This window comes from Nocardia ninae NBRC 108245, from assembly GCF_007990755.1.
GTDB lineage: Bacteria > Actinomycetota > Actinomycetes > Mycobacteriales > Mycobacteriaceae > Nocardia > Nocardia ninae.
The window spans coordinates 1-93,255 of the sequence record NZ_BJXA01000031.1; the positions used below are offsets into that span (position 1 = coordinate 1).

Annotated in this window: 90 protein-coding genes, 1 tRNA gene and 1 pseudogene; 45 read left to right on the plus strand and 47 right to left on the minus strand. The window is 66.1% G+C overall.

Features of this window, described 5'->3' with window-relative positions; all coding sequences use genetic code 11:
• The first annotated feature begins 905 nt into the window (after positions 1 to 905).
• A pseudogene (locus NN4_RS22125) lies at positions 906 to 2,099 on the plus strand (lipase family protein).
• A gap of 3 nt (positions 2,100 to 2,102) precedes the next feature.
• Here NN4_RS22125 and NN4_RS22130 read toward each other — a convergent pair.
• On the minus strand, positions 2,103 to 2,699 hold the full coding sequence (locus tag NN4_RS22130; protein WP_147134595.1) for a hypothetical protein: 597 nt from the start codon (positions 2,697 to 2,699) through the stop codon (positions 2,103 to 2,105).
• Between NN4_RS22130 and NN4_RS22135 the strand changes: the two genes are divergently transcribed.
• Positions 2,689 to 3,249: a YdeI/OmpD-associated family protein gene (locus tag NN4_RS22135; protein ID WP_147134598.1), complete on the plus strand. Its 561-nt coding sequence runs from the start codon at positions 2,689 to 2,691 to the stop codon at positions 3,247 to 3,249. The two genes, NN4_RS22130 and NN4_RS22135, sit on opposite strands and share 11 nt — an antisense overlap.
• A 78-nt stretch (positions 3,250 to 3,327) precedes the next feature.
• Here the strand turns inward: NN4_RS22135 and NN4_RS22140 are convergent, their stop codons facing one another.
• A complete protein-coding gene (locus NN4_RS22140; RefSeq protein WP_147134601.1) occupies positions 3,328 to 3,972 on the minus strand; it encodes an NAD(P)H-dependent oxidoreductase in 645 nt (214 codons plus the stop codon).
• A 50-nt stretch (positions 3,973 to 4,022) separates the two neighbouring features.
• On the opposite strand from NN4_RS22140, the gene NN4_RS22145 reads away from it, so the two are divergent.
• Both NN4_RS22145 and NN4_RS22150 read left to right on the plus strand, forming a co-directional pair.
• Positions 4,023 to 4,379 (plus strand): MerR family transcriptional regulator, encoded by a 357-nt coding sequence (locus tag NN4_RS22145; protein ID WP_147134604.1) that lies wholly within the window; start codon positions 4,023 to 4,025, stop codon positions 4,377 to 4,379.
• Between the two features lie 136 nt (positions 4,380 to 4,515).
• The gene (locus NN4_RS22150) at positions 4,516 to 5,022 is read left to right on the plus strand and encodes a flavin reductase family protein (RefSeq protein WP_246181015.1); all 507 of its coding nucleotides are present in this window, start codon (positions 4,516 to 4,518) and stop codon (positions 5,020 to 5,022) included.
• Positions 5,023 to 5,025: 3 nt separating this feature from the next.
• Here NN4_RS22150 and NN4_RS22155 read toward each other — a convergent pair whose 3' ends face one another.
• Together NN4_RS22155 and NN4_RS22160 are read right to left on the minus strand one after the other, a co-directional pair.
• Entirely contained in the window at positions 5,026 to 5,865 is an 840-nt protein-coding gene (locus NN4_RS22155; RefSeq protein WP_147134610.1) for an RNA polymerase sigma factor SigF, read from the minus strand.
• Complete coding sequence (locus NN4_RS22160; RefSeq protein WP_147134613.1) at positions 5,855 to 6,172, minus strand: anti-sigma factor; 318 nt, start codon at positions 6,170 to 6,172, stop codon at positions 5,855 to 5,857. Before NN4_RS22160 ends, NN4_RS22155 begins: the two co-directional genes overlap by 11 nt.
• A 336-nt stretch (positions 6,173 to 6,508) precedes the next feature.
• Between NN4_RS22160 and NN4_RS22165 the strand changes: the two genes are divergently transcribed.
• The 3 genes from NN4_RS22165 to NN4_RS22175 all read left to right on the plus strand — a co-directional run bounded on the left by NN4_RS22165 (position 6,509) and on the right by NN4_RS22175 (position 8,902).
• Complete coding sequence (locus NN4_RS22165; RefSeq protein ID WP_147134616.1) at positions 6,509 to 7,303, plus strand: GAF and ANTAR domain-containing protein; 795 nt, start codon at positions 6,509 to 6,511, stop codon at positions 7,301 to 7,303.
• A complete protein-coding gene (locus NN4_RS22170) occupies positions 7,300 to 8,085 on the plus strand; it encodes an ANTAR domain-containing protein (RefSeq protein WP_147134621.1) in 786 nt (261 codons plus the stop codon). Before NN4_RS22165 ends, NN4_RS22170 begins: the two co-directional genes overlap by 4 nt.
• 133 nt (positions 8,086 to 8,218) lie before the next feature.
• A complete protein-coding gene (locus tag NN4_RS22175; RefSeq protein WP_147134803.1) occupies positions 8,219 to 8,902 on the plus strand; it encodes a PAS and ANTAR domain-containing protein in 684 nt (227 codons plus the stop codon).
• Between the two features lie 3 nt (positions 8,903 to 8,905).
• On the opposite strand, the gene NN4_RS22180 is transcribed toward NN4_RS22175, so the two are convergent.
• Positions 8,906 to 9,799, minus strand: coding sequence for an STAS domain-containing protein (locus tag NN4_RS22180; protein WP_147134624.1), 894 nt, complete (start codon positions 9,797 to 9,799; stop codon positions 8,906 to 8,908).
• Between the two features lie 219 nt (positions 9,800 to 10,018).
• On the opposite strand from NN4_RS22180, the gene NN4_RS22185 reads away from it, so the two are divergent.
• Positions 10,019 to 10,858 carry an SDR family oxidoreductase gene (locus tag NN4_RS22185; protein ID WP_147134629.1) on the plus strand — a complete coding sequence of 280 codons (840 nt, stop codon included), beginning with the start codon at positions 10,019 to 10,021 and terminating at the stop codon, positions 10,856 to 10,858.
• Positions 10,859 to 10,865: 7 nt separating this feature from the next.
• On the opposite strand, the gene NN4_RS46630 is transcribed toward NN4_RS22185, so the two are convergent.
• From NN4_RS46630 to NN4_RS22220, 7 genes are all read right to left on the minus strand, one after another.
• Complete coding sequence (locus tag NN4_RS46630) at positions 10,866 to 10,997, minus strand: hypothetical protein (protein ID WP_281289391.1); 132 nt, start codon at positions 10,995 to 10,997, stop codon at positions 10,866 to 10,868.
• Between the two features lie 65 nt (positions 10,998 to 11,062).
• The gene (locus tag NN4_RS22195; protein ID WP_147134632.1) at positions 11,063 to 11,605 is read right to left on the minus strand and encodes a phosphoribosyltransferase family protein; all 543 of its coding nucleotides are present in this window, start codon (positions 11,603 to 11,605) and stop codon (positions 11,063 to 11,065) included.
• A 143-nt stretch (positions 11,606 to 11,748) separates the two neighbouring features.
• Entirely contained in the window at positions 11,749 to 12,501 is a 753-nt protein-coding gene (locus tag NN4_RS22200; RefSeq protein ID WP_147134636.1) for a GAF and ANTAR domain-containing protein, read from the minus strand.
• A gap of 15 nt (positions 12,502 to 12,516) precedes the next feature.
• Positions 12,517 to 13,125: a GAF domain-containing protein gene (locus NN4_RS22205; RefSeq protein WP_186818566.1), complete on the minus strand. Its 609-nt coding sequence runs from the start codon at positions 13,123 to 13,125 to the stop codon at positions 12,517 to 12,519.
• Positions 13,126 to 13,437: 312 nt separating this feature from the next.
• Complete coding sequence (locus NN4_RS22210) at positions 13,438 to 15,345, minus strand: CheR family methyltransferase (protein ID WP_246181016.1); 1,908 nt, start codon at positions 15,343 to 15,345, stop codon at positions 13,438 to 13,440.
• Entirely contained in the window at positions 15,342 to 15,929 is a 588-nt protein-coding gene (locus NN4_RS22215; protein ID WP_147134642.1) for a chemotaxis protein CheB, read from the minus strand. The genes NN4_RS22210 and NN4_RS22215 overlap by 4 nt, the downstream gene beginning before the upstream one ends.
• Before the next feature lie 100 nt (positions 15,930 to 16,029).
• Entirely contained in the window at positions 16,030 to 16,353 is a 324-nt protein-coding gene (locus NN4_RS22220) for a hypothetical protein (RefSeq protein WP_147134645.1), read from the minus strand.
• A 224-nt stretch (positions 16,354 to 16,577) separates the two neighbouring features.
• Here NN4_RS22220 and NN4_RS22225 point away from each other — a divergent pair, with 224 nt between their 5' ends.
• Positions 16,578 to 16,751: a CsbD family protein gene (locus NN4_RS22225; protein WP_107654970.1), complete on the plus strand. Its 174-nt coding sequence runs from the start codon at positions 16,578 to 16,580 to the stop codon at positions 16,749 to 16,751.
• A 204-nt stretch (positions 16,752 to 16,955) separates the two neighbouring features.
• Here the strand turns inward: NN4_RS22225 and NN4_RS22230 are convergent, their stop codons facing one another.
• Entirely contained in the window at positions 16,956 to 17,375 is a 420-nt protein-coding gene (locus NN4_RS22230) for a MarR family winged helix-turn-helix transcriptional regulator (RefSeq protein WP_135235708.1), read from the minus strand.
• On the minus strand, positions 17,365 to 18,741 hold the full coding sequence (locus NN4_RS22235; protein ID WP_246181017.1) for an MFS transporter: 1,377 nt from the start codon (positions 18,739 to 18,741) through the stop codon (positions 17,365 to 17,367). Before NN4_RS22235 ends, NN4_RS22230 begins: the two co-directional genes overlap by 11 nt.
• Before the next feature lie 81 nt (positions 18,742 to 18,822).
• Here NN4_RS22235 and NN4_RS22240 point away from each other — a divergent pair, with 81 nt between their 5' ends.
• Both NN4_RS22240 and NN4_RS22245 read left to right on the plus strand, forming a co-directional pair.
• Positions 18,823 to 19,365 (plus strand): ATPase, encoded by a 543-nt coding sequence (locus NN4_RS22240; protein WP_222595137.1) that lies wholly within the window; start codon positions 18,823 to 18,825, stop codon positions 19,363 to 19,365.
• A gap of 50 nt (positions 19,366 to 19,415) precedes the next feature.
• Positions 19,416 to 20,681: a vWA domain-containing protein gene (locus NN4_RS22245; RefSeq protein WP_147134648.1), complete on the plus strand. Its 1,266-nt coding sequence runs from the start codon at positions 19,416 to 19,418 to the stop codon at positions 20,679 to 20,681.
• A gap of 7 nt (positions 20,682 to 20,688) precedes the next feature.
• Here the strand turns inward: NN4_RS22245 and NN4_RS22250 are convergent, their stop codons facing one another.
• The gene (locus NN4_RS22250) at positions 20,689 to 21,207 is read right to left on the minus strand and encodes a PadR family transcriptional regulator (protein ID WP_147134651.1); all 519 of its coding nucleotides are present in this window, start codon (positions 21,205 to 21,207) and stop codon (positions 20,689 to 20,691) included.
• A 98-nt stretch (positions 21,208 to 21,305) separates the two neighbouring features.
• Between NN4_RS22250 and NN4_RS22255 the strand changes: the two genes are divergently transcribed.
• Together NN4_RS22255 and NN4_RS22260 are read left to right on the plus strand one after the other, a co-directional pair.
• Positions 21,306 to 21,860, plus strand: coding sequence for a DUF3159 domain-containing protein (locus NN4_RS22255; RefSeq protein ID WP_147134654.1), 555 nt, complete (start codon positions 21,306 to 21,308; stop codon positions 21,858 to 21,860).
• An 18-nt stretch (positions 21,861 to 21,878) separates the two neighbouring features.
• Complete coding sequence (locus NN4_RS22260; protein ID WP_147134657.1) at positions 21,879 to 23,183, plus strand: carotenoid oxygenase family protein; 1,305 nt, start codon at positions 21,879 to 21,881, stop codon at positions 23,181 to 23,183.
• Between the two features lie 22 nt (positions 23,184 to 23,205).
• Here the strand turns inward: NN4_RS22260 and NN4_RS22265 are convergent, their stop codons facing one another.
• The gene (locus NN4_RS22265) at positions 23,206 to 23,484 is read right to left on the minus strand and encodes a hypothetical protein (protein ID WP_107654974.1); all 279 of its coding nucleotides are present in this window, start codon (positions 23,482 to 23,484) and stop codon (positions 23,206 to 23,208) included.
• Between the two features lie 228 nt (positions 23,485 to 23,712).
• Here NN4_RS22265 and NN4_RS22270 point away from each other — a divergent pair, with 228 nt between their 5' ends.
• The 7 genes from NN4_RS22270 to NN4_RS22300 all read left to right on the plus strand — a co-directional run bounded on the left by NN4_RS22270 (position 23,713) and on the right by NN4_RS22300 (position 31,151).
• Entirely contained in the window at positions 23,713 to 24,006 is a 294-nt protein-coding gene (locus NN4_RS22270; RefSeq protein ID WP_107654975.1) for a hypothetical protein, read from the plus strand.
• An 80-nt stretch (positions 24,007 to 24,086) separates the two neighbouring features.
• On the plus strand, positions 24,087 to 25,481 hold the full coding sequence (locus NN4_RS22275; RefSeq protein ID WP_147134660.1) for a DUF1254 domain-containing protein: 1,395 nt from the start codon (positions 24,087 to 24,089) through the stop codon (positions 25,479 to 25,481).
• A gap of 116 nt (positions 25,482 to 25,597) precedes the next feature.
• Positions 25,598 to 26,386 carry a phytanoyl-CoA dioxygenase family protein gene (locus NN4_RS22280; protein ID WP_147134663.1) on the plus strand — a complete coding sequence of 263 codons (789 nt, stop codon included), beginning with the start codon at positions 25,598 to 25,600 and terminating at the stop codon, positions 26,384 to 26,386.
• A gap of 122 nt (positions 26,387 to 26,508) precedes the next feature.
• A complete protein-coding gene (locus NN4_RS22285; RefSeq protein ID WP_147134666.1) occupies positions 26,509 to 27,909 on the plus strand; it encodes an epoxide hydrolase family protein in 1,401 nt (466 codons plus the stop codon).
• 1 nt (position 27,910) lies between these two features.
• Complete coding sequence (locus NN4_RS22290; protein WP_186818567.1) at positions 27,911 to 29,050, plus strand: winged helix DNA-binding domain-containing protein; 1,140 nt, start codon at positions 27,911 to 27,913, stop codon at positions 29,048 to 29,050.
• A gap of 118 nt (positions 29,051 to 29,168) precedes the next feature.
• Complete coding sequence (locus NN4_RS22295) at positions 29,169 to 30,398, plus strand: cytochrome P450 (RefSeq protein ID WP_135237927.1); 1,230 nt, start codon at positions 29,169 to 29,171, stop codon at positions 30,396 to 30,398.
• 27 nt (positions 30,399 to 30,425) lie between these two features.
• Entirely contained in the window at positions 30,426 to 31,151 is a 726-nt protein-coding gene (locus NN4_RS22300) for a TetR/AcrR family transcriptional regulator (protein ID WP_135235718.1), read from the plus strand.
• A gap of 2 nt (positions 31,152 to 31,153) precedes the next feature.
• Here the strand turns inward: NN4_RS22300 and NN4_RS22305 are convergent, their stop codons facing one another.
• Complete coding sequence (locus tag NN4_RS22305) at positions 31,154 to 33,076, minus strand: TerD family protein (protein WP_147134672.1); 1,923 nt, start codon at positions 33,074 to 33,076, stop codon at positions 31,154 to 31,156.
• 131 nt (positions 33,077 to 33,207) lie between these two features.
• A complete protein-coding gene (gene pabB / locus NN4_RS22310) occupies positions 33,208 to 35,451 on the minus strand; it encodes an aminodeoxychorismate synthase component I (protein ID WP_147134675.1) in 2,244 nt (747 codons plus the stop codon).
• An 80-nt stretch (positions 35,452 to 35,531) separates the two neighbouring features.
• On the opposite strand from pabB, the gene NN4_RS22315 reads away from it, so the two are divergent.
• The 3 genes from NN4_RS22315 to NN4_RS22325 all read left to right on the plus strand — a co-directional run bounded on the left by NN4_RS22315 (position 35,532) and on the right by NN4_RS22325 (position 38,473).
• Entirely contained in the window at positions 35,532 to 36,596 is a 1,065-nt protein-coding gene (locus NN4_RS22315) for a phosphotransferase family protein (RefSeq protein ID WP_147134677.1), read from the plus strand.
• A 71-nt stretch (positions 36,597 to 36,667) separates the two neighbouring features.
• Entirely contained in the window at positions 36,668 to 37,198 is a 531-nt protein-coding gene (locus tag NN4_RS22320) for a DinB family protein (RefSeq protein WP_147134680.1), read from the plus strand.
• Positions 37,199 to 37,342: 144 nt separating this feature from the next.
• Entirely contained in the window at positions 37,343 to 38,473 is a 1,131-nt protein-coding gene (locus tag NN4_RS22325) for an NDMA-dependent alcohol dehydrogenase (RefSeq protein ID WP_147134683.1), read from the plus strand.
• A 42-nt stretch (positions 38,474 to 38,515) separates the two neighbouring features.
• On the opposite strand, the gene NN4_RS22330 is transcribed toward NN4_RS22325, so the two are convergent.
• From NN4_RS22330 to NN4_RS22345, 4 genes are all read right to left on the minus strand, one after another.
• The gene (locus NN4_RS22330) at positions 38,516 to 39,145 is read right to left on the minus strand and encodes a peroxiredoxin-like family protein (protein ID WP_147134687.1); all 630 of its coding nucleotides are present in this window, start codon (positions 39,143 to 39,145) and stop codon (positions 38,516 to 38,518) included.
• Positions 39,146 to 39,244: 99 nt separating this feature from the next.
• The gene (locus NN4_RS22335; RefSeq protein WP_147134690.1) at positions 39,245 to 39,592 is read right to left on the minus strand and encodes an iron chaperone; all 348 of its coding nucleotides are present in this window, start codon (positions 39,590 to 39,592) and stop codon (positions 39,245 to 39,247) included.
• Between the two features lie 86 nt (positions 39,593 to 39,678).
• On the minus strand, positions 39,679 to 40,212 hold the full coding sequence (locus tag NN4_RS22340) for a GNAT family N-acetyltransferase (RefSeq protein WP_147134693.1): 534 nt from the start codon (positions 40,210 to 40,212) through the stop codon (positions 39,679 to 39,681).
• 43 nt (positions 40,213 to 40,255) lie between these two features.
• Complete coding sequence (locus NN4_RS22345; protein ID WP_147134696.1) at positions 40,256 to 41,449, minus strand: serine hydrolase domain-containing protein; 1,194 nt, start codon at positions 41,447 to 41,449, stop codon at positions 40,256 to 40,258.
• Positions 41,450 to 41,491: 42 nt separating this feature from the next.
• Here NN4_RS22345 and NN4_RS22350 point away from each other — a divergent pair, with 42 nt between their 5' ends.
• Together NN4_RS22350 and NN4_RS22355 are read left to right on the plus strand one after the other, a co-directional pair.
• On the plus strand, positions 41,492 to 42,325 hold the full coding sequence (locus NN4_RS22350) for a serine hydrolase domain-containing protein (protein ID WP_147134699.1): 834 nt from the start codon (positions 41,492 to 41,494) through the stop codon (positions 42,323 to 42,325).
• A 94-nt stretch (positions 42,326 to 42,419) separates the two neighbouring features.
• Entirely contained in the window at positions 42,420 to 42,953 is a 534-nt protein-coding gene (locus NN4_RS22355) for a DUF3145 domain-containing protein (RefSeq protein ID WP_147134702.1), read from the plus strand.
• A gap of 176 nt (positions 42,954 to 43,129) precedes the next feature.
• Here NN4_RS22355 and NN4_RS22360 read toward each other — a convergent pair whose 3' ends face one another.
• The 7 genes from NN4_RS22360 to NN4_RS22390 all read right to left on the minus strand — a co-directional run bounded on the left by NN4_RS22360 (position 43,130) and on the right by NN4_RS22390 (position 50,644).
• A complete protein-coding gene (locus NN4_RS22360) occupies positions 43,130 to 43,669 on the minus strand; it encodes an HAD domain-containing protein (RefSeq protein ID WP_186818568.1) in 540 nt (179 codons plus the stop codon).
• Positions 43,659 to 44,309: a TetR/AcrR family transcriptional regulator gene (locus NN4_RS22365; protein WP_147134706.1), complete on the minus strand. Its 651-nt coding sequence runs from the start codon at positions 44,307 to 44,309 to the stop codon at positions 43,659 to 43,661. The genes NN4_RS22360 and NN4_RS22365 overlap by 11 nt, the downstream gene beginning before the upstream one ends.
• A 350-nt stretch (positions 44,310 to 44,659) precedes the next feature.
• On the minus strand, positions 44,660 to 46,201 hold the full coding sequence (locus NN4_RS46635; protein ID WP_147134708.1) for a M28 family metallopeptidase: 1,542 nt from the start codon (positions 46,199 to 46,201) through the stop codon (positions 44,660 to 44,662).
• 247 nt (positions 46,202 to 46,448) lie between these two features.
• Positions 46,449 to 47,459 (minus strand): ABC transporter ATP-binding protein, encoded by a 1,011-nt coding sequence (locus NN4_RS22375; protein WP_147134711.1) that lies wholly within the window; start codon positions 47,457 to 47,459, stop codon positions 46,449 to 46,451.
• Complete coding sequence (locus tag NN4_RS22380; RefSeq protein WP_147134714.1) at positions 47,460 to 48,284, minus strand: carbohydrate ABC transporter permease; 825 nt, start codon at positions 48,282 to 48,284, stop codon at positions 47,460 to 47,462.
• Between the two features lie 46 nt (positions 48,285 to 48,330).
• Positions 48,331 to 49,263, minus strand: coding sequence for a carbohydrate ABC transporter permease (locus tag NN4_RS22385; RefSeq protein WP_246181019.1), 933 nt, complete (start codon positions 49,261 to 49,263; stop codon positions 48,331 to 48,333).
• Complete coding sequence (locus tag NN4_RS22390) at positions 49,256 to 50,644, minus strand: extracellular solute-binding protein (protein WP_186818569.1); 1,389 nt, start codon at positions 50,642 to 50,644, stop codon at positions 49,256 to 49,258. The genes NN4_RS22385 and NN4_RS22390 overlap by 8 nt, the downstream gene beginning before the upstream one ends.
• Positions 50,645 to 50,848: 204 nt before the next feature.
• Between NN4_RS22390 and NN4_RS22395 the strand changes: the two genes are divergently transcribed.
• Positions 50,849 to 53,860 carry an alpha-mannosidase gene (locus NN4_RS22395; protein WP_147134717.1) on the plus strand — a complete coding sequence of 1,004 codons (3,012 nt, stop codon included), beginning with the start codon at positions 50,849 to 50,851 and terminating at the stop codon, positions 53,858 to 53,860.
• Positions 53,861 to 53,990: 130 nt separating this feature from the next.
• Positions 53,991 to 55,124, plus strand: a complete 1,134-nt coding sequence (locus tag NN4_RS22400; RefSeq protein ID WP_147134720.1) for an asparaginase — start codon at positions 53,991 to 53,993, stop codon at positions 55,122 to 55,124.
• Positions 55,125 to 55,134: 10 nt separating this feature from the next.
• Here NN4_RS22400 and NN4_RS22405 read toward each other — a convergent pair whose 3' ends face one another.
• The 5 genes from NN4_RS22405 to NN4_RS22425 all read right to left on the minus strand — a co-directional run bounded on the left by NN4_RS22405 (position 55,135) and on the right by NN4_RS22425 (position 61,324).
• Positions 55,135 to 56,517 carry a cytochrome P450 gene (locus NN4_RS22405; RefSeq protein WP_147134723.1) on the minus strand — a complete coding sequence of 461 codons (1,383 nt, stop codon included), beginning with the start codon at positions 56,515 to 56,517 and terminating at the stop codon, positions 55,135 to 55,137.
• Complete coding sequence (locus NN4_RS22410) at positions 56,514 to 57,587, minus strand: alpha-hydroxy acid oxidase (RefSeq protein WP_147134727.1); 1,074 nt, start codon at positions 57,585 to 57,587, stop codon at positions 56,514 to 56,516. The genes NN4_RS22405 and NN4_RS22410 overlap by 4 nt, the downstream gene beginning before the upstream one ends.
• The gene (locus NN4_RS22415) at positions 57,584 to 59,152 is read right to left on the minus strand and encodes an NAD(P)-binding domain-containing protein (protein ID WP_147134730.1); all 1,569 of its coding nucleotides are present in this window, start codon (positions 59,150 to 59,152) and stop codon (positions 57,584 to 57,586) included. The genes NN4_RS22410 and NN4_RS22415 overlap by 4 nt, the downstream gene beginning before the upstream one ends.
• Before the next feature lie 23 nt (positions 59,153 to 59,175).
• A complete protein-coding gene (locus NN4_RS22420) occupies positions 59,176 to 60,573 on the minus strand; it encodes a class I adenylate-forming enzyme family protein (RefSeq protein WP_147134733.1) in 1,398 nt (465 codons plus the stop codon).
• A gap of 211 nt (positions 60,574 to 60,784) precedes the next feature.
• Positions 60,785 to 61,324, minus strand: a complete 540-nt coding sequence (locus tag NN4_RS22425) for a hypothetical protein (RefSeq protein ID WP_147134737.1) — start codon at positions 61,322 to 61,324, stop codon at positions 60,785 to 60,787.
• A 266-nt stretch (positions 61,325 to 61,590) separates the two neighbouring features.
• On the opposite strand from NN4_RS22425, the gene NN4_RS22430 reads away from it, so the two are divergent.
• The 4 genes from NN4_RS22430 (at position 61,591) to NN4_RS22445 (ending at position 64,678) form a co-directional block, all read left to right on the plus strand.
• The gene (locus tag NN4_RS22430) at positions 61,591 to 61,953 is read left to right on the plus strand and encodes a cupin domain-containing protein (RefSeq protein ID WP_147134740.1); all 363 of its coding nucleotides are present in this window, start codon (positions 61,591 to 61,593) and stop codon (positions 61,951 to 61,953) included.
• 115 nt (positions 61,954 to 62,068) lie between these two features.
• Positions 62,069 to 62,797, plus strand: coding sequence for a DUF899 domain-containing protein (locus NN4_RS22435; RefSeq protein ID WP_186818570.1), 729 nt, complete (start codon positions 62,069 to 62,071; stop codon positions 62,795 to 62,797).
• 348 nt (positions 62,798 to 63,145) lie between these two features.
• Positions 63,146 to 63,682 carry a hypothetical protein gene (locus NN4_RS22440; RefSeq protein WP_135235743.1) on the plus strand — a complete coding sequence of 179 codons (537 nt, stop codon included), beginning with the start codon at positions 63,146 to 63,148 and terminating at the stop codon, positions 63,680 to 63,682.
• 153 nt (positions 63,683 to 63,835) lie between these two features.
• On the plus strand, positions 63,836 to 64,678 hold the full coding sequence (locus NN4_RS22445) for an alpha/beta fold hydrolase (RefSeq protein ID WP_147134745.1): 843 nt from the start codon (positions 63,836 to 63,838) through the stop codon (positions 64,676 to 64,678).
• A 93-nt stretch (positions 64,679 to 64,771) separates the two neighbouring features.
• Here the strand turns inward: NN4_RS22445 and NN4_RS22450 are convergent, their stop codons facing one another.
• Positions 64,772 to 66,076, minus strand: coding sequence for a flavin-containing monooxygenase (locus NN4_RS22450; protein ID WP_246181020.1), 1,305 nt, complete (start codon positions 66,074 to 66,076; stop codon positions 64,772 to 64,774).
• Between the two features lie 118 nt (positions 66,077 to 66,194).
• Here NN4_RS22450 and NN4_RS22455 point away from each other — a divergent pair, with 118 nt between their 5' ends.
• Entirely contained in the window at positions 66,195 to 66,626 is a 432-nt protein-coding gene (locus NN4_RS22455) for a MerR family transcriptional regulator (RefSeq protein ID WP_147134747.1), read from the plus strand.
• A gap of 104 nt (positions 66,627 to 66,730) precedes the next feature.
• Here the strand turns inward: NN4_RS22455 and NN4_RS22460 are convergent, their stop codons facing one another.
• From NN4_RS22460 to NN4_RS22470, 3 genes are read right to left on the minus strand one after another with little or no spacing between them, the layout of a single operon-like run.
• A complete protein-coding gene (locus NN4_RS22460) occupies positions 66,731 to 68,389 on the minus strand; it encodes an ADP-ribosylglycohydrolase family protein (protein ID WP_147134750.1) in 1,659 nt (552 codons plus the stop codon).
• A complete protein-coding gene (locus NN4_RS22465) occupies positions 68,386 to 69,027 on the minus strand; it encodes a DarT ssDNA thymidine ADP-ribosyltransferase family protein (protein ID WP_147134753.1) in 642 nt (213 codons plus the stop codon). Before NN4_RS22465 ends, NN4_RS22460 begins: the two co-directional genes overlap by 4 nt.
• Positions 69,024 to 70,415 (minus strand): 3'-5' exonuclease, encoded by a 1,392-nt coding sequence (locus NN4_RS22470; protein WP_147134756.1) that lies wholly within the window; start codon positions 70,413 to 70,415, stop codon positions 69,024 to 69,026. The genes NN4_RS22465 and NN4_RS22470 overlap by 4 nt, the downstream gene beginning before the upstream one ends.
• Positions 70,416 to 71,028: 613 nt before the next feature.
• Here NN4_RS22470 and NN4_RS22475 point away from each other — a divergent pair.
• Positions 71,029 to 72,189, plus strand: a complete 1,161-nt coding sequence (locus NN4_RS22475; protein WP_186818571.1) for a hypothetical protein — start codon at positions 71,029 to 71,031, stop codon at positions 72,187 to 72,189.
• A gap of 43 nt (positions 72,190 to 72,232) precedes the next feature.
• Here the strand turns inward: NN4_RS22475 and NN4_RS22480 are convergent.
• From NN4_RS22480 to NN4_RS22495, 4 genes are all read right to left on the minus strand, one after another.
• A tRNA-Val gene (locus NN4_RS22480) sits at positions 72,233 to 72,304 on the minus strand.
• An 18-nt stretch (positions 72,305 to 72,322) separates the two neighbouring features.
• On the minus strand, positions 72,323 to 72,787 hold the full coding sequence (locus NN4_RS22485; protein WP_147134762.1) for a peroxiredoxin: 465 nt from the start codon (positions 72,785 to 72,787) through the stop codon (positions 72,323 to 72,325).
• A 75-nt stretch (positions 72,788 to 72,862) separates the two neighbouring features.
• The gene (locus tag NN4_RS22490; RefSeq protein ID WP_107660179.1) at positions 72,863 to 73,285 is read right to left on the minus strand and encodes a DUF3052 domain-containing protein; all 423 of its coding nucleotides are present in this window, start codon (positions 73,283 to 73,285) and stop codon (positions 72,863 to 72,865) included.
• Positions 73,286 to 73,411: 126 nt separating this feature from the next.
• Positions 73,412 to 73,969, minus strand: a complete 558-nt coding sequence (locus NN4_RS22495) for an Rv2240c family protein (protein ID WP_107655014.1) — start codon at positions 73,967 to 73,969, stop codon at positions 73,412 to 73,414.
• Positions 73,970 to 74,203: 234 nt separating this feature from the next.
• On the opposite strand from NN4_RS22495, the gene aceE reads away from it, so the two are divergent.
• From aceE to NN4_RS22530, 7 genes are all read left to right on the plus strand, one after another.
• The gene (gene aceE, locus NN4_RS22500) at positions 74,204 to 77,110 is read left to right on the plus strand and encodes a pyruvate dehydrogenase (acetyl-transferring), homodimeric type (protein WP_371865686.1); all 2,907 of its coding nucleotides are present in this window, start codon (positions 74,204 to 74,206) and stop codon (positions 77,108 to 77,110) included.
• An 11-nt stretch (positions 77,111 to 77,121) separates the two neighbouring features.
• Positions 77,122 to 78,456 carry a PucR family transcriptional regulator gene (locus NN4_RS22505; protein WP_199856586.1) on the plus strand — a complete coding sequence of 445 codons (1,335 nt, stop codon included), beginning with the start codon at positions 77,122 to 77,124 and terminating at the stop codon, positions 78,454 to 78,456.
• A 128-nt stretch (positions 78,457 to 78,584) separates the two neighbouring features.
• Positions 78,585 to 79,499 carry an ACP S-malonyltransferase gene (locus NN4_RS22510; RefSeq protein WP_147134765.1) on the plus strand — a complete coding sequence of 305 codons (915 nt, stop codon included), beginning with the start codon at positions 78,585 to 78,587 and terminating at the stop codon, positions 79,497 to 79,499.
• Between the two features lie 117 nt (positions 79,500 to 79,616).
• On the plus strand, positions 79,617 to 79,916 hold the full coding sequence (gene acpM / locus NN4_RS22515) for a meromycolate extension acyl carrier protein AcpM (RefSeq protein ID WP_107655016.1): 300 nt from the start codon (positions 79,617 to 79,619) through the stop codon (positions 79,914 to 79,916).
• Between the two features lie 10 nt (positions 79,917 to 79,926).
• Positions 79,927 to 81,177: a KasA/KasB family beta-ketoacyl-ACP synthase gene (locus tag NN4_RS22520; RefSeq protein WP_147134768.1), complete on the plus strand. Its 1,251-nt coding sequence runs from the start codon at positions 79,927 to 79,929 to the stop codon at positions 81,175 to 81,177.
• A gap of 124 nt (positions 81,178 to 81,301) precedes the next feature.
• Entirely contained in the window at positions 81,302 to 82,735 is a 1,434-nt protein-coding gene (locus NN4_RS22525) for an acyl-CoA carboxylase subunit beta (protein WP_147134771.1), read from the plus strand.
• Between the two features lie 228 nt (positions 82,736 to 82,963).
• Positions 82,964 to 83,443 carry a winged helix-turn-helix transcriptional regulator gene (locus NN4_RS22530; protein ID WP_147134775.1) on the plus strand — a complete coding sequence of 160 codons (480 nt, stop codon included), beginning with the start codon at positions 82,964 to 82,966 and terminating at the stop codon, positions 83,441 to 83,443.
• Here NN4_RS22530 and NN4_RS22535 read toward each other — a convergent pair.
• Positions 83,416 to 84,111 carry a nitroreductase gene (locus NN4_RS22535; protein WP_147134779.1) on the minus strand — a complete coding sequence of 232 codons (696 nt, stop codon included), beginning with the start codon at positions 84,109 to 84,111 and terminating at the stop codon, positions 83,416 to 83,418. The genes NN4_RS22530 and NN4_RS22535 overlap by 28 nt on opposite strands.
• A 268-nt stretch (positions 84,112 to 84,379) precedes the next feature.
• On the opposite strand from NN4_RS22535, the gene NN4_RS22540 reads away from it, so the two are divergent.
• Complete coding sequence (locus NN4_RS22540) at positions 84,380 to 86,347, plus strand: Eco57I restriction-modification methylase domain-containing protein (protein WP_147134782.1); 1,968 nt, start codon at positions 84,380 to 84,382, stop codon at positions 86,345 to 86,347.
• Positions 86,348 to 86,350: 3 nt separating this feature from the next.
• Here NN4_RS22540 and NN4_RS22545 read toward each other — a convergent pair whose 3' ends face one another.
• The gene (locus NN4_RS22545) at positions 86,351 to 86,974 is read right to left on the minus strand and encodes a TetR/AcrR family transcriptional regulator (protein WP_147134785.1); all 624 of its coding nucleotides are present in this window, start codon (positions 86,972 to 86,974) and stop codon (positions 86,351 to 86,353) included.
• A 204-nt stretch (positions 86,975 to 87,178) separates the two neighbouring features.
• Here NN4_RS22545 and NN4_RS22550 point away from each other — a divergent pair, with 204 nt between their 5' ends.
• Positions 87,179 to 87,991, plus strand: coding sequence for an SDR family NAD(P)-dependent oxidoreductase (locus NN4_RS22550; RefSeq protein ID WP_147134788.1), 813 nt, complete (start codon positions 87,179 to 87,181; stop codon positions 87,989 to 87,991).
• A gap of 104 nt (positions 87,992 to 88,095) precedes the next feature.
• The gene (locus tag NN4_RS22555) at positions 88,096 to 89,088 is read left to right on the plus strand and encodes a GAF domain-containing protein (protein WP_147134791.1); all 993 of its coding nucleotides are present in this window, start codon (positions 88,096 to 88,098) and stop codon (positions 89,086 to 89,088) included.
• Positions 89,089 to 89,112: 24 nt separating this feature from the next.
• Here the strand turns inward: NN4_RS22555 and NN4_RS22560 are convergent, their stop codons facing one another.
• The 3 genes from NN4_RS22560 to NN4_RS22570 all read right to left on the minus strand — a co-directional run bounded on the left by NN4_RS22560 (position 89,113) and on the right by NN4_RS22570 (position 90,943).
• Positions 89,113 to 89,301, minus strand: coding sequence for a hypothetical protein (locus tag NN4_RS22560; protein WP_228541426.1), 189 nt, complete (start codon positions 89,299 to 89,301; stop codon positions 89,113 to 89,115).
• Between the two features lie 167 nt (positions 89,302 to 89,468).
• Positions 89,469 to 89,984, minus strand: a complete 516-nt coding sequence (locus NN4_RS22565; RefSeq protein ID WP_107655025.1) for a gamma carbonic anhydrase family protein — start codon at positions 89,982 to 89,984, stop codon at positions 89,469 to 89,471.
• On the minus strand, positions 89,981 to 90,943 hold the full coding sequence (locus NN4_RS22570) for a GlxA family transcriptional regulator (protein ID WP_147134794.1): 963 nt from the start codon (positions 90,941 to 90,943) through the stop codon (positions 89,981 to 89,983). Before NN4_RS22570 ends, NN4_RS22565 begins: the two co-directional genes overlap by 4 nt.
• A 71-nt stretch (positions 90,944 to 91,014) precedes the next feature.
• Between NN4_RS22570 and NN4_RS22575 the strand changes: the two genes are divergently transcribed.
• Positions 91,015 to 91,767, plus strand: coding sequence for an MBL fold metallo-hydrolase (locus NN4_RS22575; protein ID WP_147134797.1), 753 nt, complete (start codon positions 91,015 to 91,017; stop codon positions 91,765 to 91,767).
• A gap of 105 nt (positions 91,768 to 91,872) precedes the next feature.
• Positions 91,873 to 92,988: an alanine dehydrogenase gene (ald, locus tag NN4_RS22580; RefSeq protein ID WP_147134800.1), complete on the plus strand. Its 1,116-nt coding sequence runs from the start codon at positions 91,873 to 91,875 to the stop codon at positions 92,986 to 92,988.
• Positions 92,989 to 93,255: the final 267 nt, after the last annotated feature.

A 93,255-nucleotide genomic window follows, 5' to 3' on the forward strand; every position in this document is an offset into this window, starting at 1 on the left:
ATTGGTCGCGGGTTCGAGCCCCGCCCGCCCCACAAACGCGATCTGAGCAGCGTATATGCCTCGATCGGCAACCGATTCCATGCGCTGTTGAGCGCGAAGACCAACAAATTGGTGCGCGGTTGAGCGCCCTGTCCGCAGTCCCAGGACTGGCTGGTCAGGCCCGCCCGATCGAACGGCCGCAGCGGTTCGGACAAGATTCAATAGAAGTTGGCGACAGAGGCTTTGGTGTCCACCTCGAGCAAGTAAGGATGCCTAGACGGCGCGGCATCCGGTGTTCTCCGGACCGGAATATCGATAAATGGGCGCTGACCTGCTGTTTCAGTGCCTGAACACCACCTTCGGCTTGGCGGCACGGCTGTGCTTCCGGTGATGATTGCGACGCCATCCGCGAGGCAACGGAGCCCGATGGCGCGAGGCGCCGCCGGTGGAGGGGATCAGCGGCGTCCTCAGCTTTCCGGGCCGACGGCGGGAATCGAGGCACGCTCCGACAGGGGGGAGCGTGGCGAGATAGCTTGTCGCGGAATCGGTTTCTGCGGTATCGAGACGGCGGTAGCCGTCGATGGCGTGGCGGAGCAGGTCGGCGGGTTCCGGAACTGCCCGGTCCGCCACTGCGCCATGGCGAGGTTGGTGAGGGCGTCCGGGTGGCCGAGGCGCGGCGTGCGTCGAGGGAGTCGGGAGGGGCGCCGCACTCGCAGATGTCCGCTCCGGTAACCGATCGGCGAAGGTCACCCATCCGGACGGCTTCGCTATGCGACTTCCTTTCTGTGCGTCCGTGGTTCAACGTTGTCTGTGGCAGGTATGTCGGGCGGAGGTGGGTATCTCCGGGGAGACCTATCTGTCGTGGCGGTCGGTGCGGCCTCGACGTCGAGTTCCGGTAGATCCGAACTAGCAGGAGTGGTTGTGTGATGGCGACCCGATTTCGCAGCGTGGCAGCAAGGTTGGTTTGTTTGGCGTTGATGGTGGTTGGGATCGGTGGGGTGCCGTCGGCTGCGGCGGTGCCGGTGTATCCGGCGGGTGAGGCCGATGGGTTCTATGCGGCGCCGGGGGATCTCGCGGACTATGCCGTGGGGGATGTGGTGCGCAGTAGGCAGGTTGCCGCGACCGGGTTTCCGGGGGTCATGGCGTGGCAGCTGTTGTATCGGTCGGCGAACTCGGCGGGTGTTCCAATCGCGGCGGTGACGACGGTGTTGGTGCCGGCGGGCGGGGGGAATCGGCCGCTGGTGTCGTATCAGCCGTTCGTGAACTCGCTCGGGGTGCGGTGCGCGCCGTCGCACAGTCTGTTCGACGGGACGATGCAGGAGGCGCCTGCCTTGAATCTGCTGCTGGCTCGGGGGTGGGCGGTCGCGGTGCCGGATCATCTCGGGCCGACGAGTGCGTATGGTGCGGCGCGGCTGGGCGGCACGCTCACCCTGGACGGGATTCGCGCGGTGCAGAGGTTCGCGCCTGCGGGACTGGCGGCCAGTCCTGTTGGTATGGCTGGTTATTCGGGTGGTGGCATGGCCACGGGGTTCGCTGTCGCGCTCGCGCCGGAGTACGCGCCGGAACTGCCGATCGTCGGTGCCGCGCAGGGCGGCGTGCCGGTGCACCTGGCCGCGTTGGCCCGCGATGTCGGATCGGCGCCGAACCAGCTGTTCGGGCTCGGTTTCGCTGCGGCTGTGGGATTGGAGCGGGAGTATCCCGATCGGGTGCGGCTGGAGCCGCGACTCAACCCGGCGGGGCTGGCGTTGCGCGACCGGATAGCCAACGCCTGCGCAACCGAGATCATTGATGCGGGTGCCAACCGCCGACTGTCCGATGTGTTCACCGGCGGTGCCTTGGATGACGACCCGGCGACGGCGCAGGTGTTGCGGGAGAACAGCATCCAAGATTTCGACGGTGTGCCGCGCGCCCCGGTGTACCAGTGGCACGGCACCGGCGATGTGGTGTCACCGCAGGCGGTTCGCGATGTGGCGGATCGATAGTGTCGTGCGGGAACGCCGGTGCGGCTGGACATGATTCCGGGTGCCGATCACGGTGCCGCCATGCTGGCGGGCGCGCCCCGGGCACTGGACTACCTGGCCGACCGCTTCGCCGGGCGTCCAGCTCCCAGTACGTGCTGACCGTTAACTCGGGGTGCCCATTTTCTTGGCCTGCTTGGCAAGTTCCTGCTCGAACTGCTCTGGCGTGAACTTGAAGTCGCCCTTGGGAAACTCCATGCAACCATCGGCGGTGACTTTGCCGGGAAGGGCGGCGGCGCCGGTTTCTTCCGTGGCAGCGGCCAGCTTGCCGTCGGGTTTGACCCCGCACACGAAGTACGTCCCCTTCTTCGCCGAGTCGAGGATGAAGAAGAAGCCGTTGATCTCGCCTGCCTTGGGCGCTTTGTTCGCCGCGGTGCATTTATCGGCTTCGACGGGAGCGAGGTTGTCGCCGATGGCTTTACCCGGCGTGATCGTCTTGCACCGGTAGCTCGGCGACGTTTCGGCGTTCGCGGCCGGGGCGACGGCCAGCAGGGTGGCGAAGGTGGCGGCGCCGGTCGCGACGAGATGAGCGGGTCGACAGTGCACGGGGTGGTGGCCTCGTTTCTGTGGACGGCTCTGGCGTGGGTATTCGGACCCGAGCCGGTTCTGGATTGGTTCACCTCCGAGTTGCAGTCGGAACCTGTCTTGAAAGTGCTCATTCGGTGAGCACTTAACTGCGGATGATGGGTTCATGGAAAGCATCGACGCAGGTTCACTTCGTTTCCCGGACGCGGCGCACTGGGAGTCGTGGCTGGCCGAGCATCACGACGAGTCGGCTGGCGTCTGGTTGCTGATCGCGAAGAAGGGCGCCCAAGGGATCACCATCGGCGACGCTCTCGACGTCGCCCTGTGCTACGGCTGGATCGACAGTCATCGCAAGGGCTTCGACGACCAGCACTACTTGCAGCGGTACTCGCCACGGCGACCGAAAAGTCCTTGGTCGCAGGTGAATGTGGAGAAGGCCGAGGCGCTGATCGCCGCGGGCCGGATGCGTGCGCCCGGCTTGGCGGCGATCCGGGCGGCCGAGGCGGACGGGCGGTGGTCGGCCGCCTACCAGCGCCAGCGCGACGCCACCGTCCCGGCCGATCTGGCCGCCGCGCTGGCCGAGGACGAGCGGGCGCGGGTCCAGTTCGAACTGCTGGACCGGACCCGGCAGTACGCCCTGTTCCTCCGCCTCATGAAGGCACGCACCCCGGCCGGTCGCGCCACGCAGCTCGGCCAGATCGTCGCGTCACTCGCACAAGCAAGCTAGTTGCGACGCGCGGCCCGCACTGGGCTCAGCGCCATCCCGTGCAGCCGGCGCCATCCCACTAGGTCGGCGCCACCCGCCTCAGCCCACCGCAACCTTCCGATCGAACGCCGCTTGCGCACGTTGCGCCAGATCACTACCGAGTTTGTACCCCTGAGCAGCGAGTTCTTCGTGAGCCTGCGGGTCGGTGGTCTCAGTACCGTAGAGAACCTCGACAGAGGATTCGTCGATCTCGGAGTAACCAGCAATACCGTGCTCGAGCTGCAGCGTGATCGCGTCCTTGTACCCACGACGATCGAACGTCCCTTGATTGATCCCCGCCAATGCGATGAAGTGCAGTTCTTTCACCGCACTCGGACCGTCGGGGGAGGTGTTCTCATAGGCCCACCCACGGCTGAACACCCGATCGATCCACCCCTTGGCCAGCGCGGGCATCGACCACCAGTAGACCGGGAACAACAAGGCGACAACATCGGCCGACTCGATCAACTCCTGTTCCCGCCGCACGTCGGCGGGCACCTCGCCGAGCAACCGATGCACCGCGAGATCCGCAGGCCGGAACACCGGATCGAATCCCGAAGCCGTCAGATCATGCACGGCAACCATCGTGCTTCCATCTGCCTGGATACCTTGCTCGACCGCGTGGGCGATGGCCCAGGTGGCGGACTCGTGGTCCGGATGGGACACCACGAGCAGTACTTTCGGCTGACTGCGTTCGTTCGTCATACGGCCAAGGTAAAGTATGACACTAACGTCAATGTCAAGGAGAAGCTCAGGTGCGGATCAAAGATTTGAGCCAGCTCACCGGTGCGACCCCACGGATGCTGCGCCACTACGAGAACGCCGGTGTCCTGACCCCCGAGCGCGACCCCAACGGGTACCGGCACTACCGCGAAGAGGACGTCAAGACGGTGCACGACATCCGCTGTCTGCTCGCCTCCGGCCTCTCGCTCACCGAAGCCGCCACCCTGATCCACATCGCCTGCACCGCCCCGCAGAGCGCCACCGACCAGGACCGCGACGACGTGCTGGCGCAACTCGACGAACGCACCCGGCAATTGGACGCGGGCATCGAACGACTCCTCGCGGAGAAGGCCAACCTGCTCAAACTCCGCCAGGACCTCGGCCGCTGATCCCGCTGCCCCGAAATCCATAGACCCTGCGCACCGCCGACTTCTCGTAGTGTGGTCTATGGACTGCCCACTTGCCGCGGTCCCGAGCCGCATCCGAACACGCGGCCGGGTGGCGGCCGAGCCGAGCGCGAGGACCATGTCGGACAACGTCACCACAGATCGCTCCGGTTTCGACGCGGTGATCGCGGCCGCCGACTATCCGGTGTTCGTCGTGACCACCCGGGCCGATGGTCGCCAGGCCGGGTGCCTGGTCGGCTTCACCTCGCAGGTGAGCATCGAACCCCCGCGGTTCCTGGTCGGCATCTCCAAGACCAACTTCACCTTCGGCGTCGCGATGGCGGCCGAGCACTTGGCGGTGCATCTGCTCGGTCGCGAACAGTCGTCGCTGGCAGCGCTTTTCGGCGCGGAGACCGGCGACGACATCAACAAGTTCGCGCACTGCAAGTGGCACCCCGGCCCGGCCGACGTGCCGATCCTGACTGCCGCCGCGGGCTGGTTCACCGGCCGCATCCTCGAACGCCACGACCTGGGCGACCACGTCGGCATGCTCATCGAGCCGGAGGCCGCCTCGCCCCCGCCGCCCCACACCGACGCCCTGCGCTACAACGCCGTCGCCAGGCTGAAACCCGGCCACACGGCGTAAAGGTCAGGCAACGCAGATCGAGGGTTCCTCGTCCGAGGCTTGGGCGCGCAGCGTATTCAAGGTCTTGGACAGGATGCGCGAAACCTGCATCTGGGAGACACCGAGCTGCTCGGCGATCTGCGCCTGCGTCATCGATTCGAAGAATCGCATGATCAATACCCGGCGCTCCCGCTCGGGCAGCGCGGCGATCAACGGCCGAACGGTCATCGACTGTTCCAACAGCTGATAGCACGGCTCCTCCGCGCCGAGTCCCGCGGCGAGCGGCATCGGCGCGGCCTCCCCGTCGTCACGGGTCACGGCATCGATGGAGTTGGTCTGGTAACCGTTCTTCGCGATCAACGCCTGGGTGACCTCCCCGACATCGAGGTCCAGTTCGGCGGCGATCTCCCTGGCGGTGGGTACCCGGCCGAGCCGGTTCGACAGCGTTTCGGTGGTCGGTCCGAGTAATTGCTGAATCTCCTTGAGCCGACGCGGAACTCGTACCGCCCAGGTGTGGTCCCGGAAGTGCCTGCGCACCTCGCCCATGATCGTCGGCACGGCGAACGAGAGGAACGAGCTGCCGCGCGTGACGTCGAACCGGTCGACCGCGAGAATCAAACCGAGACTGGCGATCTGCTGCAGATCGTCGAAAGACTCACCGCGACCGGCGAACTTGCGAGCGATGTGCTCGGCCAGCGGCAGGCACAGCCGCATTACTTCCTCGCGCAACTCGTTTCGATGCGGATCGTCCGCGTCGAGCGTTGCCATCTTCTCGAACCACGGCTCGATATTGTCGTAGCTGTCGCCGCGGGATTGCGTACGTCGCGGTGCGTCGACCCGGTCCGCCGTGAAGTCACGCTGCATCGGATAACCCTCGCTCCCAACTGAATTCGATGGCCGTCGGATACCCTCCCGCCGCCGGCTCAAAAGGTTCCTTGATCAACTCGGCAGAATCGGTCAATACCTGCACCAACTGCCAGCTCAACGGGTCGCGGGTGATTTCGACATCGCGCGTGGTCGTCGCGCTGATTCGCGCGCGGATGCTGCGCCGGTTGTAGGTGAACGCGCACCGCAGCGTCGAGCCGGGCACCGCGTCGAGCATCAGCGCGGTAGCGGCCTCGCTGAGCACCAGCCGAATGTCCGGAATCGCATCGAGCGTGACCTCGGCCATCATGCACGTCGTGTCGGTGAGCGCCCGAAGCATGCCCAGCTCGTGCGGCTCAGCGGCCAGCTCGAAGACGACTCGGTGCGCGACCACGGATGTCTGGTGTGATGTAGATGTCCTGGAAGCCACCTTCATCATGTTCACCGCCTCCCATCGATTCACTGCGGCCATACCCGCGCTTTGCCGTACCAATCACCTCGGCAACTTCTCGGCGTGCACTGTGACCGGCGTAACCCGCATCCAGCCCGGCAAGAAGGGGCTGAAGACGTTCGTTCGCGCGGTCGGTGCGGGATTCAGGGCCCGGCTGGAGTAGCGTCGAAGTCGGGGAGATAGGAGTCCGGGGTGGAGGGAGCATCCGGCGGTTTCCAGGGTGAGCACCCTGATGACCTGAGCCGGGATGTCGCACGCGCGGCTGGTTCGCTGTTTACCGGAATCAGCACGCTCTGCTCGGCCGCGGTCCGCCTCAGCGGTGTCGACGGCGCCGCTCTCGCGGTGCTCAGCAACTCCACCCAGGCCCGCGAATTGGTCTATGCGACAGACGCGATCGCCCAGCAGATCGATGAATTGCAGTTCGTGGTCGGTGAAGGACCGTGTGTCGATGCCTACCGCGGCGACCGCTACCAACTATGGCCGGATCTGGCGCTCGGCGCGGTGGCCGCACGGTGGCCGGCCTTCACCCCCGATGTCCTCGCACTAGGGGTGCGCGCGGCGTTCGCATTCCCGGTGCCCGGCGTGCTGCGGCCGATCGGCGTGCTCGAGCTGTACCGCAACACCGTCGGTGTGCTGGCCGCCGCGGAACAGGAGTCCGCAGCGGCCTGCGCGATCGCGGTCGGGCGCACCTTGCACGCGAACTGGGCCGAGCGGATCGACCTGGCGGGCAGCGTCGAAACCGCGCTCGACAACGCCGGATTGGACAACGAGTCGGCGGTGGCCGACGGCGACTTCTCGCGTGCGGAAGTCTTCAATGCCGCGGGCATGGTCGCAGTGCAACTCGCGGTGCCGATCGGCCAAGGGCTGGACCGGTTGCGCGCCTACTCCTACGCGCAGCGCCGCTCCATCGCCGACGTGGCAGCCGATATTGTGTCCCGGCGGCTGTCGTTGCGGGATCAGCGCGACTCGACGGAGGGGCAGCAATGATGAACTCGGCCCGGGCACGGTTGGCGATCGCGGAACTGACCGCGACGCTGACCACCGATTTCGATGTCCCGACCCTGCTGCACTCGGTAGCGGTGCACGCCCGTGACTGCTTCGACGCGGTGTCGGCGGTGGTGATCCTGCGCGATCCCCGCCAACCTGTGGACACGGTGGGCATCCAGATCGTCGCCGAGTCGCTGCGTGACGGTAGCTCGGCCGACCCCCGTCTGCATATCACCGGGCCGGGTCTGTCGAGTGCGCGCGACGGTGCGGTGGCGATGATCGCGGATCTCGACGCGGGCGACGACGCCAGCTGGCCGCAGTACCGCAGGCAGGCGCTGGCCGCCGGGCTGCGGTCCATGCGCGCGTTTCCGGTGGTCGCGTTGACGATGCCGCTCGGCTCGGTCGTGGTGCACCTCGACGAGCCGTGGGGGGTGGCCCGCCCCAACGATTTCGGCCAAATTCTGGCGGACATCACCGCGATCGCACTGTCCACCGGGCGGGTGGACGGGCGCCGGGCCAGCACGGGTGAGACCGTGGAGGCGGTGCTGCACGGCACCACGGTGATCGCCGCGGCGGTCGGTGTGCTCGCCGAATACTTCGACCTCGATATCGCGGCGGCACGGCAACAGTTGGTGCGGCTGGCCCGTGCCCACGGCGTGACGCCCACTGTCCATGCGCGCGCCATCATCGAAGCGCAGAACACCGCACCGTGGGATCCCGGTGCCACCGGGAAATTGCACGCACCGCCCGAGTTGGCGCCGCCGCGGCATATCGACATCTGACGCGCACCGTTTCCATGGCTGGCAGACAACCGTCCGTCCGCTGACTACACGCCATTTCAATATGGTTCCGACACGAGCGACCGACCACGGACACGGTGTAAAAACCGCAGGTGGAGCGCATACTTACCGCGTGATGAAAACAGGCGCACCTGCCGCCGAGGCGGCGACCCAGGCGGTCGTCCAAGTGGTCGGCGGCGGTACCGCGCAGGCCACCGGGACCTTCGGATTCTGGTTCGCCGATCAGCGGTGGGAATGGTCGGACGAGGTCGCCGCGATGCACGGGTACACGCCGGGGACGGTGACACCGACCACGGAACTGCTGCTGTCGCACAAACATCCGGAGGACCGCGCGCAAGTCGCCGAGGCGATCGCCAAGTCGCTGCGCGATGCCGAGCCGTTCTGCAGCCGTCACCGCATCATCGACACCGCCGGAGTGACCCGCCATGTGATCGTCTTCGGCGACACCATGACCGACGACCACGGCGACGTCATCGGCACCAAAGGCCACTACGTCGACCTGACCGACACCATCGACGAGCAGCGGCAGGAGATGCTCGACGGCACGCTGCCCGAACTGTTCGAGGCACGAGCCGTGATCGAGCAGGCCAAGGGCGTGCTGATGCGGGTATACCGGCTCAACGCCGAGCAGGCCTTCCGGGTGTTGCAGTGGCGTTCCCAGGAAACCAACATCAAGCTGCGCACCTTGGCCTCCCGGCTGATCGCCGAATTGGACTCACTGCCGCCGGCGCCGCCGCAGGTGCAGACCGCGTTCGACCACCTGCTGCTGACCGTGCACGAGCAGTCCGGACCCGAATGACCTTCAGGCTTCCGGTCGTCGCGTGCTGTCGGTGCGGCTGACCTCGTAGCCGAGCAGCCGTTCGGCCTCTTCGATACCGCCCTGGAGGTCGCCGACCGCATTCATCTTCGACAGGTCCAAGCCGATGGTGACCAGCGTCAGCGCGATCTCCGAGGACAGGCCGGTGATGATCACGTTCGCGCCCATCAGGCCGGACGCGTCGACGGTCTGCACCAGATGGTTGGCCACGGTGGAGTCGATGGTCGGCACACCGGTGATGTCGATGACGACCACCTTGGCACGATTGGCCCGGATCGCGCGCAGCAGCTGCTCGGTGAGCTGACGGGCGCGCTGACCGTCGAGCACGCCGATGATCGGCAGGATGAGCAGCTGTTCACGCACCTGGAGCACCGGGGTGGACAGCTCGCGGATCGCCTCTTGCTGCTGACGGATGATGCGTTCGCGTTCCTCGACGAAGGACACGCCCACGGTGTTGGCGATGCGGTTGGCGGCCGGTTCGTAGGCATCCAGGACCGCATTGAGCAGCTGGAAGTCGTTCTGGTACTTCTCGAAAAGCGAGCGGGCCAGCACGTCGCGCAGCAGCAGCACGATGCCGAGGACCTCGTCGGTCTCGACGCCGCGGGGGATGATGCGCTCGGACAGATCCCTGGCGTAGTCCTGCAGCGCCTCCACCGAACCGGTCTCCAGCACGGCGACGTAGTTGTCGTAGACGGAGGTGGCCTCGGAGAACATCTCGTCGGGCGTCATCGCGGTCAGTAACTGCGCCTCGGTGATGCGGCGTGCCCATTCCTCGCGCAGCACGGTGCGGTTCTGCCGGAGGTGCTCTACCAGCTCGGAAAGCAAACCCTCGCTGACACCGTTGCTGCTGGTGTCGGTCGCGAAAGCAGTAATCGACATCTCGGACAATGCCGCCTCCGGTCCATCCCACCGCGAATCGGACTCTCGCGTGCTCGAAAAACGCGGTGGCCAGCCCCCTGTTGGACCGTTCCACCGACCGCAGAATCGTATACCTATCGCGGCCGGCGGAGCCATCGAAAGGAGGCGACGGAGGTTTCCGGGCGCGGCGACGGGATAACCGGTCTGCGTCCCATCCGAGCGCGCAGGAGGTTCTCCGCTATGGGTTTCCCCGAGCAACAGCAAGAAGTCCCTGGTATCCAGGCCCAGATGCAGCCGGTGCCGGACTGCGGCGAAAAGAGTTACCGCGGTTCCGGGAAGATGACCGGCAAAGCGGCCGTGATCACCGGCGCGGACAGCGGGATCGGCCGCGCGGTCGCGATCGCCTTCGCGCGCGAGGGCGCCGACGTGCTGATCTCCTATCTGAATGAAGACGAGGACGCGAAAGAGGTCGCGCAGCTGGTCGAGGAAGCCGGTCGCAAGGCGGTGCTGATGCCGGGTGACCTGTCCGACCCGCAACACTGCCGGTCCGTGATCGACCGTGCCGCAGCGGAATTCGGCAAAATCGATGTGCTGGTCAGCAACGCCGCCTATCAGATGACGCACACCACCCTCGACGAGATCAGCGACGAGGAATTCGACTACACCTTCAAACTGAACGTCGGGGCCTACTTCTACCTGGTCAAGGCCGCGTTGGCGCACATGCCGCCCGGCTCGTCGATCATCGGCAGCTCGTCGGTGAACTCGGATATGCCCAGCCCGACGCTCGCGCCGTACGCCGCAACCAAGGCGGCCATCGCCAACTTCTCCGCCAGCCTGGCGCAGTTGCTGGGGGAGAAGGGAATTCGGGTCAACAGCGTGGCGCCAGGCCCGATCTGGACGCCGTTGATCCCCGCGACGATGCCGCCGGAGAAGGTCGGCAAGTTCGGCGACGACACCCCGCTCGGCCGGGCCGGGCAACCGGCCGAACTCGCCTCCACCTATGTGCTGCTCGCCTCGGACGACGGTAGCTACATCTCCGGTGCTCGCGTCGCCGTCACCGGCGGCAGGCCGATCCTCTGACCGTCCGCTAGCCGCCGCCGTTCCCGGTCCCCGCCAGGCGAATGCGGGCGGGCGCGAGTGGCGTCGACGCGTGCCTGCCGAGCAGGGTGACTACGTCGGTGTCGGTGACCCGGTCGAAGCGCAGATAGGACTCATCCACGGGACATGGGCGCGCCGGAGTTTCCAGGCACACGACCTTGTCCGCGTGGTGCGCCAGCGTCCGCGCTATGCGATGTGGCGCGACCGGGACGGCCAAGACAACCCGGATCGCGCCGCGACGGTAGGCGGCGCGGCAGGCCGCTTGGGCGGTGATGCCGGTGGTGACGCCGTCGTCGACGACCAGCGCCGTGCACCCACCGAGCTTCGCCTGCGGGCCGTGTCGCCGAAACCGTGCGGACCGCCGGGACAGTCGGCCGCGTTCGTGTGATTCGGTATCGGTTCCTCGGGGCTCAGGAAGGTGCTGCGGACGACGACCTCGTCGATGATTCGGGTGTCCGCCTCGCCGATCGCGCCGAAAGCCAGTTCCGGTCGATAGGGGACGCGAAGCTTGTTGACGATGATCGTGTCCAGCGGCAGTCGCAGTCGGGCGGCGATCTCATAGGCCACTGGGACACCGCCGCGGGGGACGCCGAGGACGACGACATCCGGGCCACGGAAGGCCTGTAGCCGGTCGGCGAGCCGACGGCCCGCGTCATGTCGGTCGAGAAACAGCGTTCGCAGATACGCGCGGCGATCGGTGTGGTCACTGGGTAGAGCGGAATAGTCCATGGCATCCCTCGAGAAGCGAGCGGCATGGGCCGGAGCCGCGCTTCAGGACTCAGGAGGACTTCATCAATTCTACTCGGCAGTTCGGCTCATCCTGTCGGTTTGCCGACGAGGACGCGAAATGTCTTGGGGGAGTGCGGTGATCGCTAACGGCGGCGCTGCCGCGACGGGGCGGCAGGCTCGGCGAAATGCGGTAAGGCGGGTTTTCGGCCGGTGACCACCTCGATGATCTCGGCCGCCAAGTCGGCGACGCGGACGTTGCGCCGTTGCGACCTGCTGCGCAGCACATCGAAGGCCGCGTCGCGGGTGCAGCGCCGTTCGGCCATGACGATGCCGAGCGCTTGATCGATGGTGGATCGGGAGGCCAGTGTCGCCCGCAGCTGTTCGGTGAGTTTGGCCTGTCTCGCGGTGTCGGAGGCGACAGCGAGCAGGACGCCGAGGTGTTCGGTGGTCAGGATGGCGGCCCGCCGAACCTGGTCGGTGAAGCTGTGCGGCCGGGGCGAGTAGAGCGAGAGCGCGCCGATGGCGACTCCGTTCACCGAAAGCGGTTGGGCATGAATCGATTTGACCCCGAAGGCCAGCATGCGTTTCGAATAGTCGCCCCAGCGGTGCTCAGCAGCGATATCGGGCACGGAAACCTGTTGTGCCGTATCGATTGCCTGGAGGCTGGGATCGTAACCTTCGCTGAGCCTGAATTCCTCGACGAGCATCGCGTGCGCGTCGGTCGAACCGCCGAAGATAGTGCCGTGCTCGCGGGTGAGCATGATCCCCGCCATCGGGTGCTCCGGTAGCATCCGCGCGACCGTATCGGCTACGGCGCACAGTGATTCGGTGACGTCGTCGCCGGTCAACAGCAGCGATGTCAACTCCGACATCCCCAACGCCAGCTCTTCAGCCATGAAATGCCTTGACGGTCAACATAATTGGTATCCGTCCTCTAGTACGCGGCGAGCGATCTCCGAGACGGCGACGCCGTCGGCAAATGCGCGTGCGCGCAACAGTGCGAGCGCGGCGTCGAGCTGGCAACTGCATTGCACGGCAACCATACCGACCGCCTGATGGACGGCGGCGAGGTAATCGGCATCGTCGAACAACGTGCCCTGTGGCGCGCCGTCGTCAGCGGTTCCGCACGAGGCGAGTAGCACCGTGTTGGCCAGGGCGTCGGCCACCTTTTCGGCGGCCGGGGTGACCTCGGCGAGCAGCCCGGTTCGGCTGGTGAACACGCACAGGGCGCCGAGCAGGCGGGAGGAGAACAGCGGGACCGCGACCACGGACCGCACACCGAGCTCGGCGAGTGCGGGGCCGTAGTGCGGCCAGCGAGCGGCCAGGTCCGTGCCGTTGGCGGAGACGAATTCCCGGCCGCCGAGCACATCACGGGCCGGGCCCTCGCCGATCAACAGCTCGAGATCGTGCGCGGCTCGAGCGGTCACGTCCGACGCCGCCACCAGTAGTTCCTCGCCGGTCTGACCGAACAGGGTGACCGCGGCGTTGTCCATGCCGAGGTGCTGGGCTACCGCGGCCATGAAGACCGGTCGCAGCGTGGCTCGATCCCCGATGTACCACCGTTGGAGGCGCAGGGCATGTAGTCGGTGCAGTCGGGCACAAGCGAGATGGCGACCTTCGATTCTTCGATGCAGCTCCGCCATGCGCTGTCGAAATGGCTGCATGGATTGTGGTCGTTGCGTCGCTTGTGCCTCGTATTTCGCGGCCACCGCCGCCGCCCGAGCGGCTCGTTCGCGCTCGGCGCTGAATTCCTGCCACTCACGAGCAATTTCCTGGTGAGCGTCCGAATGCGACCGCACACACCAACCCTACGCGCTTATCCGGGCCAGCGGTTAATTGTCTTGTATTGCAACATTTGTCGGCGGGACCTCTTCCAAGAGCAACACCACGCCGTGGCGGGTGCCGTCCAGCGGTGAACAGGTCACCGCGCAGATGATCGAACGCCCGATTCGGTTGACAGCGGCCAGCTCCACCGGCCCGTCGCGACGGCCCGTTTTGAGGCAGCGCTGGATACTTTCGTGCAACAACTGGGTCGGCAACCCGAAGTCCAGCGCGAAGAACACCTGTTGCTGGACCTCCTCGGAGCGCAGCCCCCACATCTCCTCGGCGCCTCGGTTCCAGCTGCGCACCCGCAGTTGATCGTCGAGTACCACCACGCCCGCGGCCACGCTGGACAGCACGCCCTCCAGGAAGGTGCGGGTCTCGTTCAATTCGTCGGTACGGGTCCGCATCTCCTCGTTCATTGTTTCCAGTTCTTCATTACCGGACTGGAGTTCTTCGTTGGTGGTCTCCAATTCCTCATTGGTCGACTGGAGTTCTTCGTTCGTTGTTTCCAATTCCTCGATGCTGGATTGGAGTTCTTCGTTGGTGGTTTCGAGTTCTTCGTTGGTGGATTGGAGTTCCTCGTAGGCCGTCTCCAGTTCTTCCCTTTTGACCTTCACTTCCAGGGAGAGCCGGGTCGGCATCGTCGTGTCGACAAAATTGACGACCACCCCCACGTCCGAGCCATCGCTGCCCCACAGCGGCTGGATATGCACGTCGAAATACTGGACCTCCGGCCCGAGCTTGCGTTCGGTCGAGCCGACCCGGATGGTGCGACGCTCGGCGACGGCCTGCTGGATCAGCGATCGCAGCTCGACCGGCCGATAGGAGATCTCCAGCTCGCTCAGCGGCCTGCCGATATCGTGCAGCGTCAAGCCGAATTGGCTGCGCATCTGGCTGTTCAGAATGGAGACTTTGCCCTCGGCATCCAAGCCGATCACCCCGAAGGGCGCCGTTTCCAGCGCGAGCTCGCCGAGCTGGCGCTTCTTGACCAGCCCCTGCACCTCCTGACCGAGGCCGATGTCGAGCCGCGGCGGGTTCGGCTGATGCGGCGGCCTGATCTCACCCGCCCGGCGCCGGAAGATGCGCTGGCGCATACTCGCCACCCCGAACCGCTCACCCTCGGAGAGCAGCAGTTCCGCCTTGCCCAGAAAGAGGAATCCGCCCTCCCGTAACGCGAAGTGAAACCGGTCCAGAATCTGCGCTTGTGCCTCGGCATTGAAGTACATCAACGTGTTTCGGCACACCAGCAGATCGAGCCGGGAGATAGGCGCGTCACGGGTGATGTCGTGTCTGCCGAAGATGACCCGGCGGCGCAGGTCCGACCGAAAGGTGAACTTGTCGCCGATCGGTTCGAAATACCGATCCCGGAGCTCACCGGACAGCTGTCCGAGCGCCTTGGCGGGATAGACGCCCGCCCGTGCCTCACGCAGTGCCTCCTCATCGACGTCGGTGCCGTAGAGCTTGACCCGTTTCGCGCACTCCTCGATGCCGAGCACCTCGGCGAACGCGATCGCCAGGGAATAGGCTTCCTCGCCGCTGGAGCAGCCCGCGCTCCACACCCGGATCTCGCTGTCCGGCTTGGCATTCGCGATCAACTCCGGCAGTACTTCACGCTGCAGGTACTGCCAGGCCTCCACATCGCGGAAGAAGCTGGTGACGTTGATCAGGATGGTGTTGAACAGGTGCCGGAATTCCTCGGCGTTGCTTTCCAGCAGATCGCGATAGTCGAGATAGTCGGCGACCCGCACCTCCTGCATGCGCTTGCGGACCCGCCTGGTCAGCGAGGAACGCTTGTATCCGGTGAAATCGAACCCGCGCGAATCACGAATGAACAGCAGCAGGTCTTCCAGCGCCGGGTCGGCGGTTTCGACGTCTTCACCCGGTGCCGTCATGATCTCCTCGCTCGACTCGGTCACGTTGCGCTCTCGGTCACCAGACCACGGATGACACCCGCGATCTCGTCAAGTGGCACAACGAGATCCGCATCGCCGGTGGCCACCGCGGCGCCCGGCATACCCTTGAATTCCGCTTCTTCCGGATCCTGCACGACCACGGTGCCGCCACGGGACTTGATCGCACTCACCCCCGTCGCGCCGTCGCTGCCGGACCCGGTGAGCACGCAGGCGATCGCCCGCGCACCGTAGGCGCCGGCCACCGATTCGAACAACAGGTCGGCCGAGGGCCGGACGAAGTGGACGAGGTCGCTGCCGGACAGCGTGAGCACACCGGGCGGCTCCACCAGCAGGTGGTAGTTCGGCGGCGCGATGTAGACGGTTCCGGCCTCGGCGGTTTCCCCCGCCGTCGCCAGCTTCACGCGCAATTCGGTTCGGCGCGAGAGTAATTCGGCCAGCACCGTCTTGTGGCGTGGGTCGAGATGCTGTACGACGAGCACGGGTACCGGCAAGGTGGCAGGCAGCGCGCCGAAAACCTTGAAGAGCGCGGTGATACCGCCCGCCGAGGAGGCGATGGCGACAACGGAATACTGCTCATTCGTGGTCATGGCCGCGCCGACCAGCCGTGAGGTGCACGGGACCAGGGTAGCGCTGCGCCACTGACCGGCCCGGTGACCGGCCCGTGCCCGGCGCGGCGGCGGCACGCGCTCATCGCCGCCTTCTGCTTCGGAGCTCCCCCATCGGTGCCGTGGCAGTCAGGCTGAGCATCGCCGTCCCGGTGGTGCGAATCATCGAGTCCAGCTCGGCCAGGAGGTCGACGATGGCGGTGTGGTGTTTGTCGGCCGCGGCGGTCGTCAGCCCGTCCACGTCGAACTCCATGCGGATCGTGTTCAGTCGCAGACCGGTGTCGAACAGGCTCCGGACCAGCCGGTCACCGAGCTCGAGCAACGCGCGGGTGTCCTGCTCGGCCTGGGCCGGGGGCGGGCGCGGGGTGGTCTGTTCGACGAATTCGTCAGGCGATACCAGGGTCATGATTCCTCCGGGTTCGGTCGCTGGCACGGGGGAGCCGCGCTTCGGGACTCGGGGAATTTCACCTGGAACTCTACGCTCGAAGCCCAGCTCGGGGGCCTGAGTGGGGGTTACTCACGGCCGGGGCGTGGGCTCGGGCGTGTTTGCCTCGATCCAACCTGGTTATCCGCCACACGACCGGCCCGAAAAAGGCATGGTCGGTCGGACCCGACGAAAGGGGTTAGACAATGAGCACAGCTGACAAGGCCCAGAACAAGGCTGACGACCTCGCCGGCAAGGCGAAGGAAAAGTTCGGCGAGGCCACCGACGACCAGGACCTGAAGAACGAGGGCAAGGGCGATCAGATCAAGTCCAACCTCAAGGATGCGGGCGAGAAGGTCAAGGACGCCTTCCGCAGCTGATCAGTCTTCGGTTCACCGTCGAGCGGGTGCGCGCCTTATCGGGCGCCGCCCGCTCGGCCGTCTGTAGGGGGTAAACCTTGGTCGAGCTCGCCGACGCGGAATTGGCGCGACGTTTCGTCGAAAGGCTCGGTGGCATCTGGGATTCCAGCACCGTGCAGTACGGTGATCGCGAATTCGTGAGCGCCTGAGGCTTTTCCGCGAGGCTCAGTGTTCGATCTTGCCGAGGATGTCGCGCAGGGTCCGCAGGTCGTCCGGGGGTAGGGCGGCGACCGAGTCCGGCGCGGGATCCGGTGTCGCCAGGGCCTGTGCGAGTACGGCGCGTCCGGCCATGGTGATGGAGACCAGTTTCTGGCGTCGGTTGGTGGGATCGACCTCGCGGACGACGTAACCCAACTCCTCGAGCTGATTGACCGCGACCGTGGCGGCGGGGGCGTCGATGGCCGCCGCGTACGCCAGTTCCTTGACCGTCATCGGACCGTTCCGCAGACGGCGCAGCACTCGGATGCGGCCGAACGACAAGCCCGTTCGCTCGCTCGCGGCCCGTCGCCACGGGTCGCGGGAGTACATCACGAGGCGGGTGAGCATGGCCCATACCTCGTCGGGGTTCGGGGAGTCATCCGGCATGGGTGGGCACTTTCTGTTCCAGCAGTGGGGCCACGCGGTCACTGGATCGCTTGGCCCACGGGGTGTTCGCGGCTATGCCGAGTATGGCGACACCGGCGGTCAGCACCGCGATCACCCACCACAGCCCCGCGCCGGTCAGCGCGCCGCACAGTGCGACACCGATGCTCGTGCCGACCTGGCGGCTGGTCGAGGCGACCGAGGACGCCGCGCCCGCTCGATCCAGCGGCATGCCGCTGACCGCCGTGGTGGTGATCGGCGCGTTGACCATGCCGAAACCGACTCCGAAGATCGCGAACATGACCACCAACACCCACACCGGGGTCTGCGGGTCGAGCGTGGTGAGCAGCACGGCGGCGACGGTCATCGCTACACCCGCAGCGATCAGTGACGGCCGGGTGCCGTACCTCCCGACGAACCGCCCGGACAGTGGCGAGAAGACCACCACCGCGACCGCCATCGCCAGATAGAGCAGACCGGTGTGCACGGCCGAATAGTGCCGCACCGTCTGCAGATACAGCGAGTTGCTGAACAGGAAGGCGCCGAGCGCGGCGAAGGAGAAGACGGCGATCACCGTCGCCGAGCTGAACGGCACGCTGCGGAAGAAGCGCAGATCGATGAAGGGGTCGACGCGGCGCGACTCGTAGTAGACGAACGCCGCCAGCGCGATCGCCGAGACCACGAAGATCACCGGCTGCCGCTCGATCAGCCCGAAGACCGTTGAGAACAGGAACACCACCGCCAGCACCTGTCCGATCGGGTCGATGCCGCGCACCGTCGCCGACTTCGATTCCGGCACAAAGACAGTCGTGAGCACCAGCGCGAGCGCGCAGATCGGCAGATTGATCCAGAACACCGACTGCCAGCCGAGGGTGTCGATCAGCACGCCGCCGACGGTCGGGCCCAGCGCCATCGAGATGCCGACCACCGCGCCCCAAACCCCCACCGCGCGAGCGCGTTCCACCCGTCCGGTGAACACCGTGGTGATGATCGACATCGCCACCGGGTTGAGCATCGAGCCGCCGATCGCCTGCACGAACCGGGCCGCGATCAAGACCTCGATGGACGGGGCGAGACTGCACAGCAGCGAGCCGAGCGCGAAGGTGATCAGGCCGATGCGGAACACTCTGCGCCGCCCGAATCGGTCCGCCGCCGCGCCGGCCAGCATCAGCAGGCTGGCCAGCGTGAGCGTGTAGACGTCGACGATCCACTGCAACCGGGGCAGTGGTGCGTCCAGATCGGCCTTGATGGTCGGGATCGCGACGTTCACGATCGTCGCGTCCATCGACACGATCAGCAGGCTCAGACAGCAGGTGGCCAGCACGAGCGTTTTGCGCCGCGCGGTCATCTGCTCAACAGTTGTGATCACACAATGATTGTGTAGTCACAACTGTTCCGAACGCAAGGGCTGTGAGCGGCGTCGCAGCGCAGAGGTTGGCATGCTGGGCAGGTGATCTCGGAGACGGAAGCGCTGTTCCTCGGCGGACGTTCGGGTGTCGGCAAGAGCCGGGTCGGCCTCGCGGTGCACGCACTGCTGTCCGGCGCCAAGGTGCGGCACGCGCTGATCGAGGGCGACAACCTCGACCTGGCCTACCCGCCGACCTGGGAACACGGCCTCGCCGAACAGAACCTGGCAGCGATGTGGCAGAACTACCGCGCCCTCGGCTACCGCCGGCTCGTCTATACGAATACCGCGTCCGTGCTGCCGGAGGTCATGGGCGAACTCTCGGCCGCGATGGGCGACACCCCCACCATCACCGCAGTACTGCTGACCTGCGACGACCACACCGCCCGAGCCCGGCTTGCGCACCGCGAGAACGGCATCGAACTGGCCAGGCACATCGAACGCAGCATCGCCATGTCCCACGAACTCTCCGCCGCGGTGCCGGACTGGGTGCACGTCGTCGACACGACCGACCGCACACCCGAGGACATCGCGGCCGCGGTCGTCGCCTTGACCGGTTGGCGGACCGGTCATCCGGCAGTGACATAGCCGCTGGCCTACCCTGACTACGGTTCGTCGGTGTGATCTAGGGAGTCTCGGTGGGTGCTGCGCTTGTCAAGGGGGAGAACGGGTCGCTGGCGCAGTCGCGGGTGGTGGTGTCGGTGCGGAGTGCGGCGGACATCGAGGTGTCGGCATTGCTGGTGACGGCGGCGGGGACGGTGCGTTCGGATGCGGACTTCGTGTTCTTCAATCAACCCGCCGCGCCCGGTGTGCTGCTGCGGGTCGACGCGGCTGCGGCGTTGGAGGTTTCGTTCGCCGACCTGCCCGCGGCGATCGAGCAGCTGCGGGTGGTGATCACGCTGGACGAACCGGGCGCTGCGTTCGGCGAGTTCGCCGCGCCGGTGGCGACGGTGGCCGATCCGGCCGGAGATGTGTTGTACGAGTATCGGATCGATGGCCTCGCCAGTGAGTCCGTGGTCATCGCGCTGGAGCTGTACCGGCGCGGTGCCGAGTGGAAGGTCCGGGCGGTGGGGCAGGGGTACGCGGGCGGATTCGCGGAGCTCGTCACCGATCACGGTGTGCACGTGGACGATGCGCCCGCGCCGGCCGAATCGGCTTCCGTCGCACCGGAGCTCGAAGTGCGGACCGTGCCGGGCGAGGCGGCTCTCTCGTTCGAGAAGCGCGGCCAGTTGGATTTGCGCAAGCACGCTGTCGCCAAGGTGCTGGTCGACCAAGGCGCCTGGGGAATTCGCGCACGTGTGGTGCTGGTGATCGATAAGACCGGCAGCATGCAGAAGCAATACCGCAATCAGGTGGTGCACCGCGTGGTGCAGCGGATGATCCCGGTGGCGACCCAGCTGGACGACAACGGCGCACTGGAGGCGTACCTGTATGCCCTCTCGTTCGCCAAGCTGCCCGACATCACCGTCGCGCAGGCCGACGAGTGGGCACAGACCTACTTGCACCTCGGCGGCACCCACGCGGGCATCGATTACGCCGAAATCGGCGGCCGCAACGACGAATTGCCGGTCATGCGCGACATCATGGCCTCGCTACGCCCCGGCGACGGGCCGACGCTCGTCCTGTTCTTCACCGATGGCGGTTTCGCGAACAAGCGCGACATCAGCGCGCTCATGCGCGAAGCATCGCAGCTGCCTGCGTTCTGGCAGTTCATCGGCCTCGGCCGGGCCAACTACGGCCTGCTCCGCTCGCTGGACGAGTTGACCGGTCGAACCGTCGACAACGCAGGCTTTTTCGCGCTCGACGATATCGATCGGGTCGACGACGGCGAGTTGTACGCACGACTGCTCGGTGAGTTCCCGGCGTGGTTGCGGGCGGCCAGGGATGCGGGCGTGCTGCGCTGAATCACCTTCAGCGTTCGGGCATCTGCTTCTTCGCCCACTCGGCCCACTCCTTGTTCATCACGAAGTAGCGTTCGCCCCATTCCAAGGCGATGCGGCCGTTTCTGGAGAAGTCGTTGTCCTCCCAGTCGATCGACTCCTTGAGCGCCATCAGGTCGGCATGATGTCGGTCGGCCCAGGTCTCGATGTCGGTCAGGTACGCCTCGGCTCGGTCGCGCGGTATGACGCCGAGGAAGAAGACGCGTAGCAGTAGCTCGTTGCGGTTGGCCTGCTTCGGCGCGGTCTCGGTGAGCCAGTGTCGTAGCGCGGCCAGACCTGCGTCGGTGATGGTGTATTCCTTGCGGCCGCGCGGACCTTCCTCCGACACGTTGATGAGTTCGGCCTCGGCGAGCTTGGTGAGCTCGGTATAGATCTGGCTCTGCGTCGCGGTCCAGATGTTGGCCAGCGAGTGCTTGAACCGATAGATCAGGTCGTAACCGCTGGCAGGGCGGTCGGCCAGCAGGCCGAGCACGGCGTACCGAAGGCTCATGCGGGTCACTCTACATTCCATTCTTGACAGGTCGGATCGGCAGCATCTAGTTTCGACATGTCAAAACTGGAATGTCGAGCGGCGAGGAGCTATCGGACATGTCGTATCTGCGGACGTTCGCCCCCTGGATTGTCTACGCCGTGGTCCCCGCCGCGCACTGGCAGTGGGCCGCGCTGGGCGCCCTGCTGCTGTCGCTGTTCGAGGTGACCAGGCAACTCCGGGCCGGTCGTACCCTCGACGCCTTGATCATCGACCTCGGATCGCTGGTCTTCTTCGCGGGGTTGACGGTGCTCGCCTTCGCCGATCCGGATACCGCGCTGCACCCCTACAGCCCCGCACTGTCCTCCGGTGTGCTCGCGCTGATCGCGGGCGTCTCGTTGGCACTGCGTAAACCCTTCACCCTCGGCATCGCGAAACAAACTGCCCCGCAGGAACTCTGGGACCATCCCGTTTTCGTCCGCACCGCCTACGTGCTCACCGCGGTGTGGGCGGCGAGCTTCACCATCGGCTGCGTCGTGCTGATCGCGCTCGCCCATGCCGACTCGACGCTGCGGACCATCGCGCAGGTGCTGGCCTTCGTGGTGCCCGCGGTGTTCACGATCCGCTACGTCGCCTACATCCAGTCCAAGGCCCCCGCCGCCGCTCGACCCTGATCAGATCGGTTGTCTCCCATGACTACATCCGTGCCACACCTCACCGGCAACTACGCGCCCGTCACCGACGAGCTCACCGCATACGACCTGCCGGTTACCGGACAGCTTCCGCCCGAACTCACCGGCTGGTATCTGCGCAACGGCCCGAATCCGCATGCGGCCGCCTCGCACCACTGGTTCGCCGGTGACGGCATGGTGCACGGCGTACGGATCGAGAACGGCCGGGCGGTCTCCTACCGCAATCGCTGGGTCCGCACCACCACCTTCACCGACGGCGTGGGCATCTACGACGAGTTCGGCAACCACGACTTGACCGCCGGTGTCGCCAACACCCACGTCATCCGGCACGCGGGCCGCACGTTGGCGCTGGTCGAGTCGTCGCTTCCGTACGAACTGACCTGCGACTTGGACACCGTCGGCGCTTACGATTTCGACGGCAGGCTCGACACCGCGATGACCGCGCACCCCAAGACCTGCCCGGTCACCGGCGAGCTGCACTTCTTCGGCTACGAACTCACCAAACCGCCGTTCCTGACTTATCACCGTGCCGACGCCGACGGCAATCTCCAGCTCAGCCGTCCGATCGAGGTGCCTGCCCCGACGATGCAGCACGACTTCAACCTCACCGCCGAACACGTCGTATTCATGGATCTACCCGTCGTTTTCGACCTGGCGGAAGCGGTCGCCCGCACGGGCATGCCGTTCCGCTGGAGCGACAGTTACCAGGCGCGCCTCGGTGTGCTCCGGCGCGACGATCCGCACGGAGAGGTGCGCTGGTTCCCGATCGAGCCCTGCTACGTCTTCCACACGCTCAACGCCTACGACGAGCCGGGCAAGATCGTGCTGTACGTGATGCGCTATCCGCAGCTGTGGCGCGCCGAATCGCACACCTTCGACAAGTCGACCCTCTGGCGGTGGACCATCGATCTCGCCGCGGGCACCGTCGCCGAGGAGCAACTCGACGATCGGGTCGCCGAATTCCCGCGGGTGGACGATCGTCTGGTCGGGTCGAACGCGCGGTTCGGTCATACCACGGTGGCCGACGATTTCGGCGCGCTACTGCGCTACGACCTGCACACCGGCAGCAGCACGGCGCACGAGTTCGGCCCGGGACGGATCCCCGGCGAGGCGGTCTTCGCGCCCGCCGACGAGAACCCGGGCGGCGACGGCTATCTCATGACCTTCGTCTACGACGCCGCCACCGACAGCAGCGATCTGACCATCCTGGACGCCACCGACCTGGCCGCGGCACCGGTTGCCACCATTCACCTGCCGCAGCGGGTCCCGTTCGGGTTCCACGGAAGTTGGTTGGCGGACCAGTAGGGCGTAGGGGAGCGGGCGGGGGTCAGCCGATGACGGCGTTCATGATGGTGCCCGCGCTGGTGGCGACGACACCACCGATCATGGCCCCCGCCACCATCTTCGGGGAATCGAGGCCGCCGCCGGTCCACTTCTCCCACGCGAACTTGCCGCCCGCGTAAATGATGGCGACGATGCCGGCCAGGAGAACGAACCAGGTGAAGTAGCGGACCAGTTGGAGGAACTTGTCGGAGACCGGCGGAGCCTCGGGGCTGGGGTTGCCGATCTGAGCTAGCAGTGTGTCGTGCACGGCGAGCAGGATCATCGTGGTCAGCTCATTCTGGATTCGGGACAGGGCAGGATTCGCTGTCTGCGATGGTATCGGTTTGTTCGCTGCAATGCAGTCGGGTCGGTGCGCTGGAGTGAAGTTCGCCGTACCAGGGCACTTGCCGGGGTTGCTGAAGCTCGGGATGATGGGTGGAGCGGGGGTTGAACAACTTTCGCGTGGCAGCTCGGCGGCACCAAAGTTGTAGTGGAGCGTAGGGAGTAGACGGTGAGCATCATTCTGGCGTCGGTCGGGGAGACTTTCACGACATTGGCGCAGGTCAGCAACCCGACCCCGGAAGCGCCGCCCTTGTCGGACAAGCTCTTACAGATGGTTCGCTACCTCACCTGGTTCGCGCTGCTGTCGGGCATCCTGGCCATCATCTTCGCGGGCGGCAAGTTCGCCTGGGAGAAGTGGCAGGGTGGCGCGCTGCAGTCGCCGAAGATGATTGCGGGAGCCATGATCGGCGGTGTCGTCGCCACCAGCGCGGGCACCATCATGAACGCGGTGCTGGGCACCTGAGCCGCTAGTGGCAAACATTTAGCTATACTCCTGCGCGATCGCTGGCCATGTCCGACCGGATCGGAAGCAGGGGAAAACCTATGGGCGCAGGCGGACTGTCGCGTCGGAGCGTGCTCGGGTTGGCGGCGACCGCGGCAGCGGCCGGGTTGTCGGCGTGCGGCCGGTCCGACGACGCGTCCTCGGGGCCGGCCACCGCTGCGCCCAGTGCCGCCGAGTCGATCGCCAAGGACGCCTACATCTTCGGCTTCCCGCTGGTCCTGATGGACGTCACCAGGGCGGCGGCCGAGGCGTCCACGCCCGCCAATCGGTTCCAGCACGCCGCCGCGCTGCCGACTCCCGCGCGGCGAGATGTGGTGCGGCTCAACCTGGATACGCTGTACTCGGTCGCGTGGCTCGATCTGCGGGCCGAGCCGATCGTGTTGCGGGTGCCCGCGATGGACGGCGGCCGGTACTGGCTGATGCAGCTGCTCGACGCGTGGACGAACACCGTGCACAACCCGAGCAGCGTTCGGCCGCAGGCGAAGCCGGGATCGTCGGGCACCTATGCCATCGTCGGGCCGAATTGGTCCGGCACCCTGCCCGACGATGTCACGCCGCTGCTCGTGCCCACGCCGACGGTGTGGTTGATCGGCCGGATCCAGGTGAACGGCCCGCCGGACCTGCCTGCCGTGCACGCGATTCAGCAACAGTTGCAACTGATGCCGCTGAGCGACTGGACAGCGCGCCATCCGGTCGCGCCGCTTCCCGCTGTGCCCCAGGCGGATTCGGTGCCACCCGCGAAGCAGGTCGCCGAGATGGATGCGCGGACCTTCTTCGATCGGATGTGCGCGGTGCTGGCCACCAACCCGCCCGCACCCGACGACGCCCCCGCGATGAAACGCTTCGCCACGATCGGGATCACGCCGGGCGGCAAGGTCATCGGACTCACCGACCACGAACTGTCCTCGGCGGTGCACACCGCGCGGCAACAGATCCCGGTCTACCTCGATCCGAAGGCGGTACACGAGAACGGCTGGACCTTCGACCCCGCCATCGGCACCTACGGCACCAACTATCTCCAGCGCGCCGCCATCGCGTGGAAAGGGCTCGGCGCCAATCTGGCCGAGGACGCCATCTATCCGACGCTGTTCGCCACGGCGGACAGCGCGGGCCGGTTCCGCCTGCACTTCCCGGCGGGGCAGACACCGCCGGTCGACGCGTTCTGGTCGCTGACCGCCTACGACGTGGACAGCTACCTGATGTCCAACCCCGCCGGGATCTACGCCATCGGCCACCAAATTCCGGTGGTGCCCAATCCGGACGGCTCCGTCGATCTCGCGGTCCAGCACGCAGACCCGGGTCCGAGTGTCCCGGTGGGCAACTGGCTACCCATACCGGAATCGGGACCGTTCTCTCTCACCATGCGGCTGTACGCACCGAAAGCCGAAGCGATCCAAGGACGTTGGCAGCCACCGCCGCTGCTGCCGGTGCCGTGAGGTCGAGTCGTACGCAGGGCCTCCGGGGCTCGCGGATGGGCCGCAGTTCCGCGAATCACTCCCGCTGTTCGTCGGTTAGGAACCGGAAGTTCCTAACCGGCTCGTAGCGTGGAGTCATGACCAACTCGATGAATACTGTTACCTCCCAGACGCTTTCGCCCGACCTGGTGGACAGCTACCGCAGCCGGGGTTACCTGCACGTCCCGAGCGTGCTCAGCGCCGATGAGGTGGCGCAGTTCCTCGCCGACGCGCAGGAACAGCTGGAGCGGCATCAGAAAATCTCCTGGGACACGCCGGACGAAGGCAACGTGATGGACTGGGTTGCCGAACCGGAGGCGAAGAGCGCGGTCATGCGCAAGCTCGCGCTGCACCCCGGCATCACCGGGATAGCGGAGCGGCTCGCCGGGCGGCCGCTGCGGATGTTCAAGAGCGAGTTGCTGCGCAAGCGAACCACCGGCGGAACGCGAACACCGCTGCACATCGACGCCCCGGCTTTTCCGATCGCCGGATCGACGTTGACGGCGTGGGTGGCGCTCGTCGACGTGCCGGTCGAGCGTGGCTGCCTGACCTTTATCCCCGGGTCCCACGAACTGCCGCAAGCCGACGAGGCCTCGTTCGTGGACCCCTTCGACGCGCATCCGGAGCTGCGCTGGTGGCCGCAGGTCACCGTGCCGCTGCGCGCGGGTGATTGCACTTTCCACGATGCCCGGCTGGTGCATATGGCCGGGGTCAACGAAACAGACACGGCCCGAATAAGTTTGGCGACGGTATACATGGATGCCGCGGCAACCTACAACCCCGCTCCGGTGAGTGCCGAGCCGACGTATCAGGACGAGGTGCCCGGGATCGAGCCCGGACAACCCTTCGACACCGACCGCTATCCGCTGGTCGGCTCGACCGGCTAGCCATCCGAACGAGACGAACGCCGTCCGTGCCGCATCCGGCGCTCGGGCGGCGTTCTGGTCTGCCGAAACTGCTTGGTTCGTTAGGAACGAACCTGTCCTAAGGGCTCAATACCGTTGTGTTCATGACAAAGACACCGGAGAGCGTCTGCCCCTTCCGCATCGAGATCCCGCAGGCGCAGCTCGACGACCTGCACGCGCGGCTGGCGAACACCCGCTGGCCCGCCGAGCTGCCGGGCGTGGGCTGGAGTCGAGGCGTACCGGTCGAGTACCTGAAAGACCTCGCCGAATACTGGCGCACAGAATTCGACTGGCAGGCACAGGAAGCGCTACTCAATGAGCATCCGCAGTTCACCACCGAGGTGGACGGGCAGCACCTCCACTTCCTGCACGTCCGCTCGCCCGAGCCGGACGCGACGCCCTTGCTGCTCGTGCACGGCTGGCCGGGTGGGGTGACCGACTTCCTCGATGTGATCGGTCCGCTGTCGGATCCGCGCTCGCACGGCGGTGATCCGGCCGACGCCTTCCACCTGGTGATTCCGTCGCTGCCCGGCTTCGGATTCTCGACTCCGCTGGCCGGTCCCGGCATGAACGCGGCGAAGATGGCGGCGGTGTTCGCGAAGCTGATGGCCAGGCTGGGCTACGACCGGTACGGGGTGCACGGCTACGACACCGGCTCGTGGGTCGCGCCACAGGTCGGTCGGCAGGATCCGGATCGCGTTGTCGGCGTCCATGTCAACGCGATGATCACCTTCCCGATGGGCATCGAAGGGGAGATGGACGGGCTCAGCGAGGGCGAGCAACAGCGTTGGCAGCGCATGCAGAACTTCAACGATGCTTACCTGCAATGCAATTCGAAGCGCCCGCAGACGGTGGCGTTCGGGCTGAACGATTCTCCGGTCGGCCAGCTGGCCTGGATGGTGGAGATGTTCAAGGAGCTGACCATGCCCGAGGATGGTCTGCCCGAGGACGCTATCGATCGGGACCGCATGCTGCTCGACGTTTCGCTGTACTGGCTGACCGGGACCGCGGGCTCGGCGGCGCAGATCTACTACGAGGAGATCTCCGCCAACGACTGGAGTTCCGCCGACTGGTCGGCGGCAGAGGGAGTCGAACCATCGGCAGGCGAATGGGGTGGAGCGGCTAACCCTGAAGGGGCCGAGGGCACTTGGGATGGCGCGGGGACCGCTGGCCAGTCTGCTGGAACCCCGAGGGTCGTGGTGGAGGCCGGAGACGAGGGCGGCATCGCGCAACCCGAAAGTGATTGGGGCACCGCGGCGACCGGCCAAGAGTCCGAAAGCGAGTGGGCCGCCGGACAGGGCAATGACTGGGCGACCGCGGCACGCTCTACGGTGCCGACCGGTGTACTCGTCTCCGCCCACGACGTGACCATTCGCTCCTGGGCCGAGCGCGATCACCACATCGTGCACTGGACCGAGCTCGGCCGCGGCGGACATTTCCTCGCCATGGAGGAACCGCAAGCCGTGGTAGATGACCTGCGCGTCTTCTTCCGGAAGCTCGCCTGAGATGGCCGCCCGCGAGCCGTTGCGGCGAACCCGGTCCGACGTGCTGAGCTCGCGGGCACTCAACCGCGCCCTGCTCGAACGCCAGCTACTGCTGCGGCGGACAACCCTTTCCGTCGCAGCGGCGGTCGAGCAGGTGCTGGGCCTGAACGCCCAGGATCCGAACCTGCCGTACCTGGCGCTGTGGAACAGACTGGCAGACTTCGCCATCGGCGACCTCACCGCCGCGATCGAGGACCGCACCCTGGTGCGTTCCACGATGATGCGCGCCACCCAGCACCTGATGTCGGTGCCGGACTTCCGGCTGGTCCGGCCGCTGCTCGCGCCGCTGCTGCTTCGGGTGCAGCGCAACGCGTTCGGGCGTCGCACCGAGGGCATCGACCTCGATGCTCTGGTCGCCGACGCCACCGCACTGCTGGCCGATGGACAGGTACTGACCAGGCCCGAACTGGGCAGACTGCTGGCAGAGCAACGGCCCGGCGCGGACCCGACCGCCCTCGGATGGACTGCGCAGTACCTGGTGCCGGTCGTACACCCGGCGCCGAGCGGCACCTGGAACGTCCGCGGTGCAACGCCGTTCGCAGGCACCGAGTGGATCGGAATGCCCTCGGCGGCAACAGAAGAGGGCCGGCGGCAGCTGGTGCGGCGCTACCTCGCGGCTTTCGGCCCCGCCACCGCCGCCGACGCACGGGCCTGGTCGGGGGTAAGCGGACTGCGTGCGGTGTTCGAACAGTTGCGACCCGAATTGCGCAGCTACACCGATGAACTCGGCAGGGAGCTGTTCGACCTCCCGGATGCACCACGACCGGACCCGGACGTGCCCGCTCCGGTGCGGTTGCTACCGGAGTTCGACGCGACCTTGCTCGCCCATGCCGATCGGACCCGGATCATGACCAAAGAGGTGCGCGCCGAGGTCTGCGTCGGGGCGGGCGTCGCCGCGACGGTGCTCGTCGACGGAACGGTCGCCGCGATCTGGACTCGCACCCGGATCGACGACAGCGAGGCACTGACGGTCCGCCCCCTGCGTCCACTGGCCGCGACGGACCGCGCCGCGATCGAAGCCGAGGCGCACAACCTCCTGGCCTTCGCGACGCCGGCGGGCACCCACCACGACGTTCGGCTGCTCCCGTACAGAATCAAGTAAACGGGTTTTACTAAACACTGTTCACCAACCTCGGTTCTGTGGTTCCATCATCTCTGGAACGTGTTCCACACAATGTCGTGAGGTCTGCAGCCCAGACCGGTAGGAGTTAGCCGTGACCGTGACCACGCCCTCGATTCCCGCGGGATTCGACTTCACCGACCCCGACGTGCTCGCCAGTCGACTTCCCGTGCAGGAGTTCGCCGAGCTGCGCCGCACCGCTCCCGTGTGGTGGTGCGCGCAGTCCGGCCGGGCCAGCGGCTTCGACGACGGCGGCTACTGGGTGGTCTCCAAGCTCGACCACATCAAGGAGATCTCGAAGCACCCGGAGTTGTTCTCCTCGCACGAGAACGGTTCCATCATCCGGTTCAACGAGGACGTCACTCCGGAGCAGATCGGCATGCTCAGCGACATGCTGCTGATCAACCTCGATCCCCCCAAGCACACCAAGGTGCGGCGCATCATCTCCAAGGGCTTCACGCCGCGCGCGATCGAGAACCTGCGCGCCGCGCTCACCGAGCGGGCGGCGAAGATCGTGCACGAGGCGAAGAAGTCCGGCGGCGGCGACTTCGTCGAGCAGGTCGCCTGCGAACTGCCGTTGCAGGCCATCGCCGAGCTGATCGGTATCCCGCAGGAGGACCGCAAGAAGATCTTCGACTGGTCCAACCAGATGATCTCCTACGACGACCCCGAATTCGAGGGCGATCACCAGGTCGCGACGGCCGAGGTGATGGGCTACGCCTGGAACATGGCCGAGGACCGCCGCAAGTGTCCGGCCGACGACATCGTCACCCAGTTGGTCAACGCCGACATCGACGGCGAGGGCCTGGCCTCGGACGAGTTCGCCTTCTTCGTCATCCTGCTCTCGGTGGCCGGCAACGAGACCACCCGCAACTCGATCACCCACGGCATGAAGGCGTTCGTGGACAACCCGGACCAGTGGGAGCTGTACAAGGCGCAGCGCCCGCGCACCGCGCCGGACGAGATCGTCCGCTGGGCCACCCCGGTGAATGCCTTCCAGCGCACCGCGACTCAGGATCTGGAGCTCGGCGGCCAGCAGATCAAGAAGGGTCAGCGGCTCGGACTGTTCTACGGCTCGGCCAACTTCGACGAGGAGGCGTTCCAGGATCCGTTCAGCTTCGACGTGCTACGTAATCCCAACCCGCACGTCGGTTTCGGCGGCACCGGCACCCACTACTGCGTCGGCGCCAACCTGGCCCGGCTGCAGATCGACCTGATGTTCAACGCCATCGCCGACGCGATGCCGAACCTGCGCCAGGTCGCCGAACCGGTGCGGCTGCGTTCAGGCTGGCTGAATGGGATTAAGCGGTGGGATGTCGAATATGCCTGAACTGGCCGAATACGCTTGAATGACAGGATGAGTAACCCCAAACCCCGGGGCCGCTCGCCGATCGTGACCGACGCCGAGATCCGGCGGGTGGCCAGGACGCTGCTTGTCGAACAAGGACAAGCCGCGGTGAGCCTGCGCGCGATCGCGCGTGCGCTGGGTATCACCGCCCCCGCGCTGTACCGGTACTACGGGTCGCTGGACGACCTGCTGGAGCGGCTGCGCCTGGAGTTCTGCGCCGATCTCGCCGACGAGCTGTCCGCCGAGATCGCGGCGCTGCCCGACGACGGCGTGGTCCAGTTCTTCGCCATCTGTAAGGGATTTCGACGCTGGGCGCTGGCGCACACCAGGGAGTTCACCCTGGTGTTCGCCTCGCCCGGCGGCGGCGAGGCCCGCGCGCTGCGCCGCTTCTCCGAGCCGTTCGGGCGGATCTTCCTCGCCGCGGCGGGCAGGCTACTGGCCAACTACGCCATCGTGACGCCGCCGACCGACGTCATCCCGCCGGAGCTGCGCGAGGACCTGGTGCACTTCCAGACCGAGCTGCTCGCGGCGCTCTCGGAGACCGGACAGAAGTTCCCGGCGGAGAAGCTCGATCTTGGCGTGATGTATCTGATGATTCAGATGTGGGCGCGCCTGTACGGCCACGTCACGCTCGAGGTCTTCGGTAACTACCCGATCCCGCTGTCCAACCCGGAGATCCTGTTCGACGCGATGCTGGTCGACCTCGGTCGCACCGCAGGCCTGCTCACCGAGTGAGCTCAGATGCGGGCGCCCTTGGCGCGGTTGCAGGCTCGGCACAGGATCTGCAGGTTGGTGGCGCTGGTGGCGCCGCCGCGGCTGAGCGGGATGATGTGGTCGAACTCCAGGTAGTGGCTGTCGCCGCATTCGACGCACTTGCCGCCGTCGCGTTGCCACACTTCGGCTTTCACCTCCTGCGGAATGCTGCGGGTGTCGCGCTGGCCGGGGGTGAGGATCAGTCGTTTGGCCACCCGTAGCGCGCCCTCCAGTGCGGCCGCGACGTAGTCCGGGTCGGCGACGGTGAAGGTGGCGCCGCCGCGCGACGACGTGGCCGCGAGCACCACCGTGTCCTGCTCGGCGTGCACGGAAACGACACGGGTCCATGGCAATTCGGTGCCGGTGCCGTGGCCGACGAAGCGCAGCTTCTTGTTGCTGACGATCATCCTGCCCTCGGTGAGCCGCGGCCCGCGAGCCAGTTGGCGGACGTGCACCGCGGGCAGATCCAGATGGACCTTCTCCTCGGGATCCAGATGCAGGCCAGGGGTTCGCATCACGGGTAGATCGCCGCTACGTAGCCGGGACAGCGTGCGCCCCCGATGCATTCGCCGCCGCAGGTCCTCGACGAGCGGTCCGGTCAGCGCCAGTTCGGTGACGGCGTGCTCGAACGCCGCCAACTCGTCGTGCTCGACCTCGCCGTCGGCGAAGGTGAAGGTGACCAACCGCTCCACATAGCTGAGCGCCACATCGCGCAGGGCCTCGCGGCCCGCCTGCTCCTCGATGCGCTGATAGCGCAGCGACGCCCACAGCGCCGCCCACTCGGGGCCGCGCGGGCCGTGACCGGTGAGCACCCGCCACGCCTGGGTGTGCCAGTGCGTGAGGAACTCCTCGATCTCGGCCGCGCAGAACTGGCACGGGGCGAGCCCGCCGAACAGCTTGCGGCGCCGCAGGTTCGCGCACCGCGCGCAGTGCCGGTCGCTCGGCTGGTGGCGCCGGTGGGTGGCGGTGGTCCACTCGGTCCCGTCCCACCAGCGCAGGCGCGCCGGGTCCTCGGGGTCCGGATGCCAGTCGGCGAGTTCGGGGTTCGGTGGCGGGGCGGGTGCGGGCGGCGGGTCGGCGAGGCGACGGGCCAGGTCGACCGGTCGGGCGTAGGGCGAGCGGGTGGGTGGCTGGTCGAGTAGATCCGTCTGCCGCATGCGTGGATTCGTCGGTGCTTGTGCCGCGTCGAGTGTGTCCGTGGGGATGTGCTCCAACGCCGGGGCGGTCGGTTCTGCCGAGGGGTTGTCGGCACCGAACGGGTCCGTCGGATGTGCCGAGCGGTTGTCGCCCCTGAACGGGTCCGCCGGATGCACTGAGCGGTTGTCGCCGCCGAACGGGTGCGCCTCGCGTGCTGATCGGCTGCCGCCGAATGAGTTCGCCGGGTGCGTGGTTCGCCGCTCATCCGCCTCGTCGACGCTGACCCCGAATTCGGTGACCAGCCCGGCCAGTCCGGTGGACCAGCCCTGCGCGATGGCGCGGAACCGCCACTGGCCGTCCCTGCGATAGAACTCCCCGAACATCAGCGCGGTGACCGGATCGGCGTCCTCGATCACGAACTCGGTCATCGGCCCGTGCGCGTCGTGGATGGTGAGGGTCAGACCGCTGATGTCGCCGAAGGTGCCCTCGTCGAGCGACCCGGCCAGCACGATCCGGTCCACGTCCGGCTCGGTGCGTGGCAGCGAAACGCTCAGTCGGGCGGTCTGCGGGGCAGGCTCCTGATCCAGCGTCACCGCCTGGGAAACATGCCGGGGGGCGTTGTAGAACACCAGATCCCGATCGGTGCGCACCGTCCCGGATTCGCCGAGCAAAAGGGCATGCGCGTCTACCGCATGCGCCGACCGCCACGAAACAACCACGGCAAGAAGGGATGTCGGTACCGCTGCATTAGCGCCTTTGCTGAGTTTCATCGTGCTCGAACTATGCCACGACCCTCCGACACGCCGACTCCGCCGACCCCTCCACTCGGCGGGCCGTGGGCCGTATCCAGGGGTTCTTCCCCGCCGTCGACGGGGTTTCGGGTCAGTTCGGAAGAATCTGCTCAGCGACCGACGCGGTCGGTCGCCGCGCGCAAGGTGGCGGCGGCCTTCAACACCATCTCGTGGTACTCGTCCTCGGCGTCGGAGTCGAGCACGATGGCGCCGCCCGCCCCGATCCGCCAGTGTCCGTCGTAGCGTACGGCGGTCCGGATCACGATGTTGAGATCGGCGGTGCCGCCGAGCCCGAGGAAGCCGATGGTGCCCGAATAGATGCCGCGCGCTTCGGTTTCCAGCTCATCGATGATCTCCATGGTGCGCAGCTTCGGCGCACCGGTCATCGAGCCGCCCGGGAAACACGCGCGCAGGCAGTCGATCACGCCGACGCCGGGGCGCAGCGTGCCGCGCACCGTGGAAACCAGTTGGTGCATGGTCATATACGACTCGATGGCCATCAGCTTCGGCACGTGCACGCTGCCGATCTCGCAGACCCGGCCGAGGTCGTTGCGCAAGAGGTCGACGATCATCAGGTTCTCGGCCCTGGTTTTCGGGCTGTCGGCCAGCTCGCGAGCCAGCCGCTCGTCCTCGGCGGGGGTGGCGCCGCGCGGGGCGGTCCCCTTGATCGGCTTGCTCTCCACCGTGTGGCTCCGGTCGATCTTCAGGAAGCGCTCCGGTGACGAGCAGGCGACCTCGAGATCGTCGAACCGCAGATACGCCGCGTACGGCGCCGGATTGCAGCGGCGCAGCGTGCGATAGAAATCGAGGCCGTCGTCCTCGGCGGCGGGCACGGTGGCGCCGTCGGTGAGGCAGATTTCGTAGGACTCGCCCGCGAGCAGCCGCTCCCGGCAAATCGCGATGTCGGCGAGGTAGCGTTCCCGGCCGCGGGTCAGTAGCGGTTCGACGGTGTCGCCGTCCGACGGCACCTCGAGCGTGGGCGGATTCGCCCAGGTCGGCAGGGTTTCCAGGGTTTCGCCGGTGTCGCGCAGCCAGTCGGCGCCCGCGCGCAGCGAGTCGACGGTCGAATCGGTCAGGGACAGCAGGTGGGTGCGCCCGCCGACGTGATCGACCACCACGATCCGGTCGGCGAAGATCCACTGCGCGTCGGGCGTCGGTGCCCGATGGGCGGCCTGGCCGCCGCAATCGGCCTTCACCTCGTAGCCGAGGTATCCGACGTACCCGCCCGCGAAATCGAAAGGCAGATCGGGAAGTTCGAGCCGGCGCAGCCGCAACTCGGCGGCCAGATAGTCGAGCACACCGCCGGCGACGACCCGGCGATGGCCGTCGGAGGACTCGACGGTCACCTCGCCCGTGCCGACCCGGTAGCGCACCACCTCCGCCAGCGGTCCGCTCGCATCCCCCAGGAAGGAGAACCGATCCAGGCCCGGCTCGACGTGCTCGCTGTCGAGCCAGAATGCGGTGGGGGAGTTGCCGTACAACCGCACGAACGCGCTCTCGGTATCGATCGCGCGCTCGAGCACGGCGTGCTGGAGCTGCCAGTGCCGGGGCGGGCCGCCGTAGCGATCCAGGATGCCGGGGCGCGCCGGCCCAGCGGCGAGATTGCTTCCCATCGCGCCGAATTGCTCCACCAGCGCTGGGAACTGCTCGTGGGACAGGGTGGATTGTGTTGTCTCCGAAAGTGTTCGGGCGGCGCTGGGCTGCGGGACGGTGACCGGTCGCAGCCGCATCGTCACCGGCTCCGCTCGCGCGCTCGGGTTCCGTCCGGTGGCCCGCGCCCGGTGTGCCGCAGTCAGTTTCGCGAAGTTGCGCAACAGCGCGGCGCCGAATTCGCTGGCGATCGACTCGGGATGGAACTGCACGCCCCACTGCGGCCGACTGCGATGACGCACCCCCATGATCTCCCCGTCGGCGGCCACCGCGGTGATCTCCAGACTGTCCGGCAGCGGCCGCTGGGCACTCAGCGAGTGGTAGCGCACGGCGGTGAAACCCTGGGGGAGCCCGGCGAACAGGTCGCGGTCGTCGTGTTCGATCCGGTCGAGGTATCCGTGCCGGGCGGCGGGCGCGGCGGCGACGATTCCGCCCGCGGCGACCACGATGCCCTGATGGCCGAGGCACACGCCGAGCAGCGGCAGATCGGTCGCGCCGATCACCGCCGCCGAGATGCCGACATCGCGGGCGACGTCCGGGCGGCCCGGTCCCGGCGAGATGACGATGTTGTCGAATCGGGCCAGTTCCAGCTCGCCGGCCTCGTCGTTGCGCACGACAGTCGGCTCGATGCCGTTCACCTCGCTGATCAGCTGATACAGGTTATAGGTGAACGAGTCGTAATTGTCGATCAACAACGTGCGCATGGTGCCCGAAACCCTACGCCGCCCAGGTTGCGGCCAACTGTTGTCATATGCCGTCAGTTCGGCTCGGCCCGTGGTGCACAATGTTGGACATGTCTGTTGCGCAACCCGTCGGCGTGGACCGCGAACTCGTCGACTTCGCCCTCGTCGGCAAGTGGATGGATGAGCAGGGCCTGCCCGCAGGCGAATTCGAGGATGTGACCTCGCTCGGCGGCGGCACGCAGAACGTGATGCTGCGGTTCGGCCGCGGCGGTCGGGAGTACGTGCTGCGCCGCGGCCCGAAGCATCTGCGCGCGAAGAGCAACGAGGTGATCCGGCGCGAGGCCCGGCTGCTCGGCGCGATCAACGGCACCGACGTGCGCGCGCCGCGGGTGATCGCGGCCTGCCCGGACGACTCGGTGATCGGTGCGGTGTTCTATCTGATGGAGCCGATCGACGGCTTCAATCCGGCCAACGAGCTGCCCGAGTTGCACGCGGGCGACCCGGCCGTCCGCAAGGAGATGGGGCTGTCCGCGGTCGAGGCCATCGCCCGGCTCGGCGCGCTCGACTATCAGGCCCTCGGGCTGTCCGACTACGGCAAGCCCGACGGCTTCCTGGAACGTCAGGTGCCGCGCTGGCTCGGCGAACTCGAGTCGTACTCGGCCAACGAGGGCTACCCCGGCCCGGAGATCCCCGGTGTCGAGCGGACCGGCGAGTGGCTGGACCGCAACCGGCCCGCGCAGTGGACCCCGGGCATCCTGCACGGCGACTGCCATCTGGCGAACATGATGTTCGCCTTCGACGGCCCGCAGGTCGCGGCCATGGTCGACTGGGAGATGTCCACCATCGGCGACCCGCTGCTCGATCTGGGCTGGCAGATCGCCACTCGGCCGGAGCCGGGCACCACTGGCGCCGCGCTGGTCGGCAAGCTCGGTGCCGCGGGCGGGCTGCCGACTCCGGACGAGATGGTGGCCCACTACGGGCAATTCTCCGATCGCGATCTCAGCGCCGTGCCCTGGTACACCGTGCTCGCCTGCTTCAAGCTCGGCATCGTGCTGGAGGGTACGCATGCCCGCGCGTTCGCGGGTAAGGCGCCCAAGCAGGTCGGCGACTTCCTGCACGCCATCACGCTGGAGCTGTTCGAGCGCGCGCACCGCCTGATGGAGTGATTGTCGGGATGTTGCCGACACTTGGCTGAATATCTATGGTTGACCATATTCAGCCAATATATCTTTGGCGCATGCCGATCGTTCCTGATGTGAAGAACTGGACCTGGGTGGTCGAACGTGCTTGTCCCGATTGTGGTTTCGACCCCGACGCGATCAGCTACGAGGATGTGCCGCCACTGGTGCGGGAGAGTGCGGCGCGATTCGCCGAGGTGCTCGACCGTCCCGATGTCCGGGTGCGTCCGGACGACGCCACCTGGTCCCCGCTCGAGTACGGCGCACACGTGCGCGACGTGTGCCGGCTCTTCGATACCCGCCTCAATCTGATCCTGCTCGGCGCGGCCGACGGCGCGGTGCCGCAGTTCGCGAACTGGGATCAGGACGAGACCGCCGTGGCCGACCGTTATGACAAGCAGGACCCGGCGCAGGTCTCCGCCGAACTGGCCGTCGCCGCCGAAGCGGTCGCGCGCTCCTTCGAATCCGTGCCGCCCGCCGCACGCGACCTGCGCGGTGAGCGCAGCGACGGCGCTGTCTTCACGGTGGAGTCGTTCGCGCGCTACTTCATCCACGATCTGGTCCATCACGTGCACGATGTGCGCTGCTGAAATCGTCCCAGGACTAGAACGTGTTCCGAAGCCTCGACCACCGGTCCCGCTGAAATTTCGACTCGGTACTAGAACGCGTTCCACTTTTCTCGTAGTGTGGGTGCAGTCACATATAAGCACGTGCATGCGAGAGGGTCGACAGGAATGAAGACGAAGGGCGCGATCCTGTGGGGGATCGACCAACCGTGGTCGGTAGAAGAGATCGAGGTCGGCGATCCGGTCTCCGGTGAGGTGCAGATCCGGCTGGAGACAGCGGGCATGTGTCATTCGGACCATCACATCGTGACCGGCGCGACGCCGATGCCCGCCTATCCGGTGATGGGCGGGCACGAGGGCGCGGGCGTGATCACCAAGCTCGGGCCGAACTGCCCCGCCGACCTGCAGGTGGGCGACCACGTCATCCTGTCGTTCATCCCCGCCTGCGGGCGCTGTCCGTCCTGTGTGAGCGGCAATATGGCGCTGTGCGATCTGGGGGCCGGACTGCTGATGGGCCAGGCGATCAGCGACGGCACCTACCGGATCCAGGCGCGTGGCGAGAACGTCATCCCGATGTGCCTGCTCGGCACCTTCGCGCCGTACATGACGGTGCACCACACCTCGGTGGTGAAGATCGACCCGAGCGTGCCGTTCGAGGTGGCCTGCCTGGTCGGCTGTGGCGTGCCGACCGGCTTCGGCTCGTCCACCCACGTCGCGCAGGTCGCGCCGGGGGAGACCGTGGTGATCGCGGGCATCGGCGGGGTCGGCATGAGCGCGCTGCAGGGCGCGGTGCTCGCCGGCGCGTCGAAAGTCATTGCCATCGACCCGAATCCGTGGAAGCGGGAGCAGGCGCAGAAGTTCGGCGCCACGCACACCTACGAGAGTATGGCCGCCGCGATCATGCCGATCATGGATGTCACCGAGGGGCGGATGGCCGAGAAGGTCATTCTCACCATGGGCGAGATGCACGGCGACTACATCGAAGAGGGCCTGATCCTCACCGCGAAGGCGGGCACCCTGGTCGTCACCTCGATGGGCCGGATGGACGCCGGCGAGGTCAAGATGAACAGCTTCCTGCTGTCCATGCTGCAGAAGACGGTGAAGGGCTGCATCTTCGGCGGCGGCAACGCCCGCCAGGACGCGCCGAACCTGCTCCGGCTGTACAAGGCGGGCCAGCTCAACCTGGACGACATGGTCACCCGCACCTACTCCCTGGAGGAGATCAACCAGGGCTACCAGGACATGCTGGACGGCAAGAACATTCGCGGCATCATCAAGTACACCGAAGCCGACTGGTAACCGAGGTGCTCGTGATCGGGCCGAGCCGGGCGCTCGGCCGGGTCACGAGCGCAGTTCGGCCAGAATGTCGTTCGGGTCGGTGCGCGGCATGTCGTCGACGCGCACATCGATGAATCGGACGGTCCGGCTTCGATCGATGATGAGCGTGGTCGGAATGGGGAGTTCCCACTCGCCTTCGGCGTTGCGGTTTCCGATGGCGTAACCGCCCAGCTCGATCGCGTCCATGAAGGCTTGGTCGGCGTGGCTGCCGATGCCGAGTGCGCGGGCGACCACGTTGTCGAGGTCGGACAGCAGGGGGAATTCCAGGGAGTTCAGGAAGCGGGTGTATGCCGAGCCCTCTGGAGTTTGGGGGCTGATGCCGATCAGGCGCACGCCGGTTCCGGTCAGCTCGGGCAGCAGTTCGTGCTGATACCGGGTCAGGGCTTCGGCGCAGGGCAGCGACCAGGCGCCGCGGTAGAAGACAAGGACGGCAAAGCTGTTCGGGGCGACCGCGGAAAGTTTCGTCGGCTCGCCCGCCTCGTCGAGCAGCGTGAAGTCGGGGAGGGTGTAGCCGGCTCGGATCGAGTTCTCGGTCACGATCGCGGCGCTGCGAATGTGGGTCTGGGCGAGCTCGGCTTGCAACTCGTCCAGCTCGACCATCATGCGCCGCATCTTCTCGAATTCCTGTGACATCAAAAAACCTGTTTCCCCGGCTCAGCCGATCGACATCGAGACGTCGGTCATCATGCCGCGTGGCCGAGGTGACTGCGAACAGATTTCCGGACGTATCGGTCAGCGGCGGGTGGCGAGGGTGGTCGCGATCTCGGCGATGAGGTCGTAGGGAATGGGTTTGGTCAGCGGGAATTTCAGCGTGCCCTTGCCCGCTCGATACGGTTCGACGGCGCGGTTGAATGCTTTGTCGCCGTCGGGGATCGGGTAGAGGCTGATGTGTTTTTTCCAACCGGCGAAGTGGACGGTGTTGTGGCCGTTCACCTTGAAGGTGGGGATGTCGTAGCTGATCGCCTCCGTCGCATCCGGCAGTGCGCGCTGGATGGTGTGCCGGATCTCCTCGAGAATGCCGCGCACGTCTTCGGGAAACGCGGCGATGTATGCGTCGATGGTTGCTGGCTGCTCTGCCACGAGGTCCCTCGATTCCGTGAGCGGGTATCGATCGAATCGCTGAAGATGGGTCGAGCATCGTCAGTGTAGGCAGGCCTGGCGTTCGGTTACAGGTCCTTGCGGTACCAGCACTCCGCATACATCTCGTCGTTGTGCGGTGTCGACTCTGTGTATCCCAGCCGGGCATACATCGCCCTGGCCTCCACCAGATCGCGGCGGGTGTCGAGCACTATTCGCGCGGCACCGAGACTGCGGGCCGCTTGCTCGGCGGCGTCGATGAGAATGGTGCCGCCGCCCTTCCCGCGCATATTCGCGCGCAGGAAGACGCGCTTCAACTCGGCGGTCGCGGTGTCGAGGAGGCGGATGCCCGCGGTGCCGACAGGTTCACCGTCATACCGGGCAACCAGCAGTACGCCACTGGGCGGCGACAATTCGGTCCACCCCGTCGCCGCGATCTCGCGCTCGAGTTCTGCGGGGTCGGTCCCGTGGCCTTCGTGCAGTCGATACCAGCGGTCACTGACCTCGGTGTAGTACGCGCGCCACAGCTCGGCGGCGGTGGGGGAGTCGAAGGGTTCGCGGTCGACGGTCCAGCTGCCTATGTCAGACTCGGGTTCCCGGCGTTCGACGGTCCGGCTGCCCATGTCAGTTGCAGGCCCGGGTTCCCGGCGGGTGGCGGACATCCGGTCAGTGGGTGCAGCGGAGCAGGGCTTGGCGGAGATTGCGGCTGCGGACGTCGTCCAGGACGGCGAGGCCGAGGCGGTTCATCGAGTAGCCGAAGCCGAGACCTGTTGCGGGGTCGGCGAAGCCGAAGGAACCGCCGAGGCCGGTGGTGCCGAAGGCGCGCTTGTCGGAGCCGAAACGGAACTCACCGCCGGACTTTCGGAAGCCGAGGTGATAGCGAGTCTTGATGTGCAACACCAGGTCTCCGGCGGGGACGTCGTCGGCGGTGTCGGCCGCGGCCAGCTGGTCGAGCAAGGCGTCATCGATGGGGAGGGCGCCGGTGCGGCCCGCGGCGGCGCCGTAGACGCGGGCCAGCGCGCGGGCATTGCCGACCCCGTTCGAGCCGGGTAGCTCGACCTCGAGGAACTCGCGTCGGGTCGCCCGCGCGGGACTGCCGGTGCGCGGATTGCTCAGCGCGGCATAGGCGAACCCGCGCTTGGCGGCGATCTCGGCACCGATGCGCAGCGGGAAGTCGCGCTCGTAGCGCAGCGCGTCCACGCCGCGGGTGGCGGCCATGGTGGCGATGCGCTCCAGCCCCTGGTCGGCGGGCAGGCCGATGAAGAAATCCAGTCCGAGCGGCTTCGCGATGTCCTCGGCGAAGATTCGCCCGAGCGTGCGGTGCTGCGGATCGACCCGCCGCAGCAGTTCGCCCTGGTAGAGGCCGAGGGTGATCGCGTGATAGCCGTGCCGGGTGCCCGGTCGCCATGCGGGTTTCTGCGCGGCGAGGATCGGCGCTAGCGCGTCCAGGTCGGCGATCTGACTCAGCCGTACCACCGGGTCGAGGCCCGACAGCCCGGCCTGATGGTCGATGAGCTGGCGCACGGTGATCTCGCCTTTGCCGTGTGCGGCGAACTCGGGCCAGTACTTCGCCACCGGCTGCGCATAATCGAGCAGGCCCTTCGACACCGCGGAGGCGAGCGTGAACGCGGCGAGGCCCTTCGTCGAGGAGAAGACCGGGACGATCGTGTCGCGCTCCCACGGCAGGGTCCGGTGCCGATCGCGGTGACCCGCCCACAGATCCACCACCGGCCGGTCGCCCGCGTAGACCGCCACCGCGGCACCGATCTCGCCGTGCTGGGCGAAGTTGCGCCGGAAGGCGTCGGCGACGGGCCCGAAGCCGGGCTCGACATCGCCGTGGATCGTCAGCTTTTCACTCATGGTCATTCGATGGTAACGGCGTTCTTCTCGTACGCTCGCTGAGTGCGTTCACTCGAGCAGATCAGGGATTGGCCGGTTCGGCACGCGGCGGCCGCGGTCGTCACCGCAGACGGGGCAGCGGCGAGCGCCGGCGAGGTGGATCGGGTGTTCCCGCTCGCGTCGGTGACCAAGCCGCTGGTGGCCTACGCGGTGCTCGTCGCGGTGGAGGAGGGGGCGGTCGAGCTGGATCAGCCCGCGGGCCCGCCGGGATCCACGGTGCGGCACCTGCTCGCGCACACCTCCGGATTGGCCTTCGACACCACCGACATTCAGGCCGCCCCCGGTACCCGGCGCATCTATTCGAGCATCGGATTCGAGGTGCTCGCGGGATTTGTGGGCGAGCAGACCGAGATCGCGTTCGCGGAATATCTGCACGCCGCGGTGTTCGATCCGCTGGGCATGACCAGTTCGGTGCTGGCCGGTCCCGCCGGGCACGCCGGGCGGTCGACCGCGGCCGATCTGGCTCGTTTCGCGGCGGAATTGCTGAACCCGCGGTTGATCTCCGCGCAGACGCACGCCGAGGCGACCTCGGTCCAATTCCCCGGCCTGAATGGCGTGCTGCCCGGTTACGGTTCGCAGCGCCCCAATGACTGGGGTCTGGGTTTCGAGATTCGGGACGGGAAGACTCCGCACTGGACGGGTAGTTCGAATTCGGGGGGAACTTTTGGTCATTTCGGGCAGTCCGGCACCTTTTTGTGGGTGGACCCCGCGTCGTCGTTGGCGTGTCTCGCATTGACCGACCAGAATTTCGGCGACTGGGCGAGAGCGGCCTGGCCGCCCCTCAGTGATGCTGTTATTGCGGAGGCGACGCTCCCACGCAACACGGCGGTGAAGTAACACACGTAACTTCGGGCACTCCAGTACACTCAGGCAACACCAGCAGACGGGTCGTTGGGGAAGACGTCCCCCGTCGACGCTGGAGGTGTTAGTAGTGCGCGCATCGAGTCAGTTCGCGGACGTGACGGCGGGTGTGGTGTATATCCACTCGTCGCCTGCCGCGCTGTGCCCGCACGTCGAATGGGCGCTCACCTCGGCCCTCGCCGCCCCCGCCAAACTGCGCTGGACCGCCCAACCCGCCGACGGCCAACTGCGCGCCACCAGCGAATGGATGGGTCCGGTCGGCACCGCCGCCCGCATCGCCCAAGCCCTGCGCTCCTGGCCGGTCCTGCGCTTCGAAGTCACCGAAGACCCCAGCGAAGGAGTAGACGGCGAACGCTACTGCTTCGTCCCCGGACTCGGTCTGTGGCACGGATCCACCAGCGCCAACGGCGACGTCACCCTCGGAGAAATGCGACTACGCGCCATGCTCCAAGCCGCCGGAGAACTCGGAAAATACACAACCTACGACCTCGCCGCCGAAATCGACCGCGCCCTCGGCACGCCGTGGGACGAGGATTTGGAGATCTACCGGTACGGGACCGAGTCCGGCGCCGAGGTGACCTGGTTGCGGCGAGACGTGGGCTAAGCCCCAACTCCTCTTCGCGGGGGTGCCGTATCGCGTGCGCTGCCGACTTGACGTATGGAGCTGGCTCTTGACGACGGTTGCAGCGTGCGTCAGGAGAATGTTTCTTGCGTTGAGTCGTGGTTACGGGGTGTCTGTGGTCCGGGTTTGCGATGTGATCTCCGCTCCCCGGAGAATGCTTACGCCCGTTGGGGATTGCCGCCATCGCTACGGGTTGACGGTGTGTGATTATCGTTGGGACGACGAAGCCATTCTCGGAGAATGGTGAAGTCTTCGTCGTCGAGACCGCGGGAGGCCTCGACGTGGTGGAGCAAGGCTGGGCCGGGGTGGTGGTCGGCTACCCATTCGCGGTCGGAGTCGGTGTGCTCGTCATCGATCCAGACGAAGGGGCGGCCAGCGGCCCAGGCGACCAGGGTTCGGGTTTTCCAGTGGAGTCCGAACCATCGGTCTTCGTGCTGGTCGTCGTCGGATGAGTCCGGCCAGGCGATTACCGGCAGTTGGGGGAGGCCGAGCCGTGGCGCTATTTCGGTGTTCGCGTCTTCGTTCCAGGTGGTGGCCCAGACCAGGTCGCAGGGGAGTGCCGCGAGATGGCGTCCGACTTCTGGTCGCAGTCTTGCTAAGTGGGAGTTGGGGATTGGGTTGGAACGAGTGGTTATTCCGAAAGGGAGTAGCGGTCCGTCGACGTCGAGGAAGAGCAGTGGGCGCTCTTCATTGGTCACCCGTTGAACGATAGTGCTGGGGGACAGGGTCTTCCGGCGCTGGACCGAGCATGCGGTCGAAGAGGCGCTCGAGCAATGCGGGGGCTGAGGTTGCGGTGGTGGGGTCCAGGGCGGATTGGGTTAGGCCGACGATGGTGAAGGCGATCAGGTGGGCGTCGAGGTCGATTGGCGGGGCGGGGGTGGTGGGGTCGAGCTGGCGGATTCGGCGGAGGTAGTGGGCGATGACTTCGACGAGGGGGAGGAACCCGCCGATGGCGTCGGCCATGGCGAACGACTCACCGCTGGTGAGGGCTGCGGCGAAGAAGGCGTCGAGGACGATGGTGTCTTGGCGGCGGGGTTCGTCGAGGGGGAGTAGTTCGGTGAGGATGATGCGCAGGGCGTCACGGGGGGCGGCGTCGGTGCCGAGGGCGGCCAAGCGCTGGCCGAATCGGTTCGCGGCATCCTCGAGGACCGCACGGTGGGTTGCCAGGAGGAATTCGCGTTTGGTGCCGAAGTAGTACTGCACCAAGCGAACTGAGATGCCGGCCTCTGCTGCTACCGACTGAAATGTCGCGGCTTCCAGTCCGCCCCGAGCCATGACATTGCGTACCGCGGTGGTGATCTCCCGCCGCCGCACGTCGTGGTCGACCAATTTCGGCATCCGCACCACCCGCCTTTCGCCCGCCTCCGGAAGGGGTTGATGATACGCCCGTACCAGGTAGGCGTCCGACCTCGGTCGTGCTCTGATCGAGGGGGAACTGGTGCAGGGATCTCTCGGGCGTTGCCACCACCAGTTCCCCCTCGATGTGCTGCTTCGGGCCTGACGTGATGGGGAAGTGTGAAGGGAGGCTGCTTTGCGGTGGTAGGCGCGGTGAAGGGGCGATGTCCGGTTGCGCAACACATCCCGGCACGGTCAGGTCCGTGCCGGGATGTGTTCCCCCCATATTCAGGTATTCAGTTGTGGTGGGTGTTCGACCCGGTCGGTGTCCGGAAACGACCGCGCCGACCTCCCTACTTGATGAGCCCACCGTGGTGGTCGTGCACCTTCCCGCGTTGCGCGGCAGCAGCTTTCGGCGTCGTGCCGCCGGGCGGGTTGTCACTGAGCGCGAACGTCGCGACCGAGTAGGCGATCGCACCGGTGTTCACGGCCAACGCCTTGTCGTTGATATTGCTGGTCGTGTCACACGCTCCGTGGTAGCAGGCGTCGTAGGGCTTGCCCGCCTCACCACCGAACATCTGCTGCTCCTCGGGCGTCTTGATGCCCTCGGCCCCGGTGAACAGCCCGCCTGCGGGGATCCCCGCCGCGATGAACGGCCCGTAGTCCGAACGCCCGTCGAGCGGCGTGCTGACGTGCGGCAGACGGAGGAAGTCGAAGTAGCGGGCAAAAGCCTTCTCGATCTCGGCGGAACCGGCCGGACCCGCACTACCGTCGTAGATCTTGTACGCGAAGTTCGGCGAACCGATCATGTCGAAGTTGAGGTAGAGCCGGATCTTGTTGCGCTCCGCCTCGGGCAGGGTCGCCACGTAGTGCTCAGAGCCGAGCAAGCCCAACTCTTCGGCACCCCACCAGGCGAACCGCACCTTGTTCTTCGGCGGCAGCTGAGCCATCCGCAGCGCGACCTCGAGCAGCCCGGCACTGCCGGACCCGTTGTCGTTGATGCCGGGACCCGCGAGCACGGAGTCGAGGTGCGCACCGGCCATCACGACCTTGTCCGCGTTGCCCCGCTTGCTCTCTGCCAGCACGTTGTGGGTCTTGCGCATGGTGCTCTCGGTGTCGGTCTTCAGCCGGACGACCGTGTTCGCCGGGGAGGCGAGGTCCTGGCCGATGGCGAAGCTGACGCCGACCACCGGCACGGTGATGCCGGGTCCGCCGAGCGTTCCGGTGAAGGTGTCGGTGCGCCCGGGCTGCCCCTCGTTGAAGATGATCACGCCGGAAGCGCCTGCGGTCTGGGCGTTTCGGGCCTTGTCGGCGAAGGGGCAGGTGCCGCGCTGGATGAGTGCGATATTGCCCGCGGTGAAGCCGGCGAAGTCCTGGGCCTCGCAGCCGGAGGTCGAGCTCGGTTCCGGCGTGGGCGGCAGGGTCAGGTCGACGGCTTGCACCGTGGCGTTCGCGGTACCCGAGCCGGAATAGGTCAGGGTGGCGAAATCGCCGAGCTCACTGCTGCCGGGCGGGGTCGGCTTATAGGTTTTGGCCTCGGGGGAGACCTGTTCCATGGCCGCCGTCGACCGTTCCCGGAAGAACGGGAAGTCGAACTGCTGCGTTGTCACCTGGTAGCCGGCGCCGCGCAACTTCGCGGCGACGTAGTCGCGGGAAGCGTCGTAGCCGGGCGTGCCCGAGGCGCGGGTGCCGCCGTTGGCGGTGGCGAATTTCTGGAACTCCTGCAGGTGCCGTTTGATGTTCGGTGCCTGCATCGAGCTGGCCAATTGTTGCTCGGGCGGCGCGGCGGGTTCGGCGAATGCGGACCCGGCGAGTGCGAGCGAGAAAACGAGCGGCAGCGCGGCGGCTGCGGGGACTACGCGGCTTGCTCTGACGCGGCTGAAAATATGGGGCATGTCGGCTCCTCCAAAGGGACGGAAAAATCCCGATAGTCGGAAGTTAAACCGCTACGCCGCTTCGGTGGTACCCCAGTTCAAGTGGGGAAAGCCATTGCCCCGGTTGGTTTTCTGCAACCGCTCGGCACAGTTCCGCATGCACGCCGACTGAGCAGTCGGCTACTTCACCTCGGCCGGTGTGTGCCGCCGGAATACGATGCAGGGAACTGCTCGGTACGCTTGATGAGATTGATTGCCACGCACGTTATTACGGCAGTAGAACGCCTGATTCGGCGTCATATAAGAGGACGCGGTCAGGTTGCGGGATTACCCAACCCTCGGCCCCCACGGCCGGTTCTTCCGCTTCCGGCACGATGACGGCAACGGTGAAATCGTCTGCCTGCACGGTAACCAGAGACGTCGCGCCGAGGTGTTCCACCGTGGATACGGTGCCGTGCAATACCCCTTCTCGGGGGGTAGTGGAGTAGGCCAGATATTCGGGCCGGGCTCCCCAGATGACCGACGAATCCAGCCCGACGAGCTCGCCGGGGATCAGGTTCATGGGGGTGGAGCCGATGAAATTGGCGACGAAGGTATCGGCGGGGCGGCGGAAAACCTCCCGGGCGGTGCCGAGTTGGCGGATCTGCCCGTTCGACATCACCGCGATCCGGTCGGCCAGGGCCAGCGCCTCGGCCTGGTCGTGGGTGACGAATACCGTGGTCACGCCGAGCTCGTGTTGCAGCTTCTTCAAGAAGGTCCTGGCCTCCAAGCGCAGCCGAGCATCCAGATTGGACAGTGGCTCGTCGAACAGGAAAACCTTGGGGTGGCAGGCCATTGCCCGCGCCAGCGCCACCCGCTGCTGTTGCCCGCCGGACAGCTCGGTCGGACGGCGCGCCATCAACCCGCCCAGTGACAGCTGATCCCCGGTCTCGTGTGCCTTCGCGGCCCGGGTACGGCGATCGGTGCCGCGGACCTTGAGCGGATAGGCGATGTTGTCGACCACCGTCATGTGCGGGAACAGCGCGTAATCCTGGAACACCATGGCCACGTCGCGTCGGCCGGGCGACAGCCGGGTGACGTCCTTCTCGCCGATCCGAACCTGCCCGCTGGTAGGGGTTTCCAGCCCGGCGATGGTGCGCAGCAGCGTCGTCTTGCCACACCCGGACGGACCGAGCAGTGCGAAGAACTCCCCGTCCTCGATGGTGAACGACAAGGCGTCGAGGGCCGTCACGTCGCCGGGGAAGACCTTGGTCAGGTCCGTCAGATCGATCTGCGCCATCTAGGACTTGATCCCTCCGTGGAGCCGGAAGCCGTAGCGCCGGTTGACGAACAGGTACATCAGCACGACCGGAATCGAGTACAGCAGCGAGAATGCCGAGATCGGCCCCAGCTGTGCCCCGCCGCCCTCGTCGTAGAAGGTGCGTACCAGCACCGCGGCCGGTTGCTTTTCCTGGTCGCGCAGCAGCAGGAACGGCACCAGGTAGCTGCCCCACACATTCACCACGGTCCACACCGCGATGGTGGCCAGCCCCGGCCGGGCGACCGGCACCACGATGTCGCGCAGGATGCGCAACGGCCCCGCCCCGAACACCCGCGCCGACTCCTCGTAGGACTTGGGCACCGAGTCCATGAAGTCCTTCAGGATAAAGATCGCCGCGGGCAGCAACCCGCCGGACAGCACCAGCACCACACCCAATTGCCGGTCCAGCAGACCCATCTTCCAGATCATCAGGAAGATCGGCACCATCGCCGCGGTGCCGGTGACCACGCTGGACAGCAACAGCAGCAGGTACAGCAGCGCATCACGGCCGGGAATCCGGACCCGCGACAGCGCGTATGACGCCAGCGCCGCGCCGCCGACCACCAGCACCATGCTGGCGACGGACAGCAGTATCGAGTTCCAGAGCGAACCCATGGTCAGGTCGTTCTCGAACAGCGCCGAAAAGTGTTCGAGCGTCGGCCTTTCCGGTATCCGCGGTGCATACCCGGGGTTGGCGTCGAAGGGCGCCGAGGCGAGCCACAGCATCGGCAGCGCGAAGAACCCGGTCAGCACCGCGACGAACGTATAGAACCCGATGCGCGAGATCATCTGCCGTGGACTCATGCTCGCCTCCCCTCAGATATCCGGTGCAGCAACGTGATCGGGGCGCTCACGACGTTCGCCGTCGCAGCAGCCGCAGATAGAACAGCGCGAGCACCAGGTTGATCAGCAGCATCAACACCGACGCGGCGGCGCCGTAGCCCAACGCCCCGTCGTCGATTCCCTGCCGGTACAGGAAGATCGGCAACGTCTCGCTGCGATGGTTCGGCTCACCCCGCGTCAACAGGTACGGCGTGAAGTCGTTGAAGGTCCACAAGCTGATGAGCAGGGTGTTGGTCAGGATGTGCCCGCGCATGCTCGGAAAAACCACGTCCCGCAACGTTTGTGGCCCGGACGACCCGGCCAGCCGTGCGGTCTCCAAATGTGACGGCGGCACGGTGGACAGCGCCGCGGAATACAGCAGCATCGAGAAAGCGGTGCCGCGCCAGATGTTGAACACGATGATGACGGCCAGCGGTTGTTGGATCATCCAGGCGTATCCGGGACTGTTCAGCAGCCGGTTGGCGCTGCCCTCATCGCGATCCAGCATGGCGATCCAGAGCACCGCGACCACACTGGCCGGCAGGATCCAGGCCAGCAGCACCAGGCTTTCCACCAGCGTGCGCACCCAGCGGGCGGCCTTGCGCATCGACCAGGCCAGCGTGAAACCGAGGACGTTCTGCCCGACGATGGCAGAGCCGAAGACGAACAGCAACGTGATCCAGACGCTGTTCCCGAACAGCGGATCCCGCAGTGCCTTCGCGTAATTGTCCAGTCCCACAAAGGAAACGTCCACCGAGGTGCGCCCGGACACGGTGAGGTCGGTGAGCCCGATCCACAGCAGCCACAGCGCCGGGAACACCAGGAACGCCGCGATCAGCAAGAGCGCCGGGGTGACGAACGCGCTCGCCTTCCAGCGCCCCAATCCGGCCACGTCGGTGTCGGGCCCGCCCTGCCCGACCTTCGCGATAGCGGCGGGGCCCGGGGTCGTGGGGTCAGTCACCGGCCACCTTTTCCTTGCCGCCGACCGCCTCCTCCACGGCTTTGCCGTATGCCGCAGCGGCATCCGCGGTGCCGGTGCCCGTGACCACGTCCAGCGTCGCCTGCTGCAACGCCTTGGACACCTTGGTGTACTCCGGTAGCGCGGGCCGCAACGAGGTGATCGGCAGCACCTGCTCGGACACGAAGGTCAGCATCGGATCACCGCCCAGCGCTTCGGCATTCACGTCTTGGCGCGCGGTGATCCGTGGCCCGCCACCGGCGAGCAGTCCCTTGAACGCCTCCGGCGAGTTCATGAATTGCAGGAGCTCCCAAGCCAATCCGACGTTCTTGCTCTTCGGATTGATCACGCGTCCGCCACCGCCGGACATGCTCACGAAGTCTTGCTGGCGCACCCCAGCACCGGGCGTAGCGGCCGGGATTCTCGCCCATCCCACCTGGGTGTCGCGCTCGGCCATCGGGAAGCTGCCCCCGGTCGGGTTCAGCACGCCGCGCCAGAAGTAGTCGCCCTCCAACAGGATGCCCACCTGTCCTTTGGCGAACTTCTCGAAGCTTTTCTCCCGGCCCTTGGCGTCCTGCTGCAACTCCGCATCGCCCAGCCGCTCGCTGTACACCGTGCGGTAGAAGTCCAGCACCCTGCGGAATTTCGCGGTGTTCCCGACCCACTTGCCGCCCTCGAACAACGTGCTGCCCGTGCCCGCCAGCAACGGCAGCACGCCCTGGGTGGTCGTCGCCTCACCGAAGCTGGTGCCCGCATTCAGTTGCACCGGAGTGACGCCGGGGACTGTTTTCAACTTCCGGCCTGCCTCCAGCACCTGGTCCCAGCTGGTCGGCTGCCAGTCCGCCGGTAAACCCGCCTGCGCGAACAGCTTTCGGTTGAAGAACAACACCCGGCCATCGGTCTCCTGCGGTATGCCGTATTGCACGCCGTTGTAGGACGTCAACTGCCGCACCGTTTCCGGCATGTGCTGCCAGCCGTCCCACGCCTGGACTTTATCCGCGCCGACCAGCTCGTCCAGCGGCCTGATCTGCTCGCCCTCGGCGAACTCGCCGACCCAGATCCCATCCAGTGACACCACGTCGGCGCCGGTACCGGTCTTCAGGTCCTTGGCGATCCGGCTTTTGTAATCCTCGTCCGGCACGCCGGTCGCCTGGAATTTCACCTTGACGGTGACGCCCTTGGCCTTTTGCTGCTCCACGAAATTCGGGATGACCCAGTCTTCGATCCATTTCGCCTCGGCCGCGTTCTTCCCGCCCGCCGAGTTGATGGCGTTCGCGGTGATCGTCAGCGACTGCCCGTCGCCGTCGTCCCCGCAACCCGCCGTCCCCATCAAGAGCGCGCTTGCGCTCACCACCGCCGCGAACACCCGCCAGTTCGATGCCATGGGGTCCTCCTGAAAGGCAAATCCATCCTCACTCCGACGTTGTCACAAGACGCAGCCCACCGACGCGCATTCATGGAATAGGCCCCAATATTCGGGGCACGGCGGACCGGCCCGAGCCGCCGATTGCGCCGGAGAATGCACCGCGCTGTGGAGAATGGGAGTTGTGTGTTGATCACGTTCCCCGATCCGATCGGAGCCACCGCTATGCACGATGACCGTCGGTTGATCGAGGACCGCCTCGGGCGGGTGCTGATGGAACGGATCATGCCTGCGGTCTATCCGGAGTCGGTGCCGCTGACCGCGTCCATCTGGGTGGCGCCGGACGAGCCGGTGCCGGTCGCCGAGGGCTTGGCCGCGCCACGGACGCCGATCCAGTCCGGTGCGCCGTGGGGTGCGCCGTGGGGGACCAGCTGGCTCACCGTCGAGGGGACGGTGCCTGCCGAGTGGGCGGGCAAGACCGTCGAGGCGATCATCGACCTCGGTTTCGACCGGAACATGACGGGCTTCCAGTGCGAAGGGCTGGTCTATCGGTCGGACGGATCACCGGTCAAGGGCTTGCACCCGCGCAACCAGTGGGTGCGGGTGGCTTCCCCCGCGGTCGGCGGCGAGCAGGTGCTGCTGCACGTCGAAGCGGCGTCCAACCCGATCATTCCCTTCTTCGCGCCGAACGCCCTCGGCGACAAGCTCACCGCAGGCACGGAACCGCAATACCGGCTCGGCCGAATGGATCTCGCGGTTCTCGACGAAGAAGTCTGGAACCTGGTACTGGATCTGGAGGTGCTCGGTGAGCTGATGCACGAGATGCCGGAGGACCCCGCGCGCCGCTTCACCATCGTCCGGGCGATCGAGCGGGCGCTCGACGCCGTCGACTTGCAGAACGTGAACGCCACCGCGGCCGCCGCACGGGCCTGCCTGGCCGATGTGCTTGCCGCACCGGCGATCCCGTCCGCGCACCTGATCTCCGCCGTCGGGCACGCGCACATCGACTCGGCGTGGCTGTGGCCGCTGCGCGAGACGGTGCGCAAGGTCGCGCGCACCACCGCGAACATGACCGCGCTGCTGGCCGACGAACCGGAGTTCGTCTTCACGATGTCCCAAGCCGCGCAATACGACTTCATCAAGCAGCACCGGCCCGAGGTCTACGCGAAGGTGAAAGAGGCGGTGGCAGCCGGGAGATTCGTGCCGACCGGCGGCATGTGGGTGGAGGCCGACACGAATATGCCCGGCTCCGAGGCGATGGCGCGGCAGTTCGTGCACGGCAAGCGGTTCTTCCTGGAGGAGTTCGGCGTCGACAACCAGGAGGTGTGGCTACCCGACACGTTCGGATTCGCCGCGGGGCTGCCGCAGATCATCAAGGCGGCGGGCGCCAAATGGCTGCTGACACAGAAGATCTCCTGGAGCCAGATCAACAAGTTCCCGCACCACACGTTCCTGTGGGAGGGGGTCGACGGCACCCGGATCTTCACGCACTTTCCGCCGGTCGACACCTACAACTGCACCATGCACGGCCGCGAGATCGCGCACGCCGCCCGCAATTTCAAGGACAAGGGGCGTGCGTCGAGGTCGTTGGCGCCGACCGGCTGGGGTGACGGCGGCGGCGGGACGACGCGGGAGATGGTCGCGAAGGCCGCGCGGATGAAGAACCTCGAAGGCTCGCCGAAGGTATTCTGGGACAAGCCCGCCGAGTTCTTCGCCAAAGCCGAGGCCGAGTATCAGAACCCGCCCGTCTGGGTGGGGGAGCTGTATCTGGAGTTGCACCGCGGCACGCTGACCAGTCAGTCGAAGACCAAGCAGGGTAACCGGCGCAGCGAGCATCTGCTGCGCGAAGCCGAGCTCTGGGCCGCGACGGCGACGGTGCGCAAGAACGTCGAGTATCCGTACGCGGCGCTGGACCGGCTCTGGAAGACCGTGCTGCTGCACCAGTTCCATGACATCCTGCCCGGCTCGTCGATCGCGTGGGTGCACCGCGAGGCGGAGCAGACCTATGCGGTGGTGGCCGAGGAGTTGGCCGAGCTCATCGAGCGGGCCAAGTGGGTGCTCGGCGGTGAGCAGGTGGGGCCGAATGCCTTCAATCCGGCGCCGCACGTGTGGCGCTCGATTCCGGCCGGTGCGGCGGGACCGGTGGCGGCGGCTCGTCCGTGCGCGGTGACCGAGCGCATGGGTGGCGGGTTCGTGCTCGACAACGGGCTTTTGCAGGTCGAGGTGGATGCGCGCGGCCTAGTCGTGTCGGTGTTCGACGTCGAGCATCTGCGCGAGACCCTGCCGCCGGGTTCGGTCGCGAATCTGCTGCAGTTGCATCCGGATCTGCCGAACTCCTGGGATGCCTGGGATGTCGATATCTTCTACCGCAACCGGGTCACCGATCTCGCCGACGCGGACTTCGTTGTGGCAGAGCCGGATTCGGGCGTGGTGCGAATTGGCCGGTCGTTCGGCTCCTCCACCGTCGAACAAACTCTGACACTGCACGAGTGGGTGTTGGAGATCGAGACCAGCGTCGACTGGCACGAGACCGAGAAGTTCCTCAAACTGGCCTTCCCCCTGGACATCCACGCCGACCGCTACGCCTCGGAGACCCAGTTCGGGCACCTGTTCCGGCCCACGCACACCAACACCAGCTGGGAGTACGCGAAGTTCGAGGCCTGCGCCCATCGGTTCGTCCACTTCGCCGAGCCCGGGTGGGGCGTGGCGCTCGTCAACGACGCCACCTACGGTCACGACGTCACCCGCACGGTGCGGGCCGACGGCGGGACGACGACAACGGTGCGCGCCTCGCTGCTGCGCGCACCGCGATTCCCGGATCCGCAGACCGACCACGGGGTACATCGCTTCCGGCATGCGCTGCTTCCCGGTGCCGCAATCGGGGACGCGGTGAATGCGGGCTACCGCGTCAACCTCACGCCGCCGACGCCGGGTGTCGCCGAAGCCGTCGAGCCGCTGTTCGTCATCGACAACGACGCCGTGGTGACCAGCGCGGTCAAACTGGCCGACGACGGCAGTGGCGATGTCGTGCTGCGCGTCTACGAAGCACAGGGCGGCCGCGCCTCGGCCTTGGTGACTCCCGGGTTCGACGCCGCCGGATTCCAGGTGTGCGATCTGCTGGAACGGCCACTGCCTGCGGACACCTCCGCAAGCCCGGAGGAAGTGGGAGTCCGGCTGCGGCTGCGGCCTTTCCAACTCGTCACGCTCCGATTCGTCCGTTCGGTCACCGCCGAATAGCCTGCGGTAACGGCGCATTCGAGAGAGACTCGGTGCCAGCAGGCGCAGCGTCGAGATCATCGGCGTTCGTGACCCCTCGGCGCTACCGGCCGAGCCGGTCCTGCGCCGGGTTAGCGAAAGGACTTCAACCATGGGACGCCGCAGCACGATTGCCCTTCTCGGCCTGGCCCTGTCCGCCGTTCTGGTCGTCGGTTGCGGCGCCGACTCCGGCAACGGCGCTGCGGTGACGTCCCTCGCGCCGCCCCGCGCGTCGACAACCGTCGTTCCATCCGTACCGGGCGCGCCACCCCGGGTCACGATCCTGGCCACCGGCGGCACCATCGCCGGAAAGGCCAACGCGGAACCGGGTGTCGGGTACAAGGCAGGGCAAGCCAGCGTGCAAGACCTGATCTCCGCGGTGCCCGGCCTCGACAAGATCGCGACGTTGCAAGCGGAGTCGATCGCCAATATCGGCAGCCAGGATATGAACGAGGAGATCTGGCTCACCCTGGCGCGCCGGATCAATCAGCTCTTCGCGGACAACGCCACCGACGGTGTGGTGATCACCCACGGCACCGACACGATCGAGGAGACCTCGTTCTTCCTGGACAACGTGGTGGCTACCGACAAGCCGGTGGTGCTGGTCGGAGCCGTGCGCCCGGCCAACGCGCTGAGCGCGGACGGACCGGCCAATCTGCGCGCTGCCGTCAGCATTGCCGCGGCGCCCGCGGCACGGGGGCGGGGCGCGATGGTCGTGCTGAACGACACCATCCACAGCGCGCGCGAGGTCACCAAGACGCACACCTCGAGCATGCAGACCTTCGCCTCACCCAACACCGGGCCTGCGGGGTATGTGTCCGGCGATTCGATCCGTTTCGTCACAACACCGCAGTCGCACACGCGTCCGCGTTTCCCGGTGCCGGACGGTTCGTCGCTGCCACGCGTCGACATCGTGTACTCGCATGCCGGTATGCGCCCGGACCAGGTCGACGACGCGGTCCGGCACGGGGCGAAAGGCATTGTGCTGGCCGGTGTCGGCGACGGCAACACCGCCAAAGCGGTGCTCGATGCGCTCGCCAAGGCCAACGACGACCGCGTGGTCGTCCGCTCGACCAGGGTTGGCTCCGGTGAGGTGGTGCGCAACGCCGAGGTCAACGACGACGAGCTCGGTTTCGCCACCTCCGCCGATCTGAACCCGGCGAAGGCGCGCGTGCTGTTGCAGCTGCTCCTGACCGTCGGCATCACCGACCCGGTGCGCGTCCAGCAGGAGATGAACGCTCGATAGGCCAGTTGCTTCAGCCGGAGTGCGGAATCGGGCAGGTCTGCGTCTTTTGCCGATCGTCGAAATACTGTGCGCAGAGGCGGAGGCGGCGTGCGTCCAGGACCATCCAGGTGCCGAGGATGAGCTGGGTGACGCCGCGCCAGACGTCCTCGAAGCGGTCGCGCAGGCGCAGTCCGGTCAATGCCGCGCGCACCAGGTTCGGCGATGGCGGGGCATCGGTGGACAGGAGGAGGCAGGGGGCGCGGTGGGGGATGGAGCGGGTGTGCGAGACGGAGGAACGTAGTCGGTAGCGGTCCAGCACTGTTCGGGTGACCGTGCGCATTGCGATGGGGGAGAGGCGCCAGGCCGGGCACGGACGATTGGCTGCCACGCCGAAGGGGATGTGGTGAGTGTCCTTGGCGCGCTGGGTGGTCCACCGGTCGGGGTCGAATTTGTCGGGGTCGGTGTGGCCGGTTCGCTCGAACTCCTGATAGTTGAAGCACAGCACCGTCCCGGCGGGGATCGCGCTGCCGTCGCCGACGTCGATGTCCGCAGTGGTGATCCGGTGCGCGATCCCGAAAAGCGGGAAGTGGCGCAGTGTTTCGTCCATGACGTGATCCAGGTACGGCGTATCCGGCTCGGCGAGGATGCGGTGTTGTACCTCTCGGTGCTGGGCGATCGCGAGCAGTAGGTGCGCCATGCCCTCGGACATCTGTACGACGGCGGTGTTGAAGAACGCGCCCTGTAAGTAGTGGGCCTGCTCGCGTCGGCTGAGCAGGGCCGGTAGTTCGTGCGGCACCTCGCCCGCATCGATTCTGGCGAGCAGGTACCGGGTGAGGCGGTCGCGTCGGCGCATGTGGCGCAGCCCGGTGCATTTCAGCGACGTCACCACGTCGTCGGCATTGCCGACGATCAGATCCCTGGCGGTCGGTGGGCAGGGTTCGCGAAAGACCAACTCGTAAAAGAACTCTGCCCAGATCGGCATCATCAGGTCGCGTAGTCGCACGAGAGTCAGCGGCCGGGGCGGCAGTTCGTCGAGTACCCGGCGGGCGCAACGGTCGGCGAGCCGCTCGATCTCGGCGGTGGGCAGGGACAGTACGGCGCGGGTGGTTCGCGCCGCCTCGTCGTAGCGCGGGCCGTCCTCGAGGTGCTCCTGGTGTACTTCTGGGCCGGGCGCCAGCCAGTACCAGAACAGATCCGACAGTGCCGCGCCTCGGCTGCGTCCGTTGGCGGCCGGGTGCGCGTACAGCCGCAAGAAGAGCTCCGGGCCGCCGCGCTCGCCGGGGAGGGTTATCTCGTTGCTGCCGTTGACTTTCGCGAAGATGCGCACCCGCAGGGCAACCACCGCCTGGGGCAGCCAGCGGGAGACCGCCCAGAGTGCGCCCGCGGTCGCCAGTATCGGCGTCGGCTTGGTCATCGCGCCGCCCCTCGGGTGGTGACCAGACTCGGGTTGAGTTCGGACAGTGTGACCACCCCGCACAGCGTCAGCGTGTGTTCGATCTCCGCGCGGAGGTTGTCCAGCACTCCGGTCACTCCTTTGGCGCCGCCGACGGTCAGGCCCCACAGCACCGGTCGCCCCACACCTGCCGCCGTGGCGCCCAGTGCCAACGCCAGCACGACATCCGAGCCGCGGCGTACTCCGCCGTCGAGGAAGATCGGGATCCGACCGGCCACTGCGGCGGTGATGGCGGGTAGGGCGTCCAGAGTTGCGGGAGCGAGGTCCAGCTGACGTCCGCCGTGATTGGACACCAGAATCGCGTCGGCCCCGTGCTCCACTGCCAGCCGCGCGTCCCCGGGATGCAGGATCCCTTTGAGTACCAAGGGAAGTCGCGTCTTCTCGCGGAGCCAGCGGAGATGGTCCCAGGTCAGCGCGGTCGACATCGCGATCCGCCGGACGCCGCTTTCTGTAGCGCCCGGTAGGCCCCGCATGTTTTCCGCCCACATGCCGGCGGGTAGGTCGTGAAAGTTGTGGTGGTCGTCCCGGGTTCGGTGGCCCAACGCGGGAGAGTCGACCGTCACCACCAGAGCCGTGCAACCCGCCCGTTCGGCTCGCCGGATGAGTTCGTCGGTAACCTCCGGCTCGGGCTGTACGTAGAGCTGGAACCACACGCGCGCGTCTCGGTCGACCTCTCTTGCGGCGGTGGTGACTTCATCGATGGCTACCGTTCCGGCCATGCTGGCGATGTGGACGATCCCGGCCGCGGCCACTCCTCGGGCGGTGGCCCGCTCACCCTCCTGATGGGCCAGTCGGTGGAACGCAGTGGGGGACACGAACACCGGCATGGTGCTCGGGTCACCGAGTAGATCTGTCGCGATGGACCGGTCGGTGGTGTCCCGTAAAACCCTGGGCAGCAACGCAAGCCGACGGAAGGCCTGCTCGTTGTCGGCCATGGCGAGCTCCTCTCCGGCCCCACCGGCGAAGAAGTCGTAGTGCGCCGGCTCGAGCAGATCCTTGGCTTGTTGCTCCAGCGCGACCAGGCTGGTCACCGCATCGGCTCCGGCGCGCGCAGTGCGGTGTCGAGGAAGTCGACGAGGGGCTTGCGGTGCACTGTTTCCTGCGTCCACTCGTTCTCGAGGTTCTCGGTGATGTGGTGCTCCGCGATCTGCCCGTCGATGCGGTACTGCCGCACCACCGGGTGCAGGTAGCGCCCGTCCAGGGCGTGCTCGGCGTCGGACTGCGCGATGCGGCGGGCATTGATGTCGAACGGGTCGAGACGGTCGTGGTCCTTGCCGTACTCCAGGGTGATCACCAGGTAGGTGTCGACCTCGCCGAGGAGGCCCGCCGCAACGGCGTCGGCCACGAAATCGACTGGTAGTTCCTCCCAATACCGCGCCGACCCGTCCGCGCTCAGCGTGACGACGTCGCCGATGAAGCCGAACAGTTGCCACAAGGCGGAGGTCCGGTTCACCCGCTCCAGGATTGCCGCACCCACCTTGCCTGCACTGCCTGCCAGCTCGCGGTGTGGCCAATCCTGGCCGTGATGACGTTGTTCCAGGACGCGGTGCAATGCCCTTGTCGCGTAACGGAATCCGTGGATGAAGGCGCTGGTCGACTTCTTGAAATCGCGTTCTTGGGTGATCGTGCCCGCGAAGTACAGGTCGGGCACGTTGATCGATTCCCAGGCCGAGGTCTGGGCCGGGAAACGATCGTTGATCGCCAGGTTGGGCCTGCATTCGGGGTCGAGAATCGAGGCGTCGAAACGGAATCCGGTCGCCACCAGTACCCGGTCGTAGCGGATGTCCTTGGTGACTTCGTCGGCGCGGGAGAAGCTCACCGTCACCAGGTACGACGAATCCGACTGCCGGGCAATGTCGACGACATTTCCGTCCAGGATCGCGTTCTGTGATTTGAGCTGGTAGGTGTCCAGGAAGTTGTTGTTGACCGCGCGCAGATGGCCGAGGAAGTGCGTCTGCCAGGCGAGCCGGAGGGAATGCGGACCGGCGACGTGGATGACGGCGGCGTGCTCGATCAGGTTGTCGGCGGTCTCGAAGGCCGAGTTGCCTTTTCCGATGATCAGCACCCGCTGGTTGGTGAAATCCGCTGGATCTGTCGACATTTCGCTGTAGAGCTCGGCCGTCTCGATGCCGGGGATCGCGGGGACATAGGGTTTCGAGACGCCGGTGGCCACGATCAATCGTCGCGCACGCAGCACATTGCCATGCTGATCGACGGCTTCGAAGCCGTCGGGCCGGCTGATCCGCTCGATCCGCGTGTCGTACTGGACCGACAAACCTTGTGTCGCAGCGAAATCACCGAGGTACCGGACCATGTCGTCGGCGGCGGGGAAGAAGCGTTGCGTGTATTCCTTGAACAGCGGCCCCGCCAGCAGCGAGTTCCAGTCCATGCGCAGGTTCAGTTCGGGATCGTCCCAGCCGGTGTACACCTTGTTGATGGAGATCAACTGCCGGTGCCGAGGGAACTTGCTGAAGAACGTGCCGGGGGCCGCGCCGGCCTCCACGATCAGATAGTCGCGGCCGGCCTGCTGCAAATGGTGGCCCATTTGGAGGCCGGCCGGCCCAGCGCCGATTACCAGGTAGTCGAGTTCGGGCAAGGTCTCCTCCAAATATTGTGCGGTTACCGGGGATACAGCTCCAGCAAGGCTTTCTTGTCCGGCTTGCCGCTCGCCGCGATCGGGGCCTCCGGCACCACCGTGTAGGTCTGCGGCACGCTCGACTCGCCGAGTTCGGTGCGCACCAAGGCGGACAGTGCGGTCGAGTCCGGTACGCGGTCCGCGCGGGGAACTATGAAGGCGTGCACCGCTTCTCCGCAGCGGTCATCCGCCGCACCGACTACGTAGGCCTGATCGACATCTGGGTGGTCGGCCAGCACTCGCTCGATCGGTCCGGCGTATACCGGGAGCGCGTCCACGATGATCACGTCGCGCGCACGGCCGGTCAGGTAGAGGTACCCGTCGTCGAGGTAGCCGAGGTCGCGGGTGCGGATCCAGCCGTCGACGAGCACCTCGGCGGTTTCCGCAGAGTCGCCGAAGTACTCGGACATCATGTAATCCGTGCGCACGTAGATCTCGCCGTCGCGGATGTCCACCTGCACGCCGGGCAGTGGACGGCCTACCGAGGCGAGGATGCCGTTGTCGATCTCGCGGGGTGTCAGCGTGGTCAGGCCGCCGGTTTCGGTCTGCCCGTAGGCCTGGTGCACCACCGGGCCCAACAGCCGCACCGCCTCCGCCAGCCGATGCGGGGCGAGTGGTGAACCGGCGACCACCATGGCACGCAGGGTGCTGGTGTCCGTTGGCGCGACGCGCAGGGTGTCCAGCATTTGGTAGAGGCGGGGCACGTTCATGATCGTGGCGGTGATGCGTAGCCGCCCTATGACCTCGGGAAACAGTTGGGGGCCAACGGGTTCCGGGATCACGGCGGTGCCGCCGCCGAGTAGGCACAGTCCGAGGTAGTCCTGCACGACCGCGCTGGCCAGCGTGCCGAACAAGAGGTAGCGGTCGGTGCAGGCTGCCAGCTCTGCGGTGTCCTGGCTCCAGGTTTGCTTGCCCCAAGTCCAGTGGGTGGACATCGCCCGGTAGGTCTGTGCACAACCCTTGGGTAGGCCGGTGGTGCCGCTGGTGTAGCAGACCCGGGCGAAGTCGTCCGGGCGTGCTTCGATTGTCAACGGCTCAGCTGAGCCTCGCAGGTAGGTTGCCACCTGCCCGTCGTCCAGGACGGCGTCGACTCCATTGGTCAGTACGTGCCGCTGCTGTCGCTCGCTCAGGCCCGGCCGGACGCCGATTACGCGGCAGCCCAGGGTGAATGCCGCGAGATACGCGGCCAGCGACTCGGCACTGACGTCCAAGAACATGGCCACGCCGCTGCCCGGGCCGAGCGCTGACCTCCGCATGCCTGCGGCGATCGTGCCCATCATCGTGAGCAGCTGACCTCGGGTGACACCGCGAGATCCGTGCTCGACCACCACTTTTCCCGGTTCGGCATGCAATGCCTGCACGATCGACTCAGGAAAGCTCACGGTTCGGATGATAGTGATTTCAGGGGTGGGATACTTTGAGATTCAACAAGTTTGGCCGAGCCGCCAGGAGGGGCGCTCTCCGGCCTTGGCGCACAGCCGGTCTCGACTACGGCGACGTGATGCCCAACGCGCGATGTCCGCAGTCTGGCGGCGTGCGGAATACGCCTCGTTGGCAGCCAGCCGGGAGGAGGGACCGCTGGGCTGCGTTCGGCTACTGTTGTGCGCCTTCTTGCTCTGGATCTCGGAATTCCCATATGGCGGCGAGGCCCAGTTCTTTTCTCGCGGCGGCCACGAACGAGTCCTGGGCGGTCCATAGCTCCTTGAACAGCTCGGATGGTATTTCACTCGCGCCATACGTCCCTCGTGCTGCGGCTACCTGCCGCGCAGCGGTCAGTACGCGCAAGCCAGCTCTCGCTGTCTCTATGGACTCGTAGGTCAACCTGGCAGAAACCCATGCGGATTCGAGTCGTTCCTTGTATGGACGCCCCGCCTCCTCGAAGAACGGCATGAGTTCACCGACGATCCATGGATGGGGTGCTGCTGAGATGCGCGCCTCCGGGTCAAGCGCGAAGGCGACGTATTGCCGGTACGCCGCTACGAACTCGTTGTAAGTCGCGATCCGAATGTCGCGCCACTCGCGCTGGTGGTCACGATGCCACTGACGGTCTTGATTCCGGATGGCAAGCCATCCGCCGAGTAGGACACCCGACAGGACGGCTAGTGCAGATATCGCGTTGCCGAGCACACTCACTTTGCTCCTCCCACCGACTCCTTACAGCATGAGCTACGACGCAAGAGGCGTGTGGCTGAAGGCGGTACCTGTCATCACCGGTATTGCGCTCGAGCCCAGACCGAGTAGTCTGTGATGCGCGTCACATTCAGGACGTGTACGCAGGATACGACAGCACCGCGGGCGGGGTGGGTGTCGCGCCAAGAGTCGGCGGCGGGGACCGTCGTCGGGTCGACCCTCGAAGAGCGGTGACTAGCAATAGCCCCGTGGTGGCTAGGAGAACAATCATGTCTGGTTTGGTACGCAAGAGTTTTGATTCGCCGGAGGAGACTCGCACCTTCGAGGACGGCAAAGGGAAGCTCGATCTGGTCAACCTCGAGGCGGGCGCGGTGGGTCGCGCGATCTTCGAACCCGGCTGGCGCTGGTCGGAACATGTCAAGCCGATCGCGCAGACCGACAGCTGCCAGGCGCCGCACATGGGCTACTGCGTCTCGGGACACATGGTGGTGGTCATGGACGACGGTGAGAAGCAGGAATACGGCCCTGGCGACGTCATGATGGCGGCACCCGGACATGATGCGTGGACGGTCGGCGACGAACCGTGCGTCATGATCGACTGGCAGGGTTTCGACGACTACGCCAAACGGTGAGATGCGGCTTCGGCCAGCCGAAAAGGCCACCGGGCACGGACCCGAGCGCGATGATTTCTGCAGCTGTGTTTCGTCTACACATCAGAGCCGATTCATCCGAACCTCGGGAGAAACCGTGACTGAGCAGACCACCAAAGCCCTCCCTCCAGTCGTCGACCAGCAGACCTGGCAAGCCGCGCTCGACGAACTGCGTATCCGCGAGAAGGCCGCAACCCGTGAACTCGACGCCATCGCCGCACAACGCCGCAGACTGCCGATGGTCGAGCTGCCGGATTACACGCTGATCGGTCCGGGCGGCCCGGTCCGGCTGGTCGACGTATTCGACGGGCGTTCCCAACTCATCGTCTACCACCACATGTGGTCCGACGGCGCGGAGTGGCAGTGTGGCGGCTGTACCGGGCTCACGTCGCAGTGGGCCCGGCTCGGCTTCCTCGAGCCCTACGATGCCCGCTTCGTCATCGTCACCAACGGACCGATCGAAGAAGCGCTGGCGTACAAGACAAAAGTCGGCAACAAAATGGACTGGTACTCCTCGTCGGAAAGCTCGTTCGGCGCCGACGTCGACGCGCCGCCCGGCGGGGAATTCGGGGTGAACGTCTTCCTCCGCGACGGCGACAAGGTCTACCGCACCTGGCACACCACTGGCCGCGGCACCGAACAGCTCAGCTACACCTTCGCGTTGATCGACACCCTGCCGTGGGGCCGTCAAGAGGAATGGCAGGATTCACCCGATGGTTGGCCGAAGTCGCCGACGTACTCCAAGTGGCTCGACTCGCCCGACGTCGCCCGGCTTTACGGCCCAAACGGAGACGCTGTAGCGGGTACAGGTGGCAAGAGCAGCTGAATTCGGCTCGGCCACAAGGTGATTCACGCGGGCGAAATGGGGGTGGACGGCTAAGGGCTGGGTCAAGGTTGTGGCAACCTCGCGCTTCGATCGGGAGGGCGTAGCAGGCCCGGCGCGAGCGAATGGTTCTCCCGGATGGCATCGGTAGCATCTGCCCGTTGCCTCGGGCTGGCGTGCGCGCACCTGGCGCGTCCGGCTGGCCGACCGGCCACCGTTCCCGCCGGACGCGATCGGCTGATGTGGTACCGGAAGTCGTCATAAAGGAGGACGACGGCTCGGGCAGGGCGGCGAGACCATGATCACTCTGCTCGCTTGCGTGAGCACACTCCGACAGGTGCGGTGACAGCGATGATGGTGACCATAATTCTGACCTGCGAGGTCGCGTTCTGGGTTCTCGCCGCGACCGGGCTGCTGTTGCGCTATGTGGTGCGCTGGCGGCAGGCGAGTTCGCTTGTGCTGGCGATGGTTCCGTTGATCGACGTGGCATTGGTCACCGCGGTGGCCATCGATGTGTATCAGGGTGCGCAGGTCACGGGTGTGCACCGGCTCGCGGGGATCTATCTCGGCTGGACCGTGGTATTCGGGAAATCGACCATCGCCTGGCTAGACGGTTGGTTCGCATACCGGTTCGCGGGCGCGCCGCGGCCGGCGAAACGCCCCAAGCACGGACCGGAAGCTGTGCAGCATGAGACGAAATCGTTCGTCAAATGGTTGGTCGCGGCCGCGATCGCGCTGGCTGTGTGCTTCGGCCTGTCGGTGACGGTGGCCGACGCGGAGCAGGCTGCCGCGCTGCGCGAGGTGATCGAGCCGTTGGGGCTCATCACCGTCATCTGGTTCCTGACCGGCCCGGCGTGGGTGAAGGGGTCGACGGAGGCGCGGCGATGACCTGGGCGCGACCGCTGGCCATCATCATCGGCGACGCCCGCGGCATCGGGCGGGGCTGGAAGGTCCCTGTGCACGGATCCCGAGCGCGATGATTTCGGTGGCCGTCTGTCGTCTACAGATAAGAGCCGATTCATCCGAGCCCTAGGAGAAACCGTGATTGAGCCTTCGAACTATGGTCACCTGCCGATCAACGGTCTGAGCCTCTATCACGAAGTGTATGGCGAGCTCGGCTCGTCGGAAACGCCTCCGTTGCTGCTGATCCCAGGCGCGTTCATGGCGACCGACTCGATGAAGTCGTGGGTCTCTGCGTTCGCGGACCAGCGGGTGGTGATCGTCTTCGATCAGCAAGGGCACGGCCGCACCCCGGATACTTCGCGTGAGATGTCTTACGAGCAGTTCGCCGACGATGCCGCGGCGCTGCTGCGCGCGTTGAAAGTTGAGCGCGCGGACGTGATGGGTTACTCGCAGGGCGGTGGGGTCGCGCTGCAACTCGCGCTCCGTCACCCGACTCTCGTCGGCAAGCTGGTCTCGATGTCCGCCACCTACCGCACGGACGGCTGGTACCCGGCGGTGCTGGCGGGCATCGAAAGTCTCAGCGCCACAGCGTTTGCCGGTACACCCGTCGAGCAGGCATTCATGGAGCACACGCCGGACGCCGCGGCGTTCGGCGCCTACCTGGAAAAGATGAAAGTCTTTAACATCAATGACCAGAACATCAGCGACGCGGAGATGTGTTCGATTCCCGCGAAGACAATGGTCATCGTCGGGGATGCGGATGCGGTGAAGCCGGAGCATGCGCTGGCAATGTTCAAGCTGCGCGGCGGCGGTGATGAGGAAGCGGCAGCGTCGGGGATGCTGCAGAAGGTTCCGGCCGCACGCTTGGTGATGCTGCCGGCGACGTCGCATATCGGAATATCTGGGGAGGTAACGGTACTCGCGCCGATGGTGAGTGTGTTCCTCGACGATGTGCCGCCGGCGACGCCGGATCTTTTCTGAGCGTCGCCGGCGACTACACGAGCGCATCGGGAACGGCGCGGCATGAGCTGCTGTATTCGTTGCGCCGGATCCTGGTAGGTCGGTTCGAAGTCCTTACGGCACAAGCACGGATTGCGAGGTGCCGGATCGCAGGACGGAGTCGATATGGATCTGGCGCGCGATGAATCGCCCGCACTCGACGGTGGCGGGAATTCCTGTCAGGTGCAGTGAATTCCCCTCCGGAAGTCCGGCGTAATAGAGCCCCGGCAGCGCACCGTGCATGCCTTTCTCCTGGATGGGCACGCCATGATCGTCGAGCGCCTGCTTCGGTAGAAATCGATAGTCGGGCCCGAATCCGGTGCACCAGATGATCGTTGTGATCCCGTGGTGCGTCAGATCGAGTTTGTTTCCGAAGTTGGTGATGTGCTCCATGTTCACCGCGAGCGGCGGGCGTTGTTCCTGCGCCACGAACCCGCGCCGATGAATCCCGGAATCAATCTTGTGCAGTATCGCGCCGAGCGAGCGGCCGGAGTCCTTCGCGATGGCGACGACATTGTCGTCCACCGAGAGGACGTTGTGCTGTGCCGCGCGCACGGAACCGACTAGCGTTACGCCCTTTTCGGCCAGTGTGCCGAGGTTGAGGTCCGCACCGCGGTTCGTAACCGCCGTTACCGGCAGGCCTGGCAACTTGGTCGGGTCATCGTGCGTGACGTCCGCCGCCACGAAATCGTCGTACAGCGAGAATATGTACATCCATTCGTGGATGCTCCGGCCGCGATAGTGACGCGGAAAGACCCGGTGGCGACCGACCGACAAGAACACCCTCCGTCCGGCATCCGCGAGTTCGTCCGCGATCTGCTGTCCGCTGATGCCGGCCCCCACCACGAGCACGCCACCACCGGGCAGCGACGCGGGATTGCGATAGTCGCGCGAATGCACCTGCCGGACGGCCGGATCGACCTCAGGCGCGAAGTCGGGTAGCCGAGGTTTCGCGTAGCCGCCTACCGCCGCAACGAGATTGCGAGATTCGAAGACCGCACCGGTCGACAGATACGTCAGGAACCTGACGTCGTCACGATCCGACACCTCCGACGGGCACTCGACGGCCCGAACCTCGGTGTGCTGCAACACCCGAAGCTCTCGTTCCACCGCGTAGCGGCGCAAGTGTCGGGCCAACTCACGGCCCGACATGGTTCCGTCGGGATCGTTGCCGTCGTACTCCCAGCCGGGCAGCTGAATGGTTCGATTACCACTGCCTACCAGCAAACTGTCCCACCGCTCATGCGCCCAGGCATGACCGACCTCCGCCCTTTCCACAATCACCGCGGCGTGCCCGATCTCCTGCAGTGAGGCGGCTACTCCGCACCCCTGCTGGCCCGCGCCGATGATGACGGTTTCGCAGTACTCGCTGTTCACCACAGTGACCTCTCCCTCGCGCGCGGCAGCCGCCGCTCCGTACTTTCGTTAGGCTTGCCTACCAAAGCATTTGAAGTCGGCTAGAGATCAAGACCTACGACGACAAAGAACGGCGGTCGAGATGGATGACACCCAACCGGCAGACCGCCCGCCAAGCAACGACTTGGTCGGGATCGGCACCGCCGCAAGACGATTCGGCCTCGCGGAATCAGCACTCCGTTACTGGGAGCAGCGCGGACTCCTCCGACCAGCGCAACGCCGATCCCGCTGGCGCCTGTACGGTCGCAACGAATTACATCGAATCGGCCTGATCCAGCTGTGGCGAGAAACCGGCCTGATGAACCTGGACGAGATCCGCACGGTCCTCTCCGCCCGCAATCACGAATGGCGGCAAGCGGTCCTCGGCCGGCTCGACGAGATCGAACAACAGCAGGCCCGCCTGACCGCCGCGAAATCCCTGCTCGAACACCTACTCACCTGCCCAGATGCCAACCCCGCCGAAGAATGCCCGTACCTGCGCGCCATGACCGACGAACGGGCGATCGTGCGATAGCGGACGAGGTCACGGTTTTTCCACCGGTCGACGGTGCCGAATTCCTGCCGATCACGGCTCGGCCAACCCCAGTCCTGTTCCACGCACCGGCCACGCTGATACTATTAATGGTGCTGAGATCCATTTTCTTTGAGTCGCTGCGCGAGTTCGTTTGCGAATTCTAATACTTGAGTCCGCGTGCCGATTTCGATCACGCGTCGGAGTGCGTACCCGATTGCGTACTCGCTATGCCCTTGGCGTTCCAGCCAGGCGAGCATTTTGCTGATTTCCTCATTGGTCAAGGTATCTGTCTTTACGTCGGGACCCGGCAGCGTCTTGTCGAGCTGCGCAGGTGGGCTGCTGTCGGGTGGTGCGTCGGACACCATCTGAATGGACAGGCACGCATCGTCTGTCGGTCGGAGCGCAGGCCAGTTATTCGGGTGCAGTGCGAGTGGTTCTGGGCGGTACTTCACCAGCACGGTTGCGCCGTTTGAGACCCCCATCCATTGCCAGTTCGCTGACTGGGTGTTGTATGCGGCACTGATGGGCTCAAGCCAGCCGAGTCCAGCTAGGACGAGATTCTCATTGACAATGCCGACACTATCGAGGCCTGATTTGGGTGGCACCCAACGCAGCAGGTCGGGGTACGGGAAGTCACTAGTAGGTTCGCGTCGTGCGATATGTGTCAGGCGGCGCGCTTCGCCGGCGATGTAATCGGCGTCGAGAACATCGGATACGAGTTCATGAGGTCTGATCGCCGCGACGATTGCGGCGGCCATGGTGGCTATCGTGTCTGTGTCGGTGTTCAGACGAGATGCAGCGAGCGTCGCGGCTTTGGCTGGGTGGTCCGGGAGCGCAGCGGCGAGAACGATGGCCGTAACCGCAGTGGGGAGCCCACTGCCGCGGGTTTGCGGGTTGTCGAGGTCCAGGGTCTTGACCAGCAGTTCGTAGCCGTGTGTCGATGCGGATTCGTCCGTTGCGACTCGCAGCACATCAAATACTTCTCTTGCGGCATTGAACATACGTTCGGCTTGCAAAACGGTGTCTGTCCAAGCGCGTTCCAGGTTGTCGCTCACCACGGTTTCCCACTGCGGCCGCCAGTATGAAGCCAGTTCCTGGCATCGCTCAAAGGCGCGGAATGCGTGCCGGGTTGTAGCCAGGAGCTCCGGCCATCTGTCAGGTCCCGGCGCGATCTGTTCAGCAAGCGCCATCGTCAAGGCTGTTGCGTGGAGCACGGCGCCCACAAGGGCGTTGGGATGGCCGTGGGTGACGACGGCGTTCTTGATGACGTCGTCGAGATGGGCGAAGGAGCGAAGGTCGGCGGCCGCGTACACGTGGGGCTGAATGCGCATTGCGGCCCCATTTCCACCAGAGTTTTCCCAATCTTTGTAGAAGTTGGTTGCCCAGTTGGCGTTCGATTTGCTCATTCCGGCGGCAGCTGCCTTCGTCGCGCGCCCTCCGCCCAGTGCGTAGGACTGCCAGACAGGTAGCTCGACGCGGGCAAATGCTTCGACGTCGAACCCTCGTGAGGACACGGATCGTGCGGTAGCTAACCGCAGTTGGGTGTCATCGGAGTAGCACCCGGCAGGGAGGTCGACTCGCACGCCCATCCGTCCGCCGACCTGTCGTTGCCAGGGATACGGCTTGGTCAGTGGCCGGCCCTTGGTGCGTCGGCGTAGGTTCTCCGCAGTGGTGAGCTCGGAGATCCAGCCCAGCGCGTCGGCCCATGCAGCCCATTGCATGGAGGAGACGGTTCGCTCGGCACGATCTCCGGTCTTGCTCACTGAAATACCTCGGGTCGGTAGCTGACGGGGACTCGTCGGGCGGCGGGTAGTGCCGCAATCAAGCCTTCGATCTCGTCCAGATGTTCCTCCCGGCGAACATAGATGGCCTGCAGTTTGGCCAGTGACACCGCACCGGGGTATAGGACCTCGGCTTGGTCGTTGGTTGGGCGATCAGCGGGATGTCCAGGCCCACGTCGACTAACGGAGCCGCGGTAGCCCCACGGAATCGCTTCGCTGTAAAGGTCTTTCAGACCTGCCAGGCCTTGCCCTCGCCGCACGGTGTCCGTGTAGGTGTTGTTTGTCGTGGTGAACCACACCCCGTCGTCGGCGAGGATATCAGGGGTGAACGACAGGACTGCCCACCAAACTCTCTCGGTATCATGCCAGCCTAGCGAATACCCGAACATCCGGCTGTTCACAACCGAGATAGACATGTTCACGTACCCGGTCCAGTCAAGATCTTTGCGCGACGGGCAGTTGAGTAGAAGGACCTTTTCCAGGTAGTTGTTCTCGTTCAGCTTGTCGCGGCAGGCGAGCGCATCGGTGGCAAGGATGCCGACCAACCCGCAGTTGGTGGTGAAGTGCACAACTTCTGATATTCCATGTTCACGAACGAAACGAAGAATCTCGTCTCTCACAGGTTAATCCTCAAGTATGTTGCGGGATTCAGGAATTCGACGAGCGAGGACTCCGTCCCGGCTTTGAATCCCAGGGTGACGGTCCTGCGTGCTCGACCGATGCCCATTGCAAGCAGTCGGCGCAAGGTCTCCAATCCGACGTCGCCCTCGCCGTCGCCATGCGGGGTGACCTGCTGATTCAGTCCGAGGATGACAACGTGGTCGAACTCTAGACCTTTCGCCGAGTGAATAGTGCTCAAAGCAACATTCTCGTTGCCGGCTGGCCAGCTTCTGCTTCGGGTGAGTTCGACGAGAGGAATATTGTTGTTGCGGAGTTCCCGTCTTGCATAGTCGAACCATCGACCGCCCTTGGGATGCAGGAAAACGACCGATTCGCCCGACAGGTTGTCGGCGGAAATGATATTGTCCAAAACCCATTGCAATTGCGCAGAGTAGGTGCCGACGAGTACGACCGGCATGGGGCCGGACTCAATGGCGACATCGAAATCCGGAAGAACTCCGTCGTCACCGACCGTCATGCCGTCGATAACTCCACGCGCGAATGCAGCGATCTCACGGGAATTGCGGTGGTTGTGCCGTAACGTCTTGCTGGACGCACCAGTGACCTGTAGTCCGACCTCCTTCCATGTGAACGACCGCGGATAGATCCGTTGAGCGGCATCGATCACAAAGGTGATCGAATGGTCGGGGGCGAGGTGTTTGAGGATCGTGCGAACCTGGTTGGCCGAGAAGTCTTGGGCCTCATCGACGATCACGACATCCCACTGCTGGCAGGGTGCCTTGCCTGCTGAAACAGCGATATCGTTCCAGTCGCGGACATCGTAAGCCTGCTTCTCCTTGAGGTATGGGTAGATGACTTCGTCGAGCAGTCGCCGTCGTGCCGGGCTCGCCATTCGGGGCGAAGCTCCACGTCCTTCCCGAACCGTTGTTACGTAGTCCTCCAGTTTGTCGAACTCAAAGCGACCAAGTACGTACTGCACCTCGTCCTGTAGGAAACTCCTTGGCATACTGAACGTCGACAGCAATCGCGCCAGAATTGTGTCGGCATAGTCGTCAGGATTCGCGCCGACGAGATCACCTGCGAACTTCGCGAATGTGGTCACCTGTAAGTCGATGTTGTCGCTAGTGGGTACCTGCTGCCGCGCCAGCTCGGCTATATATCCCTCGAGAGTCCGGTTATAGGTCAGCACCAAGACCTTCACCGGGGTGCCCAATCCCAACCGTCGATGCCGCGCACTCCAAGTTCCACACAGATGCCTCAGACGAAGCAAGGCAGTAGTCGTCTTTCCGCTGCCTGCTGCGCCCTTGATTACTAGAACTCCGTGCTGATTTACGGTGAGCAGCTCGAGTTGCTCGGCGGTAGGAGCGACTACTGGCAGTATCCGCATGATCGGCTCCAGTGGGATTGGGGTTCGGTCGGCCGGACTCACATAGCAGTAGATCGTACGCCCAGGTTCTCCTGCTGGCACTCAGATTTCAGGCAATCATGACTCCACGTGGAGCGCGCGCAAGTTCCTGGTCGGATGCGCTTAGACGTTAGAGATCGGAGGTCTCACCGTTTCAGTCCAGGCTTTCGACAACGCGGGCTAGCTATGGCGACCTGCCGAATTACGTCAAACCGGTGATCTTCGACTATCAATAGCCAACTGCCCAGCTGTCCCAATGTAAATGCAGGGAAACCGCTCGCTACCTTGGAGGCACTGACATCCTGAGTCGGTGGATGTGGCACTTGCAGGTCGATCCATATCGGCCACTCCGACTCGATGTCGTCGTAGACCTTCAGATATGCCTCATCGCGGACCGCATTGCTGATACGGAAGCAATGCACCCTTGAATCAGCTGCTGCAGTGCAACTTCCGTACACACGGCCCCGTTGACTCGGTACAGTGACTGATGCGATGACGCATACTCGGCAGTCGCAATTGTTACGGAGGGGACAACTTGGCGATCAAAGTGGAGACGGTGCGGGGGTATGTGCTCGAGGAACTCCTGGCGAGGCTCTTGCAGGACAACGGCTATCGGCTCCTCGTCGCGGCAGATCAGGACCGAGAGGCGCTGAAAGACAGCGGAAGAGGCTTGCTGGTCCGCGGGCGCGGCACGAACCACCAAGTCGATGTGCTCGGCGAACTGGATCTGCCGCTACCGTTCTCGCTGCCGCTGCGCCTATTCGTCGAAGCCAAGCATCGGAGTGACCGCACGGGAATCGAGGTCGCGCGAAATGCCTACGGAACCATCCGTGATGTAAACGAGTACTACAGCACGCAGACACCCGGGGCCTATCACATCCCGATGAAGCGCTACCAATACCAGTACGCCCTGTTCTCAGCCAGCGGGTTCACCAAGCCGGCGCAGGAATATGCTCTAGCACAGCAGATCTCGTTGATCGACCTGTCGAATCCGGGTTTCGATGCGCTCTTGGCCGCCGCCGATGACATCGCCACCGGGATCGTAGACCTGGCCACGCAGGCCGAGCTCGCTTCGCTCCCGTTGAATCAAATTCGGCACGCACTCCGCCACACCTTGGGCACCTGGCCGGCCAACGTCGACGACGACGATTTCCCCGACCTCGCCGCCCACATCCACCAGATGCGTGGGTACGCCGGGGAATCGGCCTTCCCGGCCCCTACCTTCGGCCTCGCCGTCGCTGACGACAGGGAACTGGCCGGGCTGAACGTGGCGCGACTGCGCGACGAAATATACGACGAGTACTACGTGTACGACGCGGACTCGCCGTCTGCGCGCGAACTGCCGATCGATCGGCTGGCAGCAATCATGGCCCGGCTCGGTGAAGTCACATTGGACGACCTGGTCCTCGGCTTCCCCTCCGCGCCATTCGTTCTCGTGCTGCTGGTCGACAACCGCGCAGCGTTCGCCGAGTACGTCGAGGACCCGTCCACCACTGAAATCTGGGTGAACTTCGAGTATCCCCGTGACCGCCGTGACAACCGGCCGCTCAGCCGGGACTGGGAGATCGTGCCCGTCGATCCCGGAGCCGGCTTCCGGCTCAGCTTTACGCTTCCGGCCATCCTCGACGACTGGATGCGCAACGGTCAGGTGCCCACTTGGAGCCTGCGGGAGGCCAAGGCCAGCCTGTTCTCATCGATCGCGATTGTGCTCGGCGGCCGCGTCGTGCGCCTGCTGTACCGGCCGCATCGCGGCTGACCCCCCCGTAGATACCTCGTGGCATCTACGGGGATAGAGAGGGTGGGCGCACGCGGGATTGAACCGCGGACCGCTGGTGTGTAAAACCAGAGCTCTACCGCTGAGCTATACGCCCTTGTCGTTACCGACCGGGTTATGAATCTAGCGCGGTGAGCGCTTTCTCCCAAGCCGCCTGGTCACGGGGCTCTCCGGGCCCGTTCATCTCGGCGAACCGGATGTATCCGGTGCGGTCGACGACGAAGGTGCCCCGGTTGGGGTAGCCGGATTTTTCGTTGAAGACACCATAGGCCTGGGCTACGGCGCCGTGCGGCCAGAAGTCGGACAGCAGGGGGAAGGTGTATCCCTGTTCGGCGGCCCAGATCTTGTGGGTGGGCGGCGGGCCGACGGAGATGGCGAGGATCTCCGCGTTGTCGTTCTGGAACTTGGGGAGTTCGTCGCGCACCTTGCACAGTTCACCTTGGCAGATGCCGGTGAAGGCGAGCGGGTAGAAGACGATGAGGACGTTCTTCTTGCCGTGGTAGTCCGACAGGCTGACGTCCTGGTTGTTCTGATCCTTGAGCGTGAAATCCGGCGCGACCGTGCCAACTTCGAGCGGCATCGCAAATCCTCCATCGTGTCGGGTTTCCGCCGGGCGGCACGATCACCGCCCGGCGACACCATAGCGAAAGGTAGGTCAGCGCTGCTTCGAGGGCGCCTTCGGTTGGACCAGGCGGCTGCCCGCCCAGGTACCCAGGCTGATCGCCGAGGTCTGAGTCAGACCGGCGGTGGGTGCGGATTCAGCGATTTCGCTTGGTTCGACATGGCCTGGATGTCCGGTCTTGGGCGTGAGTACCCAGACGAAGCCTTCGTCGGCAAGCGGACCGATCGCATCCATCAGTGCGTCGACCAGATCACCGTCCCCGTCACGCCACCAGAGCAGCACGACGTCGACTACTTCATCGGAATCCTCGTCGACAAGGTCGCTGCCGATGGATTCCTCGACGTCGGCTCGCAAGTCGTCGTCGACGTCCTCGTCCCAGCCCAATTCCTGGACAACCAAGCCGTGTGTAATGCCAAGCTTCTGAGCGTAGTTCTGCGCGTCCGCCGCGGCGACCACGGTGGTGTCCTCCTCAACTCCCGACAATAGGTAGTTGCAAGCGAACATGGTTATGGCCGCCAGCGCAAGCCGATCCGAAGAAAATGGCCCGGAATGTCGCGTGACAATGTTGTGTCACGGACCGTTTCAGCGCTTCGGGCAGGCGTCTCGGACGGCGTTGCGTGCGTCGTTGACCCGCCTACTTGCCTCGTTGAGCGGCCCGACGGGCGCGGTGTAGGTCATCCGGCGGGTCTCGCCGGAGAGCGCCCGAGCCGCTGTGACGTAATCGGTAAATTTTGTGGCCAACTCGCCGGGCAGCGAGTCCTTGGCGGTGTTGACTCCGGTCTCCACCTTGTTCGCGGCGTCATCCAGGGTTGACGCGGCAAGCTCGCGCTTGGCGGCGTAGTCGGGTGCGTTGGCGTCGTGCGCGTCGACGAATTCGTTGTACTTGGAGACCCCGACACCGGTGGTGGTCGGGAACTGGCTGCAGTTGTCGGTGATCGCCTTCGTCTGCGCCGCAGCGCGCTTGGACGAGGTTGCCGCGGCCGACGAGGCCGCTGCCTCGGTCTTGTAGGCCGCTAGATCTGCGGTGTTGGGATTGGCTGTGCCCTCGACCCGGTTCGCGCAACCGGCCACGACCAAGCCGACGACGACCGCTCCGGTCGCGCACACCAATCCGAACCCGCGCGGGTCCAGCGTCTTCATCGTCCTCCCGTATGACGTGCGCCTCGCCGGCGCTCGAAAACTACAGCGGCCTGGGCTCATGTTGCCCAGCGCACGGTACTGGATTTCCTGCTGACATGATGACCTGGGGCACACCATCGGCAAGGATGGAGGGTGCGCCCCGACCTTACGTAAACGAGTGGTACGCAAACCCACGCGAATCCACTCGGGGATACCGACGCTATCCGCATGTCCACCCCTGTACGAGGAGCAGATTTGACCGACCTGATCCACTCTTCCGCTCCAGCGCAACCCGCTGGATCCGACTCCGCCGCTCCGGCCGGGCGCGATCCGAACGGATCGATCGCCCAGCCGACCGAGCGTGTTCGGGTTATCCGCGAAGGGGTGGCGTCCTACCTACCGGACATCGACCCGGAGGAAACCAGCGAATGGCTCGAGTCGTTCGATGAAATGCTCGATCGTGAGGGCCCCGGCCGAGCGCGTTACCTCATGCTCCGTTTGCTGGAGCGGGCCGGTGAACGCCGTGTCGCCATCCCCGCGTTGACGTCTACCGACTACGTCAACACCATCCCCACCGAGAACGAGCCGTGGTTCCCCGGCGACGAGGAGGTGGAGCGGCGCTTCCGCGCCTGGATCCGCTGGAACGCCGCGATCATGGTGCATCGCGCCCAGCGCCCCGGCATCGGTGTGGGCGGCCACATTTCGACCTACGCGTCCTCGGCGGCGCTGTACGAGGTCGGCTTCAACCACTTCTTCCGCGGCAAGGATCATTCCGGCGGTGGCGATTCGATCTTCATCCAGGGTCACGCCTCGCCGGGTATCTACGCGCGGGCCTTCCTCGAGGGCAGGCTCGGTACCGACCGGCTCGACGGCTTCCGGCAGGAGTACAGCCACGGCGGCCCCGGCCACGGGGTGCCTTCGTACCCGCACCCGCGGTTGATGTCGGACTTCTGGGAGTTCCCGACGGTGTCCATGGGCCTCGGCCCGATGAACGCCATCTACCAGGCGCGGTTCAACCACTACCTGCACGACCGCGGCATCAAGGACACCTCCGATCAGCACGTGTGGGCGTTCCTCGGCGACGGCGAGATGGACGAGCCGGAGTCGCGCGGGCTCGCGCACGTCGCGGCGCTGGAGGGCCTGGACAACCTGACCTTCGTGGTCAACTGCAACCTGCAGCGGCTCGATGGCCCGGTTCGCGGCAACGGCAAGATCATCCAGGAGCTGGAGTCGTTCTTCCGCGGCGCGGGCTGGAACGTCATCAAGGTGATCTGGGGCCGTGAGTGGGACGCGCTGCTCGGCGCGGATCGCGATGGCGCGCTGGTGAATCTGATGAACACCACCGCCGACGGCGACTACCAGACCTACAAGGCCAACGACGGCGCCTACGTCCGCGACCACTTCTTCGGCCGCGACCCGCGCACCAAGGCGCTCGTGCAGGACCTGTCCGATCAGGACATCTGGAACCTCAAGCGCGGCGGCCACGACTACCGCAAGGTGTACGCCGCCTACGCGGCCGCGATGGCGCACAAGGGTCAGCCGACGGTGATCCTGGCCAAGACGATCAAGGGCTACACCCTCGGCAAGCACTTCGAGGGCCGCAACGCCACGCACCAGATGAAGAAGCTGACCCTGCAGGACCTCAAGGACTTCCGTGACCTGCAGCGGATTCCGATCAGCGACGCCGAGCTGGAGAAGGATCCGTACCTGCCCCCGTACTACCACCCGGGCATGGAGTCGCGCGAGATCCAGTACATGCTCGATCGCCGCAAGGCGCTCGGCGGGTTCCTGCCCGAACGGCGCACCACGGCGAAGCCGCTGCAACTGCCTGGCGACGAGGCGTACAAGTCGGTGCGCAAGGGATCGGGCAAGCAGAGCGTGGCCACCACCATGGCGCTGGTGCGGCTGATGAAGGAGCTGCTGCGGGACAAGGAGATCGGCAAGCGGATCGTCCCGATCATTCCCGACGAGGCCCGCACGTTCGGTATGGACTCGTGGTTCCCTTCGTTGAAGATCTACAACCGCAACGGCCAGTTGTACACATCGGTCGACGCCGAGTTGATGCTTGCCTACAAAGAGAGCGCCGTCGGGCAGATCCTGCACGAGGGCATCAACGAGGCAGGCTCGACCGCGTCGTTCACCGCGGTGGGTACCTCGTACTCGACGCACGGCGAGCCGATGATCCCGCTGTACATCTTCTACTCGATGTTCGGTTTCCAGCGCACCGGCGACGGCCTGTGGGCCGCCGCGGACCAGCTGGCGCGCGGCTTCGTACTCGGCGCAACCGCGGGGCGAACCACGCTCACCGGTGAGGGGCTCCAGCACAACGACGGCCATTCGCTGCTGCTCGCCTCCACCAATCCGGCTGTGGTGACCTACGATCCGGCGTTCTCCTTCGAGATCGCGCACATCATCCGGGACGGCCTGCGCCGGATGTACGGCGGCGGCACCCCGGAACCGAGTCCGTACGCGCTGCCGGGCACCGACACCCGCAAGGCGGACGGCGGCTTCGGCGGCGAGGACATTTTCTACTACATCACCCTCTACAACGAGCCGTACCAGCAGCCCGCCGAGCCGGAAGACGTCGACATCGCCGGCTTGCTCAAGGGTCTCTACCTGTACAAGCGCGGGGGAGAGGGTGACGTGCGCGCCCAGATCATGGTCTCCGGCGTCACCGTGCCGGACGGCCTGCGCGCACAGGCGCTGCTCGCCGAGGACTGGGGCGTGCAGGCCGATGTCTGGTCGGTGACCTCGTGGGGCGAGCTCCGCAAGGAGGCGCTGAGCCGGGAGATCGCCGCACTGCGTTACCCCGACGAGGATCACGGCGTCCCGTACGTCACCGAGGCGCTGTCCGGCGTCGAGGGCCCGTACGTCGCCGCGACCGACTGGATGCGTGCGGTGCCGGACCAGGTGCGCAAGTGGGTCCCGGGCGACTTCATCACACTCGGCACCGACGGCTTCGGGTTCTCCGACACCAGGGCCGCCGCTCGTCGCGTGTTCAATGTCGACGCGCAATCGATCGTGGTGGCAGCCCTTTCGGGCCTCGCCAAGGCCGGAAAGATCGACGGTGCCAAGGTGATCGAGGCGGCGACCAAGTACCGCATCGATGACGTCGACGCCGCGCCGAAGAACGCGTCGAGTTCCGATGGAGACGGCGAGTAGCGGACGATTGAATGGTGGACCGTAAACCGCCGCGGCCGCGACGGATCTCCGAGGGCTCTTCCGAGCACGAGGTGTATCTGCCGACGGGCGCGCTCTCCCCGAACCGGCAAACCCGCGACCCACTCCCGGACACGCTGCTCAAACGCGTGAAGCAGTTCTCCGGACGCCTCTCGACGGAGGCGGTCGGGTCGATGCAGGATCGGTTGCCGTTCTTCGCCGATCTGGATGCCGCGCAACGCGCCGGTGTCCAGATGCTGGTGCAGACCGCGGTGGTGAACTTCCTCGAATGGCTGCAGGACCCGGATAGCGATATCCGGTTCAGTCTCGATGCGTTCCAGGTGATTCCGCAGGATCTGGCGCGGCGGCTGACGCTGCGCCAGACCGTGGACATGGTCCGGGTGGCCATGGAGTTCTTCGAACAGTGGCTGCCCGCGCTGGCGCGCAACGATCGGCAGCTGGTCGCGCTCACCGAGGCGGTGTTGCGGTACGGGCGTGAGCTCGGCTTCGCCGCCGCCTCGGTGTACGCGAGCGCCGCCGAATCGCGCGGCGCGTGGGACACCCGGCTGGAGGCGCTTGTCGTCGACGCCGTGGTGCGTGGCGACACCGGTCCGGACATGCTGTCGCGGGCCGCCACGTTGAACTGGGACGCCACCGCACCGGCCACCGTGCTGGTCGGCACACCGCCCGGCGAACAGGGTGTGTCGTCGGTGGGTTCGGTGCATGCCATCGCGGCACGGCACGGCCGGGCCGCACTCGCGGTAGTACAGGGCACCCGGCTGGTGATGGTGGTGAGCGGTCACCTCGGGGAGTCCTCTTATATATCGCCGTTTCTCGCGGACCTGCTGGCCGAGGTCTTCTCCGATGGCCCCGTGGTGATCGGCCCGACCACTCGCACGCTGGGTGCCGCGCACGCCAGCGCGGTCGAGGCCTTGGCCGGTATGGAGGCCGTGGTGGGCTGGCGGGGCGCGCCACGCCCGGTGCATGCAACCGAATTGCTGCCCGAACGCGCGTTGCTCGGCGATCGAGCTGCGATCGACGCGTTGAACGAGTATCTTGTCCTTCCGTTGGCCTCGGCGGGATCGTCACTGGCGGACACCCTCGAGGCCTATCTGGATTGCGGTGGAGCGGTCGAGACGTGTGCGCGTCAGTTGTACGTCCATCCAAATACCGTTCGCTACCGCCTCAAACGGATTGCCGAAATCACGGGTCGTGATCCGATGAACCCGCGGGACGCGTATGTGCTCCGGATCGCCGCAACAGTGGGTCGTTTGACACGAACCCGTAACGAAACGTCAACACCAACCCCAGAGGCCACTCATTTCGCATCGGGCGGCGAGGGCCTGTAACGGAATCCCTGGCTTGTTCGATCCGGACGACTCACGTGGCCTTTTGTGGGACTCCCACAAAACGCGAGGGCAAGCTTCATTCGCGTCGACATCTCCTGCGAGGCGCCTCACAGTGTTCTCTTAGGGGTGTGATCGCGTTGTTCGCCCCTGGACAGGGGTCCCAGACTCCCGGCATGCTCGCGCCTTGGCTCGATCTCCCTGGCGCGACTGACCGGCTTATCCTTTGGTCCATGGCCTCCGGCCTGGATCTCGTTCGCCTCGGCACCACCGCGACGGCGGAAGAGATTACCGATACCGCCGTGACCCAGCCGCTCGTCGTGGCCGCCGCGTTGCTCGCCTACGCGGAAATCCCCACGGATTCACTTCCGGCCGCTACCATCGTCGCCGGGCACTCGGTCGGTGAACTCGCCGCCGCCGCCGTCGCCGGGGTCATCTCCCCGGATGACGCGGTGAAGTTGGCCGCCATCCGCGGAGCGGAGATGGCCAAGGCGTGCGCGTTGGAACCGACCGGCATGTCCGCGGTGCTCGGTGGCGATGAGGCCACCGTGCTCGCTCGGCTCGCGGAACTCGATCTCATTCCGGCCAACCGCAACGCGGCGGGCCAGATCGTGGCCGCAGGCCGGTTGGACGCGCTGGCGGAACTCGCCGCGAACCCGCCGGAGAAGGCGCGGGTTCGCGCGTTGCCCGTCGCGGGTGCTTTCCACACCGCGTACATGGCACCGGCCCAGGAGGCTGTGACCGATGCCATAGCGCAGATCGTGCCGAACGACCCGACCAGGACTTTGCTGTCGAACTTCGATGGCAAGCCGGTTTCCTCGGGACGCGACGCGGTCGCCAAGCTTGCTGCTCAGGTCACCCGGCCCGTTCGCTGGGACCTGTGCACCCAAACCGTAAGGCAGGCAGAGGTTTCCATGGTGGCGGAGTTGCCGCCGGCGGGCACCCTGGTCGGCATTGCGAAACGGGAACTGAAGGGCACGCGCACCTTGGCCCTGAAGACCCCGGAAGACCTCCCCGCGTTGGCCGGAGTCAGCATCTCCGGCTAGCTTTCCTGCGCGGCCATGCATCGATATGCACGGCTGTGACCGAGCGGACGTAACCATCGTCCGTCTCGTTCCGAAAACAGTACGAGCCCTACAAAGAACCAAGAAGGGAGCCACGAAGTGGCCGCTCTGACCCAGGAACAAATCGTCGAGGAACTCGGCAAGATCATCGAAGAGGTGACGGGTATCGAACCCTCCGAGGTGACGATCGAGAAGTCCTTCGTCGATGACCTGGACATCGACTCGCTGTCCATGGTCGAGATCGCGGTGCAGACCGAGGACAAGTACGGCGTGAAGATCCCGGACGAGGATCTGGCCAGCCTGAAGACGGTCGGCGACGCTGTCGGCTACATCCAGAAGCTCGAGGCCGAGAACGCTGACGCGGCCGCGGAGCTCAAGGCCAAGTTCGACGCCGAGTAGGGCCGACACTGTGACCACTCCTTCCACTTTGAACGGGAATTTCCCCAACGTCGTCGTCACTAGCCTGGCGGCGACCACGTCGATCGCTGGTGATGTCGATGCGACGTGGAAGGGACTCCTCAACGGCGAGAGCGGTATCGACGTTCTCGAGGATTCCTTCGTCGAGGAATACGACCTTCCGGTCCGCATCGGCGGCCACCTGAAGGTTCGGCCCGAGACCCTGCTGACCCGAGTCGAGTGCCGGCGCATGGCGTACGTCGAGCAGCTCGCGACCGTTCTCGGTCGCGAAGTCTGGCGTAACGCAGGCAGCCCGGAGGTCGACCCGGAACGGCTGGGTGTGGCCATCGGCACCGGGTTGGGTGGCGGCGACGCCCTCATCGACTCGGTGGACAAGCTGAAGAGCGGTGGCTATCGCAAGATTTCGCCGTTGGCTGTGCAGATGGTCATGCCGAACGGTCCTTCGGCCGTTGTCGGCCTCGAATTGAAGGCCAGGGCAGGAGTGGTCACTCCGGTCTCGGCATGCTCATCCGGCTCCGAGGCCATCGCCAACGCATGGCGGATGATCGTCATGGGCGATGCGGACATGGTCGTCACCGGTGGCGTCGAGGGTTACATCGACGCGGTGCCGATCGCGGCATTCAGCATGATGCGTGCCATGAGCACCCGCAACGACGATCCGAAGGGTGCCTCGCGTCCGTTCGACAAGGATCGCGACGGTTTCGTCTTCGGTGAGGCGGGTGCCCTGATGGTCGTCGAGACCGAGGAGCACGCCAAGGCCCGTGGCGCCACCATCCACGCTCGCCTGCTGGGTGCCGGCATCACCTCCGATGGCTTCCACCTCGTCGCGCCCGCCCCCGATGGCGTCGGTGCGGCACGGGCGATGACCCGCGCGATGCAGACCGCTGGTCTGACCGCGAAGGACATCACCCACGTCAATGCCCATGCGACCGCGACCCCGATCGGCGATACCGCCGAAGCGAACGCGATCAACCTGGCGATTGGCAAGCACGCTTCGGTGTACGCCCCGAAATCCGCGCTGGGACACTCGATCGGCGCCGTCGGCGCGCTCGAGTCCGTGCTCACTGTGCTCAGCATCCGGGACGGCATCGTCCCGCCGACGCTGAACCTGGAGAACCAGGATCCGGCCATCGATCTGGACGTGGTTCACGGCGAGGCACGCCGCCAGGAGATCGAGTACGCGATCAACAACTCCTTCGGTTTCGGTGGGCACAATGTCGCGCTCGCCTTCGGTCGGGCATAGCCGCCTGAATCGAATCGACTGCACAGCGACCCCGGCGGGATCGGGCCATCAGGCCTGGTCCCGCCGGGTTCGACATTCTGCAGCCGCGGTTGCGGCGCACTCATTCAGGTGAGGAGAAAACGCGATGACCATCATTGCTCCCGCGTTTCAACAAGACACAGCGTCTGATCCGCGTGATCCGCTCGGTCGACTGCAGCGCTTCTTCGATCCCGGAACTCTTCTTCCGCTCCACCCGCGCGACAAGTCGGGTGTGCTCGCCGGCATCGGCGAGGTAGACGGTGTCCGCACCGTGGCCTACTGCTCCGACGCCACCGTGATGGGTGGCGCGATGGGCGTCGACGGGTGCAAGCACATCGTCGACGCGATCGACACCGCCATCGACTCCAGCCTGCCGATCGTCGGCATCTGGCACTCCGGCGGCGCCCGTCTGGCCGAGGGTGTCGAGGCCCTGCACGCCGTCGGCCTGGTCTTCGAGGCCATGGTCCGCGCGTCCGGCCTGGTCCCGCAGATCTCGGTGGTCGTCGGCTTCGCCGCCGGTGGCGCCGCCTATGGTCCCGCGCTCACCGACATCGTGATCATGGCCCCCGAGGGCCGCATCTTCGTGACCGGCCCCGACGTCGTGCGCAGCGTGACCGGCGAGCAGGTCGACATGGCCACCCTCGGCGGACCGGCGACGCACGGCAAGAAGTCCGGCGTCACCCACATCGTCGCCGACGACGAGGCCGATGCGGTGCACCGCGCGCGGCGCCTGGTGTCGATGTTCGCCGAACAGGGCGAGTTCGATCTGGTCGCGGCCGAGCACGGCGACGTCGACCTCAAGGCGATGCTGCCGGAATCGGCCAAGCGCGCCTACGACGTGAAGCCGATCATCCACGAGCTGCTCGACAACGTCGACGGTGAAAGCTCGTTCGAGGAACTGCAGGGCGGTTACGCGCGCAGCATCGTCACCGGTCTCGGCCGGTTGGCCGGGCGCACCGTCGGCGTGCTCGCCAACAACCCGATCCGGCTCGGTGGTTGCCTGAACTCCGAAAGTGCCGAGAAGGCGGCGCGTTTCGTGCGGCTGTGCAACTCCTTCGGTATCCCGCTCGTCGTGCTCACCGACGTCCCGGGGTATCTGCCCGGCGTCAGCATGGAGTGGGAAGGGGTGGTGCGCCGCGGTGCGAAGTTGCTGCATGCGTTCGCTGAAGCGCGCGTGCCCCGGGTCACATTGGTCACCCGGAAGATCTACGGCGGTGCCTACATCGCGATGAACGCCCGTGCGCTGGGTGCGACGGCGGTGTACGCGTGGCCCGGGTCCGAGGTCGCGGTGATGGGGGCCAAGGCTGCGGTCGGCATTCTGCACAAGAAGGCTCTGGCTGCCGCGCCCGATGACGAGCGGGAAGCGTTGCACGAGCGCCTCACTGCTGAGCACGAGCGCATTGCGGGTGGTGTAGAGCGGGCTGTTGCGATCGGTGTGGTCGATGAGGTGATCGATCCGGCCAAGACGCGCAGTACTATCGCCGCCGCGCTGGCTGCGGCTCCTTCGCGGGCCAGTCATCTGAAGAACATTCCGCTCTGAACTGAGCGACCAGCTGGGCCCCGGGGTACACCCCGGGGCCCAGTTTCGTTGTCCTGTAACGCTTCTCCCGAACCGCAAACGGCAGCAAAATCGGCACGGAATCCCAGGGTTTGCGAGCAACAGCTGCACTCGTTCTCGGGATCCGCACTCTCTGCGGGTGCCGCGTGACCCCGAGGTAGTGCGGATCGTTGACGACTGGCGAGGTGGGGCCGTCGGTAGCATCGGGAGGTGCGCTATGAAGAGCTTGCCGACGTGCCGTGTTCCATCACGCGGCCGCTCGTGATCTTCGGCGATCGGTGGACGTTGCTGATTCTGAAGTTCGCGTTCTCGGGGATTCGGCGGTTCAACGGGTTTCAGAGTGCGCTCGGTATCTCGCGTAGTCGGTTGCAGGACCGGCTGGATCGGCTGATCGAGCACGAGATTCTGGTGAAGCAGAAGGCTGCGGTGGGGGCGCACGAGGAGTACCGGCTCACGCAGAAGGGGCATGACATCTACCCGATCCTGATGGCTATCCGGGACTGGGGCGATACGTACATGGCGCCCGATGGTGCGCCGGTGCGCTACACCCATCAGGGGTGCACGGGTGAGGCGCACGCGGGGCTCGAATGCGATGTGTGCGGTCAGGAGCTGACGGCGCGGGATGTGGTTCCGGAGCCTGGGCCGGGACTCCTCGAATCGGATCAGTCCGTGAACCAGGTTGCTACCTGATCCACGTCCTCGCGTGAGGTGCGGAAGCTGTTGATCGGATGCTCGGTGTCCGGGTAGCCGAACGAGATGCCGGCGACCACCCGGCGGTTGTCCGGTATGCCGAAATAGGTGCGGATAAACGGCGCGTACGACGCCAGCGCCGCCTGGGGTGCCGCGCCGAGGCCGAGGCTCTGCGCGCCGAGCAGGAAGTTGCCGATGTACAGGCCGCAGTCGACGGCGCCGTAGACGCCGAGATCGGCCTCGGTGGTCACGATCGCCACGTGCGGTGCGTCGAACAGTGCGAAGTTGCGTAGCGCCTGGCGCATCGTCTGCTCGCGGTCGCCCTTGCCGATGCCGACACTGTCGTACAGCCGCAGACCGCACTCGCGCCTGCGGTCCCGGAACACACCCGTGTACTGCGCGGGGAACGCGAAATCCGGCTCCGGCGTTGCGGTTTGGATGTGGGTGAGCAGTTCCTCGCGGAAGCGGTCGGTGCCTGAGCCCTCGGTCACCACGACCTGCCACGGCTGAGTGTTGCACCACGAGGCGGTGCGCTGTGCCACCCGCAGCAGCTTCTCGATGACCTCGTGCGAGACGGGATCGGCGCGGAACTGCCGACAGGTCCAGCGTTCGTCGAGCAGCCTGGCCAATGCCGTGTACTGCTCGGTATCCACATCGGCTGTCGTCATCCCGCTCCTCGATTTTGGTTCTATTTTGAGACTGAACGCTAGCATCGAAAAGGTTGTGGCGGAATGGGGCCGAACCTCGCGGCATTACGGCGAACAGCCGCACAGTTTGTAGGTTCCCGCACGCCGACTTGCCGCACTGACACGCGTGCGGATGTCGAAGAGGGCGCGGGTGCGGTGGTGCGGGCGGGGGCCACCGTCGAACTGGGCGGTCGGATGGAGTGCTGGCATTGCCGGGTCATGAGCTCTCTGACAAGGCAGAATCCAGCGCATGGCTTTCGGAGCCCCCGCCGCGCGGGATCGCAAGCGGCACGGTCGGCACTACACGCCGCCGGTGCTCGCGCGGTTTCTGGCGCAGCGGCTGCTCACACACGTGCAGCGGCCGGAATCCGGGGTCTTGCGAGTGCTCGATCCGGCGTGTGGTGACGGGGAGCTGTTGTTCGCGCTGCGGGACGAGGCGGCGATTCGGCTGCCCGGGGTTCGGGTGGAGTCGACCGGGTACGACCTGGACGCTGCGGCGCTCGCGGTGGCGCGGGCGCGGGACGCGGGAGCCGGTGTGGACTGGCATGTCGGGGACTTCCTCACGGCGTCGCACGAGCTCGCGGCGGCATCGTTCGACGCCGTGATCACGAACCCGCCGTATGTGCGGACCCAGCAGTTGGGTGGGGCCACCGCGCAGCTGCTCAGTAAGCAGTTCGGGTTGCGCGGGCGGATCGATCTGACGCATCCGTTCGTCGCGACGCTGCCGCGGCTGCTGTGCCCCGGTGGTGCGCTGGGGTTGTTGTGCGCCAACAGGTTCCTGACCACCAAGGCGGGCGCCAACATTCGGCGGTTGCTGCTTGCCGAATTGGCGCCGGTCGAGTTGTACGACCTGGGGGACACCAAACTCTTCGAGGCAGCTGTACTGCCCGCGATCACCATCGCCACGCGTACCGAGTGCGGCGGGGAATGCCGTTACGCCTCGGCATATGAGACGGCTGTCAGCGAAAATGCCTCGGACATAGACCTTTTTGACGCGCTGACCGGCGACCGCTGTAGCCTCGTCGCGCACAATGGGCGAACTTTCGCGGTGGAGGTCGGCACGTTGGTGACGGGCCAGCCGATGCTGGAAAAGTCTGGAGCGCAGGAGTTTTCTGCCGCCTGCGTCGGGGCGGGCGTTGCTGGGCAGAGCGAGCCCCTCCGCCCACTGCTGTCCGCCGCCGCAGCGCCGTCAGCGCAGCTGCTGTCCTTCGCGCCGCAGCCTGCCGCCGAACTACCCTTGGCCGCAACGCCGTCCACCCAACCCGTGTCTGCCGCGCCGCAGTCGGTTGCACCGCTGTCTGCGACACCGCCGTTCGCCCCAGCCCCATCACCCGCATCGCCAGCGGCTCCGCTTCGCGCAATCGTCCGGCGCACAGCGGAACCCGAGACCGCGTGGCGCATGTCCAATGCCGAGGTCGATGCCTGGCTCAACGCCATCGCCGCGGCGACCTGGAAAACGTTCGGGGAGGTTGGCCGGATTCGGGTGGGTATCAAGACAACTGCGGATCGGGTGTTCATCTCGGATCGGTGGGCTGAGGTCGAGCCGCCTCCCGAACCGGAGCTATTGCTCGAGTTGATCACGCATCATGATCTCGAACCGTGGCGGATCGTCCGAGCGAGCGACACCCGCGTGCTGTATCCCTACGACTGCCGTCAGCCGCGTCGCACTCCGATCGATTTGAACGAATTCCCCTGTGCTGCTGAGTATCTACGCACCCATAAGGACACGCTGTCCGCTCGCCACTACCTCGGCGCGAGCGGGCGCGAATGGTTCGAGATCTGGGTGCCGCAGCGTCCGCAGTTGTGGTGTGAGCCGAAGCTGGTGTTTCCGGATATCAGTGATCGGCCGCGGTTCGCGCTCGATCGGTCGGGTGCGGTGGTGAACGGTGACTGCTATTGGATCTCGCTACCCGATCTGGCCGGGACGCCGTCCGACGCGGATCTGCTCGCGTATTTGCTGATGGGCGTGGCGAATTCGGCACTGGGGTTGCGGTTCTACGACACGGTATGTGGGAACAGGCTGTACTCCGGCAGGCGCCGGTGGATCACGCAGTACGTGGCCCGGCTACCGCTGCCGAATCCGGGTTCGACGTCTGCGGTGGCCGTCGTCGAGCTGGCGCGCGAGTTCGTCGACGGCCGGGTGCCGGATGCGGCCGCGCGGGCCGAGCTGGACGAGCGGGTGGCGGCGGCGTTCGGGGTGTCGCTGCCCGCGATCTGAGCGCTATGCGGTGACGTGCACGCCCACCATGGGCAGCAGGGTGCGGCGGGCGAACTCACGGGCGGCGTCGCGGTCGGCGACCGGAATGAGCCCGTCGGGGGTGAGGGCGAGGGAGAGTGCGAGCCGCGCCATGATCTCGGCAACCAGGTCGGCGTCGAAATCGTGGGTGTTCTCGGTGTCGCGCAGTTCGCGCAGCTTTTCGGCCAGGTAGCCGCGGCCGACGGCGAGGATCGGCCCTGCGTCGGTGGTGAGCCGGGGCAGGATCAGGTCCGGTTCGGTGCGCAGCAGGCGGCGCAGCAGCTCGTTGTTGGCGATGGCGGTGATGAAGGCGACGAAGATCTCCACCAGCTGGTCCTCGGAGCCGCTGACGGCCCGTACCTGCTTGTCGATCATCGTGACGAAGCGCTGCGCTTCCCGCACACTCACCGCTTCGACCAGCTCGTTCTTCGATTCGAAGCGGCGGTACAGGGTGGCGGGGCTGATGCCGGCACGGCGGGCGATCTCACCCATGCTGGTCCGCTTGATGCCGAAGTCCAGGAAGGCCGACAGCGCGCTTTCCAGGAGCTTCTCGCCGTCGGCGACGGGCTTGTCCAGGATGCGCTGCAGCATGGGCGGGACACTTGGCATCTGGTCTCCAGTCGATTCGTGCGAGGGCCGGCGTGCGGGATGGCGTCGCGACGGTGCGGGTGATGGACCTTCATTATTTCACCGGCGTCCGGCGGCTCGTCCGAGGATCGCCGGATTGGCGTCCAGGTCGCGCGTCCAGCTTTGTCTGGTTAGCCTTTGTGGATATCCGATTTGGATGTCGAGTGGGCTGGAAAGGGTTGAGCCGTGGCATATTTCGCGAACCGGGTGGTGGCGATCACGGGGGCGGGCTCCGGCATCGGCCGCGAACTGGCCCTGGCCTTGGCCGCCGACGGCGCCCTGTTGGCGCTGTCGGACAAGTCGGCCGACGCCGTCGCCGAGACCGGCGCACGCTGCGCCGAGGTGGGCCATGAGCCGACGGTGAGCACGCTCGACGTCACCGACCGGGCAGCGGTGCTCGCCCATGCCGCGGCGACCGCCGCGCGGTACGGACGGGTCGAGGCACTGTTCAACAACGCCGGAATCCTGCATGTCGGCAGTGTGGCGGACTCACCGTTCAGCGATTTCGAGCACGTGATGGACGTGGACTTCTGGGGAGTCGTCAACGGCACCAAGGCTTTTCTGCCGTATCTGCTGGCCGCCGATCGGGCGCACGTGGTCAACATGTCCTCGGCGTTCGGGTTGGTGGGCGTGGCGCAGCACGCGCCGTACAACTCGGCGAAGTTCGCGGTACGCGGGTTCACCGACTCGTTACGCCAGGACATGCGGGCTGCGGGCGGCATGGTGCGGGTCACCGGGGTTTATCCCGGCGGCGTGCTCACCTCCATCGCGCGGTCGGCGAGCGTCGCACCCGGCATCGACGCGGCGGCGGTCGCGCGCCGCTTCGAGGGGCACGTCGCGCGCACCAGCCCGGCCGCGGCGGCCAGGACGATTCTGCGTGGCGCCGCCCGCGGTGAGGCGAAGGTGCTCGTCGGACTGGACGCCCTTCTTGTGGACCTGGTCACAAGGTTCGCCGGCTCGTATCACGAACGGGTGCTGGACATGGTATTTCGTTCCTGACCGTGCGCACCCGCGCGGTCGGGAACGGATGATGGTGAAATGGCAACTGGTCGAACGCTTCTCGTCATGGAGTCCAATCGGACGCGATCGATCGGACACGATTGATGGCGAAATGGATCCTGGTCGAATGCTTTTCGGGCGTGCCGGGCAAGGTGATCGCGTTCGGTGCCACGCCGAAGTCCTTCGTGCCGCTGCGCAATATCGTGCGCAACCCGCTGTCGCTCGCGGACGCGGAAGCCGCTCTCGCGCAGGCCTGCCGGACCCGTGAACCGGTCGCGTGCGTGTCGACGGACGGCAGGCGCACGGTGCGGGCCGAGCCGCTGCTCATCACGCCGGAGCGGGCGCATGCCGTCCGCCTGTGGGTGGGTCCGGTGCGGGAGTCGCTGCCGCCGCGAGAACCGGTGGGGGCGTGGTACTTCAACCTCACCACCAATCGGTCGGTGCGTAGCGTGGATCTGCTCGATCTGTACGGTGTCGCGCCCGAGGACCGGGCGGCCGAGGTTGCCATCGCGGGGGCGTTCACCCGCTTGGTCACCAATCGGGACGAGAGCGAGGCGCTGGCGAAGATCGTGAACTCCGCGCCGGGTACCGAGCATCAAGCGGTGTGGACCGTCCGCCGCGACGACGACGCCTTGCGTGCAGGGCATTTCGCCTGCCGGATCATTATCGAGCCCGATGCCGACGGGCATGAGGAGGTCTTGTTCCGCGGCGTGACCCAGGACATCGGTGCCGCGACCGCGGTGCCCTCGGCGCCGCCGCCGATGATCCTGGAGTATCAACTGCTGGAGGCCTCCACGGCGCCGGGGGAGTACCGGGCCATCATGAATCTGCGTTCGCTGCAACTGATTCGGTGGATCGGGCCGCCGATGCCGGATATCGCCTGGGCGGATCTACCCGGTCAGCCCGCGCCACAGATCCATCCGGACGATCTGGTCGCCGCGCAAGCCATGTCGCGGGAGTTGGCGCGCCACCGCACGGAGGGCACGGTACGACTGCGCCGGGTCGATGGTGGCTGGCAATCGGTGCACGTGCGGGCCGCGCTGATGGCGCTGGATCAGCACACCACGGCCGGGCTGGCCACGGTCACCGCCGTATGATCCGCGGTGACCGTGGGATGGCGATCACTGGCGCGGTAAGTCCAGCGCCGCCATCTCCTGCTCGATCGCGTTGGCGGCGAAATCCACACCGCTGGAACGCAATTCGTGGACTCGTCGCTGTAATGCCTCGATGCCGCCCGGCTGGGCGGCAATGTCGGCCACGCTGATCCGCCCCGTGGACCGGTGCATACTCGACTGCATGTACGCCATCATCGTGAAACCTCCTGCCTGCACGCTTCTGCGCCCACCGACCCAGGTGGGTTGACCACTGCGCTACAAGCCGCACGACAACCGTGTCGGCAGGAGACCCCGGGTCACCGGGCACGCTGGCCGAATGTTATCAGCGATTCCTACTGGACGCTTGATCAGTGTGTGCTGTCTCACACCTCTTTTGCGGCACGGTGATTCGCCGTGTTGTGTAGGTACACAGCCCCATTCAGCCTAATGCCGTCCTGCTCGGCCTCGCTGAGCTCACGCCGGACCTTGCCCGGCACTCCGGCGACGAGCGACCCGGGCGGAATCTGCGCGCCCTCCGGAATAAGCGCGTTGGCCGCGATCAAACTGCCCGCGCCGATCACCGCGCCGTTGAGCACGGTGGCGCCCATGCCGACGAGCACGTCGTCGCCGACCGTGCAGCCGTGCAGGATCGCGTTGTGCCCGACCGACACTCCGCTGCCGACGGTGAGCGGGAAGCCGGGATCGGCGTGCAGCACGCAGCCGTCCTGGATGTTGGTCCGCTCGCCGACGCTGATCTCTTCGAGGTCCCCGCGCAGCACGGCGCTGTACCAAACGCTGACCTCGGCCGCGAGCCGTACCCGGCCGATCACCGTTGCGTTCGGCGCGACCCACGCCGCCTCGTCGATCTCCGGGGCGAACTCACCGATCTGAATCCTCATGCCGACGAACCTAGCCGTGCTCCCTGGAACAACGCGCGGTGGGCGGCCGGGCTGGTGCCGAGGATGCGGTGGAAGTGGTGGCGCAGGCTGACTGCGGTGCCGAAGCCGGTGTCGGTGGCGATGCGGTCCATGGTGTCGTCGGTGGTTTCCAGCAGCAGCCTGGCGCGGTCGGTGCGCTGGTGCAGCAGCCACTGCTGCGGGCTGTTGCCGGTGCGATCGCGGAAGCGGCGGGTGAAGGTGCGCCGCGACATCAGGGCGACCCTGGCCCAGCCGTCGAGGTCGATCGATTCGCCGAGATGTGTTCGCGCCCAGACCATTGCGCGTTCGATGGGGTCGTCGTCGGCGGCGTCGGGGACCGCGATCGGGATGTACTGGGCCTGCGAGCCGCTGCGGTGCGGCGCGGTGACCAGGTCCCTGGCCAGTTCGGTGGCCACGCGGCTGCCGAGGTCGGTGCGTACCAGATGCAGGCAGCAGTCGAGGGCGGCGGCTACTCCTGCGGAGGTGACCACGTCGCCCAGGTCGGACCACAGGGTGTCGGCGCGCACCCGGACCGCGGGGAAGGCGCGGGCCAGTTGGGCGGCGGCCGCCCAGTGGGTGGTCACCTCGCGGCCGTCGGCCAGCCCGCTGGCCGCCACCGCCCAGGAGCCGAGGCAGAGGCCGACGATCCTGGCGCCCGCCGCGTGCGCCTGATGCAGGGCGGTGCGGAGGTCGTCGGAGACGGGCAGGTCGCATTCCCAGGCCGGGATCACCACCGTGTCCGCCCGGATCAGCCGGTCGAGTCCGTGTCGCACCTCGATGTCGAAACCTGCTGGGGTACGCAGACTTCCGGGCTTCTCGGCGCAGACGTCCACCTGGTACAGCGCCGGTCCGTGGACGCCGACGCGGCCGAACACCAGGCTCGGTACGGACAGGTGAAAGGGGCTCATGCCGTCATAGGCGAGGACGGCTACGGTGTGCATGGCCCGATTTTAGCGATAGGCGGCTCTCGGGCCACTGTCGGGTGTGTTGTCGGGTTGACAAGCTCGATGACATGACCAATCAGCTCGATGTTCTGCACATCGGTGGACCCACCGTCCGCCTCCGTTACGCGGGCCACACCTTCCTGACCGACCCCACCTTCGACGCGCCCGGCGACTACCCGGGTCCGGTCACGTTGCACAAGCTCACCGGTCCTGCGGTGCCCGCCGACCAGGTCGGTCCGGTGGACGTCGTGTTGCTCTCGCACGACGAGCACGCCGACAACCTGGACAACTCCGGGCGCGAATTCCTGAAGTCCGCGCAGACCGTGCTCTCCACGCCCGGTGCCGCCGAGCGGATCAATGGTGTTCGGGGACTGGAAAATTGGGAGACCGTGACAATCTCCGGCATTCGGATCACCGGCGTGCCCGCGCTGCACGGCCCCGAAGGCTGCGAGCCGTTGACCGGGGTCGTCACCGGGTTCGTGCTGCAGGCCGACGGTCAGCCGACCGTGTACGTCTCGGGTGACAACGCGTCGGTCGATCGGGTCGCGCAGATCGTCGAGCGGATCGGCCGGATCGATGTCGCGGTGCTGTTCGTCGGCGCGGCCAATGTCGGGCACTTCGGCGATACCGATCTCACGCTGAACGCGCGCACCGCCGTGCAAGCCGCCGAGGTGCTCGGTGACGCCGTGATCGTGCCGGTGCACGGCGAAGGATGGGTGCATTTCAGCGAGACGCTGGATCGGCTGCGGCGGCTGTTCGAGTACGCCGGGCGGGACAAACAGTTGCTGATTCCGCCGCTCGGCGTGGAGATCGCCGTCTGATCAACTTGCGCAGAAACCGCTCGTCGGCGGGCGGTCTCATGATCATCGTGTGCCGCCCGCGCGTCGTTCGTGGCGTGTGCCCGTTGCGGGGTCCACGATGGCGGTATGAGGATCGGAGTTCCACGGGAGGTCAAGGAGCAGGAGTTCCGGGTGGCGCTGACGCCTGCGGGCGCCGGGGAGTTGGCGGCGCAGGGACACGAGGTGCTGATCCAGGCCGGGGCGGGGGTCGGGTCGCGGTTCGCCGACGCCGACTATGCGGCCGCGGGGGCGCGGCTGGTGCCCTCCGCCGACCAGGTCTGGCGGTCGGCGGAGCTGGTGTTGAAGGTGAAGGAGCCGATCGCCGAGGAGTATCCGCGGCTGCGGCGCGGGCAGGTGCTGTTCACCTACTTGCACCTGGCCGCGTCCCGGGAATGCACCGACGCCATCCTGCGTTCCGGGATCACCGCGATCGCCTACGAGACCGTGCGGGCGGTCGACGGGTCGCTGCCATTGCTCGCGCCGATGAGCGAGGTTGCGGGCAAGCTCGGGGCTCAGGTCGGGGCGTATCACCTGATGGCGCCGCTGGGTGGGGCGGGCATGCTGCTCGGTGGGGTGCCGGGGGTGCCGCCCGCCGATGTGGTGGTGCTCGGCGGTGGGGTCGCCGGGTCCAACGCGGCTGCGGTCGCCGCTGGAATGGGTGCGCGAGTTACCGTGCTGGACACCAACTTGCCTCGGTTGCGTGAGTTGGATGCTCGGTTCGATGGGCGGATCGCCACGGTCTCGTCGAATGCCGCCGAGATTCAGCGGGCCGTTTCCGCCGCCGATCTCGTCATCGGGTCGGTGCTGGTGCCAGGGGCTCGTGCGCCGAAACTCGTGTCCGACGAGCTGGTCGCGCAGATGCGGCCCGGTTCGGTGCTGGTCGATATCGCGATCGATCAAGGTGGCTGCTTCGCCGGGTCGCACCCGACCACCCACGCGAATCCCACCTTCCGCGTGCACAATTCGTTGTTCTACTGTGTCGCGAATATGCCGGGTGCGGTGCCGCCCACGGCTACCGTCGCGCTCACCAACGCCACCTATCCATACGTTCGCGCCATCGCCGAGCTCGGTTGGAAAGAGGCGTGCGCCGTCCACCACGATCTCGCGCACGGTGTGACTGCGGACGCTGGTCGGCTGTTGTCGGTGGAAGTGGCTGCGGCGCATGGGTATACGACGCCGCAACCGGTGGGGCTGGCGGGCTGACCGCACGCGTTCGCCCGGCCGTCACGCACTGACTGGCCGATTGATGATCGAGCACCAGTCGGTGGCCCACTCGTGGCGGCGTAGGTCTCTCAGCGGAAACGAGCGCGCGAGCGGCAACGGAGAAGCGGACCGGCAGTGGCTGGTGTGGCGCTACCTCGGGGCCCTGACGCCGAGGCCGACGCCACTACCGCCACCGACGCCACTACCGCCACCGCCACCGACGCCACTACCGCCACCGCCGCCACTGCCGCCACCGACGCCACTGCC

Coding starts and splice junctions, on each gene's coding strand:
- NN4_RS22215 (WP_147134642.1), bottom strand. CDS start 15,929: ATGACCACGAATGAGCAGTATTCCGTTGTCGCCATCGCCTCCTCGGCG.
- NN4_RS22160 (WP_147134613.1), bottom strand. CDS start 6,172: ATGGCCGAGGTCACGCTCGATGCGATTCCGGACATTCGGCTGGTGCTC.
- NN4_RS22300 (WP_135235718.1), top strand. CDS start 30,426: ATGAGTAACCCCAAACCCCGGGGCCGCTCGCCGATCGTGACCGACGCC.
- NN4_RS22155 (WP_147134610.1), bottom strand. CDS start 5,865: ATGCAGCGTGACTTCACGGCGGACCGGGTCGACGCACCGCGACGTACG.
- NN4_RS22265 (WP_107654974.1), bottom strand. CDS start 23,484: ATGATCCTGCTCGCCGTGCACGACACACTGCTAGCTCAGATCGGCAAC.
- NN4_RS22430 (WP_147134740.1), top strand. CDS start 61,591: ATGTCTGGTTTGGTACGCAAGAGTTTTGATTCGCCGGAGGAGACTCGC.
- NN4_RS22570 (WP_147134794.1), bottom strand. CDS start 90,943: ATGCACACCGTAGCCGTCCTCGCCTATGACGGCATGAGCCCCTTTCAC.
- NN4_RS22315 (WP_147134677.1), top strand. CDS start 35,532: ATGTTGGACATGTCTGTTGCGCAACCCGTCGGCGTGGACCGCGAACTC.
- NN4_RS22330 (WP_147134687.1), bottom strand. CDS start 39,145: ATGTCACAGGAATTCGAGAAGATGCGGCGCATGATGGTCGAGCTGGAC.
- NN4_RS22375 (WP_147134711.1), bottom strand. CDS start 47,459: ATGGCGCAGATCGATCTGACGGACCTGACCAAGGTCTTCCCCGGCGAC.
- NN4_RS22455 (WP_147134747.1), top strand. CDS start 66,195: ATGGATGACACCCAACCGGCAGACCGCCCGCCAAGCAACGACTTGGTC.
- NN4_RS22275 (WP_147134660.1), top strand. CDS start 24,087: ATGGGCGCAGGCGGACTGTCGCGTCGGAGCGTGCTCGGGTTGGCGGCG.
- NN4_RS22485 (WP_147134762.1), bottom strand. CDS start 72,787: ATGCCGCTCGAAGTTGGCACGGTCGCGCCGGATTTCACGCTCAAGGAT.
- NN4_RS22440 (WP_135235743.1), top strand. CDS start 63,146: ATGATGGTGACCATAATTCTGACCTGCGAGGTCGCGTTCTGGGTTCTC.
- NN4_RS22175 (WP_147134803.1), top strand. CDS start 8,219: ATGAAAACAGGCGCACCTGCCGCCGAGGCGGCGACCCAGGCGGTCGTC.
- NN4_RS22560 (WP_228541426.1), bottom strand. CDS start 89,301: ATGATGGCGTACATGCAGTCGAGTATGCACCGGTCCACGGGGCGGATC.
- NN4_RS22555 (WP_147134791.1), top strand. CDS start 88,096: ATGGCGAAATGGATCCTGGTCGAATGCTTTTCGGGCGTGCCGGGCAAG.
- pabB (WP_147134675.1), bottom strand. CDS start 35,451: ATGCGCACGTTGTTGATCGACAATTACGACTCGTTCACCTATAACCTG.
- NN4_RS22565 (WP_107655025.1), bottom strand. CDS start 89,984: ATGAGGATTCAGATCGGTGAGTTCGCCCCGGAGATCGACGAGGCGGCG.
- NN4_RS22495 (WP_107655014.1), bottom strand. CDS start 73,969: ATGAAGACGCTGGACCCGCGCGGGTTCGGATTGGTGTGCGCGACCGGA.
- NN4_RS22505 (WP_199856586.1), top strand. CDS start 77,122: ATGGTGGACCGTAAACCGCCGCGGCCGCGACGGATCTCCGAGGGCTCT.
- NN4_RS22230 (WP_135235708.1), bottom strand. CDS start 17,375: ATGCCGGATGACTCCCCGAACCCCGACGAGGTATGGGCCATGCTCACC.
- NN4_RS22205 (WP_186818566.1), bottom strand. CDS start 13,125: ATGGCCGCGGTAGCCCAGCACCTCGGCATGGACAACGCCGCGGTCACC.
- NN4_RS46635 (WP_147134708.1), bottom strand. CDS start 46,201: ATGCCCCATATTTTCAGCCGCGTCAGAGCAAGCCGCGTAGTCCCCGCA.
- NN4_RS22365 (WP_147134706.1), bottom strand. CDS start 44,309: ATGCCGAAATTGGTCGACCACGACGTGCGGCGGCGGGAGATCACCACC.
- NN4_RS22320 (WP_147134680.1), top strand. CDS start 36,668: ATGCCGATCGTTCCTGATGTGAAGAACTGGACCTGGGTGGTCGAACGT.
- NN4_RS22380 (WP_147134714.1), bottom strand. CDS start 48,284: ATGAGTCCACGGCAGATGATCTCGCGCATCGGGTTCTATACGTTCGTC.
- NN4_RS22405 (WP_147134723.1), bottom strand. CDS start 56,517: ATGACCAAGCCGACGCCGATACTGGCGACCGCGGGCGCACTCTGGGCG.
- NN4_RS22525 (WP_147134771.1), top strand. CDS start 81,302: ATGACCATCATTGCTCCCGCGTTTCAACAAGACACAGCGTCTGATCCG.
- NN4_RS22195 (WP_147134632.1), bottom strand. CDS start 11,605: ATGGACTATTCCGCTCTACCCAGTGACCACACCGATCGCCGCGCGTAT.
- NN4_RS22170 (WP_147134621.1), top strand. CDS start 7,300: ATGATGAACTCGGCCCGGGCACGGTTGGCGATCGCGGAACTGACCGCG.
- NN4_RS22340 (WP_147134693.1), bottom strand. CDS start 40,212: ATGGGCAGCCGGACCGTCGAACGCCGGGAACCCGAGTCTGACATAGGC.
- NN4_RS22470 (WP_147134756.1), bottom strand. CDS start 70,415: ATGCGGATACTGCCAGTAGTCGCTCCTACCGCCGAGCAACTCGAGCTG.
- NN4_RS22325 (WP_147134683.1), top strand. CDS start 37,343: ATGAAGACGAAGGGCGCGATCCTGTGGGGGATCGACCAACCGTGGTCG.
- ald (WP_147134800.1), top strand. CDS start 91,873: ATGAGGATCGGAGTTCCACGGGAGGTCAAGGAGCAGGAGTTCCGGGTG.
- NN4_RS22220 (WP_147134645.1), bottom strand. CDS start 16,353: ATGACCCTGGTATCGCCTGACGAATTCGTCGAACAGACCACCCCGCGC.
- NN4_RS22185 (WP_147134629.1), top strand. CDS start 10,019: ATGGGTTTCCCCGAGCAACAGCAAGAAGTCCCTGGTATCCAGGCCCAG.
- NN4_RS22545 (WP_147134785.1), bottom strand. CDS start 86,974: ATGCCAAGTGTCCCGCCCATGCTGCAGCGCATCCTGGACAAGCCCGTC.
- NN4_RS22180 (WP_147134624.1), bottom strand. CDS start 9,799: ATGTCGATTACTGCTTTCGCGACCGACACCAGCAGCAACGGTGTCAGC.
- NN4_RS22535 (WP_147134779.1), bottom strand. CDS start 84,111: ATGACGACAGCCGATGTGGATACCGAGCAGTACACGGCATTGGCCAGG.
- NN4_RS22130 (WP_147134595.1), bottom strand. CDS start 2,699: ATGCTTTCCATGAACCCATCATCCGCAGTTAAGTGCTCACCGAATGAG.
- NN4_RS22575 (WP_147134797.1), top strand. CDS start 91,015: ATGACCAATCAGCTCGATGTTCTGCACATCGGTGGACCCACCGTCCGC.
- NN4_RS22400 (WP_147134720.1), top strand. CDS start 53,991: ATGGGACGCCGCAGCACGATTGCCCTTCTCGGCCTGGCCCTGTCCGCC.
- NN4_RS22290 (WP_186818567.1), top strand. CDS start 27,911: ATGGCCGCCCGCGAGCCGTTGCGGCGAACCCGGTCCGACGTGCTGAGC.
- NN4_RS22305 (WP_147134672.1), bottom strand. CDS start 33,076: ATGAAACTCAGCAAAGGCGCTAATGCAGCGGTACCGACATCCCTTCTT.
- NN4_RS22390 (WP_186818569.1), bottom strand. CDS start 50,644: ATGGCATCGAACTGGCGGGTGTTCGCGGCGGTGGTGAGCGCAAGCGCG.
- NN4_RS22260 (WP_147134657.1), top strand. CDS start 21,879: ATGACTACATCCGTGCCACACCTCACCGGCAACTACGCGCCCGTCACC.
- NN4_RS22225 (WP_107654970.1), top strand. CDS start 16,578: ATGAGCACAGCTGACAAGGCCCAGAACAAGGCTGACGACCTCGCCGGC.
- NN4_RS22280 (WP_147134663.1), top strand. CDS start 25,598: ATGACCAACTCGATGAATACTGTTACCTCCCAGACGCTTTCGCCCGAC.
- NN4_RS22135 (WP_147134598.1), top strand. CDS start 2,689: ATGGAAAGCATCGACGCAGGTTCACTTCGTTTCCCGGACGCGGCGCAC.
- NN4_RS22200 (WP_147134636.1), bottom strand. CDS start 12,501: ATGGCTGAAGAGCTGGCGTTGGGGATGTCGGAGTTGACATCGCTGCTG.
- NN4_RS22150 (WP_246181015.1), top strand. CDS start 4,516: ATGTCGGACAACGTCACCACAGATCGCTCCGGTTTCGACGCGGTGATC.
- NN4_RS22140 (WP_147134601.1), bottom strand. CDS start 3,972: ATGACGAACGAACGCAGTCAGCCGAAAGTACTGCTCGTGGTGTCCCAT.
- NN4_RS22395 (WP_147134717.1), top strand. CDS start 50,849: ATGCACGATGACCGTCGGTTGATCGAGGACCGCCTCGGGCGGGTGCTG.
- NN4_RS22345 (WP_147134696.1), bottom strand. CDS start 41,449: ATGAGTGAAAAGCTGACGATCCACGGCGATGTCGAGCCCGGCTTCGGG.
- NN4_RS22255 (WP_147134654.1), top strand. CDS start 21,306: ATGTCGTATCTGCGGACGTTCGCCCCCTGGATTGTCTACGCCGTGGTC.
- NN4_RS22540 (WP_147134782.1), top strand. CDS start 84,380: ATGGCTTTCGGAGCCCCCGCCGCGCGGGATCGCAAGCGGCACGGTCGG.
- NN4_RS22285 (WP_147134666.1), top strand. CDS start 26,509: ATGACAAAGACACCGGAGAGCGTCTGCCCCTTCCGCATCGAGATCCCG.
- NN4_RS22250 (WP_147134651.1), bottom strand. CDS start 21,207: ATGAGCCTTCGGTACGCCGTGCTCGGCCTGCTGGCCGACCGCCCTGCC.